Raw genomic sequence first — 115,343 nt, 5'->3', positions numbered from 1 at the left:
TCGAAACCACTTGGATTTCAATGTGCTCATTTTAATTATTATGCGTTTACTGTTTCTAAAGCTTTTGCCACTTTTTTCACAAGATCTACTACGCGTGCAGAATAACCCCACTCATTGTCGTACCAAGCAAGTACTTTTACTTTGCGGTTACCCATTACCATTGTAGAAAGTCCATCCACTGTAGAAGAGTAAGTTGTTGTATTGTAATCAGAAGATACTAGAGGCTCAACTGAGAAATTTAAGATACCTTTCATTGGACCTTCAGTAGCAGCCTTCACAAATGCAGCATTAACAGCATCTACTGTTACGTCTGTATTTAAATCAACTACAAGGTCAACTAATGATACGTTTGGTGTTGGAACACGAAGTGCCATACCGTGAATTTTGCCTTCTAATTCTGGTAACACTAATTTCAATGCTTTTGCAGCACCAGTAGATGTTGGAATGATTGATTGCGCGCATCCACGTGCACGACGTAAATCTTTATGTGGATTGTCTAGATTCTTTTGATCATTTGTATAAGCGTGAACTGTTGTCATTAATCCGTTTTCGATACCAAATGTGTCATTTAATACTTTAGCAACTGGTGCTAAGCAGTTTGTTGTACAAGAAGCATTTGAAATAACATCATGTTGTGCGATATCAAGTTTCTCGTCATTTACACCTAAAACAATTGTTACGTCCTCGTTTTTACCAGGTGCTGTTAAGATTACTTTCTTTGCGCCTGCTTCTAAGTGCATTGCTGCTTTTTCACGCTCATTAAATTTACCAGTTGCTTCAATAACGATATCCACACCCATTGTTGCCCATGGTAATTTTAATGGATCACGTTCGCTAATAATTTGAACACGTTTACCATTTACAATTAAAGCATCGCCTGCTGGTTCAACCGTACCTTCAAATGTTCCGTGATTTGTGTCATACTTAATCAAATGTGCTAACGTTTCAGCTGGATAGCTCGCGTTAATTGCAACAATATTTAAACCTTCTTGTACGATCGCTTGGCGGAAAACCATACGTCCGATACGTCCGAAACCATTAATAGCAACTGATACTGTCATTTATAAAATCCTCCTGTGAGTACAAACTCAGATTAATTATATACTTTATGCTGATTAGTATAACACAATTTCAAAAAAGATGAACATTATATATGTCATAATATTAAAGTTCTTATTTTCTGAAAAATAAAATCGTCAAATTTCAGTCTTTATTTTGGCGTAAGTCCATAAAAAAATGCGTAGCAAAATGTTCTTGCTACGCACCGAATAATTTTACAGATTCTTAATTCATTTATACTACGTCCCAATATGTCAGGATTTTTTTCAATTGGCTCTCTGTATGTTCTAAATTTTCATTATTGTAGATAACCGCATGGGCACCTTTTTCTTTGACAGACATAGGTAGCTGAGAATGCATACGTGCTAACGCATCCTCTTTCGATAAATTATTGCGCTCCATTAAGCGTCTAAGCTGTACCTCTTCACTAACCGATACAACAAGAATACGCTCAACAAAATGCTGTAATTTACTTTCAAATAATAATGGGATATCCATCACAACATGCTTTTCTCCTGCCTCTAAATAAGCATCGCGCTGGCGTAACATTTCCTGACGAATAGCCGGATGCATAATATCATTTAAAATTTTACGCTTTGCAGGTTCATGGAAAATGATATCACCAAGCTTGGCGCGATTTAAACTACCGTCTTCTAGCAATAGATCTTGCCCAAAACTTTCAGCTATTAACGTTAATGTCTCCGTTCCTGGTTCTACGACATCACGTGCTACAATATCCGCATCGACAATCGGTAAACCAAGTGCTGTCATCATTTTTGCTACTGTACTTTTTCCGCTTGCAATACTTCCCGTTAGTCCGATAATCATAGTTAAATCCCCTTTAATGTTGACAATTTGGGCAAAAGACTGATGTGCGCCCGCCTATCGTCATTTGGCTTGTTGCAGTTTCACACACTGGGCACATTTTCTTGCCATACATTTGCAGTCGATTCTGCATACTTCCAGCCTCACCATTGATATTACGGTAATCTGAAATTGTTGAACCTCCAGCCTCAATGCTTCGACGTAAAACAGCAACAATCGCCTCGAATAATGCACGCTTACGTTTATCGCTAATACGATTCATCGAGCGAGCTGGATGAATTTTCTGAGCAAATAACGCCTCCGTAGCATAAATATTGCCACAGCCAGAAATAACCTGCCCATCCATTATTACTTCTTTGACGGCTTTTTTCTCATATTTCGGCAACTTTGATTTAGCAATAAAAAAATCACAAGCTACTTCATCAAATGGTTCTGGCGCCATTTTTGTTAATGGGGCATGATCCTCAATTTTTGTTAAAAAACGCAGTTCACCGAAGCGGCGAATATCCGAATAGATTAAATAACCACCGTCTGCCATGTGAAATGTCGCATGAATATGCTTTTGAAATTTCGCCTCCTCGATTTCCTCAGGCGAATTTACCACAAACCATGCTCCTGTCATGCCTAAATGACTGACAAGTACATAAGGAACATCCTCTTTTAGCAAATGAAAAAAGATGTATTTTGCACGTCGTTCGATTTTTGTAATCGTCATTTGACACAAGGACGTTTCAAACGCATCGGGTTCGGCTTGCTTCACAATACATTGCTTTCCCTCTCCAAAGGAAAAACGAATGATTTCAGATAGTTGAACTTGCTGAATTGTACGCCCTTCAATCTTAGGTTTTAATGCCTGGACGACACCTTCAACTTCTGGTAATTCAGGCATTTTAACTCCTCCTTATTTTGCTTCGTACCAAGTCGCGCCGTAGTTGAAGTCCACTTTTAGCGGTACAGCAAGCTCGATCGCATTTTCCATAACCTCTGGTACTATTTTTTCAAGCATTGCAATCTCTTCCTTCGGTGCTTCAAAAATTAATTCATCATGCACTTGTAATAAAAGCTTTGCCTGCATATTTTCTTTTTTCAAGCGAGCGTCCATATCAATCATTGCTTTTTTAATAATATCAGCTGCACTCCCCTGAATCGGTGTATTCATCGCAGTACGCTCTGCAAAGCTTCGTAGATTGAAATTAGAGCTCGCAATATCAGGTAAATATCGGCGTCTATTTAAAATCGTTGTTACATAGCCATTGAATTTCGCATCCTGCACGATATCATCCATATATTCTTTTACACCTGGGAAGCTCGCAAAATACTTCTCGATAAATGTAGCAGCTTCCTTACGAGTAATATCTAAATTTTGTGATAAGCCGTAATCACTAATACCATAAACAATACCAAAGTTTACTGCTTTTGCAGCGCGTCGCATATTACTATCGACCTCATCTGCTGAGACATGGAATACATCCATTGCTGTTCGCGTATGAACATCCATATCTTCACGGAAAGCTTCCACTAAATTTTTATCCATTGACATATGAGCCAATACTCGCAATTCGATTTGTGAATAGTCGGCAGAAAACAATATCCAATCTTCTTTCGATGGGACAAATGCTTGTCGAATTTTTCGCCCCTCTTCTAAACGAATCGGGATGTTTTGTAAATTCGGATCCGTTGAGCTTAGACGTCCCGTAGCCGTTAATGCTTGTTGGAATCGTGTATGCACCTTTCCATCCTCTTTATGGATTTCCTTCAGCAAGCCTTCAATATAAGTTGACTGTAATTTTCCAAACTGACGATACAAAAGTATATGCTCGATAATAGCATGCTCTGGCTTTAATTTTTCCAATACATCCGCTGCAGTGGAATAGCCTGTTTTTGTCTTTTTAATAACAGGAAGACCCAGTTTATCAAAGAGGATAACGCCTAACTGTTTCGGCGAATTAATATTGAAGGCTTCTCCTGCCTCCGCATAAATCTCCTGCTCAATTACAACTAACTTGTCCTTTAGCTCCTGGCCCATCTTCTCCAAAGTAGCACGATTAACCGTAATACCCTCACTTTCCATTTCACCTAAAATAGAAGCAAGCGGAAGTTCTAAGTTTTTATAGAGTTCGAACTGTTCATTTTCCTTTAATAATGTCTCTAGCTTTGGCTGCAATGACCATACAGCAAAGGCTTTGCGACCAGCATGCTCAGCAAGTACCTCAATGGCAGGTATAGCACGTTTTGCTCCCTTCCCATAAACAACTTCATTTGCTTGCACATCACGATAACCCAGTTCCTTTGCAAGTGTTGCCACATCATCCCCACTAAGTCCAGGATTATTAATATAAGAAGCAAGTAATAGGTCAAATTCAACACCCGCTATACGAATACCTGCACGTTTTAACGCTGCTTGTGCTGCCTTTGAATCTGACATATATTTTATTTTTGTAGCATCTTCTAACCAAAGGCGAAGAGCATCTGATTTAGCCGCAATATCAAACGGCACATAAATTGTGCTCATGCCATCTGTTAAAGCAATGCCTAGTTGCTGACATGTGTGATAATGCTCATCCTCTAGCTCTAAGTGCACTGCCATGACATCCTTTAAATGCTCTGCCTTAACTTCTTGCACAATTTTATAATCAAACGGTGCTTGCTCTTCCTCTTGGACAGCAAAATCGCTTTTATCGATCAGTGATTTAAAGCCAAGCTCCCGCCACACGTTCATTAATTCTTCTTCATCTGGACCATTATAAGCAAGGTCAGAAAGCGTTATTGCAATAGGTGCCTCCGTAAAAATCGTCGCAAGCTTTTTACTCATTAGTGCCTGTTCTTCATTGGCAACTAGCTTTTCTTTCATCTTAGAAGCCTTCACCGCATCCATTGCCGCATAAAGTGCCTCCACCGAACCATGCTCTTTTAGCAATTTAACGGCAGTTTTTTCACCGACACCTGGTACACCAGGGATATTATCTGAAGCATCCCCCATTAAACCTTTCATATCAATAATTTGTTGAGGAGTTAAACCGTATTTTTCTTCAATAAAGTCTGGTGTATTTTTCTCAATTTCGGTAATGCCTTTTTTCGTAATGTATACTGTTACCTGTTCAGTTGCGAGTTGCGTTAAGTCACGATCTCCCGATACGATGATGACATCCATATCCTGCGATGAAGCTTCTTTAGCAAGTGTCCCAATAATATCGTCCGCTTCGTACAATTCAAGCTCATATCGCTTAATACCATAAGCATCAATAAGCTTACGTATATAAGGAAACTGCTCAGATAATTCTGGTGGAGTCTTTTGTCGACCACCTTTATATTCCGTAAATGTCTCATGACGGAAGGTTGTCTTACCCGCATCAAAAGCAACTAGAATTTTCGTCGGTTGCTCTTCCTCTAATATTCTTTGTAGCATTGTTGTAAAGCCGTACACTGCATTCGTATGAATTCCACTATCATTCGTTAATAGAGGTAACGCAAAAAACGCGCGATATGCTAAACTATTGCCGTCCAATAATAGCAATTTTTCCTTTGTCATGATTTTATCCTCCTGCGTTGTCGTCCTCTTAATTGTAAAACGAAAACGTATGTTTGAAAATGCCTCTTCTTTTTTACTTTATCGAGAAAACGGTAATTTTACCAATCATAACGATGATAATCACGAAAATTTCTACATCAATATATTAACTATACAAAAAAAGCCAATTGCACATCGCAATTGACTTCCTTCATGTTATTCGTTGGCCTCATTAATTTTTTCTTGTCGATAAAAAATCTCTTCATATATAACTGTCAAAATAAAGGCATTCATAAAGGCAAACACTAAAAATAATGGCATACCGCCTAGCTGCGGATGTGTAAGCTCTGAATAAAATACCATGACAGTACCAATTTGCGCTAAGAAGAAAATGAAGCCAATCCCAACTTGCCATATTGGACGCTGTACTTTACGTTTTTCGTACCAAAATAATTTCTTAAATACTTTTCGTACATCCTCTGCGATAACTAAACTTAACAAAAATAATAAGACAAAAAATACTGGTATATGATAAACACTTTTTGTGATCCATGCAAAATCTGATAGACGGAAGAAAAGTGTAAACAACGATGCAATACTACATGCTATCCCTAAATTTTGGAGCCACATGTTAATGTGCAATTTCACAGCTATTACCCCCATTTTTAATTTCCGAACATTATCATTCTATCAGAAAACAGTCATCTACGAAACACGAAATTATAAATTTCTATTATTTTTATAACACAAAAATTGATAATTGAAAGATTTTTATAAACAACGTGGTCAGAAATCCCTAAAATCAAACAATGAAAATTAAAATAAACTGCTCATCATTAAAGGTCGGGGATGACTTTGTTAAAACGCATGCCATGCATAAGTTGATTGGAGTGGAGACTGGGCGACTCCTTGGGGATTAGCGGTAGAGGAACGAAGGCTAAGAGCATCACGTCCTGTGATAACGCCTTCGTGACCAACATCCTGTTGCCCCGAGACCCTGCAGCGAAGCGAAGCGGCTCATCGGACGCCCCCAGGAAGCTTTGCTCTGTGCGAAAGCGAAGCGGCAGCAACAAAGCGCCCAGTCGGAACGGAAATCAACCCCACGCCATGGTAATAAGTCTTTATACCAGTAACTAATTTGTAGAAATATATTGCTAGTTTCATGGATTGTGTAAAAAAAAGCCGTCTCAAAAAGTTTGAGACGACTTCATATACTAATCCCTGCAAGAATAATAGTATTATTTTATATAGCCAGATAATATCTTCGCATATGGTGAAGTGGATGGCAAAATAATTACCGTATCTTCACCTATAGTTTTCTTATATGATTCTAACGTACGGTATAATGAATAGAATTCAGGGTCTTGCGAGAATGATTTATTGTAAATTTTCGCTGCTTCCGCTTCTCCTTCAGCTTGAATCAATGCTGCATCCTTTTTAGCTTTTGCCAGCAATTCTTGAACCTGCTTATCGGTTTGGGCTTCAATACTGCGTTTCTGAGCATCACCTTCAGATAGATATTTCTGTGCGATTGATTCACGATCCGAGATCATATTTGTAAACACGGACTGCTCATTCTCAGTTGGCAAGTCGATACGACGTATACGGACATCGACTACTTCTATGCCATACTTATCGTTTGAAAGTAGCTCATTGACACGTTCAGTCACTTGATCATTAATACTACCACGTGAAGAATTTTCATCATTAATAATCTGGGAATATTCTATTCGACCAAGCTCTGAACGAATAACAGAATAGATAAATTCCTCCATACGCGATTCAACTTTTTCTATAGTACCTGCATTTGAAATTAATAACTTTGGATCTGTAATTCGCCAAACTGCATAATTATCAATGATTATGCGTTTTTTATCCTTTGTATTAATTTCCTCTTCAGAAATCTCATAAGTCATTTGGTTTTTAGGTAGTTTTGTAACACTTTGAATAAACGGAACTTTTATTTTCAAGCCAGGCTCACTCTGAAATTTCACTACTTCCCCAAATTGTCGAACTACTGCGTATTCGGATTCTTTCACAATATAAACATTAGCAAATAAGATAATGGCAATAGCGAAAACGGCTGTTAATGTTACAACAAAAGAAATATATTTTTTGGGATTCATCGGACCTTTTTTCGACATTTTGATCACATTGTCCCCTGAATCTCCGTCTTTTGAAGCAGTCTTTTTGGATTTACCCGATAAAAAATTCAGGAATTTGTCAAGGTCCTTGTTTTTTTGGTCCATTAGTTACCGCTCCCTTCTTTTTTCTCTGTAGGTGTCTCCTGTGTCGTTGGTTGCAATGCTTGAATAGGTAAGTATTTCATCGTACTACCATCATCATTCATAATGTAAATTTGCGCTTTAGGTAAAACATTTTCAAGCGTTTCTAAAATTAAACGCTCACGTGTAATTTGTTGATTGCCCTTATATTGCTCATACATTTTATTAAATACCGCTACATCCCCTTGAGCCTGCTCAATACGAGCTGTTTTTTCACCTTGAGCCTTCGAGATAATGGCATCTTTTTCACCTTGAGCCTCGTTAGTACGTTGATTCTGATATTTTTTCGCTTCATTTATTTTTGTATTTTTCATTTCACGGGCATCGGTAACCGCTGTAAAGGCCGCCCGCACATCAGCATTTGGCAATTCAACATCTTGTAATTTTACACCCAGAATACTAATCCCAATATCGTATTTTTCAATAAGTGAAACCAATAAATCTCGTGTGTTTGCTTCTATATCTGCTTTTCCATCTGTTAACGCTGCATCGATGTTGGAACTTCCGACAATTGACCGAATCGCACTCGACGTAGCGCTATGTAAAATTTCTTCTGGATCTTGTGCGTTAAATAAAAACTTATTCGGGTCTGTGATCTTCCATTGAACTACAAGGTCTGTTAAAACAATATGCTCATCGCCTGTAATCATTTTCGTTTCAGCATCATAATCTTCCAATTCACCATCTTTATTTTGCTTATAGCCAAACTGCAAACTAAATGTTTCTTTCGATAAAACCTCAACCGATTGTACAGGCCAAGGTAATTTAAAATGTAAACCTGGCTCGGTTACTGTATCATCGGCACGACCGAACGTAATGACTACCGCTTGTTCCGATTCATCTACCGTGTACCACGATGTAAACACAGCAATAAGTGCAATAATACCGAAAATACCAAGTCCTACCACCATTAGTGACCTTTTCACACTCATGTCTAATCCTCCCTTAAGCTTAATACTATTGTTTACGGGATACTTTATAAAAAAGTTTCAAAATATTTTAATAAACTAATATTATATATTAGGCAGTTTGACATACGGTATTATTCAAAAAAGAGATTCTACACCAAATGTTGAGGTAAGGCTCAATGTAAAGCTCCCACAAACGTTCTGGCGACTGCCAAGCCAGTAACATTCACCTCCATATTAAATTGTATGATTACCCAACAAATATTATAGAACTGAAAAATAAAAAATCCTGTTACCATTTAAGGCAACAGGATATTGACAACTAAATGTTCAAATGCTGGGAAAAATGTTGTTGATAAAACAATACTAATTAATCCAGCTACAACCATAGCAAGACTTGCAAAAGTACCTTCAAGTTCACCAAACTCAAATGCTTTAGAGGTACCTGCACCATGTGCACCCATTCCTAACATTAGACCTCTAGAGGATGGTCTATGAAAACGACATACTTTAATTACGAACGGTGCCAGTAGACTTCCTAAAATACCAGTTATCATGACGAAAACTGCCGTCAGGGTAGGTGAGCCACCAATCATATTGGAAATATCCATTGCGATTGGTGTAGTGACTGAACGAGGTACTAAGCTATGCACAAGTTCATCATTTAATCCGACTACTACGGCGATTATATATGATGATGTAATGGCAACTGCAGATCCAACTGCAATACTTAGAAAAATTTCAAAAGCATGTTTCTTTAATAGGTTAAAATTTTTATAAATAGGTACCGCAAAGGCAACTGTTGCTGGACCTAGTAAATTTGTTAAAATATTGGCTCCTGCATTATAGGATTTATAAGATGTACCCGATAGTAACAAAACGATAATGATAACTATCGGTGTTATCAGTACGGGTGTTAGCCATTCCTTCTTATACTTTTTATAAAACATTTTACTACTATAAAAAACGGCAATAGTGCCTATTAAACTTACTACAGCTATTAAAAAGCTCATGCAGTATCACCTTTCTTTCGTAGCTCTAGCCACTGTGCTGTGAAACCTGTTGCAAACATGACAACAATAGCACTCACGACAATAACAAGCACAGCCTTCACACCCTGCACACCGAAAAGCGAATCATAATCGATCACTCCGATCGCAGATGGAATGAAAAATAGCAATAACTCACTAAGTAATAAACCTGCACCTAGCTCAATCCATTCAAGCTTAATAATATGAAACTGCAAAAGTAAAAACAATAAGACTAGTCCAATTATACTCCCTGGAATCGGCAAGTGAAGTAGACGTGCAATACTATTCCCAACAAATAAAAGTACATAAAGATAGCCGATTTGCACGATACTATTGACGATTTTCATGGTCATCCTTCTCTCAATTTTTTATCACACTTTAACGGACAGTAACAAGCAAGCGTAAACTACCCTTTAAAGCCCGATTGGTTCAACTACAATTAATGAACTGATTGTAGTTGATTATTATGCTACTATACTTTACACCTATTTACGTTTGGTGTAAAACAGAAAAAGAATCTACCACCAAAAACTTTGGCAATAGATTCTTTCTTCTGTGGCGATAACTAAGCAGCACAATCAAAAAATCTTTTATTTTTAAAAAGCAGCGATTTATCGTCTTAATAATTATAATGGGGGTTTCTATTAACAAGTATAAATCCCCATTATGAATCTAAAATTGTGCTATTGTAAAGAAATTGTTAATTTTTCGGAATCATAACAATCATTTTTGTACCTACGCCAACTTCACTTTCTACTTGAATGCGACCATGATGCGCCTCTATTAAGTGCTTCACAATCGCAAGCCCTAAGCCTGTCCCCCCAGAATTCCGACTTCGTGCACGATCCACACGATAAAATCGTTCAAAGACGCGGGCAATTTCATGCTTTTCAATCCCTATCCCTTGATCCTCTATTTCAATAATGCCATACGTTTCATTTTCCTTTAAACGAACCGTAACGGTTGTATTTTCTGGAGAATACGTAATCGCATTGGTAATTAAATTAGTGACAATTTGAATGATACGATTCGCATCACCCATAACCTGAATATCACGATCTATATCAACATGAAAGCTCATATTTTTCTCATCCAGACGTGGTCCCGTTAACTCTGCTCCACGTATAAGTACATCTTGCAAGCCCATCGGCATAATATTAACGGTAAAACCATGCTGTTCAATTTTCGATAACTCCAGTAAATCCTGAATAAGCATCTGTAGACGGTTACTTTCTTTATTAATGATCTCTAAAAAAGATAGCAGCATTTTTTCATCCTTATACGCTCCATCCAGTAAAGTTTCAGCAAAACCTTTAATGGATGTAATAGGCGTACGTAGTTCATGAGATACATTTGCTACAAAATCCTTACGAATCTGCTCTAAACGAACAAGCTCCGTAATATCGTGCATAACAATAACAACACCAAGCCAGCGACCATGATCGCCTATAACAGGTGCTCCATACACTTCCTTATTATGTAGCTCCTGTTGTACTTCCATTTTAATTTGTTGTCGATAAGGCATTTCTGTTAAAAACACATGGTCGATAAATTGCTCAAGTGATTTAGGTAAACCGATTGTACGAAAGACCTTCCCTTGAACATCGGCAATTTGCATACCAAAACGCTCTAGAAATACCCGGTTCACGATGGATATATTTCCTTCACGTCCAATCATCATGAGGGAACTTCCCATGTTTTCAATTAAAGTTTTAAGCCTCTCCTCTTCCACTTCACGAATCGTCGTAATATCCTGTAAATTACGTGCTAAAATATTGATAGAGTGACTTAACGGCATCATGCGTTCATGTTCATTTTCATGGGCTCGAGCACGATAATTTCCCTTTGCCAATTCAAGCGCTGTATCTGTCACGTTATCAATAGGCGCAATGAAATTTCGAATCATATAGCGACTTACAACAGCTATTAAAATAAGCGTTATTATGAAAAGAATCGTTAGCACTAGATAAAACCGTGCACGAATATCAGAAAATAGAGAGTCTTTCGCTTCAATGTTTTGAGCCGTATATAGTGCTTCTTTATCTTCCTTAGATAGTTCAAGCTTTCGTTCATCTAATACTTGATCGATAGATTCTTGCAGCTGCAAACTTGCCTGCTCATCGTACTGTTCTATATAAACAGGAAAAAGCTGACCTATAACAAGCATTAGGACAGCTAAAATCGTTCCAAGTAATAGCATGAATGTCAAGAATAAGCTGTTGCTCATTGATTTCATGTCGTCTTCGGCTCCTCAAATTTATAGCCAAGACCGCGAATTGTTTTGATGAACATTGGCTTACGGCTATTTTCCTCAATTTTATCGCGAAGGTGACTTATGTGTACATCCACAATTCGAGTATCGCCAGCAAAATCATACTTCCATACAGCACTTAATAGCTGATCACGCGTTAACACACGGTTTTTATTTTCAAGTAAGTAAATGAGTAGCTCAAATTCCTTCGGTGTAAATTCAAGTGCCTCATCCTGTAAAAACACTTCAAAACGCTCAGGAAATACACGCAATTGACCAAACTCATACATTTTCTCTTGTAGCCTATCCTTATCTTCTACCACAACATTTTGTGTAAAACGTCTTAATACAGCTTTTACCCGTGCTAACACTTCGCGTGGACTAAAGGGCTTCGTCATATAGTCATCTGCCCCTAGCTCTAGACCAAGTACTTTATCGAACTCGTCATCCTTTGCTGTTAACATAATAATAGGTGTATTCATACGTTGTTGACGAATTTGTTTACATACCTCCATACCATCCAGTCTCGGAAGCATCAAATCTAATAGAATTAAATCTGGCTGTAAATCAATTGCCTTATCAAGACCCTCTTGACCATCAGCAGCTGTTTCTACAACATACCCTGCTTGTTCTAAATTATATTTCAATAATGTCGCAATAGAAAATTCATCTTCTACAACTAAAATCGTTTTTGTCATGTATAATGCCTCCGATAGTGATTTGAAACCCCCATTTCAAATCTCAAGAAGTCTATAATGCGAGTGGTGGCGTCACCAGCAACGTACCTTCAATCACAAGCTGCTTTTGCTCATTATATGAGTGCACAGATACAGTAATTGTATTTTGGAATTTATTCACTTCTGTTACCTCTAAAAGCGTATCAAATAATTCATAGTGATAGAGAGGTCCTAAATATTTTAAATGTTGCTCAATAATTCGTGAACCTGGTCCAGGAATATACTTTGAAACAGCTGACGTAATAATGCCATTTAACATGATCGTTGGTACGATTGGCTTTTGAAAAGGCGTCATCGCAGCATAATCATGTTGAATATAAAGAGGATTACTATCATTTGTCAGACCTAAATAAAGTAGTAAATCCTTATCTTCAATCTTTTCGGTAATATGAATCTTCTCGCCAACTGTAATTTCATCAATAGTGAGACCAAGCTTACTGTTTTTTTGAAGCAAAGATACGCCAACCCCTTTTCTATCATACTACCTTCATAGTATCAATTTTATTCTAAAAGTACAACGAAAAGCAGAATAACCATTTTATCTTAATTCAGCATGATTTATCTGTGCGAAGCGACAGCAACATGTAACGTAGCAACAGCAAAAGTATGTTGTTCACGAAGGAGTCACCTAGTCTCGACTCCGAACAACAATCAACTTACTTTCTTAGTATACTTTTTAACAAATTGTCTCCTCAAATCTAAGTTATGGCACCACCCAAATTAAAAGAAACCACCTCATATGAGACGGCTACCTCTGGCTAGCTATTCAATTAAAGCACTCCGTTAGTGCAATAAGTATTAATTTTGGTAGCAAGTCTCATATTCGTCTTTCATTAACAAACTTTTACAAGCCAAACCATTTTCGTGATAAATCTCTTTACCTATTTCTAATTCGATACTTCTATTTGAATTTGGATAATCAGGTTCGTCATTTAGAATGTACAACGTATTTTCATCCATCCATTCCATAGAAAAATTACTTTTTGCATCACTATAATAAACAGTTTGCACTTTATTTTTCTCATTATTTTTTGTGATTTCAACCCATACGTTAACACCGCCTGCTGCACCACCATATGGTTCATAATAAGCATTAGCTGTGTATTCTTCAGTAGGTGATACTACAGGTCCAGGTCCGTTTTGGATAAATTCTCTATCAATTTCACTAAATGTAAAAAAGTACATTTCATATGTATAGATTGAAGATATCAGAACAACCCCAGACAACGATGCAATCAGTAAATTTCTGGGAAAAGGTTTCTTTTTAATAAAAGAAATTATTATCTTTGCACATAAAATAAAAAATAATATAACGGTAATGAAAGAAATCAAGAAACCAAATAAAATTAAAATCATAATCCCCCCATTCTAGAGTTCAATGGCAATTATCTCAAATACTGATAATTTTGCAATGTTCTTCTTCAAGTAAACTGCTCCGTTAGTTGAATAGCATCATACAATTCCATACAGAACGAGTTGACATTGCCTTTTCGGTTGAATCGCGAGTTATTGTATATACAGTATTTTATACATCATTGATTTAACCGTGTTTTTCGACTGGATCACCAATCGCAGTATGTATAAAATTTTGCATACTCTCTCCTTAGTGATATCTTTATTTTCTACGATAGATCGCAGCATTATCGCTATCTTATAGCTGGTTCTTTAGCTTCTATGCTCTTTAGTTGCTTATTGTCACACGGTGATAATCCTTGGTAAAAAGATAATAGAAATCCGAATTCCTTTAAGAATTCGAATTTCTATTTTTTGTTGTACTATCAAATAGCGATCTTGCAATAAAGAAAACTATTATAAAAGCCAACGATTGTATAATATTCTCCCTCCATAAGAGAGTACCTGTCCTACGATAATCCCAAAAAATGAAATTAATAAGTAAGACAATAAACATAAGAATTGAAATTAAAACTTTCCTCATTTAATGTCACCTCCCACATTTATATAATTTGATATTATAGCGTTATAAAATTTTTTCTTTATATTTCCTTTATTAAAATACAATTATAACGTATTTTACATTTATTTGATTTATTTAACAGTAATTAAGAATAAAAAATCTCCCATAATAATTGGTGTCAAAAGGGGCAAATAAGTCATTTAAACTTTGGAAACTAGAAGCCTGTGATATAAGGGGTAGCACCAGGAAAATGCGGATTTACAACGTTAAGGAATATACACGATTTTATGCACACTAAACGGTAAGCCATAAACGTGTAAATATTGATGTATTAAGTGTTTGCGCTTCCTGTATAAAAAGCTGTATAAATAATGTTCATAGGGAAAGCCACTAAACGTTGATTTAACAACATTCGTGGCTTTTTGGTGTGTGTCCAAACTTGCATTTGGGAACGTTTATTAGGTTTATTTTGTATGCTTTATAAATCCTCGTTGCACTAAAGTGCCCGTTAGCGGAACATTACCTCTGAAGAAATCTTTTCATCGTTGGTAAAGAAATCCACAATAGGGATTTGGATAGGTGTTCTATATGAACGCAAATGCACTTCTGCTGTTGATGATATTCTTGGTTTTAATGTTACAACGTCCTTTGTAACACTTATTGATGAAACCAAAAAGTAAATATCTCTATACTTTTTAAGTTTAGTAAGTACTTTCTTCATACTAACACCTGTAATTTTATCAGTATATTCAACAAATGAAATAGAAGCCTTGTTCAATGGTCTTATCTGATGGCTAATAACGACTTTATATTTTGCCGTTTCCTTTTCCTTATGAACAATTTCCAATTCGGTTTTATATTTTAGCATCATTTTCTTGACCTTTTTTACTATTTCAAAGTCAAGTCCGTCTCTTTCACAAAGGGCACGTAGGACTTCCGTAGTCAATTCAATTTTAAAAATGAATTTTTCATCTGGGTTTAACCTATTGAATTTATTAACGGAAACACCGATGTTAACGTAAATAAACCAATCTTCATTGAGATTTGGTGTAATCTCTACATGACCTTCTTGTAATGAATCAACAAAATTGATGTAAATATGGTCATAATCTCCTGTTTTAAAATCGAATTCACGCAGTTTTCTTGCATATCTGTCTCCAATGTAAGGAATATCAAAGTGATAATCTTCTACTCCATAATACCTTATATCAATTATTGTTTTGTTTTTCATAAGAACTCCTAATAAAATTTTTGCCCTGCTTCAATGCTTCCGTTTCAACTATTCTGCCAGTTAGTTCAACGAGGCACCGATCCCTATCCCTATATCGGAGCAGTATCGAGCTATCGTTCTCCGTTAGCGTAACGTGTTTTTTATCTCACTAAGTTCCTTTAACAGATAGTTGGATAATTGTTTATTTTGGGGATCGTCTCTATCCTTGAAATTAGCACCTCCAAAAAAATCATAGTGAATATTCATAATCCGCTTTTTTACTTCTTCTTCCTTTTGAGTGCATTTTATCTCATAAAAATCATTTAATCGTTGCAGCTCTGACTGAGGGAAACCAATGAACTCAATACTTACTTCAAAAAGAAAAATGATTTCTAAGGCATTTTCCTTGAACTCATCGTTGTAAGTTGACTCATCATGCGATCTCATCATACACCCCACTTCAACTATCCTGCCTCGTTCGTATTATAAGGTCAGCCAGATATTTCTGGTTGACCATTTTTTATATAGTTTTATTATAGCAGTAGCCAGGGTAGAACGTATCTGCTCGTGGGGCATGATCCCGTCAACTAAACCGTTCGCCCCCTACTTGCAGAAACATGATTGAGGCTGGTTGGGACTTAGATCTCGTATAACAAGCGAAGCTAAGACACTGCATGGAGGATTAGGGGTAACTGGCAAATATGATTCTAGGAGGAGATTAAGAATGAATCCAGTCGTTGGTCTGGATATTTCAAAAGGAGAAAGCCAGGTTCAGGCATTCTTAGATAAAGGCAAACCGTATCGTAAAAGTTTTAAGGTAACAGGTGGGGATTTCTATCACCCACGACTGGGTGGCTTCGCCACTTAGCCTTGCAGGGTTGTCTGCCTGATTCCACTTCTTCGAAATGCCTTGGGCAGACCAAGGAGCGTAGCGACGCGGTGTAGATATGATGTTAGGCGATGCTCTCGTCCGTTTCAATTACTCCTACATTGAATCTATCCACATTACAAATTCCCTTATACAGTCTTCTGGATTGATATCCTGGTTAATTTCTATAAATCTTTCATAATACTCTAGTTCATGAATAATTAATGGTAAGGCTTTATTGAATTTTCCAATAATCACACCTTCATTGTGTAATCGTTTAACAACATTTTTAATTATTTCATAGAAATCTTCTACTATTCTTTCTCCTAATTCTAAAGTTCGATCAAAATCCTCTTCCTCATCTGTATCCGTATAAAACCATTGTGATTCTCCGACCCATTGATCCCTTAATTGTAGTTCTTCTTTGTTAGTACCCTCGTTGTTCTCTCCAATCACGATTTCTTCGTTTTGTAGCCAAAAAGCATAATTCCACTTCGCTTCACATTCATCAGTGGCTTGTGAAATATTAAACGTCAAATTAGAGTTTGTATTGTACCCCAAAGTAAGCCTAGGCTTTCTCATATCGTCTAATTCACAATCAATATAAAACGACAATACATAAATATCTTTGATAATATCATCACACCAACCATCAATCCGTTTCTTAACTTTGTCATAAATTATTTGTTCTAAATTATTCATTTCTGTCCCTCCATAATATTTAAGGTTTTAGAACTTCACTTCATTTTTTATAATGTCCTTCGAGAGTTTCGCCTAACGTTAGTGTATCTACGAACCCGAAAGGCTTAAAGGAGCGTAGCGACTGGGTGGCTTCGCCACTTAGCCTTGCAGGGTTGTCTGCTGAATTTTCTTCCCCGAAAATTCTCCGGCAGACCAAGGGGGCTCCTTTATTCCAATTACTTTTCTCAAGTTTAGACATTTTTCTAAAGAATTTCATTTTTCCCCTCCACAATATACCTTGTATCCGTACAGTTCTATTAATGCACTTTAGCCATCCCACTATACTTAAATATAATACCATTATTTTACCAAAAACTATGATTCCTTATTCAACTAAACTGCACCGTTAGTTCAATAAAGAAAAAAAGAGCTGCATATGCAACTCAATTTTTTTCAAGTAAAGCACCCCGTTAGCCACCCATGAAGTGAAAAAATATCACTTCACCACAGAAAATGAAAGATGATTAAGTTCTTTCATGGGAGTTTAAGAAGAACAGCGATTTTAATCGCGCCCGTTAATGGAATAACTAAAATTATTCCATATTCAAATTCCTTATGATGGGTTTACCGGTTTCACCAAACCGCTAAATCTTTGATTGAGAATAGTTCATCTGTCATAATTTTCCTCTTATTTCGTATTTGTTTTTCTGTTAGCTGCGACGACAAATACTACACCAACTAACAAGCATAAAGCAGCCGTAAAAAAATTAGATTTAACTAAACATACGATTGCACCGATGATCCAAATCAAACCAATCAATAATCTGAATGTTGTCCTGTTCACTCTTTTCATCTCCATTATTTTTCAAAGTCAAAATGGAACAAGTCGTCAATTGAAGCGTCCAATTCTCTTGCGATTCGAACGGCTAATTCCAAAGAGGGATTATATTTTGCGTTCTCCAAACGCATAATCGTTTCTCTACGAACACCCACACGCTGCGCAAGTTCTTCTTGGGTAAAATCTTTTAAAAGACGATATTTTTTTATCTGAGTTGTAAAAGCTGTCATAATTATTCACCCGTATCATATTTGTAAGTCAAATACGCCCACAAATTCGTTCCCAAAGCAAAGGTCAGAGCTAAAATGATCAATTCAGCTCGATATAAAAACGCATAATCGTGAGAAAGAAAACTTAATACCAAGCTGCTTAGAAATCCAAAACAGAAAGCAATGCGAAAAGCCATTGTCCCCGCAATATTACGATTTTCGATTAAACGTTCATCTTCCCCTGCGCCTAATTTATGCCACCAGTAATATTGAAACCCTCCAAAAAAGGCAAAAAATAAATACATAGCAGGGGACCCGTTAGTCCCTGAAAACCCCAAAAATCCTAACAGCCCGATGAGCCAACTCTTGTTAGTCAATGTTTGTTTCATTAGTTATCCCCCTCCTAAGTGATATATTTATCTCTCTATGTGATAAATATATCACATTTACAAATAATTGTAAATGAAAAGACAGCCCCAGCGGACTGTCTTAAATAAAAAATCATTAGTGATAATCTTGTTGCAATGATTGGCCTTAATAAGCGTGCTAATTGGTGCTTTTTTCCGCACAAGTGGCTATTTTGTGTCGCAATATCCACACAAGTTAAACAGCATTCTTCAACTATCCTGCCCCGTTAGCTCAATAAGAAAAGCACCTTTGACTTATGTACTTGATCTTACACTCGTATGAGTTAGGCGATATGCGAAGCTCCCTAAAACAATCCAGATATGACCCTCTTTCTATTTTCTGGTATCCCGTAATTTGTAAGAACATCTCTTTTCAATCTCAATACTCAAAAAAATCGAGTAGGAATGAATCCCACTCGATTTCATAAGCTTTTATTAAGCTAAAATTTCCATAACATTGCGAACTGCTTCTGCCGATTTATCTAAAGCTGCTTTTTCAGTGTCAGTTAATTCAAGCTCAAAGATTTTTTCTACACCATTTGCACCAAGCAATGTTGGAACACCTAGATATAAATCATTGTAGCCATATTCACCTTCTAAGTATGCAATAGATGGAAGTATACGTTTTTGGTCTTTAATGATAGCTTCCGCCATTTCAATAAGTGCCGCTGAAGGAGCATAGTATGCAGAACCATTACCAAGGAGGTTAACGATTTCAGCACCACCGTTACGTGTACGATCAACAATCTCTGCAAGACGATCAGCTGGGATTAATGTTTCTAATGGAATACCACCAGCGAATGAGTAACGAGTAAGTGGCACCATTGTATCACCGTGACCACCTAAAACAAAACCTGTGATGTCTTTTACTGAAATATTAAGCTCTTCAGCAACAAACGCACAGAAACGAGCCGTATCAAGTACACCTGATTGACCTATTACACGATTTTTAGGGAAACCAGTCTCTTTGTATACAGTGTAAGTCATTGCATCTACTGGGTTCGTAAGTACGAGGATTGTTGCATTTGGTGAGTATTTCGCAACTTCCTTGGAAACAGTTTTCATCACATCTTGGTTAATTTGAACAAGATCATCACGGCTCATACCCGGTTTACGAGCAACGCCAGCAGTGATGATTACTACATCAGAATCAGCCGTATCCGCATAATTAGAAGTACCTTTAACATAAGAATCATAACCCTGCACCGGTGCAGCTTCCCACATATCTAAAGCTTTACCTTTTGCTGGGTTTTCAGCTTGAGGGATATCCACCAATACTACATCACCAAGTTCTTTTTGAGCTGCTAAAAATGCTGCAGTAGCGCCGGTAAAACCGCTACCAATTACTGAGATTTTTTTACGTTTCAGAGACATTCGAATACGCTCCTTTAAAATTAGGTTATTTAATCAATTATGCCTCGGCATAATTGCGTCAGGAATCGGCTTTGTGCAAGCACAAAGAACTCCTTTCCGATTCTGTGACATCCGCCGGAGGCTTCTTTCAGCGGGTGTTTAAACACCCGCTGAAAGAAATTAAAAGAGGGAGGAGAATAAATTCTCCTCCCTCGATTAAACAAGTTCATCGTAAATATATTATTAAGCTAAGGTCAATAGAAATTTACATTTCACCCTAATTATATCGGCAGAATATACTTCCGCTTTAACTATAATTTTCTATTTTAGAATAGAAAATTATAGGTTTTTGATTAATTCATTCGCGAATTCTGAACATTTTACTTCTGTAGCGCCGTCCATTAAACGAGCAAAGTCATAAGTTACAACTTTAGAAGAAATTGTTTTCTCTACAGATTTAGTAATCATGTCAGCTGCTTCTTGCCATCCTAAGTGTTCAAGCATTAATACACCTGAAAGTAATACTGAAGATGGGTTTACTTTATCTAAACCAGCATATTTTGGAGCTGTACCATGAGTAGCTTCGAAGATCGCGTGTCCAGTTACATAGTTAATGTTTGCGCCTGGAGCGATACCGATACCACCAACTTGAGCAGCTAATGCGTCAGAGATATAGTCACCGTTTAAGTTCATTGTAGCTACTACATCGAACTCAGTTGGACGAGTTAAGATTTGTTGTAAGAAGATATCAGCGATAGAATCTTTAACTAAGATTTTACCAGCTGCTAAAGCGTCAGACTGTGCTTTGTTTGCTGCTTCTTCACCTTGTTCAGCTTTAATAGCATCATATTGGTTCCAAGTGAATGTTTGATCAGCAAATTCTTTTTCAGCTAATTCATAACCCCATTTTTTGAATCCACCTTCAGTGAATTTCATGATGTTACCTTTGTGTACTAAAGTAACAGATGGGCGTTTATGTTTAATAGCGTATTCGATCGCAGAACGTACTAAACGCTCAGTACCTTCTTTAGATACAGGTTTTACACCGATACCAGAAGTTTCTGGGAAGCGGATTTGGTTAACACCAAATTCAGATTGTAGGAAGTTGATGATTTTTTGTGCTTGTTCAGAGCCAGATTCGAATTCAATACCAGCGTAGATGTCTTCTGTGTTTTCGCGGAAGATAACCATTTCAACGTCTTCTGGACGTTTAACTGGAGAAGGTACTCCATCAAAGTGACGTACTGGACGTAAGCATACATATAGGTCTAACTGTTGACGTAATGCTACGTTTAGAGAACGGATACCACCACCGATTGGAGTAGTAAGAGGACCTTTGATTGCGATTAAGTATTCGTTAATTTTGTCTAAAGTTTCTTGTGGTAACCATTCACCAGTTTGGTTGAATGCTTTTTCACCAGCTAAAACTTCTAACCATTCGATTTTCTTTTCAGCGTTGTATGCTTTTTCTACTGCTGCGTCGATAACGCGAGATGCTGCAGCCCAAATATCTGGACCAATTCCATCACCTTCGATGAAAGGAATTACTGGATTGTTTGGTACATTAAGTACGCCATTTTCAACTACAATTTTGTTTGACATTGATGTTGCCTCCTAAATTCATAATCATAGGACTGTGTTATAAGTAACACAGTCCCAAATATTCTAGCATAGTTTCCAAATTAGCGCTCGCTGATTGGAACATATTTTTGCATGCCTGGTCCAACATACTCTGCACGTGGACGGATTAGGCGGTTGTTAGCATATTGCTCTAGAATATGAGCTACCCAACCAGAAGTACGTGATACTGCGAAAATTGGTGTGAATAGGTCATGATCAATACCTAAAGAATCATACACTGACGCAGAGAAGAAGTCTACGTTTGCAGGTAATTTCTTTTGTTCTACGATCATGTCATGGATTTTAACTGACATTTCATAAAGCTCTGGTTTACCAGTAAGCTCAGTTAATTTTTGTGACATTACACGTAAGTGTGGTGCACGTGGGTCGCCTTTGCGGTATACGCGGTGACCGAAGCCCATGATTTTTTCTTTGTTATCTAATTTATTTTGAATATAAGATTCAACGTTTTCAAGTGAGCCGATTTCAGTTAACATTTTCATAACTTGCTCATTTGCACCACCATGAAGTGGTCCTTTTAATGCGCCGATAGCTGAAGTTACACCAGAATAAACATCTGATAATGTAGCTACACATACACGTGCTGTGAATGTTGATGCATTTAATTCATGGTCAGCATGTAATACTAACGCTTTGTCGAATGCTTCAACTTCAATTGCCGCTGGTTCTTCACCTTTAAGCATGTATAAGAAGTTTGCTGCATAACCTAATTCTGGTTTTGGAGCAACTGGCTCTAAACCTTTACGAACACGTGCAAATGCAGTAACTACTGTAGCAATTTTAGCTTGTAAACGGATAGCTTTACGGTAGTTAGCTTCCGTATCCATAACATCTGCCTCTTCATCGAATACACCAAGTAAAGATACTGCAGTACGTAGTGCAGCCATTGGATGTACAGTTGAAAGTGGGTAAGTTTTGAATTGGTCTACAATTGCTTGCGGAATAGTCATGTTGTCTGCTAATTGTTGTTTTAATTCAGCTAGCTCGTCCGCTTTTGGTAAACGAGTATGCCATAATAAATAAATTACCTCTTCAAATGACGCGTTCACTGCTAAATCATCAATGTTGTAACCAACATATGTAAGTGTGTCATCGATAATTGAACTGATTTTAGATTCCGCTGCTACGATACCTTCTAAACCTTTAGTTGCTGACATAAAATATCGCTCCCTCATAGTTATATTTTTGGGTGTGTAAATGCTTTTTGTAGGTCACATTTACGTTTTTTGCTCATATGAACCATTAAGTAAATCGCTTACATTGCTATTATAATCATTTTTGACATCTTTGTGAATGAAAATCCTCCGAATAAAGAAAAAGGTGTTTTATCGATTATTTAAACGTTCCAAAGAGATTATTTTGTATTTTTTAACATTAATTCATCATTTGAAACGGGGTGAAATTGTAAAAATGAGGAATATTAAATATTTTTCATACGAAAGAACTACTAGTGTGTTGTTATTTATTTTTTATTTGGTAATATTATGGTTCGTATTGCCTGTATCTCTTGCAATTTTCTTATCTTTTTCTACGTATCCTATCATAAAATTTCTTCACTCTTATTGTAGGCTTGCCTATTGGCTTGCAGCAATCATCGTAGAAGCACTCATACTAACTTGCATTTTTCTTCTCGCTATCATATCTATAAACAGCATTATTCTGATCTTCCCTGAAATCCGAGAAACACTACAAAATTTCCCACTTTTCAATGAATATGAATCAATGTTCATCCAAGTTTTAAAGGAAAAATCATTGTCTATTTTCGATTCAATCTTAGTGTATATGGCTAATATCTTTCAATTATTTATGAAGCATGTCATTGAAGTATTTATATTCCTTATCGCTTACTACTTTGCCCTATTAGAAACTCGCAAATCCCGTTATTGGTTCTTTCAATATGTGCCAAAAAAATTCCGCAATGAATGGCAGTCACATTTTTCGAAGATTATGCAACTATTTCATTATTTTTTGTTCGTGGAGTTTCAGCTATTCACAATCACACTGCTCATTCTTTGTGCGGGGTTTATGATTCTCCAATTTGAACAAGCCATTATTAAAGCTTTTATAGTAGCTTTCGCAGATATACTTCCTTTCTTCGGCATCGGAGTATTTCTAGTACCCATGAGCTTTTATTTTTACTTAAAGGGGAATACCTTTTTATGTGTGGCTATTTTAATTTTATATCTATTTGTTCAATTAACAAGGCAGCTAGCTGAATCCATGCTTTGGTCAAATACACTGCAATTGCGAACATTCCACACCTTTTTCATCAGTGCCGCCTCTATCTTATTATTTGGTTTTTACGGCATTTTACTTAGCCCTATATTTTTATTTTTGGCGGTTAAACTAAAGGAAAATGCTATTTTTGAACGATGATGAATTGACCTTTTTTCATTTTTTTACGCATCCAATAATAAAAGATTGGTTGGAACATTTTACGAGTAAAAGGCATAAGCAGCAATAAACCAATAAGATCTGTTAAAAAACCTGGTAATGCTAGAAGTACACCACCGCTAAAATTTAACACTGTGTCAATTAAAGCTGGACCCGGAGCCTCTCCACGTGCTATCGTATTTTTTACCTTTTGTACAGAATTCATACCTTTATTTTTCACTACATAAATACCTATAATACTCGTAGCAACTATAAGTAATAAAGTATTTAAAACACCAATATTTTGACCAATCACTATTAATAACGCCAATTCGGCCAATACGTAGACAATGAAACCAAGAAAAATTTTTCTCATATTTTTCTCCTTTCTATCTAAAAAAGCTATACCTTTAATACGTTATTATAGCCAATTTAGTTCCCTTAAAAAACAACGAGCCCTAATAAGAGACGTCTAGGCTATACTTTCATTATAGTAAAATCCCCATTCCATGAAGGGGAAAAAACTATTTTTCACGCAAGAAACATCTATTGGCCCAATACCTCTGGCGGATCTCACGGTTCGGAAAGGAGTTCTTTGTGTAAGCACAAAGCCGAATCCGGACACACTTACGCTGAGGCATAATTGATTCAAACGAAAATATCTTTTTTCATAAGAAAAGCTCTAGTACAATCATCCGTACTAGAGCTTTTTGTTATGGTTTAAAGAACACTTGCATGCCCTTTGTAAATAACTCCTGTTTCAGCATCCATCGTAATTTCTTGATCGTGGCGAATCAATGTAGTGGCTTCTTTTACACCGACGATAACAGGGATACCAAGGCTTAGTCCTACAACCGCTGCATGACTTGTAAGTCCACCCTCCTCTGTAATCAGACCAATACAGTTTTCAATCACTGGCATCATATCACGATCTGAACCAACCGTTACTAAAATGCATCCGTCTGTATCATATGCTAGTGCCTCAGCGGCATTTTTTGCAACAACTGTTTTACCTACAACTGAAGCTTTACCGATTCCTTGACCACGAGCTAGCAAATCTCCGATAATGTGTACCTTCATTAAGTTAGTAGTACCTGCTTCACCTACCGGTACACCTGCTGTAATGACAACTGCATCACCGTGCGTTACAAAGCCATGCTTCAAGCTTTCGTCAACAGCTAGCTCTAAAATTTCATCTGTTGTTGTAACACGTTGACAAACAACTGGGTATACACCCCAAACTAGTGTTAATGCGTTAGCTGTATTGATAGAGCCTGTTACAGCGACAATCGGTACACCTGGGCGATATTTAGCAATCATTTTAGCAGTGTTACCACTTTCTGTTGGTGCTAATACTGCTTTTACACCTAAGTTAATCGAAGTGTAAGCTACTGCCTGAGAAATTGCCTCAGTCATATTTGCCTCTTTTTCACGACTACGTGTAGAAACGATCGCCTTATAATCTAATGAATTTTCTGTGCGCTGTGCGATTTTATTCATTGTTTGTACGGACTCTACTGGATAAAGCCCCGCCGCAGTTTCACCAGACAGCATAATTGCATCTGTACCATCGATAATTGCGTTTGCTACGTCACTTGCCTCTGCTCGTGTCGGACGTGGATTACGCTGCATCGAATCTAACATTTGTGTAGCTGTAATTACTGGTTTACCTACTTGGTTACATTTTAAAATTAATTTCTTTTGTACAAGTGGTACTTCTTCTGCTGGGATTTCTACACCAAGGTCACCACGTGCCACCATTAATCCATCTGAAACTAAGATGATTTCATCGATATTATCGACACCCTCTTGGTTCTCGATTTTCGGGATGATTTGAATATGGCTACCACCATTTTGTTCAAGTAATTCTCGAATCTCTAGTACATCCTTTGCTCGACGAACAAATGAAGCTGCAATAAAATCTACACCTTGCTTAATACCGAATAGAATGTCCTGTGCATCTTTTTCTGTAATTCCCGGAAGCTGTACAGAAACGCCCGGCACGTTAACACCCTTTTTATTTTTTAAGACACCTGCATTTTCAACAATTGTATGGATAAGGCCTTTTTCCATATCTGTTGCTAATACACGTAATTGAATAAGTCCATCATCTAATAAAATAATTGAATTTTGCTCAACATCCTCGATTAAACGATCATATGTTACAGAGAAGCATTTTTCTGTTCCTTCAACTTCAGTCATTGAAATATCAATCACTTGTCCTGTAGCTAAATGTAATTCCCCGTTTTTCATATTATGCGTACGAATTTCTGGACCTTTTGTGTCGAGTAAAATACCAACTGGTTTACCTAATTTCTGTGCTACTTCGCGAATTAAACTAATACGTCCTTCATGCTCTTCATGAGAACCATGTGAAAAATTTAAGCGGGCAACATTCATACCTGCTTCAATTAGTTTCTCTAAAGTTTCTGGTGACTCACTTGCCGGACCAATTGTACATACGATTTTTGTTTTTCTCATTTTCTGCCCACTCCGTTTTATAACAAATTATATAGATAGTTCTTTCATTAAAGTATACAAGCTTACATCTGACTCATGATTTTTTTCAAAAGCTTCAGGCATATCATAGTCAATAACTTGATGGTTGCGGATACCTACCGCTCTTCCAGTTTTTCCTTCCATTAATAACTCAACTGCATGAGCACCGAACTGACTTGCCAGAACACGATCGCGTGCAGTAGGTGAACCGCCACGCTGGATATGTCCAAGAACAGAAACACGAATCTCTTTTCCTGTTTTGTCTTTTAACAGTTTTGCCAAATCACTACCTGACATAACACCTTCAGCGACAATAATAATGCTATGCTTTTTCCCACGCGCGGCACCACGATCTAAGCGTGCCACAATGTCATCCAAATTATAATCTTCTTCTGGAATTAAAACTGTTTCAGCACCAGCTGCAAGACCTGCCCATAATGCAATATCTCCTGCATCTCGCCCCATTACCTCAACTATAAAGGAATTTTCATGGGAAGTTGCTGTATCGCGAATTTTATCAATCGATTCCACAACTGTATTTAGTGCTGTATCGAATCCTATAGTATATTCGGTTCCTGGAACATCATTATCGATTGTTCCTGGAACGCCAACAGCAGGAAAACCTTTTTTCACTAAATCCATAGCACCACGGTAAGAACCATCGCCGCCAATAACAACTAGCCCTTCAATCCCAGCTTCACGCATATTGTCAATGCCTCGCTGTTGAACAGCGTCTTCTTTAAATTCAGGACATCTTGCTGAAAATAACTGTGTTCCACCACGTTGAATAATGCCACCTACTGAGCCTAAATCGAGATTTTCCATGTAACCTTTTATTAAGCCTTCATACCCATGCTTAATTCCGACAACATCAATTCCATGATAAGCTGCCTTACGAACGACTGCACGAACAGCTGCATTCATCCCTGGCGCATCTCCACCACTTGTTAATACGGCAATTTTTTTCATTGTCGACCTCCTGCAGTACTATTATTATTCACATTAACACGAAAAAACAAACTATGTAAGTGTTCTGAGGCTACAAAAACATAACTTTTACAAAAAAATAAAAAGAATGCGCTTTCACACACTCTTTTCAGCAAAAAATAGCCGAAATCTAACATATTTTCAAGAAATCTAGCATTGTTTTTGCACTGTTTTATTCTTCCATCATTAGGCTTTTTATCAATCTAAGAGACTCATCACCATAACGTGTGTTGATTTCCGTTCCGACTGGGCGCTTTCCTGGGGGCGTCCGATGAGCCGCTTCGCTTCGCTCCAGGGTCTCATCTGTGACGCTGATCCCCAAGGAGTCGCCCAGTCTTCACTCCAATCAACTATATGCATGACATAAGTTTTAATAAATGTCATCCACAACTTTTGGTGATGACCCATCTAAGACCCAAATCAGGATCAGCATGAAAACGTAGGGTTGATTTCCGTTTTTCTTGTGCTTTAGTGGTAGCAACAGGGGGGCGTCTGTGCGAAAGCGTAGTGCAAACGTAGCGACAGCAACAACATGATGTTGGTCTCGAAGGCATTATCACAAGAGGTGATATTTTTTAGCCTTCGTTCCTATACATCACATACGCCAAAGTCTCATTAGTAACCGCTGATCCTCAAGGATTCGCCCAATTTCTACTTCAATCACCTAAGCGGCAAAACCTTCTCTTTTTTGTTACCGACCACTATTGATGAAAAATCAAAAAATGTATGAATTTACGCTTCAGTATATTGTCCGATCTTTTTAAATTTCTCATAACGGTCTTCTATTAATTGTTCGCCATTTAAAGAATTTAATGCTTTTAGCGTGTCGCTTATACATTCTTTTAAATAAAGTGCTTGCTTCGCTACATTGCGATGTGCACCACCTGTAATCTCAGGGATAATTCCATCTATAACGCCAAGCTCTTTTAAGTCAGGTGCTGTTATACGCATAGCTTCTGCTGCTTGCTTCGCTAAGCTACCATCACGCCATAAAATCGACGCGGCCCCTTCTGGAGAAATAACCGAATACGTTGAGTTTTCTAACATAAAGACACGATTCGCTACACCTAATGCAAGTGCACCACCGCTTCCGCCTTCCCCAATAACTATGCTTATAACCGGTACTGTTAGACCCGCCATTTCGACTAGATTTCTGGCGATTGCTTCACTTTGACCGCGTTCCTCGGCAGCCTTACCCGGATAAGCACCTTTCGTATCAATAAAACAAATAATTGGGCGCTTAAATTTCTCAGCCTGCTTCATTAAGCGTAATGCCTTACGATATCCTTCAGGATGTGGCATACCAAAATTACGACGAATGTTTTCTTTAGTTGATTTTCCGCGTTGATGTCCAATAATTGTTACTGGCTGTCCTTCAAAGAGAGCAATTCCTCCAAGAATAGCCGCATCATCACCAAACGTACGGTCTCCATGTAACTCTATAAAGTTTTCGCACATAGCTTCTATATACTGTAATGTTGTTGGGCGTTCAGGATGTCTTGCAACCTGTACACGATCCCATGGCTTCATATTGGCATAAATAGATTCTTCTAACTGTATTAGGCGTGTTTCAAGCTTTTCGATTTCACCTGTCATATCTACTTCCGCTTCGGTAGCAATTTTTTTTAACTCATCGATCTTTTCACGTAATTGTACTACTGGTTCTTCAAAAGCTAAATTTTTAGACATGTTGCACGCCGCCTTTCGTATGCATTTTAACAAGCACTGCTACTTGGTCTCGTAAATCTTTTCGATGGAAGATTGCATCAAGTTGACCATGCTCTAGTAAAAATTCCGCCGTTTGGAAATCATTCGGTAATTTCTCTCTCACTGTTTCTTCAATTACACGACGGCCAGCAAAGCCAATCAATGCTTGTGGTTCTGCAATATTAATATCTCCAACAGAGGCGAAGCTTGCAGAAACACCACCTGTTGTAGGATGCGTTAGTATTGAAATAAACAATAGTCCTTCATTGCTATGACGTTTTAATGCCACACTCGTTTTTGCCATTTGCATTAAAGATAGTACGCCTTCTTGCATGCGCGCTCCACCACTTGCAGTAAAGATAATAAACGGAACACGTAATTCAGTAGCTTTTTCAACAGCACGCGTGATTTTTTCTCCGACAACCGAGCCCATAGAACCCATGCGGAAATGAGAATCCATAATTGCTACTACAATTTCTTCTCCATCAAGTGTACCTAATCCTGTCAGAACAGCTTCGTTTAATCCCGTTTTTTGTTGATCAGCTGAAATTTTTTCAACATAAGCAGGGAAATTAAGCGGATTACATGTTTGTAAATGGTCATCCATTGACACAAATGAACCTTCATCTAAGAAATATGTTACACGCTCCTGTGCAGTCATTTTGAAATGATGGCTGCATTTTGTACATACTTTATGATTTTTTTCTAATTCCTTCGTTAATTGAATATGACGGCATTCTGGACATTTTGTCATAAGTCCTTCAGGAAATCCCTTCTCTTGTCCGTCTTCTTTCTTTTTGCTAAATAAGCTGCGTATCGCCATGTTCGACTCCCCCTTTGTTGTCTAAATACTTTGTACATTCTTCATCCACTGCTCGTAGGCCTTTAATGCTTCTCTTTCATAGCCAAGCTGCATCGATTTCAACATTGTTTGAATTTGTAACTTTTCATCTTCAGTTGAGTTTCGATTTAAACGGTCGCCATCATAAGCTGCTAATTGAAACCAGATTTTCAATGAAAGACGATTTCCTGACGTGATTAATATTTCTCGTAAAACATCCAGACAATTAATCGTTCCTTCTATCTCTAGCTTTACAAAAAAACTGTCCCACACAGGTAGTGTTTGCAGAGTCTCTGTACAACTTATTACGCGAATTGCTTCCTTTTCATGAATTTGTCGCGTTAATTCGACATCCTTTTTCGATTTTTCATCTTCTAATATAAACATCGACAGTATTTCTACAAGCTGATGTTTATGTGTTGAAGCTAGAAAAGTACCTCCACCATGTCTCGTTTCAATAAGACCTAATAACTCTAAGCTACGCAACGCCTCTCTCACAGAGGATCGTCCGACGCCTAAACGCTCAGAAAGGACTCGTTCGGAAGGTAATTTTTCACCAGCCTGAATTTTTTCCATTTTAATAAGTTGACGTAATTGTTGGACGATTTCTAAAAACACTTTCTTTTGTTCAGTTTTTTTATCCATACGATCAACTCCTCTTATAAAAAGTGGTCAGACCACTTTTTGACGTTGATTCTAGCTTACAAAATAATTATTAAAAAGTAAAGAAAAAACTGCATAAAAAAATCTATGCAGCTTCTAAAATATTCTTTAATTCCCTAGTTTTTTCGTCGCTTGCGCATGTTTTACTTTAATCTGCGACTTACCAAAACGTCTTTCTAACGTTCCTTCCAGATAAATCAATTCATCCTCAAGCAAAAACTCTTGAACAAGCTGAAATACTTGAGGGAATAAAGTAACAGAAACCGTTCCAAATTCATCTTGAAGCTGAACAAAAGCCATTTGCTCACCTTTTTTAGTCCGAATTTTTTTCACTTCTTCTATCATGCCAATCATTTTAACATACGTTCCCTCTCGTTCACGCTTTATCTCTCGGCACGTCATATTTACTTCATTCCAAAAAGTTCTTTCCTCAGTGACTGGATGTGCTGATATATAAAAGCCAAGACTTTCCTTCTCATGCAGTAATTTTTCCTTTTGGGGCATCGCTTCCGCTTCCATATACTTTGGCTTACCAAAGCTAAAGGCAGTAGCCGATGCAATATCAATATCCTCAGTTGGTCTAAGCAACTCAGCTTGCTTCTGGGCAGCCTCCACTGTTGCTAACAATACCGCACGATCTTTCATTAAATAATCGAGAGCCCCAGCGAAAATTAAAGACTCCATGATTTTTGGTTTAAAATGCTGTGCACTTAAGGCAACTGCCAAGTCAAATAAATTATCAAATGCTTCTGCATTCGTTTGACGTAATGCATTCACTGTCTCTATAAATGTATAAGGTACACCCTTTACTCCGGAAAGGCTATAGCGAACTCCATCCTTTTCTACAGTAAAAAATTTCGTACTCCGTTTGAGCGAAGGTGGGTAAAACGGAATCCCTTTCTCTTTTGCCTCACTCACAAGCTGCTGAATTTTTTCCACATTTCCTGTTGCATTTGATAGTAGTGCCGCATAGAAACTTAGTGGGAAGTGTGCCTTTAAATATGCCATTTGATAGGAAATAACACTATATGCGACAGCATGACTTTTAGGGAAACCATAGTCTGCAAAGCGTACAATTAGTGCATACACTTCTTCAGCCACTTGAATGTCAAAGCCTTGCTTTATTGCTCCATTAACAAATGCCGCACGTTGCTCTTCTAATACTTGACGATTTTTCTTACTTACCGCTCGACGCAATAAATCCGCTTGTCCCATCGTAAAGCCCGCCATCACCGAAGCAATTTGCATGATCTGTTCTTGATAAACTATGACACCAAATGTCTCCCGTAAAATAGGCTCTAAAGCTGGATGTAGCATATTGGTAGGCTCCTTACCCGCTTTCCGTCTTGCATAGATAGGAATAAAATCCATTGGGCCAGGGCGATATAACGCATTGACTGCCACTATATCTAAAAAATGGGTTGGATGTATATCACGTAAAGCTTGCTTCATACCTTCAGATTCTAATTGAAAAATACCTAATGTATCTCCCTTTTGTAGAAGCTGAAATGTCTTTTCATCTTGCATTGGAATAAGCTCAAACTCTATCCACGGGCCACCTGCTTTATAAATTGACCAACGTACCTGCTCTAATATTGTCAGATTGCGCAAACCTAAAAAATCCATTTTAACAAGGCCACAAGCTTCCACATCTCCCATCGGCCATTGCGTACAATATATTCCGTCATGTCCCTCTTCAATCGGTATTGTATTGACTAGTGGTGATGATGCCAGCACAATCCCAGCTGCATGGGTAGAAGAATTCCTTGGCAATCCTTCTAATTTTAACGCCACCTCTAACCAGCGACGATGCTTCTCATCCTCTGCTAGCCACCCCTGCAAGCTTTGTGATTCGTCCACCGCTCTTTGCAATGTTATCCCAGGTTTATTCGGAATCATTTTTGATATTTTTTCCAATATTTCAGCGTCAAAACCAAAAACACGAGCAACATCTCTAGCAACAGCCTTCGCAGATAAAGTGCCAAACGTAATAATTTGCGCCACATTTGCCTTTCCATATTTTTGAGCAACATAGTGGATGACTTTTTGTCTTTTACTGTCGACAAAGTCAATATCTATATCTGGCAGCGTGACACGTTCAGGGTTTAAAAAGCGTTCAAATAATAAGCCGTAAACTAGTGGATCTACTTGTGTAATGGATAAACTATATGCTACAAGGGAACTTGCTGATGAACCACGACCTGGACCAGTTAAAATACGGTTTTCTTTAGCAAAATGCATAAAATCTGCAACAATTAAAAAATAATCAGCAAAGCCCATTGAACAAATAATTTCAAGCTCGTATTGAAGTCGCTCCCGATAAACATGCGGGATTTCAGTTTGTTTGAAACGCTCTGCTAATCCTGCAAATACTTCTTTGGCAAGCAAACTTTCGGCTGTTTCACCTGTTGGTACAGGGAAATTAGGCATTTGTACGTGCATTTCAGGGATTTCCGCAGTACAGCTAGCTAGCATCGTTGCACTAGCTTCAAGCCATTCTGGATGATCCGCAAACCAACTTCGCCATTCTTCCTCTGTTGGAGCGAAATAACTTTGTAAATTGACGGATAACATTGTACCTGTGAGCTTTTCACCTGTATCAATTGCTCTTGCAACCTCGAAGGCAAAATGATCTTCTGGACGTAAAAAATAACAGCTCTGTGAGGCAACTATCGCTATGTTCATCGTTTCACACAATGCTACATACGTTTCTTCTTTTTCCGCTATCACTCCTGCCGGCCTTGCTATCCCCATAAATAAATGCTTACCGAATACCCTGTTTAAAGCACTTACTACTTCAGTCCAATCCTCAACTTCCGCTAAATCATCCGAAGAAAGTAGTGCAACACAGCCTGCTGCATACCCTTCCAGCCATTTCCAAGGAAGTGCATCATCCTCCCGAATCGACACTGCACTACTAATCTTTAAAAGATGTTGATAGCCTTCTTGTGTTTGAGCATACAGCACAAGTGGAACCTTTCTTTCGTGCCACTGTACATTTATCGAAAGCCCTAATACCGCATGAATATTTGCTTGTCTCAATGCTTTACTAAAAGGCAAAAGCCCGTACAATTTTGAGTTGACGATTGCACAGGCCTGCGTATTTTGCTCTTGTAAAAAAGGGATCAATTGTTCAAGCCGAATCGTGCTTTTCAATAAATCCGCGCTCGTATGCATTTTTGTGTATACATGTGTCAAATGAATCCCTTCCTTTCTAGGTTTCAAAGAATTATTAAGTAAAAGAATCGTCTCTTTATTGATAAGCCTTACAAATTTCCTGTAATCTCGTTATAACACGGTCTGCTTCTTCCCATGAGTAAGCTGTTGCACCAGAAGCAAGCGGGTGTCCCCCACCATTAAATTCCTTCGCTAAAGTGTTAATAACAGGGCCTTTTGAGCGTAGACGTACACGAATCTGATCGGCCTCTTCAATGAGGATTACCCATGCACAAATACCTTTCACACTTCCAAGACAACCGACTAACAGTGACGCTTCTGACGGTACCGCATTGTATTCAGCTAACAATTCCTTTGTCAGCTTAATATGTGCCGCTCCATGCTCATCTATTTTGAAGTTTTGATAAATATAGCCTTGTAAATTTAAAAGCTTTCGATCCATTTCATACATTCCATCGAAAATTTGATTTCGATCAAAATCATAAGTAATAAGTTCCCCAGCAACCTTAAATGTTTTTACTGTCGTGCTAGGATATTGGAAGCGTCCTGTATCTCCTACAATACCAGCAAATAATAATCTAGCGGCTGCATCAGATAGAGTCCAGTTTGCTACTTCTTTTCCTTCCTCAAAAAGCTCATAAATCATTTCACTACAAGAGCTTGCAGTCGTATCCACCCATAGTAAATCACCATATGCATCATCATTTGGATGGTGATCTATTTTAATAACCATTTTCCCTTTTGTATAGCGTTGATCGTCTACACGTTCAGTATTTGCAGTATCTGTCACAATCACTAAGGCATTGTTGTACACATCATCCGTAATGTAATCTGGCTTTGCTAAAAATGTTAAAGATTCATCATGCTCACCCGCTGCAAAAACCTTCTTTTCAGGATAATTTGCTAAAATAAGCTCTTTTAACCCTAGCTGAGATCCATAAGCGTCAGGATCTGGACGCACATGGCGATGAATAACGATTGTCTCATATGAAGCAATTGTGTCGATGATTTGTCTTTTCATAATAATTTCCTCCAAAATGATAGTAATAACCGTTAGCATTTTTCTTCAATAATCGTTACAATATAGTCTAGTTATGCTAGGAGGTTTACTATGCTCAATTTAATTTTTGTGTTTGCAATTATCATATCATTTGCTATTTATTTTTATTTTAAAACAAAACAGTTCCGTTCTCCATTACCCATCGCTAAAAATTGGTACAAAAGTAAAGCAAACGTAAGTTTCGGCGTATTTATTCTTGTATTTGGTGTAAATCAAGCCTATTTATTCCCTGGAATATATACATTTATTATTGTAGCAATTCTTGTCGTTTTAGGCATCCTTGTTATTACCGAAAATATTAAAAAGACTCGTCACTACGGCAAATTTGTTGAAGAAGAATTCCGTATTAACCAATAAATAATCAATTATGCCTCGGCATAATTGCGTCTGGATACCCGCTGAAAAAAGCGAAAGGGATGACCTAGCATTTGTCTAGGCCATCCCTTTTTACATCTTCTTAACGTTCCAGCAGTTGGAACATCATCATTGCCTTTCCAACAAGCATTTGTTGATTAAACACTTCGAAGTCCATTTTCACAAACTTACGACTCATGTCTAATATTCGAGGCCTTACCGTAAGAGTACTTTCCATTTGCACAGGCTTGATGAAATAAATCGTCATGTTTTCAGCAACTGCATCCCCACGTTTTCGACGCTTTAACGCAAATGAGCCAACTTCTGCTAACAAAGTGGTAAATGCCCCGTAAGAAATTGCCCCATATTGGTTTGTCATTTGAGGTGTTACTTTAAACTCTACGATTAATTCTTCATCGCCAAGCACCTTCATCTCATTTTTCACTAAATCATCAATTGTTTCACCATGCTGTGGCTGTCTTTGTGCAAGCTGAAGCGCTTTTAGTACATCTTGACGACTAATGACACCTTGCAAAATATTGTCATCATCGACAATTGGGAGTAGATCAATCCCTTCCCAAATCATACGGTGTCCTGCAGAAGCAACACTCATTTTCATCGATCCGGCAATCGGATTTTTCGTCATAACCTTTTCAATAAGCTCAGTTTCTTCTCGACCAATAACGTCTTTTACTGTAATCATCCCAACAAGCTTATTGCTTGCTGTAACAACAGGAAATGCACCATGAGTCGTTCGTTCATTTAACTTTTGGAAATGATGAATAGTTTCATCATTTCGAAGAACAGCCGTATCAGTCATCGGTACATAAATATCTTCAATAAATAAAATATCTTTTTTGATTAATTGGTCATAAATTGCACGATTAATCATTGTTGCTACTGTAAAGGTGTCATAGCTAGTTGAAATGATAGGTAGGTCTAAGGAATCTGCGAGTAGCTTGTTTTCCTCAGTAGTATCAAAGCCCCCTGTAATTAAAACAGCTGCACCAGCTCGTAAGGCATTTTCATGCGCTTTAATACGATTCCCAACGATGAGCAAGCTTCCTGCATCTGTATAACGCATCATATCTTCTAATTGCATTGCACCAATAACAAATTTCGTTAACGTTTTATGTAGACCTGTTTTTCCACCTAAAACTTGGCCGTCTACAATATTAACAATTTCAGCAAAGGTTAATCGCTCGATATTCTCTTTCTTTTTCTTCTCAATTCGAATCGTTCCAACACGTTCAATGGAGCTTACTAAACGACGATTTTCCGCTTCCTTAATGGCACGATAAGCCGTTCCTTCACTGACCTGCATTTCCTTTGCAATTTGACGTACTGAAATTTTATCGCCCACGGGTAGTGATTCGATGTATTGTAAAATTTTCTCATGTTTTGTCGACAAAATATCACCTATTTCTCAAGTTCAATTCTGCTCTTAGTGTACCATATTTTTTATTAAAATGATTAATATAAAGTGATGAATTTGTTTTACTTTCCCCATCGTTTCAACTACGCACGTGGTGTCAGTTCATATAGTACAGCTGTGTTATTGATTAGGAACAGTTTACTTTTTCACCGGCTTTCAAAATTTGAACCTCTGAATTTTGCACTAAATCTGCAAAAACTTGTGGATCCTGCTCGATTGGAGGGAATGTATTATAATGGATTGGTACGACAATTTTCGGCTTCAAAAATGCAACTGCACAAGCAGCATCTTCTGGACCCATTGTGAAATTGTCTCCAATTGGTAAAAATGCAATATCAATTGGGTGGCGTTCCCCTATTAATTTCATATCGCTAAACAACGCCGTATCCCCTGCATGATAGATTGTTATTCCTTCGATAAATACTAAAATCCCAGCAGGCATTCCCATATAAATGATCTCATTATTTTCAGTTACATATGACGAACCGTGGAATGCTTGTGTAAATTTCACTTTACCAAAATCAAATTCCTTGGCCCCACCTATATGCATTGGATGTACCTTCACTCCTTGCCAAGAAATCCAATTAGCTAGCTCATTCGGTGCAATAACGAGTGCATCATTTTTCTTTGCAAGCTCGACTGTATCACCTACATGATCATTATGGCCATGTGTAAGTAAAATAATATCTGGGGCTTCATCAGCAACCTTTAAATCTGTTTGCCCATTCCCATTAATAAATGGATCAATCAATATTGTTTTCCCCTTTGATTGAATTTTGACAACAGAATGTCCATGATAACTAATTTCCATATACGTTTCCTCCTTGCAGTACATAATGTGCTTCATCATTTTTATTCGCTATCCATGCGATTTTTCCCTTTTTTTGATATGCTGTACAGAGAATAATCGCATCTTTCCAAACAAAGCCAGACCCTGTTAGGAGACAATTATTCATTCATACAAAAATGAAGCTTCGAATTCGACTTATAGTTTGCTGAAAGATCGAAGCCTCATCGTGTAGGCTATTATTTCAGCCGAGCACAATGTTTCAATACAACATGAGGAGGAAATGTTTATGTCAAAGGTTGAAGAAATTCAAAATTATTTACAACAAAATCAAATTGATGCTGCTTTCATCACAACACCAGACAACGTTTTTTACGTTTCAGGCTTTAAAAGTAACCCACATGAGAGATTACTAGGCGTAATGATTTTTAAAGAGGCAGAACCTTTTTTAATTTGCCCACAAATGGAGATCCCAGATGCAAAAGCTGCTGGTTGGTCCTATGAAGTCATTGGTCACCAAGATACTGAAAATTCAATGGAAGTTCTTGCACAAGCGATTAAAACTCGTCATGATAATCCATTAACGTTCGCCATTGAAAAAGCACAACTAAATGTAGAACGCTTTGAAGCCCTACAAATCTCGTTCCCACAAGCAAAATTTGTCCGCCTCGACGAAAAAATCAATGCTATGCGAGTGATTAAGGATGAGAATGAATTAGAAAAATTACGTAAGGCAGCTGAATTAGCTGACTACGCTATTGAAATCGGCTGTAAGGAAATCGCTGAAGGCAAAACGGAGATGGAAATCTTAACAGCCATTGAAAATGCAATTCAAGATAAGGGCTGCAAGATGTCCTTTGAGACAATGGTATTGAGTGGTCCTAAAACAGCCTCTCCTCACGGTACACCAGGTGCTCGCAAAATCGAAAAGGGTGATATGGTGTTATTCGACCTGGGCGTAATTTACGACGGTTATTGTTCTGATATTACGCGTACGGTTGCCTTTGGTGAACCTAGTGAAGGACAAAAGGAAATCTACAACGCAGTACTTTCTGCTAACACAAATGCAATTGCAGCAGTGAAACCAGGTGTTCGTGCAATGGATTTAGATAAAATTGCTCGTGATACTATTTCCGAAGCAGGCTATGGTGAGTATTTCACACATCGACTTGGTCATGGACTCGGCATTTCTGTGCATGAATTCCCATCTGTAACAGGCGCCAACGACATGGCTATGGAGGAAGGCATGGTCTTCACAATTGAGCCAGGTATCTATAAATCTGATGTGACAGGTGTCCGTATTGAAGATGATGTTGTAGTAACAAAAGACGGAGTAGAAGTACTAACAAAATTCCCGAAAGATTTAATCGTACTATAATTCAAAATGAGGAACGAAGGCTAAGAGCATCACGTCCTGTGATAACGCCTTCGTGACCTACATCGTGTAGGCCCGAGACCCTGGAGCGAGCAACGCGAGTGAAGCGGCTCATCGGACGCCCCCAGGAAGCTTTGCTCTGTGCGAAAGCGAAGCGTCAGCGGCAATGTTTTATCTGTAGCGAAAGCAAAGCGTCAGCTACAAAGCGCCCAGTCGGAACGGAAATCAACCACACGTTATGGTGATGAGTCATTAAATAAGGAAGCAACCATAATGAAATATGGTGCTTCCTTTTCTTATTTTACTTATTGAATTAACTCATCAACATTGACATATGGCAGACCTTGAGAATCTGCAACTGCCTTGTAAACGAGATGTCCATCTATAGTATTAACACCTTTTTTCAATGCAGGATTGTCAAGACATGCTTGGTTGTAACCCTTATTGGCAATTTGAAGCGCATAAGGAATGGTATTGTTTGTTAAAGCGATTGTCGAAGTACGTGGTACAGCACCAGGCATGTTCGCAACTGCATAATGCACAACGCCATGTTTTACATAGGTTGGGTCATCATGTGTCGTCACACGATCAGATGTCGCAAAAATACCACCTTGGTCAATAGCAATATCAACAACTACAGAGCCAGGTTGCATTGACTGAATCATTTCCTCAGAAACAAGCTTTGGTGCTTTGGCGCCAGGAATTAAAACAGCTCCAACTACTAAATCTGAGTTTTGCACGGATTCTGCAATATTATAAGGATTGGACATTAATGTTTGAACATCACGACCAAACAAATCCTCTAACTGACGTAAACGTTCTGGGCTTAAATCAATGACCGTTACATCTGCACCCATTCCGACAGCTATTTTCGCTGCATTTGTTCCAGCGATACCGCCACCAATAACAGTTACTTTACCGCGTGGCACACCTGATACGCCGCCCAGTAAAATACCTTTACCTTCATGATTTTTCTCTAAAAATTGTGCGCCAATCTGCGTTGCCATTTTACCTGCAACCTCACTCATTGGTGTTAAAAGTGGTAAAGAACCATTTGCTAATTGTACAGTTTCATAAGCAATACCTACAACTTTTTTATTTAAAAGTGCCTGTGTTAATTCAAGCTCTGGCGCTAAATGTAAATACGTAAATAAGATTTGACCTTCATAGAAATAATCGTATTCTGATGCTACAGGTTCCTTTACTTTCATGATCATTTCTTGAGCCCATGCTTCTTTTGCCGACTCAACGATATGAGCACCTGCTGCCAGGTAGTCTGCATCTGTAAAACTTGAGCCCAAACCTGCTCCAGTTTCAATGTACACTTCATGCCCTGCATGTGTTAATGTTACAACTCCTGCTGGTGTCATAGCTACACGATTTTCATTGTTTTTAATCTCTTTTGGAATACCAATCTTCATATTTCCTATCCCCTTCCATTACCTAAAAAATAAGCATCAGTTTGTTACATACACTTCGATGTGATTGATGCACCCCTTGCAATTCCATATTACCAAACAAATATAAAAAATGCTTTAATTAAAGTGATTATAGAAAAAATTTATATTATTCCTACAATACCAAATATTCAAATTCAGGTGGCAATCTTTGCTCGGCGATGAAAGTTAATCGTCAGGAGCACTTAAGTTGCCCTTCTCACTTGATGGCACTCCTAGAAAATATATAACGAAATCAAGTGTATTGATTAACCATTTTTATCCATCCGAATTAATACGCCTGTAACAAAATATTATTCTGCCAGTAATACTTAATTTGAATCTTTAATGAATGCGCATCGTTCAAAGGAAATTGAAATCACTGTAAATGCCTTCACTTTTTCACATTTTTTCTTCCGGAAAGTATTTCCTTTAGAAAATCATTTGGTATAATCAAAATATACAAATCAGGGAGGTAATTCAAATGGCTAATCATTATAAAAGCATTGTAGTTGCAGTAGACGGTTCTAAGGAAGCTGAATACGCATTCCGTAAATCAATCGACGTTGCAAAACGTAACGAAGGTGCTGTCTTAAACCTAGTGAATGTTATTGACACACGTTCATTCGCTGCAATCGAAGCATATGACCGTTCAATTGCTGAACGTGCTCAAGCATTCTCTGAAGAATTATTAAATGGTTACAAAAAACAAGCTGAGGATGAAGGCATTGCAAACGTTAACCTTGTAATTGAATACGGCTCACCAAAAAATATTATTACAAAAGAGCTTTCTAAAATTGTAGACGCAGACTTAATCATTTGTGGTGCAACTGGTCTAAATGCAGTAGAACGCTTCCTAATCGGTTCCGTATCTGAAGCAATTGTACGCTCAGCTAAATGTGATGTACTTGTTATCCGTACACCTGAAAATTAATATGCAGTACATAAAAAGGTATCCTATTTTGGATACCTTTTTTACTTATTTACCTTCTTGCCACATTTTCACTTTTTCAAAGAACATAGCAAGAGCTTGTTTATTTTGCATATTTGGTACTTTTGCTAACAATACCTCTTTAGGCGCTTTGAAATCCGCACCTTGTTTTTGCAAAATCACAATACTTTTTTCAAGTGCTTTATTGGCGAACATTGTATCTGGTAATTGAATAATTGCCTGAATCCAAGCATGCTTTTGAATGTATTTATGCAGTTGTTTCGACTGCTCAGACTCAAAGAGATGGGTTGGTGCAAGGAAAAATAAGTAGCCTCCATCCTTTGTATAGTTAATGGACTGCTCAATAAATAAGTGATGTGCATAACTCATTCCTTCTGAAGGGCATAATTCATAATCTATTGCGACATCTTCATTCGGATAATAGCCAACTGGTAAATCACAAACAATTGCATCGACAGGATTTACTAATAGATCTTGTAAAGCATCTTGGCGATATAATGAAACTGGTTGCTCTGTTAAATCAGCGGTAGCAGCAGCTAAACGAATAAGTAGCTCATCAACCTCTACACCCGTTGCTTCTATTTTTTCATCTAATAAATTCATAACTGTTAGTAGTAAATTTCCTGTACCTACTGCTGGATCTAAAATAGAAATTTTTTCTGTTTCTAGACGATTCGCAAATATTTGCTCAACAAAATAACCAACTAATAACCCAAGAGTATCCGGTGTCATTTGGTGATTCGGTTGAGAGCCTTTTCGCATCCCTTTTAAAACAGCAATTTGAATCGCTTTACGCACATCTTCCTTTGTTGCACCATCTTGTGAAAAATCAACTTCCCCATCTAGCCATGCCTCTAAGCCATCTAAAATACCCTCAAGTAATGTAGTATTATGTTCTTTTTCTAACTTTTCAGCATGTTCATTTAGCATACCAAATAATTTTTCGATATTTTCCATACATAACTTCCTTTCAAGCAGAAAAGAGCCGTGACAAAAACTTGTCACAGCCCCTTTGTCTAGTAATATCTTAGCCTAAAATCAATAAATTATGCTAGTGCTTTTACAGCTGCAATTGCCGCTTCATAGTTTGGATGGTTTGTTGCCTCAGAAACATATTCCACATATGCCACTTTGTCATTTGCATCCACAACAAATACTGCACGTGTTAGAAGACGTAACTCTTGGATGTAGACACCGTATGCTTCACCAAATGACAGATCGCGGTGATCTGAAACTGTTTGAACAGCGTCAATGCCAGCTGCACCACACCAACGTTTTTGAGCAAACGGAAGGTCAACAGATACTGTATAGATCGCTACATTATCACCTAAGCTTGCTGCTTCTTCATTAAAACGACGTGTTTGCGCATCACATACACCAGTATCTAATGATGGTACTACACTAATTAAACGAATTTTCCCCTCTGAATCTTTTAAAGTGACAGGTGATAGATCATTCGCTAATACAGTGAAATTTGGTGCTTGGTCTCCAACCTTTACTTCATTACCTACAAGTGTTACTGGACCATTTTTAAATGTTACTTGTGCCATATAAACGCCTCCTAATCTTCATATGTACATAATATTACTAAATGAAGGGAATTAAATGCAACTGAGACAGCTTATCAAAAAATTAATGGTTATCAATTAGACCTCCAAGGAGTCGCCCAGTCGGAACGAAGATCAACTAATATACAGGTCTTATATTTTAAAAAATGTCACTCCGCTACTTTTAGTGATGAGCCAAAAACAAAGAGCTGTCTCAAGTAATAAGACAGCTCTAGCCACTATTCTTCGTTTTTTTCCTCTAGCTTTTCAGGTTCTGGTTTTTCCTCTAGAGGTACGGATTCAGTCTTTTCCTCTTTGATTGGCAAAGATGGTTGCACAACACTTTTTTCAATATAGACTTTTTCATGAACAACTGTTGTGTCTGCAAAATAATCATGTAGACCTTGATTGTTCGGTAAAATGACTATAAGAATATATAGGGGCATAAAAATGTTGTTGATGATGCGCCCTATCCAATCACGGAATAACACATCTGACCAAGTCAGCTTCTCATGTTTTAACGAAATAACACGTAATCCAAATATCATTTTCCCTAAGGTTTGCCCAAAAAATTTCGTCATTAATACGAAATAGCTGTAATAAAAAATAGCGGATATAATCGAAATTGGTGCATACCACATTGTTTCGGATAATGACCAATCCATTATATAAAAAATCGGGTTAACAAGAATTCCGATTACCGCTGTAATAATGAATCCATCCAATAAAAATGCCCAAAAACGTATCCAAAAGCCTGCCGTTTTTAATGCATAATTTTCATTCGTAATTGGCTTATCAATTAGGAGGGCATTCTCCATAGAGGGTGAACCTTGCATAACAATTTCATGGTTTGTCATTGTACTCCCTCCTTAGTATTCGCCATATAAGTACATCATTTTTGGTGCTTTATATTCCGTCATAATTTTCATCAACATTTTTTCTTCTGCTGATGGACCAAACATTGATCCAATCTTCATACCGACATACGATTGTAAACCACCCACATCATATGAATACTCAAATAATTGTGCATCCTCTAAACCAAAGTCTTCACGTAATGCCGCAACCGTTGCTTCCTCATCACCAATGTCATCAATTAAGCCTGCTTCAAGAGCCTTCGTACCGCTAAGAATTCGACCATCGGCAACTTTTTTCACATCGGCTTCAGACATATTACGCCCTTCTTCAACAATATCAACAAATTCCTCATATGATTCATTAATCATATCTTGCATCATAGCACGTTCTTCCGGTGTCACTTCACGCATTGGACTAAGCATATCCTTATGTGCACCAGATTTAAATGTTTCATATTTAAAACCAACTTTTTCAGCTAGTTTTTGATAATTAATGGATTGCATAATGACACCAATCGAACCTGTAATTGTATCACGTTGTGCAAATATTTTATCTGCAGGTGCTGAAATGTAATAACCACCTGATGCTGCCATCGAATCCATAGAAACATATATTGGAATTTGTCGCTCCTCTTTAATTTTTAAGAGCTTTTTATAAATTTCTGCTGATTCCTTTACACCGCCACCTGGTGTATTAACACTTAAGACTATGCCTTGAACAGTATCATCATATAAAATATTATCTAATTGGTCTAAGAAAAATTGATGATCATACGCAACTGGTTGCCATAATGTACTTGAGCCAACATCTTGAATCGTACCATCAACCTTTAAGTATGCAATACGTTTATCCATATTGCCGTCTTCTTTAATCTCTTCCATTACCGCTAAATTATCCCCAGCTACCATGCTATCAAAATTACCAAAGAAATCCGATTTAAAAATTGCAAATACGGTGTTAATCCCCAATGAAAATACTAATAAGACACCTGCAATTATTAAAGCAGCCCACCTTTTAACATTCATAAATTTCCGCCTCCTCATCACGTTATACGATTGACATTCTAATTTGTTTCATTTTTCTGCAACAATAGGCGAATGTTTTAACCTATTCAACCTATATTACATTACCTAAAATCATGAAAAAAATCAAAGTTCATAAAAAAAGTACGAACTTTGATTTTCTTCAACATAATTCCCCAGGAAATTATTACTGACTAATTTATTGATTTTTTTCTTGTTCACGCAATTCGACACGACGAATTTTGCCTGATGAAGTCTTTGGTAGCTCAGTTACAAATTCTATCGCACGAGGATATTTATAAGGTGCTGTTAAAGTCTTTACATGATTTTGTAGTTTTTTAATCAGTGCTGCATTACCAATTTCTCCATCACGGAGCACTACAAATGCTTTTACAATATTTCCACGAACTTCATCTGGACTCGCAACAACAGCAGTTTCTTTAACTGCTGGATGCTTCAATAATGCATCTTCTACTTCAAATGGGCCTATCGTATAGCCAGAAGATATTATGACATCATCTCCACGTCCTTCAAACCAAAAATAACCATCTTCATCTTTATATGCACGATCTCCGGTAATATACCAATCGCCTCTAAATTGTAGATTTGTACGTTCTGGATCATGTAAATATTTTTTAAATAACGCAGGTGTTTCACGATGTACAGCAATGTCTCCAACTTCTCCAATTGCAACTGCCTTTCCGAAATCATCGATAATTTCAACAGTATTCCCCGGAGTAGGTTTACCCATCGAGCCAATTTTAGCTTTCGTCCCTACCATTGTACCAACAAGTAATGTATTTTCTGTTTGTCCATAGCCATCTCGTACTTGTAAATTCAAAACCTCCGAAAATACTTTTATCACTTCGCTATTTAATGGTTCACCCGCTGACACAGCCTGACGGACTGTACTTAAATTGAAATCTTGTAAACTTTCAAGTGCTGCCATAAATCGATATTCGGTTGGTGTACAGCACAGAATATTAATCTTGAATTTTTCAAGGAGTGTAAGGTATGTTGTCGCATCAAAGTGACCTTTGTAGACAAATGCTGTTGCACCACTTCCTAATGTAGCGAGAAACGGACTCCAAATCCATTTTTGCCAGCCTGGAGCTGCTGTAGCCCAAACAATGTCACCTTCTTGAACACCTAACCAATTCGGTGCAGTTGTTCGTAAGTGCGCATAACCCCAGCTATGTGTATGTACCGCTGCCTTTGGATTTCCTGTTGTACCACTCGTATAAGCTAAAAATGCAATGTCAGTACTTTTAGTAGGTGTGGAGCTTATGTAGGTTGTTGGTTGGCTTTGCATTTTTTCAAACAATGGCTGCCAAGATTCATGTGCATGACCAATGACAAATTGCTGTATGCCTTGCGAATTTTTAACAGCATCAAATTGCTCAATATAAGGTTCAAATACAACAACGCCTTTTGCATTTGCGTGATTGATGCGATATTCAATATCCTTAGTTCTCAACATTTCTGAACTTGGTATAATCGTTAACCCAGCCTTCAAGGCTCCAAGATAAACGATATACGCTTCAACTGATCTTGGCACCATGACTAAAATAACATCACCTTTTGTTAGACCATGTGATGTAAATACATGAGCTGCCTGATTAGCCTTTTCAAGTAAACTAGCATATGTAATGTACTGAATTTCTTCGTTTTCGTTATAAACTATTAATGCGCATTTTGTAGAATCCTGTGCATATTTTTCGATTTCCTCTGAAATGTTATACCACTCTGGTGCGATTAAATCTTGTCGTTTCATGGCAAATGCCCCCTTTTGCTATGCTCATTATAAAGCTCAAATTTCATCATTTTCAATGAAAGGCACTCTAATTTGTTAAAGTCATGACAACTATCATGCTCTGCTATATGGCATCAGTCACGTCTTCGTTCAAAAAACTCTCTATTGAATACTAAAGATAAATATGGTACATTTTGGTCAACTAAAAGCATAATTGCGGGGGGACTCATTTAGAGTTGAGAAGGTAAAACCTGACCCTTTGAACCTGTTAGTTAATACTGACGTAGGGAGCAATTCACATCTAATTACTGATGAAAGGCTCTTTTGCGTGTTTTTTCTGCACGAAAAAGAGCCTTTTTTGCACGCTTACGTCCATCCAATAAGGAGGACATAAATTGATATTTCATACGATCCGTAAACGAAATCCACTTATTCATTGCATTACTAATTATGTTGTAGCTAATTTCCAAGCAAATGGCTTATTAGCAATAGGTGCTTCTCCAGTAATGGCCGATAACAGTCATGAGGTTGAAGAAATGGTCGCTATTGCCTCAGGCTTATTGATAAATATCGGTACCCTAAATAATCAGATGAAAGAATCCATGCTACTCGCAGGAAAAAAAGCTAATGCTCTGGGCATTCCCGTTGTTTTAGATCCTGTTGCTGCAGGTGCAACAACTTACCGTAAACAGACCGTACAACAATTATTGAAGGAAATAAAATTTGCAGCGATTCGTTGTAATATTGGAGAGCTCGCGGCGATTGCCAATGTAGACTGGCAACAAAAAGGCGTAGATAGTGGTACTGGTTCAATTTCTTTAGAAGTTGAGGCAAAGCAAATAGCTCAACTCTACAATTGTATTGTTATTGTGACCGGTGAAAAGGATTTTATAACTGATGGCGAACATCAGCAATGGATTACAGGTGGAAATTCTCATATGACAGAAGTCACTGGAACAGGTTGCTTATTAAGTGCAATTTGTTGCGCTGCCTACTCCGCAGGGAATGAACCATATAACCAATTAGTCGATGCATTAGCGCTTTATAAAAAAGTGGCAGAACAAGCTTCTTCTTCCACAGATTACATTGGCGATTTTCAAATTACAGTATTGAATGAACTACATCGCCTTTCCAAGGATGGTGAAAAATAATGCATATTGTAACGACAATTGCTGGTTCAGATAGTGGTGGCGGCGCAGGCATACAGGCTGATTTAAAAACATTTCAGGAATTAAAGATCTTTGGGACATCTGTTATTACAGCTTTGACTGCCCAGAACACACTTGGTGTATCCGATGTCTTACCAATTGAAGTTAGCTTTGTTGAAAAACAACTTAAAGCACTAATCGAGGATTTTTCAATTAGTGCTGTTAAAACAGGAATGCTATTTTCCTCAGAAATCATTCAATCAATCGCACGTATTCTAGCCGAAGTAAATATTCCACTAATTGTTGATCCTGTTATGATTGCAAAAGGTGGCGAAAGCTTATTACAGCAAGAAGCAATTGTTGCATTATGTAGGTATTTACTTCCTTTAGCAACAATCGTTACACCAAACATACCTGAAGCTGAAACACTTACTGGGAGAAAAATCAAAACGTTTGCAGATATTCAAGACGTGGCACACACCCTATTACAAATGGGTGTACAATGTGTCATCATTAAAGGTGGTCATTTAACAGATAATGATTATGCAATTGATTATGTATTTTTTGAAGATGGACAATCATTTTCCATGCAGTCCTCGCGTATTGCAACAAAAAACACACATGGAACAGGCTGTACGTTCTCTGCCGCACTCACTGCTTTTATTGGACGAGGATTTTCTATAAAAGAAGCGATTGTGGAAGCCAAAAAATATATTCAATTAGCCATAACTTATGATTTATCGATTGGCAATGGTCATGGTCCAACAAATCATTTTGCTTATCAAAAATATAAGGAGTCGTGTGAGGTGATCATTCATGAAACGTGATAATTTACAGCTATATTTTATTATGGGGACAAGTAATGTTTTAATTCAAAAGCCATTAAACGTTCTAGAGAAGGCTTTACAATCGGGAATTACCATGTTTCAATTTCGTGAAAAAGGACCAAATACACTCACTGGGCAAGCCTATGAAAATTTTGCGCAAGAATGTCAAAAGCTCTGTCAACAGTATAATGTTCCGTTTATTGTTAATGATGATGTAGAGCTTGCTGTGAAACTTGGTGCAGATGGTGTTCATATTGGACAAGAAGATTTGCCTGTGTCGATGGTACGCGAAAAAATTGGCAGCATGATTTTAGGCGTTTCTGTTCATTCACAAGCTGAATTACAAACTGCTCTACAATACGGTGCGGATTATGTAGGAATTGGTCCTATTTTTGCAACCTCTTCTAAAAAGGACGCCAAGCCACCTAGTGGGACTAAATTTTTACAGCAAGTTCGCATACAATACCCCGAACTCCCCATTGTTGCAATAGGAGGACTAAATTGCTCGAACGCCCATACAGTATTTAAAGCTGGTGCAGATGGAATTGCTGTTATTTCTGCAATTTGTGAAAGTGAAGATATTTCAAATACAATCTCTACACTTAAATCATTTTCTATATTGGATAAAAAAATCAAAATCTAAACAAACTAAAACCAGTGCCTTTTACGGTCACTGGTTTTAAGTTTAATAAATGCTGTTTAAGCAATTATTGGTTGTTGTTTGGCATACCTTTTAATTGAGATTCTGCCATTTGTACAAGACGTTTAGTGATTTCACCGCCAACGGAACCGTTAGCACGAGCTGAAGCGTCAGCCCCTAATTGAACACCAAATTCTTGTGCAATTTCGTATTTCATTTGATCTAGTGCTTGTTGTACACCAGGTACTGCAAGCTTGTTTGAACTGCGGTTGTTGTTTGAAGTCATGTCTCTCACCTCCTTGTGAATATAGAATGTGCGATATTAGATTTTTAATACGAAAATTTTATAGGTAAATTGTACCTCAGAAGGAAACCAACTAAAAAAGCCGACTCAAAATGCACTTTTGAGTCGGCTCGCAAATTTCTTCTATAGAAGATCTGCAAATTTATCTGCTTCTTGCTCTTTTTTCGGGAAAATATAGACCTCACGATTTTTCACTGCTCGTTCAATTAGTTCATCAAAATCCGAGAAGCTTTCATAATGCTCAACCTTTTCAAGCTTTGGTTTTGTTTTTGGACTTGCAGGAGTAAAAATTGTACAGCAATCTTCAAATGGCTGGATAGACGTTTCGTATGTGCCAATTTTCTCTGCAATATCGATAATTTCTAATTTATCAGATGAGATTAAAGGGCGTAAAATTGGTGTGTTGGTTACGGCATTAATAGCTGTTAGGCTTTCAAGAGTTTGACTTGCTACTTGACCAAGACTTTCACCTGTAACAATTGCTAGTGCACCAATTTCTTCACGTACTTTGTCTGCAACTTTTAACATCATACGGCGAGTTGTTGTCATCGATACATTAGAAGGTACTTTTTCTTTAATAAGAACTTGAATTTCAGTGAAAGGAATGACATGTAAACGTATACTAGCTCCAAATTTCGTTAATTCATTAGCAAGCACCTTTACTTTTTCCAATGAATTTTGGCTTGTATACGGTGGGCTAAAGAAGTGAATCGCCTCTAAGCGCACTCCTCGTTTCATCATTAAATAACCAGCGACAGGACTATCTATACCACCAGAAAGCATTAATAGAGATTTTCCGTTTGAACCTACTGGCATTCCACCTGCACCCGGAATAACTTGTGCCATCATATATGTTGCATCATGGCGAACTTCTACTCGAAGCTCGATATCGGGTTGCTTCACTTTTACTGATAAATTTTTAAACTGCGGTAAAACATAACCACCAATTTCACGTTGAATGGCATGAGATTCTAAAGGAAATGTTTTATCTGTACGCTTTACTTCTACTTTAAAAGTAAGTTGTTCATTTTTAAATGTATCCATAATTGTTATCGCAAGCTTTTTCATTGCTTCAATATCTTTTTCACATGCAGCAACTGGACTAAATGATTGAATGCCAAAAATTTTGGGTAATCCTTTTACTAGAACGTCCATTTGTTCTTCATTTTGAATGGCAATAAACATACGATCACGCTCTGTACGAATGTGTAAGTGTCCTAAATCTGCAAATGCATGACGAATATTCTCACGTAAACGGCGAATAAAGTCCATTTTATTGCGTCCTTTTGTAGAAAGCTCGCCATATCGAATTAAAATTTCTTTCCAAATCATTATATTTGTTCTCCTTTAAATTCCTTCATTACTTCTTCTAAAATTTGTTTAAACTTCACTATATCTTCATCTGTTACATATGCACCAAAGCTTATACGAATGACACCCTTTTTAAAATGTTCATCAAGATTTAGCGCTTCAACAACATGACTTGTTTTTGTTTGCTTTGATGAACAAGCACTGGATGTCGATACAATAACATGTCGTTTTTGCATTGCATTAATGATGACTTCACCTTTTAAATCGCGAATACTAAAAGATAAAATATGTGGAGCTCCCTGTGGTGTCGATAAAATATGCACTGCTTCCTCATATCCATGTAATTGCGTGCAAATTTCTTCATACCATTGACGGTATTTTTTCGCTCGGTCATTCATCGTCTCTACTGCTACTCGGGCCGCTTTAGATAGTGCGACAGCCTGCGGGACAGCTACAGTTCCACTACGCAAACCAAACTCCTGCCCTCCGCCAAGTGCATAAGGTTGCCATTTCATTTTTTTGCGGAATGCTAATACGCCTGAACCTTTAAAGCCATGAATTTTGTGGCCAGAAATTGAAATACAGTCTGGTCCCTCGTCATCGTTAAATGATATCGGTAATTTTCCAAAGCTTTGTACGGCATCAACGTGAAAAGCTGCTCGACTCGACTCATGGATAATTTTTGCAGCTTCAACAATTGGTTGAATAGCCCCCATTTCATTATTTACATGCATCATACTTACTAAAACGGTATCCTTACGCACTTTTGCGCGAAGCTCCTCTAAAGAAATAACGCCATTTTCATCTACTTGCAAATAGTCTACGTCAAAGCCCTCTTGTTCAAGCTGCTTAACAGATTCTAGCACAGATGGATGTTCAATTTCAGTTGTTAAAATATGATGTCCTTTATGTGTATTGCTACGTGCTAAACCTAATATAGCTGCGTTATTGGATTCAGTTCCACCTGATGTAAATAGCACATTTTTTGCTTCTGTATGCAAAATATCTGCTACTTGCTCACGTGCACGCATTAATAATTCGTTGGATTCAACACCCATTGCATGAATGGAAGCAGGATTGGCATAATACTGCTCATTCACTACCATAAATGCTTGCATAACCTCTTTTAAAGGTTTTGTTGTTGCACTATTGTCTAAATAGATTGTATTAACTTCCATTAATATTCACACACTTTCAAAACGTTGATTTAACGGTATTTATCATAACGCAAACTTGACCGATTGACCACTAACTTTAACCATTATTCTAATTTAGTCACTCATTTGTGCGCTTTTTATTGCAAAAAAACACCCTTTATAGAGTGGGATCTAAAGACTTGCTATGAACGTTTCTAGCTAAAAATTAAGCAGCAAAAAAAATTTGATTTTTGCATTGTTAGGCTCATCATCATAACGTGTAGTTGATTTCCGTTCCGACTGGGCGCTTTGCCGCTGACGCTTCGCTTTCGCGCAGATAAAACATTTGTTGCTGCCGCTTCGCTTTCGCACAGAGCAAAGCTTCCTGGGGGCGTTCGATGAGCCGCTTCGCTTCGCTGCAGGGTCTCGGGCCAACAGATGTTTTTTGCGCGAAAGCGTAGTGCTAACGTAGCGGCAGCAGAGGGTTTTGTTTGTGCGAAAGCGCAGCGACAGCAACAGCACCGATGTTGGTCACGAAGGCGTTATCACAGGATGTGATGCTCTTAGTCTTCGTTCCTCTATCGCTAATCCCCGAGGAGTCGCCCAGTCTCCACTCCAATCAACTTATACACATAGCATACGTATTTTTAAATGTCATCCTCCGCTTTTAGTAAAAGCCAACGCTGCTATATTTAGCTATATTGAAGCTATTTCACACTAGTAGTTCAAGAAAAACAAGCGTTCCCACAAATTTTTCTTAATTGACTAGCTTCATATTTCCAATTTAAAATATTAATAGCATAAATTTCATTCATTTCCCGAATAAAAAATCGCATTTTTTAACACCTCTTTTTTAGCGTTCTACAATGTTGGGTAAAGGCACCTTGTGAATCTTTCTAAACATTCCGGTGACTGACTGCTAGCCCGTTTTTTCGCATTATAGACATTTTCATATTGAAAAAAATGCACTTCCATAACAAAACTGTCTAAAAAGCATTAACTCTACTTTTTAGACAGCCGATGGAATTTCTTTTTAGTTGCTTCTTCTTACCTATTATGACATTGATTTTTCAGATACAAGTGATTGAATTCTTTTTAAAGCGCCAGGCTCCATCTCCTCAACTGCCGTTCCAGCCTCTTCTAGTGCCTTGGAATAACGGAATTGATGGAAAGCTTTTTCGGCTTCTTTTAAACGCGCATGCAATTTTGCATTTGTAGCACGATGACGATTACCATACTGAATAATACGTTCTATCAGCATTACATTTTCTATCAATTCATGTGCTTTTGTCTTTACGTCCTCCACACAAAGTGTTGCAGCATTTAAATTATTATGAACCGTTCCCATGTTAAGAGGTACCTCTTGCAAGCTTTGCATAACTACATAAATGTGCTCTGCTGCCTCATCTAGACGTGCATCCATCTCCTCAGGGATCCCCGGAATATTAGCCTTATTCAATAACCTGTCTGTTTCTTGTAATATTTTCTTTAAACTTTCTACTTGCGCGCGAGCCTTGTTTTCATCAATTCGTAGCTTCTTCATCGTATTCGATAAATGTCCCTGCTCCTCATGAATACGTTCAAGCTCATCATTAATTTCAATCAATTCTTCCTGCAAACTTGAGGATGCAGATTTTTCTTCTTTAACACGCATCGCCAATAAATCATAGCGACGTTGTAAAGCCTCTAATTGCTTTAATGCAGCTTTTGGAATTTCTGCATCTTTTTCATTTAGATGATAGCTTTGCTGCACAAAGGTTGCTTCATCACTTACTAATCTTGTTGAGCTGATAACATTAGTAATCGAGCTTAATAAACGATCACAATTTTGGTCCACGTAATTTTTAGCAATAACCTCTTTTTCAAGCAGGTCGTAATATTGATCAATCTCTTCATTTATTTCAGCAACACGTGGCTTCACAGCTATTAAGTTAAGCTCTGCTAATTCATTTTTTAATGTTGAAAATTCCTCGTCAAATTTATCCAGCGCCTTAGTTAGTTCTAAATGCTGTAAATAATAGGATTGCTCCTCCATTTCACGCTGACCACTGCGTAATTCCTGTACAGCTCCTGGTAGCTTTACTTGCAATTCAGTCAAAATTGTTGGTACATCATTAATGTATTCAAATGTCTGTTGTGATTCTTGATTTAAGCTAATAACAATTTCTCGCGCCTGCAAATAGTTCCCTTCGCTAGTGAGCACATCAAATTCTTCAAACTTTTGAACGAACGTCTCTAACTTTTTCTCTAGCGCTGGTAATGCGATGCCGAACGAATGTTGGTGCGCTAACAATGTTTTACGTGCAGAGCGATAATATTCTTTTAATTGTTCAATTTCAATACGATTTTTTTCTTCGCTGCCAATTAATTCATTTAGTTCTTCTAAGATTTTATCTTTATCTTGTTCACATTTTTCAATGTAATCTTCTATCTCACGTTCAATTAATGTTGCTTTATTAAAACGAAGTCTATTGATTTGATCCTCTGCATCAAATAAAAGCGAATCAATTTTTGTCATATGTACATCGATGACTTCATCCCAACTATTGCGCCATCGTTCAAACATCTCTTCTGTTTCACCGTTCATGTTTAAAGATTTAACTTTCGAAATTTCTTCATTTATGGGATTGTTTTGTATTTGTGATTTTTCATTTTCAAGTTCAGCAATAATTATTGTATGTTTTCGTCGCATCATAAATCCTACTATCGCTAAAATTAATAGTAGGATAACCGGAATGATGATATACTCCATCGTAAGCCCCCTATTCTAAAATCAATATCGCCTTGGCGTAATTGCGTCCAGATTTTGAATTGTGTTTGCACAATTCATTCCTTTCAAAATCCGTGACATCCGCCGGAGGCTTTATCTTCATCCAGTAGGTGTTTGGACACCACTAAAAAGAAACCTCATTTGCATTCATCTCATCACCTTGAGAGGTGGAAGTCTTCTGCTGAATGAAGATAAACGAATTGGCTAGTTGTATTTATTATATACTATGTTTTCGCCTTTTGTACTAAAATTTGAGTGTTTTTGTGTATTTATGCCTTTTCAAAATGACAATTACTTAAATTTTGAACAACTGGCGTACTAAAAATCGTTATTATCCAAAAACTAAAGGAGTGGTAACTTTATGAAACGTGACGGCCATATTCATACCCCATATTGTCCACATGGTACTTCGGATTCGTTTAAACAATATATTGAAAAAGCAATCGCTCATAACTTTACACATATTACCTTCACAGAACATGCTCCATTACCATCGAGTTTTGTAGACCCTACACCAGAGCAAGATAGTGGTATGAACCCAGAATTTTTAATGCCTTATTTTGAAGATTTGCAGAGCCTTCAAAAGGAGTACGCACAAGACATTCGCATTGAAATTGGTTTAGAGATTGACTATATTCAAGGTTTTGAACAAGAAACTCGTCAATTTCTAGACACATTTGGACACTTTTTAGATGACTCTATTTTATCGGTCCATTTCTTACAATGGCAAAACACCTTTGAATGTATAGATTTTTCTCCAGAAAATTTTATAACTTTTTCAAAAAAAGTGGGTTCTATTAAACAGGTGTATGATTTATATTATGATACTGTCCTACAATCAATTAAAGCAGATTTAGGACAATACAAACCTAAGCGCATTGGGCATCCTTCACTTATTCACAAATTTCAATTAGCACATATGGTGAAAATTGATGACTCTACGCGGATTCGAGAAGTTTTAGATTTAATGAAGGAAGAAGGCTATGAGCTAGACTTAAATAGCGCTGGTTTAAGTAAAACATATTGTCAGGAACCTTATCCACCATTTTCCTTTATCGATTATAGTAAATCTATTGGGCTACCAATTGTTTTTGGTTCAGATGCTCATAGTGTGACTGATTTACATCAACACTATCAAGTTATATATCCAAAATAAATAACTTTCAAACGAGGTGCTTTATGTTTACACAAATTAATTATGAAGGATCAGTTGTAGAGCAATATGATACATTAGCAAAACAATTAGATGCACTACTGACAGGAGAAAGCGATCGTATTGCTAATTTCAGTAACGCTTCTGCATTACTAAATCAATTTCTAACAAACATTAACTGGGTTGGTTTTTATGTATTGCAGGGAGAAGAACTCGTATTAGGCCCATTCCAAGGCTTACCTGCCTGCGTTAGAATACCAATCGGACGCGGTGTTTGTGGCACAGCTGTAGAAAAAGAAGAAACAATGGTCGTCAAAGATGTACATGCCTTTCCAGGGCATATTGCCTGCGACGCCGCTTCCCAATCCGAAATCGTTATTCCCCTGATTAAAGAAGGCGTTGTACTTGGTGTTCTTGACATCGACAGTCCAATCATCAATCGCTTTTCTAAGGAGGATCAAGAGGGGTTAGAGCTATTCGTAAAAACCTTACTCCTGCATTTATAAAAAATGCCCTGAAATGATTTATTGTCATTTCAGGGCATTTCAGCATATAAGAATGGCTTACATTTTATTTCCAAAACATCTTTTTACTTTTTTTACATTATGAATTTGTTTGGCAGAATCGATCATGAATACAAAATCGATTTTTACCACTGTTTTTCGCTTCATATAGAGCTGTATCTGCATATGAAAAAACAGATTGAAACGCTGGACGGTACTGTTCATCCCACGTTATGAGACCAGCTGAAATTGTCACCTGAGGATCCGTTGCATTTGGAATGACTGCAACGATTGCTGTTGTCAATTCAATTGCTTCTTTCTCATCAATATTTGGGACACACACGGACATTTCTTCTCCACCCCAGCGTGCACAAATACCACGATCTCCAATCGTTTCTTTTAACTTTAACGCAATTTGCATAAGAATCTTATCACCAATTTGATGACCATACGTATCATTAATGTATTTAAAATTATCAATATCAATGAGTAGGAACATCCCTGATTGATCTTTTTCAAGCGATTTCTCTACATATTGGTCTAAATAACTTCTAGCATACAATTTTGTCAGATGATCCAAATCTACCATTTCTTGAAGTTGATTTCGTAATATGGAGTTTGCAATGGCTAAAGAAGAATGATGGATTAATGATTGCATTAATTTAAAGCTATCAAATGAAAAGAAATACGGCTCCTTGTGTAACACAATACTAAAACCATTAATTTTTTCTTCCATTAAGATTGGGATTGCCATAATTGAACGATACTCAATTTGATTAGAGGTTAATCGACTGAAGTCAGCAATAAACAGTGGATCATTGGTATGTTCAAAATGTTGTTCAACATGTTTTATATATATTTGACCCTTCTCTGAATTGAATAAAGCTGTACTAGCATCTGTCACTTCAAAGGAGTCATTATGTTTAAAAGCGAAACAAACTTCCATTGGTTGAAGGGATTTCAACTGTTTTTGTAGAAAAAGTAACATTTCATGAATGTCAATCCTCATATTTAAACGATGCGAGGTTTCATTGATGAGTTGTAAGTCACTTACGAGGCGATGCGATTGATGATATAATTTTGCATTTTCGAGTGCGTTTCCAGATGCTTGTGCTAACATACGTACAAAATCCTTTTCAGTCGTTGTAAAAAGATATGATGTAGGTGCACCTACTTGTAAAATGCCATAAATAGCTTGTCTTCCTTTTATTGGAGCGTTTAATAATCGACAATTCAAATCACTTGCAAGCTCTGTCGTCAGTTCTCCTGAGACAAAAGCCTCAATCGTTGCAGGTCTTTCAGATAAGTAATCAAAAAGCTTAATATCGATAGTCGTACGGCGGTCTTGATCATTCGATAGTATAAGCTCCACATTAAACTCTGGGAAATTATCCTTTATATTTTTCAAGACATTTTCTAAAATTAAATCAATATCCATTGTGGAATGAAATAAATCTGTCATATTATACAATTTTCTATATTGATCTTCATTCACTTTTAGTTCTAAATTTTCTCTGATCATCTGAAGAACCTTCGTAAGGGTTTCCACACACTCTTCCCCATAATCTGAAGTCATAAAATCTGTCCAAGCATCTGTCGCCTCTACAAGTAGCACACCAATTGGCGTTTTGCCCTCTGCTTGGAATAGCACCAAATCTGTCATCATCTTATAAGCTTCTTTTTCTTTTAATATATAAGGAATTTTCACCACATTTTGTTGATAAAAACTAGCTTCAATCATTTGCCATGACACAGCATTTAGTTTTGTTTCGATTGTTAAAGCAGCCATCTCTTCAACAGGTATTAAAGAATTACTGTCAAAACTGAGAAAAGCAGCATTTACAATCCCCAAGCGCTTCTTTAGACACTGTTTTAATGAATAAAAATACTCATTAAAACTGGCTTGTGCTTTAGAATTCACCCAAAAGCTCAAAACATCTGATTGTATATATTTTAGCGTTTGTAAATGGTCTGTCATGAAATCACCTTTTCTATATAACATCCAATAAATTACTATTAACTTACAGTACATTATACATAATTTGTGTCATTTTGACTATGTTATTCTATTTTACTTTTATATTTTACATTTTCACTGCATCATTGAACTATATCGGAGTTGCATGAACTGTATATAGAGGAAATTCTTACTACATATCTTTTTTGAAAATAGTTAGTGTAATAATTGACGTCTATGTAAGAAGCAGTTACAATGTAGTTTGTGTAAAATAAACGCAGCAGTGGTATAAGCTTATTACTGTATTTTATTCCTCTATTTCATTTAGTATATCTAAACAGATTAGATGGTGTATTGTGTAACCTAACGGCTGCATAGGCGAAAGTACATGAAAATAAAATACGTATAAGAATGGGTACTACTGGTTTTTGTTTTACAACAAAAAAACCAAATTTAAAGGAGGAGACAACAATATGTCTCGTTATACAGGTCCATCTTGGAAATTATCACGTCGTCTTGGTATCTCACTAAGCGGTACAGGTAAAGAAATCGAAAAACGCCCTTACGCACCAGGTCAACACGGTCCAAACCAACGTAAAAAATTATCAGAATACGGTTTACAACTTCAAGAAAAACAAAAACTTCGTCACATGTACGGCATGAACGAACGTCAATTCCGTACTCTATTCGACCGCGCTGGTAAAATGAAAGGTGTTCACGGTGAAAACTTCATGGTTCTTCTTGAAACTCGCCTTGACAACCTAGTTTACCGTTTAGGTTTAGCTCGTACTCGTCGTGGATCTCGTCAATTAGTAAACCACGGCCACATCTTAGTAGATGGCAAACGCGTTGATATTCCTTCATACAGCGTAAAACCAGGTCAAACGATTTCTCTTCGTGAAAAATCTCAAAACCTTGCTGTAGTAACAGAAGCAATCGAAGTAAACAACTTCGTACCTGACTACTTAACATTTGATGCTGACAAAAAAGAAGGTACATTCACTCGCCTTCCAGAGCGTTCTGAATTATCAGCTGAGATCAACGAAGCATTCATCGTAGAGTACTACTCTCGTTAATTTTTTAACGTTAGATTACTTACGGTTCTCAAACCTCGCAACCTTGTTTATACAAGTGTTTGTGGGGTTTTTGCATATAATCAGTCAATCGGAAATTTACGTTTTTATTCGGGGGATTTGGGGGAGCGTCTAGGGGAGCGTTTTTTTCTTTAAATTAATTTATAAAATAACATACGGACAGGTGTACACTAACTCAGATTTATTCAATTTTCTACCACACTTTCAAAAAGATATTCTTCTCTATCTCCTTCTGCCTATAAGACTGAATCCAAAAAAAAATAATATAAATCAACTTTTGTCCCCTTTTGAACATATTTTGATAAAACCTCTTTGGAGAATTAGGATACTGAGTTGATCTTATTGCGATTAATTCACAAACAGGAAAAAAAGAGTGAAAAAAAATCAAGTACAAGTTGAATATAAAACATACGAACACTATTATATCTGAATTTTATCAATTTTCGTTCAATTAATAACAAAACTTGATTTTGAACCATTTATAATTAATGATATGTTTTTAACATACCCAGGAAAAAGTAAAGAAGGATGAAATACCACGCTTAAATTTTTATTAATATTTTAAATTAGGAACTGCTTTCAAGTAGTAAATTACTGTTTCGTAGAAAAAGAGCCGAGTAGCAATTACACGGTTAGGGAGTTTCTTAAAAAAGTTTTTCATATTAGAGTAATCAGAAATCCCAATTCACCGTTATTGAATATTTGTGTATTATCGAAAATGAAAGGGGGAAGAACATGAAAAACATGACAAAAAACATTCTTATTTTTTCTCTAGGTTTTGTGACGTTCTTCATTTTCTCAATCATTTTCAGATTTTTCTTTTAAATCAAAGGGGGTAAAACATGAAAAAGTCACTAAGACTCCTAGTTATGGTCCCCTCTATTATTTTACTAGCAGGATCATCAATTTGCAGGCGGGGTTACTTCTCCAGCTTGCTAACTCATTAGCGTCTGCTATTGAGAGTAGTCCAAGCAAACTAAGAACAGCTTATGATAGAGGGCAACACTGTTACGTGGTATCTGTTTACGCGAACGTTGTTAAACCAAGTTTGTCGAAGATAGCTTATGTATATTACACAAATCAAACACTTAGGTTTGTAGAAAAGTAATTCATTCATATAGTAGTGCCCCCTAAAGTTAAAGTTTTTATTATGCAGCTAATTGGCTGGCATGAGTTCGGTATTTTAATGGACTCATGCCAGCCAGTTTCTGTCTAATATGTTCATTGTCATAGTAGTCGATATACCCCCTTTTCATTTCCAATAATACTCAAATATTCAATAATGGTGGATAGAGTTTTTTTGATTATATTTATCTAAATTACAAAATATTACGATAATACAATTTCAGGAGGGATAACATGAAAAAAATTGCTATTTTAGTACTAATTTGTTCTTTGCTAGGTATTATTATTAGAATTTATGATATCGTGAAATCGGGAAATACAATATTCTCCATTTATAATATTGATTTAATTATTCTTTGTATAATAGTAATCTTTAGTTTGGTGCTCAGTTTAAAACTTGATCCAAAGAAATGAATCCAAATATAGTTTCACAGTACAATAATAAAAAGCCCAGGCTCATAATTAATTGAGTACCTAGGCTTTGATGATCAACAGATTAGTATTTATGTTATCTGTTTTTTATTCAACTTATATGTGATTGATATTTTAAATACTAGTCAATGTCGTTAAACTCACTACGATCATGTATTAAAGATAATCCATCACCGTCCTGCTTAAATTCAAGTTTTGCAAAGGTAATAACTCTATTAAATTCTTTACCGAACCAATAATACGTTTTTGTACCCAAACTGTCGTAAGTAAGGAGACCTTCCCCATCCAAGAATTCCTTAAAAATAAAAACCCTAGAAACCTTATTAGATTAATGGCTCCTAGAATTTTTTCATCGATAATTTTTTATACGATAGCTGATGAACTCGATTTTGATACAATTCCCTCTTCAGCTTTTTTCGTTTAGTTCGCAATATAAGCCCAACTATTAGGTAAAGAATTGTAGTAATAATACCTGCCGTTGGAGAAACAATACATACTTTTCCCTCCCAGTCTCCACTCCAATCAACTTTTAGTGATGAGCCCTGAAAATGCTTAAAAAATAAAAAAGGAACCTTCTGTCTTTACGGTAGTCTAAATAGAAAATATTTCAAATTACAAGGAGGAAATTATGGGGTTTTCTGAACTTACTGTGATGGCCTTAATTTATAGTGGCATGATGATTTTTTTCTTAGTACCTTTTAAAAAGCAGCAAAGCAAGGAATTTAAGCATCCAATTACTTTTAAAGAAAGTCTACTGCATATCACTTTTCATAAAAAAGCTTTACTGACCCTCCTTTTATTAACCTTTTTGTTAATAGCTATTTGGTTCGGTTATGAGCAAGAGATCTATCATTTTAATGCTCACAGTGGTTATCCCCCTATCAATACAGATTCAGAAGCAACTTTCTATATGTGCGCATTAATTGGGTATACAGTCATTCTTTATTTACTTCTCGCATTATGGGTTTCCTTAAACATTTTAAAAAGAAAGATAAATTAATTAAATATTCTAATAATTTATGACGTTTTTTTGTACTTTACAATAGTAATCTCACAATTTATTAACAACTTAATCACTACTTTTATAATAGAAACAATATATCAGTTTTTTACTATTCAGCCCATCGTTAAAATAGAACCGACTCCCAAAAAATATATTTTACTTTTATAAGAAAACAATTTAAAAACGCTTCCATTTAAACAACCCTAGACAATTCAATCTTTCAGCAACCTGAAAAAACAGCTAACTTTTTTGTAAAATAATAACATGAATAAAATTAACAATTTTAATAAAAATACGAGTTGAACTTTTACAAGGAATAGAATAACATGAATTTCGGAAGGTGGTTCGCCATCATTCAAGCAATAACAATTTTGTTAAAGGGGTTGGAAATATGTCAGACGTTCTAAAGCAATTTGTAATGCCAAAAACAAACTTATTTGGACCTGGAGCAATTCAAGAAGTTGGTACACGCTTAAATGATTTAGAAGTGAAAAAGACATTAATCGTAACAGATGAGGGCTTACACAAATTAGGTCTCTCTGAACAAATTGCTAACATCATTACAGCTGCTGGAATTGATGTAGCGATTTTCCCGAAAGCAGAACCAAATCCAACAGATCAGAACATTGAAGATGGAGTTGCAGTATACCATGCTGAAAACTGTGATTCAATCGTATCTCTTGGAGGAGGTAGCGCACACGATGCAGCGAAAGGTATTGGACTTATTGCTTCGAATGGTGGACGCATTCATGATTACGAAGGCGTTGACAAATCTCAAAACCCATTGGTGCCATTAATCGCTATCAACACAACTGCTGGTACTGCAAGTGAAATGACTCGCTTCACAATTATCACGGATACAGCACGTAAAGTGAAGATGGCCATCGTTGACAAACACGTTACACCACTTCTGTCAATTAATGACCCAGAGTTAATGGTTGGCTTACCTCCTGCCCTAACTGCGGCAACTGGTTTAGATGCATTAACACATGCTATCGAATCGTTTGTATCGACAAACGCAACACCGATTACTGATGCATGTGCTGAAAAGGTACTTCAGCTAGTTCCTGAATATTTACCACGTGCCTATGCAAACGGTGCAGATTTAGAAGCACGTGAGCAAATGGTCTACGCACAATTTTTAGCAGGTATGGCATTTAATAATGCATCACTTGGCTATGTACATGCGATTGCTCATCAATTAGGTGGCTTCTATAACCTACCACACGGCGTATGTAATGCTATTTTATTGCCACATGTTTGCCGCTTCAACTTAACAGCACGCACAGAGCGTTTTGCAAGAATTGCTGAATTATTAGGCGAAAGCGTTGAAGGATTAAGTAAACGTGATGCTGCTGAAAAAGCAATTGCAACAATTGAAAATCTCTCTAAAGATTTAAACATTCCATGTGGCTTCCGCGAATTAGGTGCGAAGGATGAGGATATTGAAATCTTAGCGAAAAACGCAATGTTAGATGTATGTGCTGCAACAAACCCACGTAAAGCAACTTTAGAGGAAATTAAACAAATTATTACGAACGCGATGGGCCCTGTAGCGAAGAAAGAAGAGTCACTTGAAGCTGTCGCACTTTCTTAATAAACAATAAAACAAATAGAACGGCATGTCTTTTACAGGCATGCCGTTTTTGTTGAGTCGAAAATGCGTTCGCTCATTGTATGTAACGCCAACACTCGCTATACTTTTCTTAAAAAGAATTGGAGATATGAATATGCGTTTAATCTCAATTTGTCCTAGTAATACTGAGCTCGTTGCTTATCTAGGTTTGACAGATCAGCTTGTTGGTGTCGATGATTTCTCAGATTGGCCATTAGCAGTAAAAGACTTACCACAGCTAGGTCCAGACCTATCCATTAATATGGACGCATTAGAAGCATTACAGCCTGATCTTGTACTCGCATCCTTAAGTGTACCAGGTATGGAAAAAAATATCGAAGCTCTACAAGCAAGAAATATTCCTCACATTGTTTTTAATGCCAATTCATTAGAGGAAATCGCACAAGATCTCCATTCATTGGGTAAAGCCTGTAGAGTTGAAGATCGTGCTAAAATAATTTCTGAGGAATATTTACAATACATTGAACGTCTTCGCTCCGTTGCACAAACGATTCTTAAAAAACCTACGCTCTATTGGGAATGGTGGCCGAACCCTATTTTTACACCAGGTAAAATAAATTGGCTAACTGAAATTAGCGCCATTGCTGGTGGGCAAAATCTGTTTCAAGATGTAGAACTCGCAAGCGTGCAAACTGATTGGGCAGATGTAGTAAGGCGCAATCCAGACTATATTATGATGGCTTGGGTAGGAGTTGCCTTCGAGCGTATTCAACCTGCAATCTTATTAAAACGTCCAAATGCCCAGGAGTTACAGGCAGTTCAAATGAAGCAGCTTCACGTGATGGAGGAATGGCTTTATTGTCGCCCATCACCTCGCCTAATAGAGGGTGCATTGAAGCTTGCCCAAATACTTCACCCAAAAGAATATGGGCACTTAAAGCTTCCTAGTTTTTTAGATAGCTAAAAGAAATGGTCAAGGAAGCTTTTGTTAATATTGTGACACTTTAAATGAGCGTGATTTCCGTTCCAGGCTACTCGTTTTCGCACAGGAACATTGTAGCTGAAGTTTCGTTTTATCACTATAAATTAGAGTGACATGCCAGAAGGTACATGCCATGTGAAATGGTTGATTGGAGTGGAGCGCCCAGTCGGAACGGAAATCAACCCCTCGTTTTGCCAAAGAGCCATACTTTATTTAATAGAACACCCAAAACAAAACATCCCCTCAAATGATTGAAGGGATGTTTCGTTTTGTTGTATGGGTTTGAATTAAACAAACTTCACCATATGGTATTTTTTCTTACCGCGACGTACAATGCTAAACGCATCCTCTAAACGATCCTTAACGTCGATGACATATTCTAATTCAGTGACCTTTTCACCGTTTACGCTAATCGCACCATTCGTTACGTCTTCACGAGCTTGACGTTTTGAAGGTGAAATACCTGCTTCCACAAGTAAATCCACGATGTTTTTATCTTCTTTCGCCATTTCAAAAGAAGGAACATCTTTAAACGCATCCTTCATTTCATCAGCAGAAAGTGCTTTTAAATCACCAGAGAATAATGCAGCCGTAATACGAATTGCTTGATCTAATGCTTCTTGACCATGAATTAAACGAGTCATTTCTTCTGCTAGCGCTTTTTGTGCCTTACGTAAATGTGGTTCCTCTTCTACAGATACTGCTAAAGCTTCTATCTCTTCACGAGAAAGGAATGTAAAGATTTTTAAGTATTTTACAACGTCAGCATCTGCAGCATTAATCCAGAATTGGTAGAACTCGTATGGAGAAGTTTTCTTGCCATCTAACCATACAGCACCACCAGCCGTTTTACCGAATTTTGTACCATCTGCTTTCGTTACTAATGGAATCGTTATACCAAATGCTTTCGTCTCTTCCTCATGCGTTTTACGAATAACTTCTAAACCAGTTGTAATATTCCCCCACTGATCAGAACCACCTACTTGAATGCGACAGTTGTAATGGTTGTATAAATGATTGTAATCAATACCTTGAATTAAAGTGTACGCAAACTCAGTAAATGAAATCCCTGTGTCAAGACGTGATGCAATTGTATCCTTTGCTAGCATGTAGTTCACATTAATTAATTTCCCGTAATCGCGTAAAAACTCAATTGTATTGATATCGCCAATCCAGTCACGGTTGTTAACTAACTGCGCACCATTGCCATCTTCTGCAAAGTCAAAAATACGCTCTAATTGACTACGAATACCTTGAACGTTTTTATCGATTTGCTCAACTGTTTGCAATTGGCGTTCTTCTGAGCGACCAGATGGATCTCCTATCATACCAGTCGCACCTCCTACTAGCAAAATCGGACGATGACCTGCTTTTTGGAATCGACGTAGTGTTAAAAGAGGCACAATATGTCCAATATGCATAGAGTCTGCAGTTGGATCTACACCACAGTATAAAGAAACAGACTGTTCATCTAATAATTTGGTCATACCTTCAGCATCAGTTTGTTGGTATAACAATCCGCGCCATTCTAAGTCTTGTAATAATTCATTCGTCATTTCTATTCCTCCTAATGTGTTTGATGTTTCTTTACGTGTAGAGCCAATCTAAATAAAAAAGTCCCTACACGCAAAATATTGCATGCAGGGACGTTATTCACTAACGCGGTACCACCCGGCTTGAAGATGTCATCCATCTTCCTCTTCATTCAACCGCCTTTATCGCAGGCGCGCACGTCTAAGCTCCAAGCACGTAATTCGTCTCTACATTATGACCAGCTTTCACCAACCGCTGGCTCTCTAAACAGGGAATATAGACACTACTGCAAGCTCTTCATCACTAGAAAACTATAAGCATTATTCTATACGATTCTTTTTTTCATTGTCAATAACTATGTTCGAGCTAAATCAATATGTGCTATAATAAACAAGATTTTAGGAGGTCGATACATTGAAAGAATGGATTGAGAAAATCAATGCAAAGATCGAAGAATTATTAGTACGAAAATGGATGAAGAAATTACGCATTTCCGGAAGTGTTATCTGGAACTTATTTTTACTATTTTTAATCTTTGCATTGGTAGGCACTGTATTTGTCGGTTCAGTTGGTGCTGGCTATTTTGCTTCACTCGTTAAAGAAGAGCCTCTGCGCTCTAAAGAAGAATTGCGAACTCAAATTTTTAACTACGATTCAACTAGTGAGATTTATTTTGCCGACGATATTTATATTGGAAAATTACGTACCGATTTAGAACGTCGTGAAACAACATTAAATAATGTCTCTCCAGATGTAATTAATGCCGTATTAGCGACAGAGGATGAGTATTTCCGTGAACACAACGGAATAGTTCCGAAGGCCGTTATTCGTGGGCTACTTCAAGACGTAACAAACTCTTCTACTCAAACAGGGGGCTCTACGCTAACTCAGCAGCTTATTAAAAACCAAGTATTAACAAATGAAGTATCCTATGAACGGAAAGCAAAAGAACTTTTACTTGCGATGCGTTTAGAGCATTTTATGACAAAGGAAGAAATTTTAGAGGCCTATTTAAACATTATTCCTTATGGTCGTAGCTCTTCAGGTCGAAATATCGCAGGAGTAGAAACTGCTGCTGAAGGTATTTTCGGCGTAAAAGCAAAGGATTTAACGCTTCCTCAAGCGGCGTACATAGCTGGTATTCCTCAAGCACCTTTTGCTTACACACCTTTTACAAATACAGGTGATCTTAAAAGTGACGAAGCTCTTCAACCGGGCATTGATCGTATGAAAACTGTTCTTTATCGTATGAAAGACGCAGGTTATATTAACGAAGCGCAGTATAAACAAGCAATCGCTTATGATATCACTGCCGACTTCCGTTCAGCCGAGATACATGCTGAGGATAGCTACCCATGGCTAACGTATGAGCTCGAAAATCGCGCGAAAGAAATAATTGCTGAAAAACTAGCAAAAGAAGATGGTGTTGATCCAGAACGCTTAAAGAATGAACAAAAATTAAAAGATAGATATATGATCTTAGCAGACCGTGATGTCCGTTCGAAAGGCTATCGTATTTATTCGACAATCGATAAAGATATGTACGATGCGATGCAAAAAGCAGCGGAAAACTTTAAGTATTACGGTCATACGTATACAGCTAAAGAAAAGGACCCTGTAACAGGTGAAGAAGTTGAGGTTCAAATGCCTGTACAGGTTGGTAGTGTTTTAATCGAAAATACTACTGGACGTATTTTAAGCTTCGTCGGTGGTCGTGATTTTGAATTAAAAAGTTATAACTATGCAACACAGGCAAAACGCTCAAATGGCTCAACAATGAAGCCTTTACTCGTATATGCACCTGCAATAGAATACGGTGTAATCGGTGCAGGTAGCCCGTTAGTCGACGTAAAATTCTCTATACCCGGGTGGAGCCCAACAAACTATAATACTAATGATGAACGAGGACTAATCCCTGCACGTGAGGCATTAGCGAGTTCACAAAACTTATCAGCTTCACGTCTATATTATAGTATTCTTAACAGACGTCCTGCCGATTATTTAGTAAAGATGGGAATCACAACCCTAAAGCCTAATGATTTCACAAACCCTTCTGCTAGTCTTGGGGCCATAGAAGATGGTATTACGGTTGAAGAGAACACCAATGCCTACTCAACTTTTGCAAATGGTGGACAATTCATCGACGCTTATATGATTGATAGAATTGAAGACCATGATGGGAATATCATCTATAAACACGAAGTTGAACCTGTACAAGTATTCAGCCCTGAAACATCTTATATCATGACTGATATGATGCGAGATGTGTTATCACAAGGAACGGGTACAGTTGCAAAAAATACACTAAAATTCTCTTCCGACTTCGCTGCTAAAACTGGTACATCACAAAACTATAAAGATGTTTGGTTAGTCGGCTATAACCCGAATGTTTCTCTTGGAGTATGGATGGGTTATGATCAAAATCAATCACTAGATGCATTTAACAATACGTATCAGCAACCTAGTGTGCGTATTAACAAGCTATGGGGAACATTGATGAATTCTGTGTATGATGTAGATCCGCAATTAATTGACCCTAATACTAGCTTTAAGGCACCTAAAAACGTTGTGACTGCATCATTCTGTGGTATTTCTGGTTTAGCGCCTTCTGCAGCATGTGCGAATGCTGGTCTCGTGCACTCTGATTTGTTTAATGCGAAAGTATTTTTACCTTCGCAGCCAGATGATAGCTTAGCTTCTTCTAGTGTAGTTACGATTAAGGGTAACACATATAATGCACTACCTAGTACACCACGAGAATTTGTAAAAGCAGGTGGTGCAGGTATTAATCAGGCATTTATTAAACGGATGCTAGGCCCACTTGGCGGTAATCCGGCTAGCCTATTACCAAAAAATTCGTCATTATCGAATTCAGCGGTATCAGCTGTTAATTTCCCAGCTGACAGTCATGCACCTGGAGCAGTATCCGCTTCAATTAATGGCAATACGTTATCTTGGTCAGGCTCTTCAAATGATGTAGTCGGTTACCGGATCTATAACGTAACAAATGGAGGTAGGACACTTGTCGGATCAGTACTTGAATCATCACAAAGTATGACGGTAGCAAGTGGTCAAGCCTATGCTGTTGTCGCTGTAGATATTACAGGTTTAACTTCACCGCAATCCAATGTCGTTTCTACTGGTGGCAGCGGAAGTGAAAAAAAACCTGAAGAAAAAGACGAACAAGAAAAGCCACCAACAACTCCACCTACTAACGAAAATGATTCGGACATTAATGAAAACGGCTCCGAAAATGGCAATGGTTCCGGTGGTAGTAATGGGGATGGCTCCAATACCGGCAATGGTTCCGGGAATAACGGAAACAACTCGAATAATGGCAGTGGCTCCGGGAACAACGGAAACGGCTCAAACAATGGCAGTGGCTCCGGGAACAACGGAGACGGCTCGAATAGTGGCAGTGGCTCCGGGAACAACGGAGATGGCTCCAATACCGGCAGTGGCTCCGGGAATAACGGGAATGGCTCTAACGGAGGAGACAACGGAAATACAACTCCACCTCCTACCCAATAAAGATAAACAAGCTTACTACAATCAATTTTGAATTGTAGTAAGCTTGTTTTTTTGTCATTATAAAGAGGACTACTAATTTGAAGGGGTGGAAGAAATATGAACATTTTAGTTTTAGGAGGCACTCGCTTTTTTGGTAAAAGGCTTGTTGAACTTTGTATTGAAAATAGGCATAATGTAACTATTTTAACACGTGGTCAAAGTGGAAATCCTTTTGGTACAAAGGTGAAGCAACTAGTTGTTAATCGAGATGATGCTAATGCGTTGTCACAAGCACTATCAGGTACAACATGGGATATTGTCTATGATAATATTTGCTATTCTCCAAATGAGGCTCATCAACTAAGCAAAATTTTAGATGGTAAAACGAAAAAGCTTGTTTTCACCTCTACTCTCTCAACCTATGACATAAACAGCACTGTCAAAACAGAAGAAGATTTTAATCCTTACGATTATGAAATTCGAATGGGTGAGCGTGAAGATTTTTCATATGGTGAAGGTAAACGACAAGCGGAGGCAGTACTTTTCAAAGAGGCTACATTCCCCGTCGTCGCTGTACGTTTCCCAATTGTTATGGGTGAGAACGACTATACACGCCGTTTACATTTTCACGTTGAACGAATTTTACAGGATCAGCCTATTTCATTCCCAAATATTGAAGCAAAGATGAGTTTCATTACCGATGAAGAAGCCGCTGCATTTTTATATTTTGCTGGCATTACACCTATTGAAGGACCTTATAACGCTACAGCAACGGATGCAATTTCGTTACAAGATTTAATGGGGCTTATTGAAGAAGCTAGTGGGAAGCATGCAAAAATTTCACTTGTAGGTGGCGATGAACAGTCGCAATCGCCATATGGAGTTCCAGCAGATTGGTATATGTCAACTGCAAAGGCAGAAGCTGCAGGATTTACATTTAGTCACCTTCACGATTGGCTCCCTGCTCTAGTAAAAACATTAGTAAAAGAGCTGAAATAAAATTTTACTAAATTACCCAATAGTTTGCGGATGGCATTTGTTAAAACGTAAACCATGTAAGTTGATTGGAGTGGAGGCTGGGCGACTCCTTGGGGATCAGCTATAGTGGAACGAAGACTAAGAGCATCACGTCCTGTGATAACGCCTTCGTGACCTACATCGTGTAGGCCCAAGCGGCTCATCGGACGCCCCCAGGAAGCTCTGCTCTGTGCGAAAGCGAAGCGTCAGCAACAAATGTTTTATCTGCGCGAAAGCGAAGCGTCAGCGGCAATGTTTTATCTGTGCGAAAGCGAAGCGTCAGCGGCAATGTTTTATCTGTGCGAAAGCGAAGCGTCAGCTACAAATGTTTCATCTGTGCGAAAGCGAAGCGTCAGCAACAATGTTTTATCTGTAGCGAAAGCAAAGCGTCAGCTACAAATGTTTTATCTGCGCGAAAGCGAAGCGTCAGCAACAATGTTTTATCTGTAGCGAAAGCAAAGCGTCAGCTACAAATGTTTTATCTGTGCGAAAGCGAAGCGTCAGCAACAAATGTTTTATCTGTAGCGAAAGCAAAGCGTCAGCTACAAATGTTTTATCTGTGCGAAAGCGAAGCGTCAGCAACAAAGCGCCCAGCCGGAACGGAAATCAACCACACGTTATGGTGATAAGTCTTTTTTGATTAGCTATTAAAAATCTGCTAAACTTCTTGTAAAAGGAAGTCTAGCAGATTCATTTTTTATCGTATTTAATTGTCCGGACACTATAGCAATATCGTTTTTAAAATTGCTATTGCTTCATCGATTTCTTCTTTTGACACGGTTAATGGAGGTAATAGACGAATAACGTTTGGTCCTGCTCCAACTATTAATAAGCCGTTTTCCTCTGCCGCAGCTATATACGAAGCTACCTCAGTATCACCACAGCCAATGCCAAGAAGCAAGCCCTGCCCTTGAACCGTATACGTTGACGGTAAATTCGCTTTCAACTGCTTAACAAAATACGTGGAAAGCTCCTGTACATTTTGTAAAAAGGCCGGTTCAAAGATATGATCAAGCACGGTTTCTGCAACACTCATCGCTAACGGATTACCACCAAATGTTGTCCCATGTGTACCAGGACCAAATGTTTCATATAGCTCAGCTGTTCCAAGCATGCTACCTACAGGGAAACCACCACCTAGTCCCTTCGCCAATGTTACAATATTTGGTTTTAATACAGTGTGCTCATAAGCATATCTTGTTCCTGTTCGGCCAATACCTGTTTGAACCTCATCGACAATCAGTAAAATTCCTTTGTCGTCACAGGCTTTCGCTATGGCTGCTGCGAATTCTGGTGATACACCGTTAACACCGCCCTCACCTTGAATCATTTCCAACATAATGGCTGCGACAGAATCATCAATCGTTGCTTCAAGTGCTGCCACATCATTAAAAGGAAGAATCGTAAATTTTTCAACAAGTGGTCCGAAGCCATTATGTACCTTGCCCTGACCTGTTGCAGACATCGCTCCAAAAGTTCGCCCATGAAAAGATTTTTCAAATGTAATCATATGATTTTTCCCTGTATGCTTACGCGCAAGCTTGATAGCCGCTTCATTCGCTTCCGCACCACTATTACAGAAAAATGCATAAGAAAAATGTGTGTTTGCTACTAATTTTTGCGCAACTTTCTCCTGACCAGGTATATCAAATAAATTAGAAATATGCCAAAGCTTTTCACTTTGATCATGAATAGCCTTCACAATCGCAGGATGGGCATGACCAAGACTCACTACAGCGATTCCACTTGTAAAATCTAAATATTTTTTCCCAGCAGCATCTTCTACTACGGTTCCTTGCCCTTTGACAATTTTGGCACGGCGTTTTCCATAGTTTCCAAATAAAGCACTCATTTTATCATCCCCTACTATAATTTTCCACAGTTAAAACCTTCAACCATCCTCTCTAAACAACTATATTGCTACCGCAAAGCCACTAGAACGGCAACCTTATCTATAATGAGGAATGACTTTTACTGAGTGAATCTAAAATCGTCGTACCTACTAGGGAATCGCCAACAATTTGCACTGATGGAATACCTGCACTTAAGCATTCAAGAGCCCCTTGAACTTTAGGTATCATACCACCATAAATATGACCTTCCTCAATCCATTGATCGATTAAGGAAGACGTCGCTTTCGTTTGATACTCATCATTCACTCGAATGCCACTTACATCCGTAACAAGCAATAAACTATCTGCATCTATAGCTAGTGCTATTTCACTTGCTACTGTATCTCCATTAATGTTTAACGCCTGACCATGTTCATCTGCTCCAACGCAAGCAATTACTGGTACAATACCCGCACTAATTAATGCTTCTAATAAAGATGTATTAACAGCTTTTACTTCACCAACAAAACCGTATACATCTTTGTCTAAATAATCCGCTACAAGTAACTGCCGGTCAAAACCGTTTAAACCAATAGCAGCAATACCCGCCGTTGTTAATTCATGAACAAGAGCTGGATTGACCTTTCCTATTAACGTTGACTGTACAATAGTAATTGCAGCTTCGCTCGTTACACGAATACCGTTTACAGCGTGTGATTCTACCCCACGCGCCGCAAGCTCACGATTAATGGCCGGACCACCACCGTGTGTAATAATAAGCTCTACACCACTATCTTGAAGCTTTTTAAAATTCTCATAAAACGACTCGTTTAAGCCTTCTAACGTACTTCCACCAAGCTTAATGACCATTCGTTTACGAGCGGTATGATGCATTGATTTGAACATAGTCATAAGTAAGATCACATCCCCAAGCATGCCCCTTGCCCTCACCCATACCAAGTGACACATAGATTTTCACTTCATTCATTTTTAAAATTTGAATTAACTCATCTTCTGAGAATGGGATGGGCTCACCATTTTCGACCATTGTTGCGCCACCAATTTGGATTGTAATTTTATCTGGATTAACTGTTGCACCGCTGTAGCCTACAGCAGCAATAATACGTCCCCAGTTCGCATCACAGCCAAATACTGCTGTTTTCACAAGAGGTGAACCTACTACCGTTTTTGCAATTTTACGTGCCTCTTCATCCGAAATGGCCCCTTCTACTTCAACCTCAATCAGTTTCGTTGCCCCTTCACCATCTTTGGCAATCATTTTTGCTAAATCTTGTGCTACTGTTTTTAGAGTATAGTAAAAGTTTTGCCAATCTGGATGGGTAGGCGTTAAAGCTTCATTTCCTGCTAAGCCGTTTGCCATGGCAACTACTGTGTCATTTGTAGATGTATCTCCATCCACTGTGATTGCATTAAAAGTGAGATTTGTAATATCAGATAATGCATACTGTAAAATATCTGATTCGATATTTGCATCTGTCGTAATAAAGCCAAGCATCGTTGCCATATTCGGTTCAATCATACCTGAACCTTTAGCAACCCCAGCGATAATTACCTCTTTACCGTCAATTGTCGTACTATAACTTGTGTTTTTCATAACCGTATCTGTTGTCATGATTGCTTGTGCAAAATCAATAGCACTTTCTAAATTATCCATAGGCTCTAACTGAATAATCCCATTTGCCACTGGCTCCATATTCATAATTTCACCGATGACACCTGTTGAGCAAACTCCTACTAGACTCGCCTCTATGCCAAGCTTTTCTGCCATTAGGGACTGCATTGTTAGTGCATCCTTTACACCCTGCGTCCCTGTACACGCATTAGCATTTCCGGAATTAACAATCATCGCCTGCATTTTCTTCGTTGCGTACACAACCTCTTTCGTTACTTTTAATGGCGCTGCCTGAACTGCGTTCGTTGTAAATACACCTGCAACACTTGCTGGTACTTCACTGACTAACACAGCTAAATCTTTTTTCTTATGCTTTAATCCACAATGTAAACCCGCAGCTTTAAAACCCTTTGGTGAAACAATATTTTTAATTGACAATTTTTTCATAATACTCGTTGATGCTATTAATGTCATAAATAATTCCTCCTTAGTTAATCAATTTTCCTTGGCATATAATAGTAGCTGACGTTCTGCTTTCGCTACATAAAAGATTCGCTGAAAGAAGTTAAATAAAGAATGGAACGACATCTAGTCCTGTCGTTTGAGGTAAATCAAATTGAACGTTCATATTTTGAATCGCTTGCCCCGCTGCCCCTTTGACCAAATTATCGATGACTCCAACAATTGTGGCACGATTTGTACGGCTATCTACCTTCACCAAAATATCACAATAGTTCGAACCTTTAACACGGTTTGTTCCTAGACTATTTATATCTGTTACAATTCGCACAAACGGATGCTTTTCATAAGTATTCTGCAAACAAGCTACTAACTGCTTCTCTGTAACACCAGGCATAACTGGCGCATACGAGGTCGATAAAATCCCTCGTGTCATTGGCACTAAATGAGTATTAAAAGAAATGGTTGCATCGACACCGGCAAACATAGCAATGGACTGTTCAATTTCTGGTATATGCTGATGCGTATTGGTTTTATAGATGGAGAAGCTTTCATTCACCTCACTAAAATGTGTCGCTTGCGAAGGCTTATTTCCAGCCCCTGAAATCCCACTTTTCGCATCAATCACTAAAAAGCTCGGATCAATCAATCGCTCTTTTAGCAATGGCAACAACGACAGCAAAACCGCTGTTGGATAGCACCCAGGGTTTGCGATAAGAAATGCATGTTGAACCTGCTCTGCATTCCATTCAGTTAAGCCATAAACACTTTGCCTAATGATATCCAGTGGCGCCGCCTTTTTACCGTACCACTCTTCATAGCTTGCTGGATCTTTTAAACGGAAGTCCCCAGACAAGTCTATTAACTTAGGACCTTTCCCTACCAATGGAGGTAATAGCTCACTTGTCACCCCAGAAGGCGTACTTGTAAAAACAACATCAAATTTCTCCAAAGCCCCATAATCAATTTTTTGTAATGGTGTATCAGCAATATGAACGAGATGACCAAACTTAGAAGAAAAAATTACACCTTCTTCTGAAGATGTGAATAAATCGATCCGCTCCACCGCTTTATGATTATGTAAAAATCGAATAAGCTCTAATCCACCATATCCGGTTGCACCTACAATTCCTATTTTCAATACACTCACCTCTGAAATAAGTTAAAATTAGTATACGTCTGTATATTTATTAAGTCAATTGAATTTTTATTTATTCTTATAATTTTCAAATTTATTTTCTCATGTACAAATCCATCATTAATTATCACTATAAATTCAAAAAAAAGAAGGCAAGGACTCTTTCACTCATCGAATGAATCCCTGCCTTCTTTTTATACACCAGATGTATAAATATCAACATGTAGAGCGTTATTTTATATTCGCGCTACAAAAATTAGTCTTCCAACGTAGATAAATCGCCAGTTGGTAAATTTAACTCCCATGCCTTTAACACACGACGCATAATCTTTCCACTGCGTGTTTTTGGTAGCTTATCCTTAAATTCGATTTCGCGTGGCGCAGCGTGTGCAGACAAGCCCTTCTTGACAAAATTACGAATATCCTCAATTAATACATCAGAAGGTTCAATACCCTCACGTAATGATACAAAAGCTTTAATAATTTCACCTCGTACAGGATCTGGCTTCCCAATAACCCCTGCTTCGACTATATCAGGATGCTCTAGTAGTTTACTTTCCACCTCGAAAGGCCCTACCCGCTCACCAGCCGTCATAATAACATCATCTACACGTCCCTGGAACCAGAAATAGCCATCATCATCCATATAAGCTGAGTCCCCAGATACATACCATTCTCCTTTTAAGAAATAAGATTCATATCGTTCTGGATTCCCCCAAATTTGACGCATCATTGCCGGCCACCCACGTCGAACAGCAAGATTCCCCATTGTAAAAGGCGGTACTTCATTACCAGCATCATCAACAATCGTCGCATGGATACCAGGTAATGGTTTCCCCATAGATCCTGGCTTAATATCCATAGAAGGATAGTTACAAATCATATGTGCACCCGTTTCCGTCATCCACCATGTATCATGAATACGGTGACCTAGTTCATCAATCCCCCAACGAATTACTTCTGGATTTAACGGCTCACCAACAGATAAAATGTGGCGTAAAGAAGATAAATCATAATTCTCAAGCATGCCACTACCAGCGCCCATTAACATTCTGAAAGCTGTTGGTGCGCTATACCAAACTGTTACACTATAATCTTCAATTGCTTGGTACCAAGCTTGTGGTGAGAATCTTCCCCCAACAATTAGCATTGTGACACCATTTAACCACGGACCGAAAATGCCATACGCTGTGCCTGTTACCCATCCTGGATCAGCCGTACACCAGTAAATATCATCTTCACGCAAATCTAGTACCCATTGTGTGGATTGATATTGTTGAAGCATTGCGTTATGGACATGCAAAACGCCCTTTGGTGCTCCAGTTGATCCAGAAGTATAATGAAGAATCATCCCATCCTCTCGCTCCACCCATTCAATGTCAAATTGAGAAGATGCCTCTTTCAGGCGTTTATTGAAATCTAAAATTTGTGATGTTTCCTCTATATTAGATCCAACTAAAAAGACGTGCTGCAAATGCGGTAGCTTTGCTAAAGGTACTCGTTCAAGCAACTCTGGTGTCGTCACCAGTACTTTCGCTTCACTATCTACCAACCTGTCATAAACAGCACCTTCCATAAACGCCTCAAATAACGGACCCACAATAACGCCCATTTTCAATGCACCTAATAATGTAAAATAAAGCTCTGGTGACCGTGGCATAAAAATAAATAAACGATCCCCTTTTTCTAAATTTGTTGCTGTCTTAAAAACATTTGCCGCTTTATTTGTCAGCTTTTTCATTTCATTGAAAGAATAAGCCTCTTTACGCTTACCATCATTAAAATAAAGAGCAACTTTGTTTTTCCGATACGTCTCTGTATGACGATCGATTGCCTCATACGCCATATTCACAAGACCTGTTTCATACCAACTAAATCCCTTTTCTGTCTCTGTCCAATCATGTACCGCTGCTGCTTCCTCATAATCAGGCAAATTGTATTGCCCTATTAAAGCATCCAACTTCTCCATCATTTTCATCCCCATGAAACTACCCCTTTCTTTGCTATCGCTTTAGAACATTAGTAAGCAAATTTCAAATCTTAATTTCACTATTTTCCCCCTTAAAATTCGCTATCTTCTCTAAAGACAAATACGTTATGTAGCAATTGTTATATAACAGTTTATGCGGTGTGAAATTAATCAATTATTATTCACACGACATTCATCTGTTAAATAACAGATGCAATATAAATATATTTTACACGAATTTACTAATAATGTCTCAATATTTTTATTTTTCCAAAAACACAGGTGTATTTTGCAAAAATAAGCGTTTTTCCGCAAGAAATCAGCTATAATGGAATCATTAAACTCAGGTGGTGTAATTATGGAACATAAAAAAACTTTTTTTTCTGTCACCAAGGAAACAAAGCATGGTACTGTGTATGTGGAAGGACCTGTACCTCCAGAAAAATTAGCTACGTATTCATTCCACGAAGGTTTGGTTGCTTTTAGACCTCCAAAACAACAACAACAAGCCATTATAGAAATTGCAGGACTTCCTGAAGGACGAATTATTATTATCCGAAATGAAAATATCATTGTAGGCTACGTCACTTATCTATACCCTGATCCATTAGAACGATGGGCGGAAGACCGAATTGATAACATGATTGAGCTAGGTGCCATTGAAGTCATTCCAGAATATCGTGGAACAGGTGTTGGTAAAGCACTGCTAGCTGTATCTTTTACGGGAGATGAAATGGAAGACTATCTTGTTATCACCACCGAATATTATTGGCATTGGGACTTAAAAGGGACTGGTTTAAACGTTTGGGATTATCGCAAAATGATGGAGAAAATGATGAGCTCCGCTGACTTCGAATATTTTGCTACAGATGATCCTGAAATTACATCACATCCTGCTAACTGCCTGATGGCACGCGAAGGAAAACGTGTGCCTCCTGAGACAATGGAAAGATTCGATAGACTTCGTTTTAGAAATCGCTTCATGTATTAAACCAACACAAAGGGGATTGAGTATATGATCGTAGAAGAAATTATGAATGATGAGCCCTACACGCTGGCTCCGACAAATACAGTATTTGAAGCGCTTAAGTTAATGCGCGAGAAAAAAGTACGTCATGTGCCAGTTGTAGACGAGGAACATCACGTTCTTGGGGTTATTACTGAACGAGATATTAAAGAGGCTTTACCTTCCTCATTACGGGATGAGCCAAATTCTCCAGTTTTTAATGCAAAAGTGGAAGAAATTATGGTTAAAAATCCACTTGTCGGCCATCCACTTGATTTTGTAGAAGAAGTGGCTCTTACTTTTTATGAATCCAAAATAGGCTGCTTACCCATTGTCACTGGAGGGAAATTAGTTGGAATTGTGACTACCACAGATTTACTCTATACATATATAGAGTTAACTGGTGCCACTGACCCTGGCTCAAAAATTGAAATTCGCGTATCCGATACGCCAGGAATATTATTTGAGATTACAAAGATTTTTCATGAACATCATGTAAATGTCCAAAGCGTCCTAGTTTATCCTGACTCTGAAAATGCCCAAAATAAAATTCTAAGCATCCGAGTAAAAACACTGAATCCACTCGCCATGATTGAAAATCTTCGTAAAGAAGGCTTTGATGTATTATGGCCTAACTTACCAGGTGTTTCGTTACAATGAAAAAAGCAGTATTTGTATACTCGCCAGAGCAACTCGGATATAAATTTTCAGATACCCATCCTTTCAATCATAAACGCTTGACGCTTACAATGGATTTGTTAAAAAATATAGACGCTCTTCATGATTTAGATATCGTTCCAGCTCGTGTCGCTACGGAGGAAGAGCTTTTGCTAGCACATGATCCAAAATATATTGATATCGTTAAAAGAGCAGGGCACGGTGAGCTTTCAGAGGCACAATGCGAAAGCTACGGCATAGGTACCGAAGATACACCCATTTTCGAAAACATGCACGAAGCAAGCGCACAGCTTGTTGGCGGAACGCTAACAGCTGTCGATTATGTTATGCAAGGCAAAGCCGAGCACGCCCTCAATCTAGGCGGAGGGCTACATCATGGCTTCCATGGTCGTGCATCAGGTTTTTGTATTTACAACGATAGTACAGTAGCTATTCGCTATTTGCAGGAAAAATACAAAGCTCGTGTACTTTATGTGGATACGGATGCCCATCATGGAGATGGTGTACAATGGAGCTTTTATGAAGACCCAGATGTTTGTACATTGTCTATTCATGAAACGGGTCGCTATCTTTTCCCCGGAACTGGTAATATTACAGAACGTGGAAATGGGCAAGGCTATGGCACTTCTTTTAATTTTCCAATTGATGCTTTTACAGAAGATGAGAGTTTCCTAGAAATATATGAAAAGGCTATGCGAGAAGTCTTTGAATTCTTCAAGCCAGATGTTGTGCTAACACAAAACGGCGCAGATGCACATTTTTTCGATCCATTAACTCATTTATATGGAACAATGAATATTTATAGAGAAATCCCAAAGCTTGCGCATAAATTAGCACATGAATATTGCGACGGTAAATGGATTGCTGTCGGTGGTGGAGGCTACGATATTTGGCGTGTGGTGCCTCGTGCGTGGTCTATGCTATGGCTTGAAATGACCGATCAGCAATTACCGACAGGACCTCTCCCTCAAGCATGGATAGATCGTTGGCAGCCTGAAGCACCAGTGCCTTTTATTCCAACTTGGGAGGATCCAAATCCCTTGTATGAGCCAATCCCTCGAAAAGCTGAGATTGAAGAAAAAAATGCGCAAATGCTCGCCAAAGCGCTACATATTATTCGCACTGAAAAACGCGCTTAATTTTACGCCTCACGATTTTCGTGGGGCTTTTTTATTTATTTTCAATCATCTATCCGTCTACATAAAAAACACGTAAATCATCGACTGATTTACGTGTTAAGTACCATTATTTACTTTTGACAGATTGTCGATGTTCAATGCGATGAGGTAAAATTACTGCTTTGTCCTCAACAGGCTCTTTGCTCATCAATTTAGTTAGTAAGCGCATTGCAACAGCTCCGATATCGTACAACGGTAGCGCTACACTTGTAAGCTGTGGACGTACCATACGTGCTAATTTTGAATTCTCAAAGCTGATCACTTCAATATCCTCAGGTACACTTTTTCCTACATCCTGTGCACCATGAATCAGTCCGATTGCCAATTCATCACTACCTGCAAAATAAGCAGTTGGCGGATTTTCAAGTGAGGATAATGTTTCCCACGCCTCTAAGCCCATATCATAGCTCGATTCTTCTCCAGCAATTAGTGATACATCTATAGGTAAACCTGCATCTTGTAAAGCTTTTTTATAAGCTTCAAGTTTGAATTTTCCATTAATAGTATAAGTAAGCGGACCTGTTACAAAGCCGATTCTCTTATGCCCGTTCTGAATGAGTAAAGTAATCGCCTCATAAGCTGCTTGGTAATAATCAATATTCACAGTTGCGATGGTTTGTGATTCATCTACTGAACCTGCAAGCACAATCGGTACAGGTGAATGATCCATAGTTTGTTGCATTTTTTCCGTTACTTCATCACTCATCATAACAATACCGTCAACTTGTTTTCCCAGCATTGTATCCAGTAGCTGTAGCTCTTTATCTTCATGTTGATCTGAGTTGGCTAAAATAATATTGTAACGATACATTGTTGCAATATCCTCTACACCACGTGCCAGCTCCGCATAAACATTATTTGCAATATCTGGGATAATCACGCCAACTGTTGTTGTTTTCTTACTTGCTAATCCTCGCGCTACTGCGTTTGGACGATACTCTAATCGTTCAATTACTTCTAATACTTTTTTTCGTGTTGCTGGCTTTACGTTTTGATTGCCATTGACTACACGAGAGACTGTTGCCATAGAAACATTTGCTTCTCTTGCAACATCATAAATTGTAACAGTCATCGCACGTGCCTCCCTTTTCCTTTTATAGCCTTATAATACGATAATTTTTATAATCTTTTCAAGAAGAAGTAAGTATATGAAAAGAAAAACCAAGTACAAATAGTATTATTCTAGACATTATTTTGTCACGATATATAGTAAAAACCGCCTGCTACTAATTAAGCAAGCGGTTTTTATCAAAACAATTAAGCATGGATTTCATAGTTCTTCATGAAATTTTGTAATGTTTCGTAGAAAGCATCAAATGTTGGAATATCCATTTGTTGTTGTGAGTCAGATAGTGCTACAGACGGATCTGGATGCACCTCTGCCATGACGCCATCAGCTCCAATTGCGATTGCCGCCTTAGCACATGGTAATAGTAAATCACGACGACCTGTTGAATGCGTAACGTCTACAAATACTGGTAAATGCGTTTCTTGTTTTAAAATTGGTACGGCAGAAATATCTAATGTGTTACGAGTTGCTTTTTCGTAAGTACGGATACCACGTTCACAAAGAATAATGTTCTCATTCCCTTTAGACATAATGTATTCTGCTGCGTGAATAAATTCATCAATTGTCGCTGCTAAGCCTCGTTTTAAAAGTACAGGTTTGTTTGCAGCACCAGCCGCTTTTAATAATTCGAAGTTTTGCATATTACGTGCACCAATTTGGATAACATCGATATAATCCAATGCTTCCTCTAAATGACTTGGTGTAACAATTTCCGTAATAACGGCTAAACCGTATTCCTCTGACACACGTTTTAAAATTTTCAGGCCTTCTAATCCAAGACCTTGGAAGTCATATGGAGAAGTACGTGGTTTATACGCACCGCCACGTATTAATTTTTCACCTTTTGCTTTAATAGATGCTGCTACTGCTGCTACTTGCTCGTATGATTCTACAGCACAAGGTCCAAATACGAAAGATGGTTTTCCTTGGCCAATTAGCTCACCATTCACATTAATGACAGTATCTTCTGATTTCTTTTTACGAGATACAAGTAACTCTTTCTTCTTATCTGCTTCAAGTTGTTTTAAAGCTGTTTTAAAGATTTGCTTAAATATATAATCAACCGTCATTTGATTTAACGGACCTTGATTGTGTTCTTTGATGAGATCAAGCATGTGTCGTTCACGTAATGGATCATAACGATTCACACCTTGTTTTTCTTTAATCTTACCGATTTCATCAACTACAGTTGCTCGTTCGTTAATTAGACGAAGAATTTCTAAGTTTAAGTCGTCTATTTGACTACGTAAACTTTCTAAATCTTTTTGGCTCATGCTTCTTTCCCCTCTCCTCATGACAGACACTTTCAGAACTCTGAAATGTATGTTACATTTTTAGATATTAGCATCATTATAATCAATGTTGTACAGAATGTCACGCATTTTTAATTTAGCGCTTCAACTCGCTAAATTATATTAACATATTTCGAGAAAGGAAGCGAGTATTTTGAGTTCAAAATTATTTGCACTTGATATCGGTACACGTTCTGTAGTGGGCATTATTTTAGCTGAAGATAATGACCGCTTTCACGTGGAAGACATCTTAATAAAAGAACATAAAGAACGCGCCATGGTTGATGGTCAAATACATAATGTCATGTATGTGGCAGATTTAATCAATGAAATTAAACATGAACTTGAAGAGAAGCACGGTCCTTTAACAAAAGTGAGTGTCGCTGCGGCTGGTCGCTCATTAAAAACAGAACAAGCAAGCGTGACAATCAATATACGTAATCGGCCAATCTTTACAGAAGAGGATATAAGTCGTTTAGAACTACAAGCTGTTCAACAGGCACAGCAACAGCTTCTACAACATAAAGAGGATACCAAAATAAGCCACTATTATTGTGTTGGTTATTCAGTTCTATATTATCGATTAGATGGTGAAGAAATTGGTAGCCTACTCGATCAGCAAGGTGATGAGGCACAAATTGAAGTTATTGCTACGTTCCTGCCTCGAGTTGTCGTAGAATCACTAATTGCGGCTCTTAAACGCGCGGATTTAGAAATGGATGCACTAACGTTAGAACCTATTGCCGCTATCAATGTCCTGATCCCGCCTACTATGCGCCGTTTAAATGTTGCACTTGTTGATATTGGTGCTGGGACTTCCGATATTGCCATTACTGATAAAAGTACTGTTGTCGCCTATGGTATGGTGCCAACAGCTGGTGATGAAATAACAGAGGCTTTAAGTGACCACTATTTACTCGACTTCCCTGTTGCTGAAAAAGTGAAGCGTCAACTTCAAACAGAAGAAGAAATTTTAATTCAAGATATTTTAGGCTTTGATCAATATTATCCGAAAGAAGAAGTTTTGCAAGCAATTGATCTTGCTGTCAAACTACTTGCAAAAGCCATTGGGGAAGAAATTTTACGCCTTAATAATCGTACAGCTCCTAAGGCGGTCATGCTTGTTGGTGGAGGAAGCTTAACACCAAACCTTACGACTGAACTTGGACTAGTACTAGATTTACCAGCAAATCGTATTGCCGTTCGAGGGATTGATGCCATTCAAAACTTAACGAAAGAAGAACATATTAAAGCATCGCCTGAATTGGTTACACCAATCGGTATTGCCATTGCAGCAAAAAAAATGCCCATTCAATATATGAGTCTAACTGTCAATGAACAAGTAGTTCGCCTTTTTGAATTAAAGGAAATGACCGTTGCCGATGCATTTTTAGCAGCCAATATTCGAGCAAAACAATTATATGGTAAACCAGGACATGGATTATCTGTGAGTGTAAATGGACACGATATTTTCATCCCTGGTGGTCACGGTCAACCGGCGGAAATTTTAGTAAATGGGCATCAAGCATCTACTAAAACGATGATTAAAACAGGCGATGCCATCCAGTTAATTGAAGGCCAAGACGGTCAGCAAGCTACTGCTACAGTAAGAGATATTGTAGATGATGCTGCCATCAAAACAGTCACGATTCAACACACAAAATATGTAATTGAACCACAAATTACTGTTAATGGTTCCTATGCATCTCTAGATAGTACAATAAATGATCGAGATGTTGTTAAGTTTGAAATAGCTGAAACAGTAGAGGATGTATTTAAAAACACAAATAATTGGGAGTTATTAAAACAATTTGAGTCATTTTATATTCAAGTAGACGGAAAGCCACTTTATTTACCAGAGTTTTCAGCGCAATTAATGATTAATGGTAAACCTTCTAAAATGACATATGCTGTACAAGATGGTGATGTTATTACATTTCAGCAACAAACATTACCGACTGTTCAACGTATTGCTGATCAAATGAATGTTTTACTTGAGGATAACATCATCATACATTTCCAAAATGAGGTGTTGGAGCTAAAGAAGATGGCAAACGAAGTACTCGTTAATCAGGTAGTCGTATCACCACTTTCAACAACACCAAATGGAGCAACCCTTTCATTTAAAGAAAAAGACCGAAGTCGTTGGATTTACCAAGATGTATTCCGCTTCTCCAATTGGCAACTACCTACTACATTTAAAGGTAACTTTACAATTTTACGAAATGGTCAACCGGCAAGCTTTGATATGGAGATTTTCGGAGGGGATAAATTAGAAATTTTACTAGAAGAAGCGTCTATATCTCACTAAAAAAACGAAAAGGGATCCAATACGTCATTGGAAAGACGTATTGGATCCCTTCTTTATCGCTCATGCATTAAGCGCGAACTTCTTCACTTTTTTCATCAGCTTGCACTTTTTTTTCACTAGCATCTTCTGCTTTAGGCTCTTCGCTAGGAATGAAATCCCCTAGTGGCTCTTCACCCTCGAAAGAAACAGTACCATCATCAAAAACAGTTGGTGCCTTTGCTGATTTTAATGTTTTAACTTTCTCTACTAATTGTGTAGATTGCTCTTGAAGTTGTTTAGATAATTGAACCGTTTTATCTTTTGCAGTTGTCGAGAAATCTGCACTCTTATCCTTAAAGTTAACAGCTTGTACTGCTACATCGCTACGTAAATCTTTTCCTGATTTTGGAGCTAATAATAAGCCTGCAGCTGCACCTACTATACCCCCAACTAATGCGCCAATAACAAAATCTTTCATGTTCACACGCTCCTCTTCATAAATCGATTCTTGCGGATGATAAAGCTGAGGCAATGAACTTTCAAGTTGTTGTTCCTTCACTTCATTAAAATTTGGCTTTTGAGTTGTCATGCAACAATTCCTCCCCATAAAATAATCTAATTTGCCTAGACTGGTTGTCCATCTGCTTTCGCGGATGCATCTTCAACTTATGCCTAAGACTTTATTTTTATTCAATTGACATTCAATGTCTACCGAATAATAATCACTTTTTACGGCCCCATCTTCTTTTCGATTTTTCCGACTGCTCTGGTTCAAAAGAGTAAAGATCTTCTTGACCCATGTCATGTGCCTGATCGATGATTTTACGCTTCTTCCACTTATCAGCAATACCCATTGCGACATTGCTCCACTGAACAACCTGTGCAATTTTTTCTTCATTGTGTTCTACACTTTTGGAAATCGAAGAAGTGATTTGCTGTACAGACGTATTTAGACCGTTCACAGAGTCACCAATGCCCTTGACTGCATGAACAACGGAATTTAACTGTTCAGATTTTTCTTGAATATCCTCTGCTAAGCTATTTGTTTTGGATAGCAAGGAAGTCGTTTCACGTGTAATACCCTCCATTTGTCCCTCAATACCTGATAATGTCCCAGCTAAGCTGTTAAGAATTGATTTGAGCGAAAATAATGTCATGCCGACGCTCACACATAAAATTAAAAACCCGATTGCTGCAATGATTGCTGCAATATACAAAATAATTTCCATAACTAGACCTCCCGGAAGTAAAAATTCTCTTTACTATTCCTTTCCATATCTTCGACAAAAAAAACTAATTTCCTCCTCATTTTTGAGAAAAAACAGCTTATTCCTTACGGACTAAGCTGTTTCGTTGTTTTTTAGCACGTTTTCAAAAGCATCTTGGAATTTGTGAACATCTCCAGCACCCATAAATAAAAATACTGCGCGCTCATGCTTTGTAAGTACTTCAATTCCTTCAGTAGTAATCACTGCACTACCTTCAATTAAAGATGCTAAATCTTGGATTGAAAGTGCACCTTGTGTTTCCCTTGCAGAACCAAATATATCACATAAGTAGGCTGTATCTGCAAGACTTAGACTATCTGCAAAATCCTGTAAAAAAGCTTGCGTACGTGTAAATGTATGTGGTTGGAAAATAGCTACTAGCTCACGATCTGGAAATTTTTGTCGTGCCGATTGAATCGTTGCACGTATTTCAGTTGGATGATGTGCATAGTCGTCTATTAAAACATTATTTCCAATATCCGTTTCTGTAAAACGTCTTTTTACACCTTTATAAGTGATTAAACGTTCTTGGATAATGTCTGGTGATATTCCTTCGTACTCGCAAAGTGTAATAACCGCTAATGTATTTAATACCGCATGATCTCCAAACAATGGGATAAAGAATGTACTATAAAATTCATTGCGAACAAACACATCAAATTTTGTACCCTCTGTTGTTTTTTCAACATTACGAGCCTCAAAATCATTTTCAGCTCCAAAGCCATAATATACAACCGGTACCTTTGCTTGAATACGTTGTAGCTGTTCATCATCACCACAAGCAATAATTGCTTTTTTAACCTGCAATGCTAATGATTGAAAGGCTGAATAAACATCCTCTATGTTTGCAAAGTAGTCCGGATGGTCAAAATCAATATTAGTCATTACAGCGTAATCGGGATTGTAAGCTAAAAAGTGTCGACGGTATTCACATGCCTCCATTACAAAGAAGTCAGCATTTTCATGCCCAGCTCCTGTTCCATCACCGATTAAATATGATGTTGGTTTATAACCTCCTACAACATGCGACATTAAGCCTGTCGTAGATGTTTTACCATGCGCACCAGTAATAGCAATCGACGTATAATTACCGATATATTCACCTAAAAATTTATGGTAGCGAACAATTTCTACACCGATTTGACGAGCACGTTCTAATTCGGGATGGTCATCAGGAAATGCGTTCCCTGCAATAATTGTCATACCTTCTTTAATATTATCTGCATTAAATGTAAAAATTGGAATATTACGTTCACGTAACGGTTGCTCCGTGAAGAAATATTTATCAACATCTGAGCCCTGTACTTGTTCACCAGCATCAAATAAGATTTGTGCAAGTGAACTCATGCCAGAACCTTTAATGCCTGTGAAATGAAAAACTGTCATTAATTAAACCCCCCGGGAATTCAATATCCCTTCTATCATCTATTAGGTGTATCGTATCTTTTACTTATTATTAGGTATTAATACCTTTTCAAGTGTTAAAAAATACGTACTAATCAACACATCTTGTCTATTATAGCACTATTTATGCACAAGGATAAATGTGTAACTTTTCTAAAAATACGAAATTTGACGTAAAAAAGATAATCTATACGAAAACAATGCAATTATTATTCAAACATAGCAATTAAATCTTCTTCCGTAATGTAGCTTTCTCGTGGTTTACTTCCTCTTGCCTCAGACACAAAGCCATGAGACTCTAACATATCGATTAAACGAGCAGCACGATTATAGCCAATATGATATTTTCGCTGAACCAAGGAAGTCGATGCTCCTCCCTGTTCATACACAAATCGGCAGACATCCTCAAACAGATCATCTTGCTCAGCTGAAACTTCCGTTTTCTTTAAAAGTTCCTCTTGATCAAATATATAATCCGGCTCTCCTTGCTCACGAACATGATCTATAATTGCTTCAATTTCATCATCTGTCACAAATGTTCCCTGCAAACGCACAGGGGCAGACATACCATTACCTAAATATAGCATATCGCCTCGTCCAAGTAATCTTTCTGCGCCTTGCCCATCTAAAATAGTACGTGAATCTATTTGTGATGATACCGCAAAGGCAATACGTGTAGGAATATTTGATTTAATAAGCCCCGTAATAACGTCAACAGACGGTCTTTGAGTTGCAACAATTAAATGGATACCACAAGCACGCGCTTTTTGTGCAATACGACAGATCGCTTCTTCTACATCTGCAGGAGACATCATCATTAAATCTGCTAATTCATCAATGACAATTAGAATATACGGTAATTTTAAGCTATGTTCATTATTTTTATCCGCGATTGCATTATAACGCGTAATATCACGTGCACCTACATGAGCAAATAACTGATAACGACGCTCCATTTCCTCCACTGCCCATTTTAGTGCAGCAGTAGCAGCCTTAACATCTGTGATGACCGGACTAACTAAATGTGGGATATGATTAAAAGGTGCTAACTCTACCATTTTAGGATCAATAAGCATCAGCTTTAATTCATGTGGTGCAGCTTTATATAGCAAACTAACCAAAAGTGAATTGATACAAACTGATTTACCAGAACCTGTAGCTCCGGCAATTAAGCCATGTGGCATTTTTCGCAAATCAATGGTTACAGGCTTCCCTGTTAAATCCAGACCCAACGCTGCTTCTAACGGTGAATCTGACTCGAGGAAAGAAGCACTATTTGTCACTTCCGATAGTCGAACTGCGCGAGATACACGGTTCGGTATCTCAATGCCAATTGAACTCTTCCCAGGAATCGGAGCTTGGATGCGGATATCTTTCGCTGCCAACGCAAGTTTCAAATCATCTGCTAAATTACGGATTTTGCTAACCTTCGTACCATGACTCACTGTTATTTCAAATTGTGTCACGGCTGGTCCTTGCATAATAGATTCTATTTGAGCTGAGACTTGGAAGTAAGACAAAGCTTCAACCAATGTATCACCCTGTTGCTCCATCCACTCTGTATCCTGTGTTTTTTCCTCCGGTGGCTCTAAAAACTCATCATTTGGTTTTTGATACACATGAACAGGTTTTGGAGGATCCTCCATTACTTGATTCTCTACTAATGTTTCATCTGATTTGGAAGGTCGCTCTGGATATTCACCTGTGTCATTAGAATCCTTCTCAGAAATCTCTATGTTGTTTGTAGGAAGCTCCTGTTCAATAGTTGCGTCTGTTTCCATTTCGGTAGTTGCTGAAATTTCGTCAGAACTCTCAATGTCTAGTACTTTCTTTTCCAATGTCGAAACGCTAGACATTGTTGCTACTGGTGACATAGTAATAACTGATACACTCTCTGTTGCAGCATTGATTGGTGTAGTATTTTGAATAATAGCTTCGTTTTCCTTCGTCGATTGCGGTGCTGTTTCATTGTCCATCTCTAACTCACCAAACTCTGAAGATAAAGGATTTTTATTTTCTTCTTTATTGGATGCTATTAATCTCTGTTCTACATCCAAATGAATAAGTTCAGAAGAAGGCTCTTGGGCTTCTTGGGCTTTTTGCACTTCTTGGACTTCTTGGACTTCTTGGACTTCTTGGACTTCTTGGGCTTTTTGCACTTCTTGGACTTCTTGAGCTTTTTGGGCCTCTTGAGCTTTTTGGACTTCTTGGACTTCTTGAGCTTCTTGGACTTCTTGGACTTCTTGGACTTCTTGGACTTCTTGCACTTCTTGCACTTCTTGAGCTTTTTGCACTTCTTGGACTTTTTGCACTTCTTGGACTTCTTGAGCTTCTTGCACTTCTTGGACTTCTTGCACTTCTTGAGCTTTTTGCACTTCTTGGACTTCTTGGACTTCTTGAGCTTTTTGGACTTCTTGAGCTTCTTGAGCTTTTTGGGCCTCTTCAACAATTGTTGTAGTTGGCTTCGTATTTTTAAATTGCTGTTGTATTCTCCATTTCTCTTTATCTGTTTTTAGCATTAGGACATTAAAAGGAATACCGCTTTTTTCATGCTTGGCTTCTTCTACAGATTTCTCTTCTAACACCGCTTGCTCATCAGCTTCAGTTGTTGGTGGTTGGATTACTGTAACTTCTCCAATGTGGATGGTAGAATTTTCTATCTGCACTTGTTCTACAACTACTTCTTTTACATGAATTTCTGATTGATTCTCTGAAAGTTGTTCACCATTCAGCTCATGCTGAACGGCCTCTTTCACTTGATCTTCAAATTCTACGGCAAAGGAAGTTGTTTGCAGTGCAGGTAATTCCGTGTTCGTTTCATCACTAGGCTGGTTCGTTTCGTCTGTAAATTTTTCATCAAAAGTAATCGGTTGCTTTGTTGTTGCTTCAATTTTTTCATGGACTTCAAGCTGTTCAGGTTCTTCTTTCTGAACTGTGCTCATAGGTTCTTTTTCTTTTAGTATATTTTCAACACCCTCATTTGTTGTCGCTTCTTTTAAAGTCTTAGTTGCTGTAGGTATTGCAGACTCTTTCTTGTCATGCTCTTCCTTCCGCTTCTCTAATAATTGCTCAATGGGGCTCGGCTTAGAAAAACCATAAACCGGTGAAGGGACATCACTTGGTACAAAGCGCTTGTGATTAGCAGCTATTTCACGTTCAACTGTCTTTTCTGGTGAATTATTAGTTTCTTTAGGAGTAATAGGTGGTTCATTTTGTGCATCTCGAAAAACAAGACTTGCTCTTGTCCGATTCGTTTGTTCAGGCTGACTTCGTGTAACTGTCGTTCTACCCGTTCGCTTCGTACGATTTGCTAATAAATCTCGAATTCCTGAAACCTCAATATCATAAACACTCGAATCCACAATATGATTATTTAAATGCTTCGGCAGAGATAAATCTTCAATTTGTCTGTAATTAGCATCCTCCATTTGATTGAATGCTTCTTTTGATGATGTTGTTGATGGTGAAGGTGAAAACTCCTCATCCTCAATTAACGGAAAACGAAAAGTTTTTTGCTGTGATCCAGGTGCTTCTTTAAATGAATGCATCTGCTCAGATTGTTCTTCTTCATAGTCTTCATAATATTCCTCATATTCGTATTCATTGTCATCTTTATTTACAAATTTATTTATTTGTTTTTTAAACCAATTCACATTATTCACTCATTTCTATTACACTTCATTTATAGCACCGTCTATGTTATTTCAAAAACAAGTTCAATGTCTATAACAAAAAGCATACCATAAAAATGTGATAGAAACTTGCATATAGAGGCTCATTCTAGACAAAAAAATCGTTATGTTACTAGCATATTAGTAGCATAACGATTTTAATTATATTTTATCTAGTTGGCGTTTCAAACGCACTACCAATTACTTCATCTTCAGGTAATACTAAAATTCCTTTTTCAGAAGGTGCATTTGGTATTGCTAATTCGCGTGCTGAACATAACATACCGTATGAATCAACACCTCGTAAATTACCTTCTTTAATAAGCATACCCGAAGGCATCACTGCACCGATTTTTGCCACGACAACTTTTTGACCTGCTTCAACATTAGGCGCACCACATACAATTTGTAATGTCTCCTCACCAACGTTTACAGAACAAATGCTTAGTTTATCAGCATTTGGATGCTTGTCCTTAGTTTCTACATAACCCACAACAAATTTTGGAGAAAAGTCTACATCAAGACTAATTTCAGCACCATTTTTTGCAATAGCTGCCTCTAGCTGTGCAACTAATTCTGGAGTAACTTCAACTAAGCCTTTAGCATCAGATTGTATATAGCTGCTGGCATTAAATAAATTAAATGCTTTAATTTCTCCTGTCTGTGCTTCCTTTAAAATAGCGATATCGCCTGCACGTTCTACCTCTGTTTTCACGATTGATTCTGATGCTAATTGTACTAGCAATACATCTCCTACATGCTCTTTGTTGTAAAATACATTCATTGTTTCTCTTGCTCCTTTTTAACTCTGTTTTTTGCTAATATAAAGATTGGTTCTAACTCCCCATCTTCATAAATAAAAGATAATGACGTAATCGGTACGGTACCGACAGCGAAGAAATGCATCGTCATCTGTGCTAATACATCATACCCTGTTTCATTCCGAATATCACCTACTATTAATACGTCCTGATGTGGCACAGATAACGTCATATCGCCCTCAATTTTAGTCTGCATGTCTTTCAAAAAGTTTTCATTTAAAATGCGACTTGCATCGTAGCCATCATTAGCATTAACAAAATAAAAAATATTCCCTGCAACTTCATCTTTCTTATAAATTGTTGGTAGTTGCTTTACAGAAAATCGTGCCATTTCACGAATTTGCTCTACTGTTAATTGTAGTACCTCTAACATGGATTCATCAATAAAACGATAAGTTTTCCCTAAATCAAGCGCATAAAAAATACGTGTTTCAGCTGTATGTTCAGTAGTGATGAATGCATGCCCCTCCTTCGAGGCTTGAGGGTAGGATGTTGCGCGAATAACGGGATAAATTTGCGAAGTAGCTTGGAATCCTTGTTCCATCTCTTGCTCCATAGCATTAAAGGTTTGCTCGATTGTATAAACAACTTCATCGATTGCAGCCCCTTGCTTGTCATTATATTTTGCTAAAATACCTGGTAGAGATAGCTCCATCCCTTTACCAATCTTTTTATGATTTAAACGTAATTTATCGTGCTTTTTGTCAAATTCAAAATCAAACGTTTCCTCATTTAATTGTTGCTTTAATAGGGACACAAGTTGTTCTGATTTAATTTGTTTCACCTAGCTCACATCCTTTCTTTAAAATCAATATTGCTTCGGCGTAATTGAAACTGTCGCTTCGTTAGTACTACACTTTCGCGCAGATAATTTACTACAGGACGTGCGTACTTAGACTGAGTTCCTCAACTTCAGGAATCTACACCCTCATTCAACTCATCAACTATAGAAGGAGAAATCTTTCGTAGACTAATAAATGCTGAATGAGAGAAAACGGCTCACATGTTTGTGAACCGTTCTGTTCAAAACTATCCAATTACTTAATCTTAACCGAATGAACGATTTTCGTCATCTCATGTAAATTATCTTCAATATGTTTCACCGGAGAAATGGTCGTCATTTTTACGCCACCGCTACTGACAATAAGCTCATATTCGTCTTCATTGTCAGTTTTTGAAACAGCTGAAAAGCCGAAAATACCATCCTTCTCATACGTATTTTCTTCAATTATCTTTTTTGAACTATCCTCTTTTAATAAATTGTAATAGAGTTTACTATCTGCATCTTCGCGATCATTGATGAAAAGAACAAAACTCTCTTTTCCTTTAGTTATCAATATATTATATGCATCTGAATTATCTTCAACTTTAAAGTTGGAAGGTAAGTATAATTCTACATCCCCAATACTATCTGTGTGCTTCTCTGGCTCTCCTGCAAAGACAGTGTCTGTTGTTTGAAGTCCATTTTTAATTTGTTCATCAACAGATTGATTACAGCCAGTAAGTCCCAACAGTAAAAGCATTAAGCCTACCGCTCGTAGCCATGTATGAGACATTTTTCTCTTCCTTTCATTGCTAACTTTTATTTATTTTAAAAAAATTTATGTAAAGTTGCAACTTCACTGTTCCAATATCACTAATTCAAAAACATTACTCATGTGCTAATGTGAATAAATATTGACCAACAAGAAGCGAGACAATATGCTCAAACATCATCTGACGACTTACTAACCCTTGCGTAAAAATACCTACAGCTCCCGCACCTTGTCGAATATCTCGACGTTGTGTATATTGCTCCATCACTGGCCCAAGTTCCTTCCCGGCTCTTATTTCCTGGGCAATTTCTTCTGGTAATATAATTTGTGCGCCAGCAGCTGTATAAGTTGTGCCATTTGTTACTGTAAGAGCTCCCCAGTTACATACGTACATAACACCATCAATTTCCGTTACTCCACCCTCTAGTCCAAACGATAATTGAGCCCCCGTCTCATTCATTGCATTTTTTGAACGGTTTATGGCTCCCATTCGTGTTTCTTCATGAGTCATCGGTTGATCAGATACTTGTGAAGCAGCCTTAACATAAGTAAAAATCGGTTTATCAAAATATTTTCTAGCTATAACTTCAACTGCCTCTGTTTTTGCTTTGTTTGTTGTCCCAATAGCTATCTTCATTTTTCCAATCCCTCTTTCTTTTCATAGAAAAAGATGCCCCTAAAGGCACCTCCGGCGGATGTTACTTTACACATTAGCGCGAATCGTCTCTAATGTCGAACGATCTGCTTTTTTCACTAGTTCCACAATTAAAGCTTTTGCAGCTGCATAGTCATCAATATGAATAATTGATGCAGCCGTATGAATATAGCGTGAGCAAATACCGATTACTGCACTTGGGACACCATCATTTGCTGTGTGTACACGCCCTGCATCAGTTCCACCTTGTGATACAAAATATTGATAAGGTATATGATTTGTTTCAGCCGTATCTAAAATGAACTCACGCATGCCTCGATGTGTGACCATTGTACGGTCCAAAATACGCAATAAAGCACCTTTTCCAAGTTGACCAAATTGATTTTTTTCACCTGACATATCATTTGCAGGTGAAGCATCTAGAGCAAAAAATAAATCCGGTTTAATCATATTTGCGGATACTTGGGCACCACGTAGACCAACCTCTTCCATTACATTCGCGCCTGAATATAAATGCGAGGCTAGCTTTTCATCCTTTACTTCTTTCATCAATTCAATTGCCAATCCACAGCCATAGCGGTTATCCCAAGCTTTCGCCATAATTTTCTTCGGATTAGCCATTGGTGTAAATGGACAGACAGGGATAATTGATTGACCCGGACGAACGCCAAGTGCAATAGCATCCTCTTTATTGTCTGCACCAACATCTATTAGCATATTTTTAATATCCATCGGTTTAGAACGTTCAGCATCTGTTAGTAAATGTGGAGGTATTGATGAAATCACACCAGGAATCGCACCATTTTTAGTAAATACTTCAACACGTTGCGCTAGCATAACCTGATTCCACCAGCCACCTAATGTTTGAAAGCGGAGCATCCCGTTGTCGGTAATAGAAGTAACCATAAATGCCACTTCATCCATATGACCTGCAACCAATATTTTTGGTGCATCAGCAACATCACTATGCTTTACACCGAAAATTCCTCCTAAATTATCCTGAACGATTTCATCCGAGTACTTTTCTAACTCAGAACGCATGAACGCACGTACAGCATGTTCATTACCCGGAGCGCCTGGTAATTCCGTTAACGTTTTAAATAATTGTAATGTTTCCTCATTCATGATGACTCTCTCCCCACGAAGTAGAATATTCTTCCTTGCTATTGTAACACATTTATCTTCATTCAGTAGAAGACTCCTACCTCTGAATGTGGTGAGATAAATACGGATGTGGTTTCTTTTCAGTGGGTATCCAAACACTTACTGATATAAAGGAACTCAGTCTAAGAACGCCACGTCCTGTGGCGACGACTGAGTGACCAACATCACGTTGGCCTAAAGCCTCTGGCAGATGTCACGGATTTTGAAAGGAATGAATTGTGCGAGCACAATTCAAAATCCGGACGCAATTACGCCAAGGCGAAATTGATTGCTGAATTCGAAATATTGATACATTTCCTAAAAGCGCTCATGTGTGAACGTGCATTCACTCCGTATGCTATGTTAAAATGAACCTATAGAAAAAGGAGGAAAAAAGCATGAAATTACGTGATTTTTTAATTGGTGTTGCAACTGGCCTAGCTGCCGCAGTCATTGTTAAAGAAGCAAGTGAAAAGGTTTCTCCGTATGTACCTGCTGGACAAGTACTCGAAAACATAAAAAAAGAATTTAAAAAGGATTCGCCGATTGATGGTTCTTGGATTTTTATGAAAACTGACAATTTCACAAACGGCATTATGACAATTCCAGTATACCGTGGAGGTATCTCACGTATGCATGAGGGCGAAATGCAAACCTTTGAATTTGCTGCTGACGCCCGCTCAGGTGTAGTTGTCGAGCTAACAGAAGTGTAACCTTACTCTGCAATACGCGATCAAAAATTATAGAAGCCTACAAAAGAAGCCATCTCAGTTATTTGAGATGGCTTCTTTGTTTTACTCAGACAATCCTTTATTGTTGAAGTATTTTTTATATTTTCGATAATAATTTAAATTATTTAACGTTAGCTTCACCCAACGTTTTGCATTCATATCTTGATTATAGTAAAGAGAGTTTGTATATTTCCCTTCACGAATTAATTTTTTCGCTTCTAATTTAAGCTTTTCATTTGAGGCATATTTGAATAATACGCCCTTCGGAATGATCATCCATAAATGCTTATCTTGAACATACGTTACATCCTGTTCAATATTTAACATATGGTCATCAGCTACATACTTCATTAAATTATGACCACTTGCTGTTACATAATAGCTCGAGCGACCATTACGTAGGTTAATTTCAAACAACTTATACTGTTTGTCACGCATATCGTATTTCATATCAAAGTTAGCAAAACCTGTGTAACCGATATCTTCTAAAAAGGAACGTACTTGATCCAATAATTCTTTATCGTATGTTGTAACAATCGCTGCATAACTACCAATACCCTCAGGTGAATGCTCTTCTAAGATTGGGTTTCCTAGACACATAAGCTTCACTTTGCCGTCTTTCCCGACATAGGCATTTAATACACGCATATATGAATCATCACCTGGGATGAATTCTTGAATAATCATTGTATCCTGATAGGTTGAGCTATAGATTGCTTTTAAAATAGCTGTTTTTTCCGCTTCATCATGAGCAACGAATACTTTTTTCTTACCAGGGAATTTACATGCCCAGTATTCCACTGAGTTCGATGCCTTTAAAATAATTGGATAATCGAACGGTGGTGTAAAGTTTTCGTAATTATCAGCTGTCACTGTCGTCGTACCTGGATACTTAAAATTGTACTTATCACACATTTTATAGAAATTTTCTTTTAATAAAATTTCATCCATTAATGATTCATCGATATATGGTACTGTAAAATGCTCCTGCAATGCCGGTTTATTTTTGATAATAAGTTTTGCATAGTCATCACCACAAGCTAACAACAGTAGTTTTTTATTAGAATATTTTTTCGCGACTTCAGCAAGTGCAGGTGCAAACACATCCTGTTCATTTAAGCGATCAATTGCTTGGAAATTTATAATATGGCTGTCTTGCGTTGCCGTTAAATGTGAACGCCCTAATACAAGTGGTTTAATACCATATGCCTCGTAAAATGCACGTGCCATACCATATGCATTCATATCTGATCCTAGTAATACTGGTAAAAATGGTTGTTCAGTTGTCATGTAATTTCAACTCTCTTTTGTGTTTTAGTATAGCTTTTAGTGTATCATATTTTCCAAAATGTTCACGAGAAAAGTGTCAAAAAAATGGGGTATAGACAATTAAGCATATCTTCATAACGTTAAGTTGATTTCTGTTCCCACTATACAACTACAATAATTTATATCACATAGCTTACGTTTACATAAAACAATAAGTGAAGTTCCGTTTTATCACTATAAATTAGAGTGACTACCAGAGATACATACTATGTGAAGCGTTTGATTGGAGTGGAGACTGGGCGACTCCTCGGGGATTAGCGATAGAGGAACGAAGGCTAAAACCATCACGTCCTGTGATAACGCCTTCGTGACCAACATCGTGTTGGCCCAAGCGGCTCATCGGACGCCCCCAGGAAGCTTTGCTCTGTGCGAAAGCGAAGCGTCAGCGGCAAATGTTTTATCTGTGCGAAAGCGAAGCGGCAGCAACAAAGCGCCCAGTCGGAACGGAAATCAAACCCTAGTTTTGCCAAAGAGCGATACTTTTTTTAATTACCTTCATTTTATTGACACAATAGTTTTCAACACTATGAAAAAAACGTGCGAACACAAAGGTTCACACGTTCTATTAATTAGAATGTAATAACAGCTTGTCTGCTACGTTCTAGTTTAGCTACAATTTCTTTACCTGTTTCATCCCATTTAATCATGCGATAATAGGCATCATGATAAAAGATAAAGCCATAACCATTCGCAAGCGCTTCCTTCATAATACGCTCTTTTGCAAAGACACTGGCCATTGGATAATCATCATACGCTAATACCCATAATGGATTTTGATGCGCATGTGTCGGCATAATATCCGCCATATGCAATAATACTTCGCCGTTTTGTGTTAATTTTATTACAGCATGTCCATCACTATGACCACCAGTATGAATCATTTCAATACCAGGCACTATCTCTAACGTACCTTCATACGTTTCAACTAAATGCTGAACTGGCTCCCAGTTTTCTTTCCAATACGTATTTTTTGAGCGAATATTTGGCTCACGCATCTCGTCCCACTCAATTTTCGTCACATAGATTTTTGCATTCGGGAATGTTGGTACAAGAACTTCGCCTTCCCATTGCGTTAAACCACCAGCGTGATCGAAATGTAAATGCGTCATTAACACGACATCAATATCAGCTGTAGTTAATCCTAACTCCTGTAAGCTAGCCGCTAATGTTGATTCTTCAGTAACACCAAAGTTACGTAGCTGTTTTTCATTTAATTTGTTAAAGCCAACACCCGTATCAATAATATAGTTTTTACCTTCATATTGAACTAAAATTGGCTCAGTCGGTAACTCGATTTGATTTTTTTCGTTTACCGGATACTTGCGTGACCAAAGTGGTTTGGGCACAACTCCAAACATAGCACCGCCATCAAGGCAAGTGACACCCCCGTTTAGCCATGATAATGACATGTTGTGAAACTGTAACTGATCCATCCATACTCCCCCTATTTAGTAATGAATTGTGATTCTAGACGATAAATTGGCTGTCCTTTCGCAGAAAATTTCTGCTCATACTCAGTCATCACATTATCCTCAGGCATATTTGCATGTAAGTCGAGTGATACATACTTTAGTAACATACCGTATTCAGACACACTAATTAACGAATACTCAAACAAACCACGGTTGTCCGTTTTAAAATGGATTTCCCCATTATCCACTAAAATCGACTCATATAATTTCAAAAAATCCCCGTGCGTTAAACGTCGCTTAGCATGGCGCGTTTTCGGCCAAGGATCTGAGAAATTCAGATACACACGGTCTACATCATTTTTACCAAAATATTTATATAAATCTGCGCCATTTACTTTTAATAATCGTAAATTCGCTGGAGATTTAGCCTCTAAAATTTTTTCTAATGCACAAACGATTACACTGTCATAAAGTTCAATGCCAATATAATTTATATCTGGATTTTGTAAGGCCATACCCGTGACAAATTGCCCTTTCCCAGTACCTACTTCAATATGTAGTGGGTTGTCATTTCCAAAAACAGCCTGCCAATTCCCTTTAAAGTCTTCAGGATTCGGAATGATCACCTCTGAATGATTCGTAATCATTTCCTCCGCCCAAGGCTTATTTCTTAATCTCAATTTTTTTCCTCATTTCTTTCTCGTGAAATTATTGATTTGTTATAGTATAACTTATAACTATCAAATTCGCATGATATTATTGCGAAATGATATTTTTTAATAGTTCTTTGATATAAGCTGCCACGCATCACGTTGGACTGTACAGTGAATTCTCGTACCTTTTCTAATTTCCCCAATATAGTTACCATCTGTATGACAATCTACGTCATTTGCATGCACAAAAATATCAAATTGATTGCCTTGCAAAAAAGAAATCTCTTTAAATTTTGTATGTTTCCCAAAAAACACAGTGACAAATACCAGTAGTAATTTGAGACGTGAAATACTGTGAACGATTATTATTTCGATTTGTCCATCATTAGGTTTAGAGGAAGGCGAAATTTTCATACCTCCTCCGAAATAAGGATGATTGCTCATCGCAACAAACCATGCCTGCTGAAATTGCCACTCTTGCTCGTTTGCTTGAATGATTACATCAAAACGTTCAAAGCTAAATAGTCCTCTTACAACAGCCACAGCATAGGATAACTTGCCGAGCCCAATTTTATTGAGGTAAAACTTTAAACGAGATTTATTAATGTGCTTTGTAACAAATGCATCAAAGCCCACACCTGCATTATTAACAAATATCTCGTGTTGGAGTGCTCCAAGGTGAATAGTTCCGACATCCATCGTTTTATTGGCAATCTCCGTCTGCAAATAGGTTTCGATTTGTTTTACATTTTTAAAAGTAGTAAAGTATCGTGCAAAATCATTCCCAGAGCCAGCACGTACTACACCAATAATTATAAATTCATTATGTAAAACACCACTCACTACCTCATGTATTGTGCCGTCACCGCCAACTACAACAATTAGTTTTTTTGTACGTGTATCTTCCGCACATTTTTTCGCAAGTTCCTGTCCATGTCCTTCATATTCTGTAAAAGCAACTTGATAATCAATTGTTAAATAGCGTTGAAGATGGTACCAAACTCTCTTACCTTTTCCATTCCCAGCTGCTTCATTTACAATAAATAATACTTGCATTCATTAATCCTCAGCTGGTTGAGAAGATTTCTTCCAAATATCCCGGTTAAAGGATGTTGTTTGTACATTGTTTAAAATCGTTTGGGCAGCTCGAATTTGCATATGCTTCATCGGGGAGGACACTTTCTTTAAATGTTCCATCCATTCTCCGTAATTTCGACGATCAATAAACTGAATGCCAAAGGATGAACCTGGATAATCGAAGTAGCCATTACGTGTTAAAACAACTTTACGAATTGGCATATCTATATTGTCCTGCTTAAATAATTGCGTTAATACAGATTCCATACGATTTAAATTTATCAATGGATTAAGTACTTTTGAATCTTTCGTTCCTACTTTTTTTATCCAGAATCGTTCACTGCCACCCACATAAACTGCTTGGTTTTCCGTATCTAGCACTGTAATGCAAATACATTCTGTTGGTGACATTAGTACGACATCAAGCTCTATGGGTGCTTTTCTGATTTGTAAAATAGGGTAATAAAAAAGTAAATAATTATCCGGTAATTTTTGTAACAAATTTCGCAGCAAGGAATCCCGCATAAAACGAGGATCTACATACGACTTTTCACGTAGCGTTGAACTTGCCCATTTCATCTGAAACTGGAAAAATTGATCGATAAACATTCGCTTTAATTCATGGATAGATTGCGGCGCATAGACAATTTTCGGTTCAAATGTTAAAGTCGTTTCTTCTTCTGGTATGCTATCTTCATCACTCATCAGTTCATTCGTTATTTCTACCTGTTCAACGTCCCCACTGTCTGCCTTCTGGCGACCCGCAAACCATTTTTTCAATAAAGAAAATCGCTCTTTCTCTTCAAAAGAATCATTTTCAGAATCGTTGTCATGTTGCCACTCACTAATTTCTTCTCCTAACTCCCACTGTCGCTTAACACGTTCCCATTGACTTTTCTTTAAGCGTACAAATTGTGTTGGATATCTCGCTAAATCAATTTGATAGCGTGAGATATAATCTTGTAATTTCACTAATTGTGCCATTTTAAGGTCACTCCAATCTTACTCGCCCTAATATCTAAACTCCCTGACTATGTTTTTGAGGGTACTCAAAACATGATCAATAGCTATTTGCATTCATTACATCGTCATTTGTTCTTTGATTTTAAATATGTAAACTTCAGGCTATGTATATAAATCATCATCTTATTTATTTTACATGACGTTCCAAAAGAAAACATCCATAATTTGTTCTATAGAAAAAGAGAACTACCCTAGTAGCTTGGGATAAAACCAAGTTAGGGTAGCTCTCTTGAAAGCGTAACTTATTTAGCATTAATGGAAAGCGGTAATTTCGCCTCAAATGCTTGCTGTAATTTTCGAGTCCATTCACCTGGAACTCCAGCACCAATTTTGTTACCATCAACATCGATCACCGGTGTTACTTCAGAAGATACTGATGATACAATTATCTCATCCATCGTTAATAAATCAGCCTTTGTCATCGGTTCTTCAATAACAGTTAGGTTAATCTCCGCAGCACATTTTAAAATAACTTGGCGTGTAATACCGTTTAAAATGAAGTTATTTGCAGGGTGTGTATAAAGCTGACCATCTTTAATGCCATAAACATTCGCCGATGAACATTCTGTTACGATGTCTCCACGATGTAAAATAGCCTCATAGCAACCTTTTTCAGAAGCTTCTTGCTTTGCCAGTACAGCACCTAGTAAATTTAAGGATTTAATATCACAACGTAACCAACGGATATCCTCTACAAAAGTAGCCTTAACACCTTTTTCAAAGTTTTCATATGAACGCTCGCCAGTTTTAACATTCCCTGTTAATACAGCAGGAACACTTGCATCTGGGAAAATATGATTACGAGAAGTTGTACCACGTGTAATTTGGAAGTAAACATGACCCGTTTCCAAATTATTTTTTTCGACAAGTTCATGTAATAATTTGTGTAAAACGTCTTTAGTATAAGGAATGACAAGACGAATTTTTTCGGCACTCGCATAGAAACGATCAATGTGTTCTTGTGCTGTGAACATGTTTCCGTTATAAACTTTAATTACTTCATAAATGCCGTCACCAAATTGGTAACCTCTGTCTTCTGGGGATACTGCAATAGATCCTTCTTCAACGATTTGATCATTCCATAATGAATATGCCATGTTTCGTTCATCCTTTTCATATCTAAATTATTTGTTTCCTGCAAGTTCAACAATTGCTTCAGCGTAAATAGCTGTTGCTTTTATAAGATTTTCAATGACAACAAACTCATCTGCACGATGCGCTACGTCAGGTTCGCCTGGGAACAGCATACCGAATGCCACACCTTTTTTCATGACACGCGCATACGTACCACCACCTGTAGAAAGTAAAGGCGTCTCATAATCTCCAGTTTGACGTCTATAGATATCAGCTAAAGTCTGAATCAATGCATCATCCTCACTTACATAATGCGGCTTTGAGTCATCTTGAATATCCAATGAAAATCCTTTAGCCACTGCTATACGTTGTGCTTCGGTAATTTTTTCATCAAACGGATAAGTGACTGAATAACGCATACTAATCACCATACTGCCACCTTTAGCTACATCAAAGCTCACAATCCCTGGATTTAATGTAGTTTTACCAGACATTTCGTCCTCAAATTGCAGTTCAAGCTTGTTGCCATAATGATCTTGATAAAAAACATCTGCGGTAAAGTCGACAAATTGCTTACTTGCCTCTGTCGTCAACTCATGCTGTAAAAATGCTGCAAGATAAACAGCTGCATTGATCCCTTTTTCTGGCTCCATAGCATGTGCTGCTTTACCTTTGATAGATATTATATAGTGAGAACCCTCGATTAATAAAGAGCCTTCTAGCTGATTTTTGCTTAAAAATGTGTGAAAATTCTGTTCGAATTGCGGAGAAACAAATTGCACTGTCGCTTCTGCAAAATCAGGTACCATATTTGGTCGCTTTCCAGCATTAAATAGTAATAGCTGTTCTTTCGTTGCATCACCAGTTTTATTTTGAGAGAACACTAGCTCTGCAATGCCTTTTTCTGCATTGATGAGCGGGAAATCCGCATCTGGCGCAAATCCAATAGTCGGCATTTCCTCGTGTTTAAAATAGTGGTCGACACAGCGGAAGCCTATTTCTTCATCTGTACCAATAATCATTCGTACTCTTTTATCAAGCTGAATGCCTGCATCTTTAACAAGTTTCATGGCCATCCATGCTGCAATAGTTGGTCCCTTATCATCTATTGCACCACGGGCGAATAGCTTACCATCTGCAACAGTGCCACTAAATGGTGGGTATGTCCAATTTCCTTCATCACCAACAGGTACTACATCAACATGACATAAAATACCTAATAAATCTTCACCTTCACCCATCTGTATGTGCCCTGCATAATTATCAATATTTTTCGTTTGCAGTCCTTCAGCTAGGCCCTTTGCTAATAACCATTCAAGAGCCTTTAAGGGACCATCACCGAAAGGTACTTCAGTAGTGATAGTATTCTCATCGAGTACACTATTAATTTGCACAAGCTCCTGTAAATCTTGTATTAATTCATCTTGCCTTTCTTTTGCAGCTTGTAACCAATCCATACGATGTACCTCCTCCAATGTAATAACATTATTCTACTCTTTACACCATAAATTACAATCATCATTCTGACAACTTTTTTTACAATTCACCTCCAACACTACCATATATAGCATGTTCTTCACTTTTTCCCACAAAATACAGTATAAATTTTTTATTTAAATTGTAAATTTCCCTTGCATTCACTAGAAAATCAACTAGTTTTTCTATATAATAAAGTTATCAGAAAAATTGTTCTGAATATAAAATTAGAAAAGGGGATGTCTAAGGCAGCTACTTATTAGCCTAAGTGCACTCCGCACATATTGTCGTCCGCTAGTCTTTGCCAAGAGAAAAAAGATGAAGGAGTGGTTCATTTATGAAACCAACTACTGATCGAATGCTTAATCGTATTAAAGACGTGTACATGTTTATTTTAGACAAAGGAACCGTGTCTACACAGGATTTAGTCGAAGAGTTTAGTATCACTCCTCGCACCGTTCAAAGAGATTTGAACGTGTTAGCCTTTAACGATTTGGTGATGAGTCCAAGTCGAGGCAAATGGACAACGACGAAGAAAAAAGTAAAATTGACGTCTTAGTTTTTACGTTTAACACGTAAAGCATTTTGTATTGGAAAAGAATGACCTTTCGTCGTGGTCATTCTTTTTTTGTTGTCTTGTAATTGTTGATGCCCTCATCTATTCATCAATTATGCCTAATTGCGTCCGGAATCAGCTTTGTGCTTTCATAAAGAACTCTTCAGAATAGAAATCCCCCCGCGTTTTAATCCGTTTCACTTATATGGGATTCCTGTTTATTTCCCCCCTCAATTTGCTAAGAATTACATGCATTTTTATAAACATTTTGTTCTTCAGCGTTACCCCTAAAAAATTTTTCGACTATTTACAATTGCTCAACAATCCGTTAAAATCGAAACATTCTATATTTTGGAAGGAGGATTTTCTATGAAACTTCCTAAACTGTTCCATCCACTCGTTTGGATTATTTTAGGCGGAACTATTTTCACACGCATTGCAAGTTTTATGGCGATGCCCTTTCTAGCAATTTACCTACATAATGAAATTGAAGCCTCCCCTTTACAAATAGGTTTGACGATTGGTATTGCACCATTAATCTCCACTGTAGGAGGTTTCATAGGTGGTTATTTAACAGACCGATTTGGTAGGAAAAGGATCATTTTGCTTACTATTATTGTTTGGAGTATCGTGTTCTTCGGCTTTGCAATCGCACAGACTGTTTGGGTCTTCGTAGCATTAAACGCTTTGAATGGCTTATGCCGTTCCTTCTTCGAACCTTCAACCCAAGCATTAATGATTGATTTTACTCCAGCTGACAAACGAAAAAGATTGTTTTCATTACGCTATACAGCGATTAACATAGCTACGGTGATCGGCCCCGTTATCGGTGTTTATATTTCTCAATTATCTAGCCCAAGTATCCCTTTTATGCTGACAGGAACTATGTATATTATTTATGCAGTATTTTTATTTTTCATTTTGAATCGCTATGAAATGCAACAACAAAAAGCTTCAACACAAACAAAAATAATGCAAACCTTTACAATACTATTAACAAATCGTGTACTACTAAGTTTTATTTTTGGTGCAATTTTAATAAATATTGGCTACTCTCAATTTGATTCAACACTGCCACAAATCATTGAGCTTAAAATTGAAGAAGGTGCTGAGCTTTATTCTCTCCTAATCTCATTAAATGCAGCAGTTGTATTATTACTACAATTACCGATTAGTATTCTTTCTGAACGCTTTTCATCGTCAGTTACTCTATTAGTAGGAATCTTGTTCTTGGCGTTTGGCCTTTTATTATTCGGCTTCTCAAATAATTATCCGCTGTATATTATCGCTATGATTTTCTTTACGATTGGTGAAATCTTCGCCTTTCCAACTATGAGTATCATGATTGATGAAATTGCACCTGATACACAAAAGGCAACTTATTTAGGTGCAGCCCAATTTAAAAATTTCGGAGGCTTTATTGGACCAATTATCGGTGGGTGGCTATTATCACATTATATGAATGCATTGTTTGCAGTCATCGCTGTTATAGTTTTATGCAGCTGTGTATTTTATAGATCAAAACTTAAGCCGCAACAGTAATAAAATGTAAGTAATAGGACTTTTAAAGGCGTTAATTTCAGATAAAAAATCACTCCATTTCTATAAGCGAATCTCAAGCATTTGAAAAACTTACTTGGACTCACTATTAGGAATGGAGTGAGCAATATTACAATTTATCCTTAAAAATTTTAAGTGGTTTTAGCTTTCTTCATCAGCAGCAACCTCTTCATAACTGGAGTATTGGTCTTTACCAGCATTTTTCGATTGATATAATGCCTTGTCTGCACGCTCAAATAAACTTCTTTCTGACTCATCCGGATGAATGCAAATGGCACCGCCCATACTGACTGAAAGTACAGACCATCTATCAATAGTGACTTTATCTACATACTTCAAGTGGCGAATTTTCTCCAAAATAGAATTCGCTATTTGCTGTATAGCTTCTTCCTTCGCGTCATACAAAACAACTGCAAATTCATCCCCACCAAACCTTACAACAAAGCCATTACTTTCCACTTCTTGTTTTAAAATCCTTGCTGTTTCAATCAGGATTTTATCGCCTTCACCATGTCCAAACCGATCATTGACTTGTTTAAAATTATCTAAATCTAGCAACAATAAACCAGGTTGATTCATCTTCCTTTTCTTTAATAACTTGTCCATTTTTCTAATATAGGTAGCACGATTATAGACATTTGTTAACGCATCGTATGTTGCAAGATGTATCGTTTTGGAAAGGAGTTTATTGATGACTAATAGCATTATGAAAGAAGTTACTAAGGCAATACAAAGCAATATCTGAAACTGCTTTGTATTTTTAGCTAGCGCCTTTCTTTCTGTGAAATTACCATATTTCACAAACACAACCCTTTTAGAAGATTCCCCTCGAACCGTTTCTGCTTCATATGGTAAAAAACGATACTTTTCAATATAGCCATTTTGAAACTCCTCTTGATATTCCGTTGGCTGCATCGTTTCTCTTGCTAGCTCAAAATGCTCTTGAAATTTTTTCGATTGATCCTTTACAGTTGTTTTACTGGCTTTAGAATAATCAAAGAAAACTCCCCCTGCATTTATCGTTTGTACCTCTAACAAATCAGCATATTTATCAATTAAATATTCAGAAGTCTTTTCAAAGTTAAAAGTTTGGAACACAGGATTATCAAGTAAGTCTATACCTAACTCAAATAAATATTTGTTATCAGGTGTCGCTAAATAGCTAAATTTTCGATAGCCCCCAGTAGTTGTCGAAATATCTATGCCATCACTGTAGAATTCCCCGCTTGCTCGACGTTCATCTAGTAAAGCAGAAAAACGTATGCAGCATTTTGAAAAATTTAATCCTTTATCTTTTTCAAAAGTTGTATAAATTACAGTATTTGATTGATCGAGTATGTACACATCCATGCCATGTTCGTTTTTAATCTTCTGCAAATCCCACGTCGCTATATCTGGATTTTCTCCATAATATGTAATTAGTTCCCGGAGCTCTTCTTCCATTTCGTCAGAGATATTCTTATCAAAATAATAATGGGCGTTATCTACAGTTTGCATATCTGTCAGAATATGATTTTCAATTAACTCTCTATTCAAGGCTTCTTGTTCTTCTATACCTGCCATTAGTATTTGCCTGTTGACATAAGAAATGACAGCAACCAGTACTAATGCAAAGACAATTAAAGATATTAATAATTTAATTCTCAGGTTTTTCATTAATTTGTCCTCTACTTAATTTCACCATCTTTTTTTCTGAAAGATTTAGAGATTTTTTAGTACCATAGACTAAATAGCTATTCATTAAAAGTTATATCATATTATACAGTCACTGGTATAAGTATGTATATAAAAAATACCTCGATACTAATTGTCCTTAGCATCGAGGTATTCTTTAATCCCTATTCTGTAATCCGGCTAGCTCTTCAGCAGTTAACTCTCGATATTCACCTAATTCTAGATTGTCATCTAGTTTTAGGTTACCCATCGACAGCCGCTTTAAATATGTTACACGTTTACCTACTGCCTCAAACATACGCTTCACCTGATGAAACTTACCCTCTTGAATCATTAACTCAATTTCTGATTGCTGAGCAGATTTTAATATGATGAGCTCTCCCGGTTTTGTTACATAACCATCGTCTAGCTCAACACCTTGAGCAAATTTCTCACAATCTTCATCCGTGACAATACCTTCTATTTGTGCATAATAGACCTTTGGCACATGCTTTTTTGGGGACAATAAATTGTGTGCTAATATGCCATCATTTGTTAACAGCAATAACCCCTCTGTATCTTTATCTAAGCGACCTACCGGGAACGGCTCGAAATGTTGAAGTAAAGGATCTAACAAATCAATGACGGTTTCATCCCGTAAATCTTCTGTTGCAGAAATAACTCCTGGAGGCTTATTCATCATAATGTATACAAATTCTGTATAAATAACACGTTCTCCAAAAACGGAGACATCTTGCTTTTCAGGGTCAACGTGCAATGCTGCATCCTTCACATATGCACCATCCACTGTCACTGCTTTTTGCTTTAGAAGTTGCTTAACTTCCTTGCGTGACCCATAGCCCATATTCGCCAGTAATTTATCTAATCGCATAATACCTCCTATTTCAACCCCAGTTTGTTCGTAATTCTAGTCAATCGTTCACCGAGTAGTTTTTGTGCTAAACCTAAACGTAAAGACAAATAGCCATATACGGCAACACCTACTCCAGCACAAATAACAGAATACACTAATGCGGAGAATTTACCATCTACTGGCCCCATCAATAACTCTAAAAGTTTATGAACAATTAGTACACTTACCGCCATGGCCATAGTCAAACAAGAAATAAGCATCACACGACGTATAACCATTTCCGATCTGTAGTTTAGTGTTTGTCGTAGCACAAGTATATTAATGATAATTGATACACTATAGCCAATAGCTGTAGCAAGAAGCGCACCATCCGCCTCCATCCAACGGATAAAAGGAATGTTAATGGCTAGCTTTACTAAAATCCCAGATAATAAGCTTAAGACAATCCATTTTTGGAAATCAATACCCTGTAAAAGAGCCGCTGTTACTTGGAACAATGCAAATAAAATTGCTACAGGTGCGTAATGGGCTAAAATCGTAGCCCCCATCTCACTCTCAGAATAGAGCATAAAGTATATTTCATTTGATAACAACGAGATTCCGACTACCGCTGGCAATGTAATAAAAATTAATATTTGATATGTCTTATCCATTGCATTTCGTAGTGATAAATATTCACCTTGCGTATAATATTTTGTAATCGTCGGTACAAGAGCCATCGAAAAACCTGTAGCTAGCATTACCGGAATAATGACAACCTTATGTGTTGTAAAGTTAATCATTGATAAATAACTATCTGTTACTCCCGCTAATCCAATTGATGTCATAGCTCCGTTAAATGTTAGCATATCTACTAATTGGAATAACGGATTAGCAACGCCTACAAACACCATTGGAATCGAATACGTAATAACTTCTTTATATATGTCGGACATTGGTAGCTGCTTAGACGTAACGCTTTGGCTGCGTAGTAAATCAAATTCAGGTTGGTATTTTTTCCAATAATAATAGAGTGTCAATAACCCACCAATTGCCCCGATAAATGCAGCAAATACTGCGAAGGAAATCGCCGTTTCTGGTTGCCCATTGAAAACTACTACAACTAAGAATGAACCACCTAACAACACAACAATACGAACAATTTGCTCCACTAACTGCGAAACTGCTGTAGGCTCCATTTTGTCATAACCTTGGAAAAACCCACGCCAAAGACTCATAAATGGCACGACAATTAATGCAAAGCTAACCCAGCGCATTACTGAGGCAATTTGATCAATCGTAAATGCCTGCTCATCACTTTTAATAACAAGACCCGCTATTGGCTTAGCTAGTATAAAGAGAGCAATAAACGCAGCAACACCAGTAATCAGCATAATAATTATGCCTGATTTCATCAGCTTACGACCTGACTGGTAATCACCCGCTGCATTGTATTTAGAAACAAACTTGGAAACAGCAATTGGCGCACCTGAGATGGCTATAGCCAGCATAATCGAATAGGGAATGTATGCATATTGATAGAGCGCAATATTCTCCTCACCCACAATTGCATAAAACGGAAAAATATAAATTAATCCGAGCACCTTCGATAAAAACATCCCCATTGTTAATATCGCAGTACCTTTCATTAAATTGGACATCATACCCATCCATTCATCGTAAAATCAAGATTTTCATTATCATAACACTTAGAAAAACACTTATTAAATACTTGCTGTAAAGACGCTTGCTTCGGTAGCATCCTATCTTTTTACAGGTATCTGAGTGGGTTCCCTTGCTACCCGAGTACTTTTGAGCAATTCAGGGAAACTGTTTGATTTGCAAACGCTGTCACACACAATAGCCGTCTCCTGATAGCTTAATTTCACTGATCAACAATATTCAGCAAAACTACATGAAAAGACAACATACACAAATATTAAATAAGTAAACCAACTGTAATCTTAACATATTTATAGAATACCGACGCATAAATACATTAAAAAGTTCTAGAAAAACACAGCTCAATCAAAAAAATATCGGTTGTGTCCTCCTTGTGGAAAGTAGCAGGCTCAAAATAATCGGTGGAGATTTAGAAAACCTCCACCGATTAAAGTTACTTCTCTATTACATGTCTACGAAAAATTGTTTATACCATACTAAGAATACATAAGCTGTCCAAATATAACGTCCACGATTCGCTTGTCCTTCATAGTGCTCATCTAGATAGCCTACTAATTGTTTAGTATCAAAGAATTCATTGGCAAAGTCAGTTGTAAACATTTCTTTTACCATCTTGTAATACTTTTCTTCACGTAGCCAGTGACGAATTGGCACTGGGAAGCCAAGTTTTGGACGCTTTGCCCATTCTTCAGGTAGTTCCTGATGTGCGGCTTGACGAAGAACATATTTCGTATCAATGTCATTTACGCGGTATCTCGATGGAATGTTTTTCGCTAATTCCATCACTTCTTTATCTAAAAATGGTACACGTAATTCGATAGAATGAGCCATACTCATTTTATCTGCTTTTAATAAAATATCACCTGGCATCCAAAGATTTAGATCAAGATACTGCATTTTAGTAACATCATCATCACCTGGTACTTCATCGTAAATACGTTTTGTAATCGATTTTACAGATGGACCATTTTTATAGTCTGGTTTTAAGACATTTAATGCATCTTCTTCATCCCACACAACCGCTTCTCCGATAAAGCGCTCTTCTACTGTTTGACCACCTTTAACAAGGAAGTGCGTGTATTGATTTTTAGGTAACGCCTCTGCAATACCACGTAATGCTTTACGGATACCAAATGGAACTTTCTCATATTTTTGCATTTTGCCTGAGTTTTGATACCATGAGTAGCCACCAAAGATTTCATCCGCACCTTCACCTGAAAGTACAACTGTTACATCCTTCGATGCTAACTCAGAAAGGAAGTAAAGCGGTACTGAAGATGGATTCGATTGAGGCTCGTCCATATGCCACTGAATTTTTGGTAATGCTTCAAAACACTCATCAGCTGAAATATATTTACGCTCATTTTGAATATCTAATGTATCAGATAAATCTTTTGCTAAATTTGTTTCATTAAACATATCCTCGTAGTCAGAGAAACCAACAGAGAAGGATTTATCAGGGCGTAATAATGAAGTAATATAACTTGAATCAATACCACCTGATAAGAAAGAACCAACCTTTACATCACTTATTTGATGCGCATCTACTGATTCTCTTACTGTCGTACGAATTTCTTCTACATATTTTTCAATTGGAGCTTCTTTTGCATGGAATTTTTTATCCCAATACTGCACAATTTTCTTTTGCCCATTTTGAATAAGCATATAGTGTGCGGGTTGTAATTTGTACACACCTTTAAAGAACGTTTCGTCCATTGAAGAATATTGGAACGTTAAATAAGGACGTAGCGCATTTTTATTTAATTCTTTAATAAATGCTGGGTGTGGTAAAAATGATTTAATTTCTGAACCGAAAATAAAAGTACCATCTGTTGTATTTTCTGTATAATACAGTGGCTTAATACCAAAACCATCACGAGCGATGAATTGTAAATCATTCTTTTTATCCCAAATACAGAATGCGAACATTCCGCGAAGTTTTTTGACAAAATCTACTCCGTATTCAACATAACCATAAATAATAACTTCACTATCAGAGTGTGTTTTAAAATTGTGTCCTTTTGCAATCAAATCAGCACGTAACTCTTGGAAATTAAAAATTTCTCCATTAAATACGAGAACGATATTACCATCCGCACTGTATAACGGTTGATTTGCCACGTCTGATAAGTCGATAATACTTAATCGACGGAATCCTAAAGTTACTTTATCGTCACTGTGAATCCCGCCACTGTCTGGTCCACGGTGAATAATTGTATTCATCATATTTTCGATCGTTTGATGATGATCGATCACATTTGTTCCATTAATATAGCCTATAAATCCGCACATTCTATTTTTCACCTCATAATTTAGTGCATAACCTTTACCATAATAGCATGAAAAGACATTCATTTCATGCAGACAATACAGATAAAGCAAAACTTTCATCAGTGAGGTTATTCTACACCGATTATTCGTTCAACCAACTAGACTTTATCTCTCTTAAAAACACTTCAATTTTCTAATTTCCATCTAAAATTTACACATGCAAGCTTATCACCATAACGTGGGGTTGATTTCCGTTCCGACTCGGCGCTTTGATGCTGACGCTTCGCTTTCGCACAGATAAAACATTTGCCGCTGTCGCTTCGCTTTCGCGCAGATATAACATTTGCCGCTGTCGCTTCGCTTTCGCGCAGATATAACATTTGCCGCTGTCGCTTCGCTTTCGCGCAGATAAAACATTTGTTGCTGTCGCTACGTTAGCACTACGCTTTCGCACAGAGCAAAGCTTCCTGGGGGAGTCCGATGAGCCGCGTTGCTCGCTCCAGGGTCTCGGGCCTACACAATGTAGGTCACGAAGGCGTTATCACAGGACGTGATGCTCTTAGGCTTTGTTCCTCTATCGCTGATCCCCAAGGAGTCGCCCAGTCTCCACTCCAATCAACTTATATACATAGCATATGTTTAAACAAATGTTATTTCCACCTTTTGATGACAAGCCACTGCATTAAAGTAGAAGATAGAAAATTATAAAACACTTTTGTGTTATTTTCAATGTGAAAGAAGCCCCTCTATATAGACTTCATGTATAATAGGAAAGATTCCTAATTTGAAGAGAAAGTGAGTTTTAATATATGTACGATGTTATCGTTATCGGTGGTGGCCCATCAGGTTTAATGGCCGCTATCGCTGCTGGTGAGCGTAAAAAGAAAGTACTATTGCTAGAAAAAGGGACAAAGCTCGGTAAAAAATTGGCCATTTCTGGCGGTGGTCGTTGTAATGTTACCAATCGTTTACCTATAGAAGAAATAGTCAAACACATCCCTGGAAATGGTCGTTTTCTTTACAGTCCTTTTACGGTTTACAACAACGAAGATATTATTGCATTTTTCGAAGGACTTGGCGTTGCATTAAAGGAGGAAGATCATGGGCGTATGTTCCCCGTGTCTAATCGCGCTCAAGATGTGGTCGATACTCTTATTCGTCAACTTCAGCGGCTACATGTTGAAGTACGCTTAAACACACCAGTTAATAAGCTTCTTATGGATGAGGACAAAATTCTCGGTGTACGCCTTACAGATGGTACTGAAATTCGCAGTGAGGCCGTAATCATTGCAGTTGGTGGAAAAGCTGTTCCACAAACAGGTTCGACAGGAGATGGTTATCCATGGGCAGAACGTGCTGGTCATACAATCACAACACTTTTCCCTACTGAGGTCCCTGTTATATCAAAAGAGGATTTTATACAGGCTCGTGAACTACAAGGGCTAGCGTTACGAGATGTCGCTGTTTCCGTTTTAAACAAAAAGGGCAAGGTACTTATAACCCATCACATGGATATGCTATTTACGCATTTCGGAATAAGTGGCCCTGCTGTGTTACGCTGTAGTCAATTTGTCGTTAAAGAATTAATGAAAACAGGTTACGAGCCTGTGACAATGCGTATTCAAACACTTGTTGATTATAATGAAGAAACGTGCCTGCAATATTTAAACAGACTTATTAAAGAAGACCCGAAAAAAGCGGTGAAAAATGTGTGGAAAGGAATTGCGCCTGAACGCTGGTTGTTATTTTTATGTGAACGTGCGGATATCGATGTACAAATGACAGGCATTGAATTATCACAGGAAAAAATTCGCAACTTAGCTAGACTACTCGTCAACTTCACAATGTCGGTTAGTAGTACGCAATCTCTTGAAAAAGCATTTGTCACTGGGGGTGGAGTTTCTGTTAAAGAGATTGAACCAAAGACAATGGCCTCGAAGAAAAAGGATGGGTTATTTTTCTGCGGAGAAATCCTTGATATTCACGGCTACACAGGTGGCTATAATATAACGTCTGCACTCGTTACAGGACGTATCGCAGGGATGAACGCAGCACTGTAATATTACTGTATCGCGGACTTCTATCAGCGAACTTTCGGGAGTTATCGGCGATTTCCTGCAAGTTATCAGCGATTCTGGACTTTTATCAGCGATTTCCTGTAAGTTATCAGCGATTCTGGACTTTTATCAGCGATTTCCTGTAAGTTATCAGCGATTCTGGGCTTTTATCAGCGATTTCCTGTAAGTTATCAGCGATTCTGGGCTTTTATCAGCGATTTCCTGTAAGTTATCAGCGATTCTGGACTTTTATCAGCGATTTCCTGTAAGTTATCAGCGATTCTGGACTTTTATCAGCGATTTCCTGTAAGTTATCAGCGA

The 115,343-nt window shown here is 37.6% G+C and carries 108 protein-coding genes, 1 riboswitch and 1 other annotated feature; of the genes, 29 read left to right on the top strand and 79 right to left on the bottom strand.

Going from position 1 to position 115,343, the window contains the following annotated elements:
- Window positions 1-38 precede the first annotated feature (38 nt).
- From ACVWXS_RS06795 to ACVWXS_RS06775, 5 genes are all read right to left on the bottom strand, one after another.
- The gene (locus tag ACVWXS_RS06795) at window positions 39-1,061 is read right to left on the bottom strand and encodes a glyceraldehyde-3-phosphate dehydrogenase (RefSeq protein ID WP_456957110.1); all 1,023 of its coding nucleotides are present in this window, start codon (window positions 1,059-1,061) and stop codon (window positions 39-41) included.
- A 232-nt stretch (window positions 1,062-1,293) separates the two neighbouring features.
- Window positions 1,294-1,887: a dephospho-CoA kinase gene (gene coaE / locus ACVWXS_RS06790; protein WP_402984257.1), complete on the bottom strand. Its 594-nt coding sequence runs from the start codon at window positions 1,885-1,887 to the stop codon at window positions 1,294-1,296.
- Between the two features lie 13 nt (window positions 1,888-1,900).
- Window positions 1,901-2,773: a bifunctional DNA-formamidopyrimidine glycosylase/DNA-(apurinic or apyrimidinic site) lyase gene (mutM, locus tag ACVWXS_RS06785; RefSeq protein WP_368635638.1), complete on the bottom strand. Its 873-nt coding sequence runs from the start codon at window positions 2,771-2,773 to the stop codon at window positions 1,901-1,903.
- A gap of 12 nt (window positions 2,774-2,785) precedes the next feature.
- Window positions 2,786-5,413 (bottom strand): DNA polymerase I, encoded by a 2,628-nt coding sequence (gene polA / locus ACVWXS_RS06780; RefSeq protein ID WP_456957107.1) that lies wholly within the window; start codon window positions 5,411-5,413, stop codon window positions 2,786-2,788.
- A gap of 195 nt (window positions 5,414-5,608) precedes the next feature.
- The gene (locus ACVWXS_RS06775) at window positions 5,609-6,040 is read right to left on the bottom strand and encodes a DNA polymerase I (RefSeq protein ID WP_068983956.1); all 432 of its coding nucleotides are present in this window, start codon (window positions 6,038-6,040) and stop codon (window positions 5,609-5,611) included.
- A gap of 237 nt (window positions 6,041-6,277) precedes the next feature.
- On the opposite strand from ACVWXS_RS06775, the gene ACVWXS_RS06770 reads away from it, so the two are divergent.
- A complete protein-coding gene (locus ACVWXS_RS06770; protein ID WP_456957105.1) occupies window positions 6,278-6,529 on the top strand; it encodes a hypothetical protein in 252 nt (83 codons plus the stop codon).
- A gap of 101 nt (window positions 6,530-6,630) precedes the next feature.
- Here the strand turns inward: ACVWXS_RS06770 and hflC are convergent, their stop codons facing one another.
- The 10 genes from hflC to ACVWXS_RS06720 all read right to left on the bottom strand — a co-directional run bounded on the left by hflC (window position 6,631) and on the right by ACVWXS_RS06720 (window position 16,176).
- Window positions 6,631-7,641: a protease modulator HflC gene (gene hflC, locus ACVWXS_RS06765; protein WP_456957103.1), complete on the bottom strand. Its 1,011-nt coding sequence runs from the start codon at window positions 7,639-7,641 to the stop codon at window positions 6,631-6,633.
- A complete protein-coding gene (gene hflK, locus ACVWXS_RS06760; protein ID WP_374965655.1) occupies window positions 7,641-8,609 on the bottom strand; it encodes an FtsH protease activity modulator HflK in 969 nt (322 codons plus the stop codon). Before hflK ends, hflC begins: the two co-directional genes overlap by 1 nt.
- A 275-nt stretch (window positions 8,610-8,884) precedes the next feature.
- The gene (locus ACVWXS_RS06755; RefSeq protein WP_402984245.1) at window positions 8,885-9,598 is read right to left on the bottom strand and encodes an LrgB family protein; all 714 of its coding nucleotides are present in this window, start codon (window positions 9,596-9,598) and stop codon (window positions 8,885-8,887) included.
- Entirely contained in the window at window positions 9,595-9,963 is a 369-nt protein-coding gene (locus tag ACVWXS_RS06750) for a CidA/LrgA family holin-like protein (RefSeq protein WP_456957100.1), read from the bottom strand. The genes ACVWXS_RS06755 and ACVWXS_RS06750 overlap by 4 nt, the downstream gene beginning before the upstream one ends.
- A gap of 353 nt (window positions 9,964-10,316) precedes the next feature.
- Window positions 10,317-11,852, bottom strand: coding sequence for a two-component system histidine kinase PnpS (gene pnpS, locus ACVWXS_RS06745; protein WP_456957098.1), 1,536 nt, complete (start codon window positions 11,850-11,852; stop codon window positions 10,317-10,319).
- The gene (locus ACVWXS_RS06740; protein ID WP_068983962.1) at window positions 11,849-12,565 is read right to left on the bottom strand and encodes a response regulator transcription factor; all 717 of its coding nucleotides are present in this window, start codon (window positions 12,563-12,565) and stop codon (window positions 11,849-11,851) included. Before ACVWXS_RS06740 ends, pnpS begins: the two co-directional genes overlap by 4 nt.
- Window positions 12,566-12,617: 52 nt before the next feature.
- On the bottom strand, window positions 12,618-13,058 hold the full coding sequence (locus tag ACVWXS_RS06735) for a MaoC/PaaZ C-terminal domain-containing protein (RefSeq protein WP_068983963.1): 441 nt from the start codon (window positions 13,056-13,058) through the stop codon (window positions 12,618-12,620).
- 344 nt (window positions 13,059-13,402) lie between these two features.
- Window positions 13,403-13,960, bottom strand: a complete 558-nt coding sequence (locus ACVWXS_RS06730) for a DUF5412 family protein (RefSeq protein ID WP_456957096.1) — start codon at window positions 13,958-13,960, stop codon at window positions 13,403-13,405.
- A gap of 1,067 nt (window positions 13,961-15,027) precedes the next feature.
- Complete coding sequence (locus ACVWXS_RS06725; RefSeq protein ID WP_374963713.1) at window positions 15,028-15,750, bottom strand: hypothetical protein; 723 nt, start codon at window positions 15,748-15,750, stop codon at window positions 15,028-15,030.
- Between the two features lie 123 nt (window positions 15,751-15,873).
- Complete coding sequence (locus ACVWXS_RS06720; RefSeq protein ID WP_456957094.1) at window positions 15,874-16,176, bottom strand: hypothetical protein; 303 nt, start codon at window positions 16,174-16,176, stop codon at window positions 15,874-15,876.
- 277 nt (window positions 16,177-16,453) lie between these two features.
- On the opposite strand from ACVWXS_RS06720, the gene ACVWXS_RS06715 reads away from it, so the two are divergent.
- On the top strand, window positions 16,454-16,597 hold the full coding sequence (locus tag ACVWXS_RS06715) for a hypothetical protein (protein ID WP_374967662.1): 144 nt from the start codon (window positions 16,454-16,456) through the stop codon (window positions 16,595-16,597).
- Between the two features lie 117 nt (window positions 16,598-16,714).
- On the opposite strand, the gene ACVWXS_RS06710 is transcribed toward ACVWXS_RS06715, so the two are convergent.
- The 8 genes from ACVWXS_RS06710 to citZ form a co-directional block, all read right to left on the bottom strand.
- Window positions 16,715-17,299: a hypothetical protein gene (locus ACVWXS_RS06710; protein ID WP_036125929.1), complete on the bottom strand. Its 585-nt coding sequence runs from the start codon at window positions 17,297-17,299 to the stop codon at window positions 16,715-16,717.
- Window positions 17,300-17,339: 40 nt separating this feature from the next.
- Window positions 17,340-17,555 (bottom strand): hypothetical protein, encoded by a 216-nt coding sequence (locus ACVWXS_RS06705; RefSeq protein ID WP_374963715.1) that lies wholly within the window; start codon window positions 17,553-17,555, stop codon window positions 17,340-17,342.
- 411 nt (window positions 17,556-17,966) lie between these two features.
- Window positions 17,967-18,122, bottom strand: a complete 156-nt coding sequence (locus tag ACVWXS_RS06700) for a hypothetical protein (RefSeq protein ID WP_456957091.1) — start codon at window positions 18,120-18,122, stop codon at window positions 17,967-17,969.
- Between the two features lie 14 nt (window positions 18,123-18,136).
- Window positions 18,137-18,346 (bottom strand): helix-turn-helix transcriptional regulator, encoded by a 210-nt coding sequence (locus ACVWXS_RS06695; protein WP_223555763.1) that lies wholly within the window; start codon window positions 18,344-18,346, stop codon window positions 18,137-18,139.
- A gap of 2 nt (window positions 18,347-18,348) precedes the next feature.
- Window positions 18,349-18,714 carry a DUF3796 domain-containing protein gene (locus ACVWXS_RS06690; protein ID WP_402984225.1) on the bottom strand — a complete coding sequence of 122 codons (366 nt, stop codon included), beginning with the start codon at window positions 18,712-18,714 and terminating at the stop codon, window positions 18,349-18,351.
- Between the two features lie 453 nt (window positions 18,715-19,167).
- A complete protein-coding gene (gene mdh, locus ACVWXS_RS06685) occupies window positions 19,168-20,106 on the bottom strand; it encodes a malate dehydrogenase (protein ID WP_374965642.1) in 939 nt (312 codons plus the stop codon).
- Between the two features lie 318 nt (window positions 20,107-20,424).
- The gene (gene icd / locus ACVWXS_RS06680; RefSeq protein ID WP_374965641.1) at window positions 20,425-21,687 is read right to left on the bottom strand and encodes an NADP-dependent isocitrate dehydrogenase; all 1,263 of its coding nucleotides are present in this window, start codon (window positions 21,685-21,687) and stop codon (window positions 20,425-20,427) included.
- Window positions 21,688-21,767: 80 nt separating this feature from the next.
- Entirely contained in the window at window positions 21,768-22,883 is a 1,116-nt protein-coding gene (gene citZ, locus ACVWXS_RS06675; RefSeq protein WP_374965640.1) for a citrate synthase, read from the bottom strand.
- A gap of 253 nt (window positions 22,884-23,136) precedes the next feature.
- Between citZ and ACVWXS_RS06670 the strand changes: the two genes are divergently transcribed.
- The gene (locus ACVWXS_RS06670) at window positions 23,137-24,102 is read left to right on the top strand and encodes an AI-2E family transporter (protein ID WP_456957088.1); all 966 of its coding nucleotides are present in this window, start codon (window positions 23,137-23,139) and stop codon (window positions 24,100-24,102) included.
- Here the strand turns inward: ACVWXS_RS06670 and ACVWXS_RS06665 are convergent.
- From ACVWXS_RS06665 to ACVWXS_RS06625, 9 genes are all read right to left on the bottom strand, one after another.
- Window positions 24,086-24,475 carry an FxsA family protein gene (locus ACVWXS_RS06665; RefSeq protein WP_374965638.1) on the bottom strand — a complete coding sequence of 130 codons (390 nt, stop codon included), beginning with the start codon at window positions 24,473-24,475 and terminating at the stop codon, window positions 24,086-24,088. The two genes, ACVWXS_RS06670 and ACVWXS_RS06665, sit on opposite strands and share 17 nt — an antisense overlap.
- Window positions 24,476-24,819: 344 nt before the next feature.
- Window positions 24,820-26,580: a pyruvate kinase gene (gene pyk, locus ACVWXS_RS06660; protein ID WP_368635627.1), complete on the bottom strand. Its 1,761-nt coding sequence runs from the start codon at window positions 26,578-26,580 to the stop codon at window positions 24,820-24,822.
- A 27-nt stretch (window positions 26,581-26,607) separates the two neighbouring features.
- On the bottom strand, window positions 26,608-27,567 hold the full coding sequence (gene pfkA / locus ACVWXS_RS06655; RefSeq protein ID WP_368635626.1) for a 6-phosphofructokinase: 960 nt from the start codon (window positions 27,565-27,567) through the stop codon (window positions 26,608-26,610).
- Window positions 27,568-27,783: 216 nt separating this feature from the next.
- On the bottom strand, window positions 27,784-27,969 hold the full coding sequence (locus ACVWXS_RS06650) for a hypothetical protein (protein ID WP_456957085.1): 186 nt from the start codon (window positions 27,967-27,969) through the stop codon (window positions 27,784-27,786).
- A gap of 348 nt (window positions 27,970-28,317) precedes the next feature.
- Entirely contained in the window at window positions 28,318-29,274 is a 957-nt protein-coding gene (locus ACVWXS_RS06645; protein ID WP_068983973.1) for an acetyl-CoA carboxylase carboxyltransferase subunit alpha, read from the bottom strand.
- The gene (accD, locus tag ACVWXS_RS06640; protein WP_068983974.1) at window positions 29,267-30,115 is read right to left on the bottom strand and encodes an acetyl-CoA carboxylase, carboxyltransferase subunit beta; all 849 of its coding nucleotides are present in this window, start codon (window positions 30,113-30,115) and stop codon (window positions 29,267-29,269) included. The genes ACVWXS_RS06645 and accD overlap by 8 nt, the downstream gene beginning before the upstream one ends.
- Window positions 30,116-30,136: 21 nt before the next feature.
- Window positions 30,137-30,778 carry a FadR/GntR family transcriptional regulator gene (locus ACVWXS_RS06635; RefSeq protein ID WP_068983975.1) on the bottom strand — a complete coding sequence of 214 codons (642 nt, stop codon included), beginning with the start codon at window positions 30,776-30,778 and terminating at the stop codon, window positions 30,137-30,139.
- 126 nt (window positions 30,779-30,904) lie between these two features.
- Entirely contained in the window at window positions 30,905-33,994 is a 3,090-nt protein-coding gene (gene dnaE, locus ACVWXS_RS06630; protein ID WP_456957082.1) for a DNA polymerase III subunit alpha, read from the bottom strand.
- A 55-nt stretch (window positions 33,995-34,049) separates the two neighbouring features.
- Window positions 34,050-34,994 carry a DHH family phosphoesterase gene (locus tag ACVWXS_RS06625; RefSeq protein ID WP_402984202.1) on the bottom strand — a complete coding sequence of 315 codons (945 nt, stop codon included), beginning with the start codon at window positions 34,992-34,994 and terminating at the stop codon, window positions 34,050-34,052.
- Between the two features lie 90 nt (window positions 34,995-35,084).
- Here ACVWXS_RS06625 and ACVWXS_RS06620 point away from each other — a divergent pair, with 90 nt between their 5' ends.
- Window positions 35,085-35,390, top strand: coding sequence for a YtpI family protein (locus ACVWXS_RS06620; protein WP_068983978.1), 306 nt, complete (start codon window positions 35,085-35,087; stop codon window positions 35,388-35,390).
- A 100-nt stretch (window positions 35,391-35,490) separates the two neighbouring features.
- Here the strand turns inward: ACVWXS_RS06620 and ACVWXS_RS06615 are convergent, their stop codons facing one another.
- From ACVWXS_RS06615 to ACVWXS_RS06605, 3 genes are all read right to left on the bottom strand, one after another.
- Window positions 35,491-36,798, bottom strand: a complete 1,308-nt coding sequence (locus ACVWXS_RS06615; protein ID WP_068983979.1) for a DRTGG domain-containing protein — start codon at window positions 36,796-36,798, stop codon at window positions 35,491-35,493.
- Window positions 36,799-36,949: 151 nt separating this feature from the next.
- Window positions 36,950-37,633, bottom strand: coding sequence for a metal-dependent hydrolase (locus tag ACVWXS_RS06610; protein WP_368635621.1), 684 nt, complete (start codon window positions 37,631-37,633; stop codon window positions 36,950-36,952).
- Window positions 37,623-37,778 carry a hypothetical protein gene (locus ACVWXS_RS06605; RefSeq protein WP_456957079.1) on the bottom strand — a complete coding sequence of 52 codons (156 nt, stop codon included), beginning with the start codon at window positions 37,776-37,778 and terminating at the stop codon, window positions 37,623-37,625. The genes ACVWXS_RS06610 and ACVWXS_RS06605 overlap by 11 nt, the downstream gene beginning before the upstream one ends.
- Before the next feature lie 120 nt (window positions 37,779-37,898).
- Here ACVWXS_RS06605 and ACVWXS_RS06600 point away from each other — a divergent pair, with 120 nt between their 5' ends.
- Window positions 37,899-38,987, top strand: a complete 1,089-nt coding sequence (locus tag ACVWXS_RS06600; RefSeq protein ID WP_402984193.1) for a M24 family metallopeptidase — start codon at window positions 37,899-37,901, stop codon at window positions 38,985-38,987.
- A 98-nt stretch (window positions 38,988-39,085) separates the two neighbouring features.
- On the top strand, window positions 39,086-39,229 hold the full coding sequence (locus tag ACVWXS_RS06595) for a hypothetical protein (RefSeq protein ID WP_456957076.1): 144 nt from the start codon (window positions 39,086-39,088) through the stop codon (window positions 39,227-39,229).
- Window positions 39,230-39,289: 60 nt separating this feature from the next.
- Here the strand turns inward: ACVWXS_RS06595 and ald are convergent, their stop codons facing one another.
- Window positions 39,290-40,405 (bottom strand): alanine dehydrogenase, encoded by a 1,116-nt coding sequence (ald, locus tag ACVWXS_RS06590; RefSeq protein ID WP_456957074.1) that lies wholly within the window; start codon window positions 40,403-40,405, stop codon window positions 39,290-39,292.
- A gap of 499 nt (window positions 40,406-40,904) precedes the next feature.
- On the opposite strand from ald, the gene ACVWXS_RS06585 reads away from it, so the two are divergent.
- Entirely contained in the window at window positions 40,905-41,354 is a 450-nt protein-coding gene (locus tag ACVWXS_RS06585) for a universal stress protein (protein ID WP_068983983.1), read from the top strand.
- A gap of 45 nt (window positions 41,355-41,399) precedes the next feature.
- Here ACVWXS_RS06585 and ACVWXS_RS06580 read toward each other — a convergent pair whose 3' ends face one another.
- The 5 genes from ACVWXS_RS06580 to mbcS form a co-directional block, all read right to left on the bottom strand.
- Entirely contained in the window at window positions 41,400-42,329 is a 930-nt protein-coding gene (locus ACVWXS_RS06580) for a class I SAM-dependent methyltransferase (RefSeq protein ID WP_402991952.1), read from the bottom strand.
- A gap of 89 nt (window positions 42,330-42,418) precedes the next feature.
- Window positions 42,419-42,922 carry a thiol peroxidase gene (tpx, locus tag ACVWXS_RS06575; protein ID WP_368635617.1) on the bottom strand — a complete coding sequence of 168 codons (504 nt, stop codon included), beginning with the start codon at window positions 42,920-42,922 and terminating at the stop codon, window positions 42,419-42,421.
- 236 nt (window positions 42,923-43,158) lie between these two features.
- Window positions 43,159-43,776, bottom strand: a complete 618-nt coding sequence (locus tag ACVWXS_RS06570; protein WP_456957071.1) for an RDD family protein — start codon at window positions 43,774-43,776, stop codon at window positions 43,159-43,161.
- Between the two features lie 12 nt (window positions 43,777-43,788).
- A complete protein-coding gene (sppA, locus tag ACVWXS_RS06565; RefSeq protein WP_456957069.1) occupies window positions 43,789-44,802 on the bottom strand; it encodes a S49 family peptidase in 1,014 nt (337 codons plus the stop codon).
- A 196-nt stretch (window positions 44,803-44,998) separates the two neighbouring features.
- On the bottom strand, window positions 44,999-46,573 hold the full coding sequence (mbcS, locus tag ACVWXS_RS06560; protein WP_456957067.1) for an acyl-CoA synthetase MbcS: 1,575 nt from the start codon (window positions 46,571-46,573) through the stop codon (window positions 44,999-45,001).
- Between the two features lie 187 nt (window positions 46,574-46,760).
- Window positions 46,761-46,859: riboswitch (TPP riboswitch) on the top strand.
- 88 nt (window positions 46,860-46,947) lie between these two features.
- On the opposite strand from mbcS, the gene thiM reads away from it, so the two are divergent.
- The 3 genes from thiM to thiE are packed head-to-tail and all read left to right on the top strand — an operon-like array spanning window position 46,948 to window position 49,170.
- Window positions 46,948-47,703, top strand: coding sequence for a hydroxyethylthiazole kinase (gene thiM, locus ACVWXS_RS06555; protein ID WP_456957065.1), 756 nt, complete (start codon window positions 46,948-46,950; stop codon window positions 47,701-47,703).
- On the top strand, window positions 47,703-48,527 hold the full coding sequence (gene thiD / locus ACVWXS_RS06550; protein WP_456957063.1) for a bifunctional hydroxymethylpyrimidine kinase/phosphomethylpyrimidine kinase: 825 nt from the start codon (window positions 47,703-47,705) through the stop codon (window positions 48,525-48,527). Before thiM ends, thiD begins: the two co-directional genes overlap by 1 nt.
- A complete protein-coding gene (gene thiE / locus ACVWXS_RS06545; RefSeq protein WP_368635611.1) occupies window positions 48,517-49,170 on the top strand; it encodes a thiamine phosphate synthase in 654 nt (217 codons plus the stop codon). Before thiD ends, thiE begins: the two co-directional genes overlap by 11 nt.
- Before the next feature lie 64 nt (window positions 49,171-49,234).
- Here the strand turns inward: thiE and ACVWXS_RS06540 are convergent, their stop codons facing one another.
- From ACVWXS_RS06540 to ezrA, 6 genes are all read right to left on the bottom strand, one after another.
- A complete protein-coding gene (locus tag ACVWXS_RS06540) occupies window positions 49,235-49,453 on the bottom strand; it encodes an alpha/beta-type small acid-soluble spore protein (RefSeq protein WP_068983992.1) in 219 nt (72 codons plus the stop codon).
- A gap of 141 nt (window positions 49,454-49,594) precedes the next feature.
- Entirely contained in the window at window positions 49,595-50,803 is a 1,209-nt protein-coding gene (gene thiI / locus ACVWXS_RS06535) for a tRNA uracil 4-sulfurtransferase ThiI (protein ID WP_456957060.1), read from the bottom strand.
- Window positions 50,803-51,960: a cysteine desulfurase family protein gene (locus ACVWXS_RS06530; protein ID WP_456957058.1), complete on the bottom strand. Its 1,158-nt coding sequence runs from the start codon at window positions 51,958-51,960 to the stop codon at window positions 50,803-50,805. Before ACVWXS_RS06530 ends, thiI begins: the two co-directional genes overlap by 1 nt.
- Window positions 51,961-52,137: 177 nt before the next feature.
- Window positions 52,138-52,353, bottom strand: coding sequence for a hypothetical protein (locus tag ACVWXS_RS06525; RefSeq protein ID WP_456957056.1), 216 nt, complete (start codon window positions 52,351-52,353; stop codon window positions 52,138-52,140).
- 28 nt (window positions 52,354-52,381) lie between these two features.
- On the bottom strand, window positions 52,382-52,537 hold the full coding sequence (locus tag ACVWXS_RS06520) for a hypothetical protein (RefSeq protein ID WP_456957054.1): 156 nt from the start codon (window positions 52,535-52,537) through the stop codon (window positions 52,382-52,384).
- A 435-nt stretch (window positions 52,538-52,972) separates the two neighbouring features.
- Window positions 52,973-54,670 (bottom strand): septation ring formation regulator EzrA, encoded by a 1,698-nt coding sequence (gene ezrA / locus ACVWXS_RS06515; protein WP_456957052.1) that lies wholly within the window; start codon window positions 54,668-54,670, stop codon window positions 52,973-52,975.
- Between the two features lie 379 nt (window positions 54,671-55,049).
- Between ezrA and hisJ the strand changes: the two genes are divergently transcribed.
- Both hisJ and ACVWXS_RS06505 read left to right on the top strand, forming a co-directional pair.
- Window positions 55,050-55,844 (top strand): histidinol-phosphatase HisJ, encoded by a 795-nt coding sequence (gene hisJ, locus ACVWXS_RS06510; protein ID WP_456957050.1) that lies wholly within the window; start codon window positions 55,050-55,052, stop codon window positions 55,842-55,844.
- Window positions 55,845-55,867: 23 nt separating this feature from the next.
- Window positions 55,868-56,347, top strand: a complete 480-nt coding sequence (locus tag ACVWXS_RS06505) for a GAF domain-containing protein (protein ID WP_456957048.1) — start codon at window positions 55,868-55,870, stop codon at window positions 56,345-56,347.
- A gap of 97 nt (window positions 56,348-56,444) precedes the next feature.
- Here the strand turns inward: ACVWXS_RS06505 and ACVWXS_RS06500 are convergent, their stop codons facing one another.
- Window positions 56,445-58,322 (bottom strand): sensor domain-containing diguanylate cyclase, encoded by a 1,878-nt coding sequence (locus tag ACVWXS_RS06500; protein WP_456957046.1) that lies wholly within the window; start codon window positions 58,320-58,322, stop codon window positions 56,445-56,447.
- Between the two features lie 452 nt (window positions 58,323-58,774).
- Between ACVWXS_RS06500 and rpsD the strand changes: the two genes are divergently transcribed.
- The gene (gene rpsD / locus ACVWXS_RS06495) at window positions 58,775-59,377 is read left to right on the top strand and encodes a 30S ribosomal protein S4 (RefSeq protein ID WP_053592359.1); all 603 of its coding nucleotides are present in this window, start codon (window positions 58,775-58,777) and stop codon (window positions 59,375-59,377) included.
- Between the two features lie 1,166 nt (window positions 59,378-60,543).
- On the opposite strand, the gene ACVWXS_RS06490 is transcribed toward rpsD, so the two are convergent.
- Complete coding sequence (locus tag ACVWXS_RS06490) at window positions 60,544-60,651, bottom strand: IS3 family transposase (RefSeq protein WP_456957043.1); 108 nt, start codon at window positions 60,649-60,651, stop codon at window positions 60,544-60,546.
- 422 nt (window positions 60,652-61,073) lie between these two features.
- Complete coding sequence (locus ACVWXS_RS06485; protein ID WP_456957042.1) at window positions 61,074-61,208, bottom strand: hypothetical protein; 135 nt, start codon at window positions 61,206-61,208, stop codon at window positions 61,074-61,076.
- A 372-nt stretch (window positions 61,209-61,580) separates the two neighbouring features.
- Here ACVWXS_RS06485 and ACVWXS_RS06480 point away from each other — a divergent pair, with 372 nt between their 5' ends.
- The 3 genes from ACVWXS_RS06480 to ACVWXS_RS06470 all read left to right on the top strand — a co-directional run bounded on the left by ACVWXS_RS06480 (window position 61,581) and on the right by ACVWXS_RS06470 (window position 64,495).
- Complete coding sequence (locus ACVWXS_RS06480; protein WP_456957040.1) at window positions 61,581-61,952, top strand: hypothetical protein; 372 nt, start codon at window positions 61,581-61,583, stop codon at window positions 61,950-61,952.
- Between the two features lie 394 nt (window positions 61,953-62,346).
- Window positions 62,347-63,552, top strand: coding sequence for an iron-containing alcohol dehydrogenase (locus tag ACVWXS_RS06475; protein ID WP_456957038.1), 1,206 nt, complete (start codon window positions 62,347-62,349; stop codon window positions 63,550-63,552).
- Between the two features lie 133 nt (window positions 63,553-63,685).
- A complete protein-coding gene (locus ACVWXS_RS06470) occupies window positions 63,686-64,495 on the top strand; it encodes a cobalamin-binding protein (RefSeq protein ID WP_456957036.1) in 810 nt (269 codons plus the stop codon).
- A gap of 305 nt (window positions 64,496-64,800) precedes the next feature.
- On the opposite strand, the gene tyrS is transcribed toward ACVWXS_RS06470, so the two are convergent.
- The gene (tyrS, locus tag ACVWXS_RS06465) at window positions 64,801-66,069 is read right to left on the bottom strand and encodes a tyrosine--tRNA ligase (protein ID WP_427496690.1); all 1,269 of its coding nucleotides are present in this window, start codon (window positions 66,067-66,069) and stop codon (window positions 64,801-64,803) included.
- 83 nt (window positions 66,070-66,152) lie between these two features.
- Window positions 66,153-66,356 (bottom strand) — a binding site (T-box leader).
- 104 nt (window positions 66,357-66,460) lie between these two features.
- Between tyrS and ACVWXS_RS06460 the strand changes: the two genes are divergently transcribed.
- The 4 genes from ACVWXS_RS06460 (at window position 66,461) to ACVWXS_RS06445 (ending at window position 71,199) form a co-directional block, all read left to right on the top strand.
- Window positions 66,461-69,577, top strand: a complete 3,117-nt coding sequence (locus ACVWXS_RS06460) for a transglycosylase domain-containing protein (protein WP_456957034.1) — start codon at window positions 66,461-66,463, stop codon at window positions 69,575-69,577.
- A gap of 96 nt (window positions 69,578-69,673) precedes the next feature.
- Window positions 69,674-70,555: an NAD-dependent epimerase/dehydratase family protein gene (locus ACVWXS_RS06455; RefSeq protein ID WP_456957032.1), complete on the top strand. Its 882-nt coding sequence runs from the start codon at window positions 69,674-69,676 to the stop codon at window positions 70,553-70,555.
- Between the two features lie 234 nt (window positions 70,556-70,789).
- On the top strand, window positions 70,790-71,023 hold the full coding sequence (locus tag ACVWXS_RS06450; protein WP_456957030.1) for a hypothetical protein: 234 nt from the start codon (window positions 70,790-70,792) through the stop codon (window positions 71,021-71,023).
- 23 nt (window positions 71,024-71,046) lie between these two features.
- Window positions 71,047-71,199 carry a hypothetical protein gene (locus ACVWXS_RS06445; protein ID WP_456957028.1) on the top strand — a complete coding sequence of 51 codons (153 nt, stop codon included), beginning with the start codon at window positions 71,047-71,049 and terminating at the stop codon, window positions 71,197-71,199.
- A 95-nt stretch (window positions 71,200-71,294) separates the two neighbouring features.
- Here the strand turns inward: ACVWXS_RS06445 and ACVWXS_RS06440 are convergent, their stop codons facing one another.
- From ACVWXS_RS06440 to acsA, 5 genes are all read right to left on the bottom strand, one after another.
- Window positions 71,295-72,425 carry an acetylornithine transaminase gene (locus ACVWXS_RS06440; protein WP_456957026.1) on the bottom strand — a complete coding sequence of 377 codons (1,131 nt, stop codon included), beginning with the start codon at window positions 72,423-72,425 and terminating at the stop codon, window positions 71,295-71,297.
- Window positions 72,426-72,525: 100 nt separating this feature from the next.
- Window positions 72,526-73,317 (bottom strand): acetylglutamate kinase, encoded by a 792-nt coding sequence (gene argB, locus ACVWXS_RS06435; RefSeq protein WP_456957024.1) that lies wholly within the window; start codon window positions 73,315-73,317, stop codon window positions 72,526-72,528.
- Window positions 73,280-74,512, bottom strand: coding sequence for a bifunctional glutamate N-acetyltransferase/amino-acid acetyltransferase ArgJ (gene argJ / locus ACVWXS_RS06430; protein ID WP_456957022.1), 1,233 nt, complete (start codon window positions 74,510-74,512; stop codon window positions 73,280-73,282). The genes argB and argJ overlap by 38 nt, the downstream gene beginning before the upstream one ends.
- 91 nt (window positions 74,513-74,603) lie before the next feature.
- Window positions 74,604-75,638, bottom strand: coding sequence for an N-acetyl-gamma-glutamyl-phosphate reductase (argC, locus tag ACVWXS_RS06425; RefSeq protein WP_456957020.1), 1,035 nt, complete (start codon window positions 75,636-75,638; stop codon window positions 74,604-74,606).
- Window positions 75,639-75,891: 253 nt separating this feature from the next.
- Window positions 75,892-77,619 (bottom strand): acetate--CoA ligase, encoded by a 1,728-nt coding sequence (acsA, locus tag ACVWXS_RS06420; protein WP_374965606.1) that lies wholly within the window; start codon window positions 77,617-77,619, stop codon window positions 75,892-75,894.
- Between the two features lie 343 nt (window positions 77,620-77,962).
- Between acsA and ACVWXS_RS06415 the strand changes: the two genes are divergently transcribed.
- From ACVWXS_RS06415 to ACVWXS_RS06405, 3 genes are read left to right on the top strand one after another with little or no spacing between them, the layout of a single operon-like run.
- Window positions 77,963-78,595 (top strand): GNAT family N-acetyltransferase, encoded by a 633-nt coding sequence (locus ACVWXS_RS06415; protein WP_374965605.1) that lies wholly within the window; start codon window positions 77,963-77,965, stop codon window positions 78,593-78,595.
- Between the two features lie 24 nt (window positions 78,596-78,619).
- The gene (locus tag ACVWXS_RS06410; RefSeq protein WP_374965604.1) at window positions 78,620-79,270 is read left to right on the top strand and encodes an acetoin utilization AcuB family protein; all 651 of its coding nucleotides are present in this window, start codon (window positions 78,620-78,622) and stop codon (window positions 79,268-79,270) included.
- A complete protein-coding gene (locus ACVWXS_RS06405) occupies window positions 79,267-80,427 on the top strand; it encodes an acetoin utilization protein AcuC (protein WP_456957016.1) in 1,161 nt (386 codons plus the stop codon). Before ACVWXS_RS06410 ends, ACVWXS_RS06405 begins: the two co-directional genes overlap by 4 nt.
- Window positions 80,428-80,533: 106 nt before the next feature.
- On the opposite strand, the gene ccpA is transcribed toward ACVWXS_RS06405, so the two are convergent.
- Together ccpA and ACVWXS_RS06395 are read right to left on the bottom strand one after the other, a co-directional pair.
- Window positions 80,534-81,538, bottom strand: a complete 1,005-nt coding sequence (gene ccpA, locus ACVWXS_RS06400; protein ID WP_456957014.1) for a catabolite control protein A — start codon at window positions 81,536-81,538, stop codon at window positions 80,534-80,536.
- 185 nt (window positions 81,539-81,723) lie between these two features.
- The gene (locus ACVWXS_RS06395) at window positions 81,724-82,809 is read right to left on the bottom strand and encodes a bifunctional 3-deoxy-7-phosphoheptulonate synthase/chorismate mutase (protein WP_068984016.1); all 1,086 of its coding nucleotides are present in this window, start codon (window positions 82,807-82,809) and stop codon (window positions 81,724-81,726) included.
- Between the two features lie 172 nt (window positions 82,810-82,981).
- Between ACVWXS_RS06395 and ACVWXS_RS06390 the strand changes: the two genes are divergently transcribed.
- Window positions 82,982-85,138, top strand: a complete 2,157-nt coding sequence (locus ACVWXS_RS06390) for a cell division FtsA domain-containing protein (RefSeq protein ID WP_456957012.1) — start codon at window positions 82,982-82,984, stop codon at window positions 85,136-85,138.
- A gap of 67 nt (window positions 85,139-85,205) precedes the next feature.
- Here ACVWXS_RS06390 and ACVWXS_RS06385 read toward each other — a convergent pair whose 3' ends face one another.
- The 9 genes from ACVWXS_RS06385 to ACVWXS_RS06345 all read right to left on the bottom strand — a co-directional run bounded on the left by ACVWXS_RS06385 (window position 85,206) and on the right by ACVWXS_RS06345 (window position 95,596).
- Window positions 85,206-85,706, bottom strand: a complete 501-nt coding sequence (locus ACVWXS_RS06385; protein ID WP_368638219.1) for a YtxH domain-containing protein — start codon at window positions 85,704-85,706, stop codon at window positions 85,206-85,208.
- 133 nt (window positions 85,707-85,839) lie between these two features.
- Window positions 85,840-86,346, bottom strand: a complete 507-nt coding sequence (locus tag ACVWXS_RS06380) for a DUF948 domain-containing protein (RefSeq protein WP_368638218.1) — start codon at window positions 86,344-86,346, stop codon at window positions 85,840-85,842.
- Window positions 86,347-86,457: 111 nt separating this feature from the next.
- Complete coding sequence (gene murC / locus ACVWXS_RS06375) at window positions 86,458-87,771, bottom strand: UDP-N-acetylmuramate--L-alanine ligase (RefSeq protein ID WP_368638217.1); 1,314 nt, start codon at window positions 87,769-87,771, stop codon at window positions 86,458-86,460.
- 227 nt (window positions 87,772-87,998) lie between these two features.
- Window positions 87,999-91,442: a DNA translocase FtsK gene (locus ACVWXS_RS06370; RefSeq protein WP_456957009.1), complete on the bottom strand. Its 3,444-nt coding sequence runs from the start codon at window positions 91,440-91,442 to the stop codon at window positions 87,999-88,001.
- Between the two features lie 187 nt (window positions 91,443-91,629).
- Window positions 91,630-92,244 carry a YtpR family tRNA-binding protein gene (ytpR, locus tag ACVWXS_RS06365; protein ID WP_456957007.1) on the bottom strand — a complete coding sequence of 205 codons (615 nt, stop codon included), beginning with the start codon at window positions 92,242-92,244 and terminating at the stop codon, window positions 91,630-91,632.
- The gene (locus ACVWXS_RS06360) at window positions 92,241-93,065 is read right to left on the bottom strand and encodes a DUF1444 domain-containing protein (RefSeq protein WP_423491555.1); all 825 of its coding nucleotides are present in this window, start codon (window positions 93,063-93,065) and stop codon (window positions 92,241-92,243) included. Before ACVWXS_RS06360 ends, ytpR begins: the two co-directional genes overlap by 4 nt.
- A gap of 253 nt (window positions 93,066-93,318) precedes the next feature.
- Window positions 93,319-93,837 (bottom strand): hypothetical protein, encoded by a 519-nt coding sequence (locus ACVWXS_RS06355; RefSeq protein WP_402989243.1) that lies wholly within the window; start codon window positions 93,835-93,837, stop codon window positions 93,319-93,321.
- Window positions 93,838-93,931: 94 nt separating this feature from the next.
- The gene (locus tag ACVWXS_RS06350) at window positions 93,932-94,453 is read right to left on the bottom strand and encodes a DUF84 family protein (RefSeq protein WP_368638212.1); all 522 of its coding nucleotides are present in this window, start codon (window positions 94,451-94,453) and stop codon (window positions 93,932-93,934) included.
- Between the two features lie 66 nt (window positions 94,454-94,519).
- Window positions 94,520-95,596 (bottom strand): M42 family metallopeptidase, encoded by a 1,077-nt coding sequence (locus ACVWXS_RS06345; protein ID WP_068984025.1) that lies wholly within the window; start codon window positions 95,594-95,596, stop codon window positions 94,520-94,522.
- 416 nt (window positions 95,597-96,012) lie between these two features.
- On the opposite strand from ACVWXS_RS06345, the gene ACVWXS_RS06340 reads away from it, so the two are divergent.
- A complete protein-coding gene (locus tag ACVWXS_RS06340) occupies window positions 96,013-96,327 on the top strand; it encodes a peptidase M4 (protein ID WP_053592328.1) in 315 nt (104 codons plus the stop codon).
- An 81-nt stretch (window positions 96,328-96,408) separates the two neighbouring features.
- On the opposite strand, the gene ACVWXS_RS06335 is transcribed toward ACVWXS_RS06340, so the two are convergent.
- A complete protein-coding gene (locus ACVWXS_RS06335; protein ID WP_068984026.1) occupies window positions 96,409-97,635 on the bottom strand; it encodes a carboxylate--amine ligase in 1,227 nt (408 codons plus the stop codon).
- A 262-nt stretch (window positions 97,636-97,897) separates the two neighbouring features.
- On the opposite strand from ACVWXS_RS06335, the gene ACVWXS_RS06330 reads away from it, so the two are divergent.
- Complete coding sequence (locus ACVWXS_RS06330) at window positions 97,898-98,254, top strand: hypothetical protein (protein ID WP_456957002.1); 357 nt, start codon at window positions 97,898-97,900, stop codon at window positions 98,252-98,254.
- On the opposite strand, the gene ACVWXS_RS06325 is transcribed toward ACVWXS_RS06330, so the two are convergent.
- The 6 genes from ACVWXS_RS06325 to pepV all read right to left on the bottom strand — a co-directional run bounded on the left by ACVWXS_RS06325 (window position 98,244) and on the right by pepV (window position 104,370).
- Window positions 98,244-99,107, bottom strand: a complete 864-nt coding sequence (locus ACVWXS_RS06325; RefSeq protein ID WP_374965593.1) for a YtnP family quorum-quenching lactonase — start codon at window positions 99,105-99,107, stop codon at window positions 98,244-98,246. The genes ACVWXS_RS06330 and ACVWXS_RS06325 overlap by 11 nt on opposite strands.
- An 11-nt stretch (window positions 99,108-99,118) precedes the next feature.
- Window positions 99,119-99,766 carry a tRNA (guanosine(46)-N7)-methyltransferase TrmB gene (gene trmB, locus ACVWXS_RS06320; protein WP_368638209.1) on the bottom strand — a complete coding sequence of 216 codons (648 nt, stop codon included), beginning with the start codon at window positions 99,764-99,766 and terminating at the stop codon, window positions 99,119-99,121.
- 96 nt (window positions 99,767-99,862) lie between these two features.
- Entirely contained in the window at window positions 99,863-100,795 is a 933-nt protein-coding gene (locus ACVWXS_RS06315; protein WP_456956999.1) for a diacylglycerol/lipid kinase family protein, read from the bottom strand.
- 3 nt (window positions 100,796-100,798) lie between these two features.
- The gene (locus ACVWXS_RS06310) at window positions 100,799-101,800 is read right to left on the bottom strand and encodes a nuclease-related domain-containing protein (RefSeq protein ID WP_368638207.1); all 1,002 of its coding nucleotides are present in this window, start codon (window positions 101,798-101,800) and stop codon (window positions 100,799-100,801) included.
- Between the two features lie 281 nt (window positions 101,801-102,081).
- The gene (gene dat / locus ACVWXS_RS06305) at window positions 102,082-102,936 is read right to left on the bottom strand and encodes a D-amino-acid transaminase (protein ID WP_456956997.1); all 855 of its coding nucleotides are present in this window, start codon (window positions 102,934-102,936) and stop codon (window positions 102,082-102,084) included.
- 27 nt (window positions 102,937-102,963) lie between these two features.
- Window positions 102,964-104,370 carry a dipeptidase PepV gene (gene pepV, locus ACVWXS_RS06300; protein ID WP_456956995.1) on the bottom strand — a complete coding sequence of 469 codons (1,407 nt, stop codon included), beginning with the start codon at window positions 104,368-104,370 and terminating at the stop codon, window positions 102,964-102,966.
- A gap of 356 nt (window positions 104,371-104,726) precedes the next feature.
- On the opposite strand from pepV, the gene ACVWXS_RS06295 reads away from it, so the two are divergent.
- Window positions 104,727-104,948: a DeoR family transcriptional regulator gene (locus ACVWXS_RS06295; protein ID WP_049667439.1), complete on the top strand. Its 222-nt coding sequence runs from the start codon at window positions 104,727-104,729 to the stop codon at window positions 104,946-104,948.
- A gap of 366 nt (window positions 104,949-105,314) precedes the next feature.
- Window positions 105,315-106,487 (top strand): MDR family MFS transporter, encoded by a 1,173-nt coding sequence (locus ACVWXS_RS06290; protein ID WP_456956992.1) that lies wholly within the window; start codon window positions 105,315-105,317, stop codon window positions 106,485-106,487.
- 159 nt (window positions 106,488-106,646) lie between these two features.
- On the opposite strand, the gene ACVWXS_RS06285 is transcribed toward ACVWXS_RS06290, so the two are convergent.
- The 5 genes from ACVWXS_RS06285 to ACVWXS_RS06265 all read right to left on the bottom strand — a co-directional run bounded on the left by ACVWXS_RS06285 (window position 106,647) and on the right by ACVWXS_RS06265 (window position 113,419).
- Entirely contained in the window at window positions 106,647-108,161 is a 1,515-nt protein-coding gene (locus ACVWXS_RS06285) for a GGDEF domain-containing protein (RefSeq protein WP_368638204.1), read from the bottom strand.
- 175 nt (window positions 108,162-108,336) lie between these two features.
- Complete coding sequence (locus tag ACVWXS_RS06280; protein WP_375199655.1) at window positions 108,337-109,050, bottom strand: pseudouridine synthase; 714 nt, start codon at window positions 109,048-109,050, stop codon at window positions 108,337-108,339.
- A gap of 8 nt (window positions 109,051-109,058) precedes the next feature.
- The gene (locus ACVWXS_RS06275) at window positions 109,059-110,672 is read right to left on the bottom strand and encodes a putative polysaccharide biosynthesis protein (RefSeq protein WP_456956989.1); all 1,614 of its coding nucleotides are present in this window, start codon (window positions 110,670-110,672) and stop codon (window positions 109,059-109,061) included.
- Window positions 110,673-111,138: 466 nt separating this feature from the next.
- Complete coding sequence (gene asnB, locus ACVWXS_RS06270) at window positions 111,139-112,986, bottom strand: asparagine synthase (glutamine-hydrolyzing) (protein WP_456956987.1); 1,848 nt, start codon at window positions 112,984-112,986, stop codon at window positions 111,139-111,141.
- 190 nt (window positions 112,987-113,176) lie between these two features.
- Complete coding sequence (locus ACVWXS_RS06265) at window positions 113,177-113,419, bottom strand: hypothetical protein (protein WP_456956985.1); 243 nt, start codon at window positions 113,417-113,419, stop codon at window positions 113,177-113,179.
- 355 nt (window positions 113,420-113,774) lie between these two features.
- On the opposite strand from ACVWXS_RS06265, the gene ACVWXS_RS06260 reads away from it, so the two are divergent.
- Entirely contained in the window at window positions 113,775-115,025 is a 1,251-nt protein-coding gene (locus ACVWXS_RS06260) for an NAD(P)/FAD-dependent oxidoreductase (protein WP_456956983.1), read from the top strand.
- Window positions 115,026-115,343 lie beyond the last annotated feature (318 nt).

This window comes from Lysinibacillus sp. TE18511 (assembly GCF_054062295.1).
The sequence above is the reverse complement of the archived record's forward strand: the minus strand, read 5'-3'. Positions and strand labels throughout refer to the sequence as shown.

Excerpts from the sequence above, each read along its gene's own strand:
- ACVWXS_RS06650 (WP_456957085.1), bottom strand. The coding sequence starts at position 27,969 with ATGACATTTATTAAAACTTATGTCATGCATATAGTTGATTGGAGTGAA.
- ACVWXS_RS06285 (WP_368638204.1), bottom strand. The coding sequence starts at position 108,161 with ATGAAAAACCTGAGAATTAAATTATTAATATCTTTAATTGTCTTTGCA.
- thiD (WP_456957063.1), top strand. The coding sequence starts at position 47,703 with ATGCATATTGTAACGACAATTGCTGGTTCAGATAGTGGTGGCGGCGCA.
- thiI (WP_456957060.1), bottom strand. The coding sequence starts at position 50,803 with ATGATTTGGAAAGAAATTTTAATTCGATATGGCGAGCTTTCTACAAAA.
- pfkA (WP_368635626.1), bottom strand. The coding sequence starts at position 27,567 with ATGAAAAAAATTGCCGTATTAACAAGTGGTGGAGATGCGCCAGGGATG.
- ACVWXS_RS06750 (WP_456957100.1), bottom strand. The coding sequence starts at position 9,963 with ATGAAAATCGTCAATAGTATCGTGCAAATCGGCTATCTTTATGTACTT.
- ACVWXS_RS06380 (WP_368638218.1), bottom strand. The coding sequence starts at position 86,346 with ATGGAAATTATTTTGTATATTGCAGCAATCATTGCAGCAATCGGGTTT.
- hflC (WP_456957103.1), bottom strand. The coding sequence starts at position 7,641 with ATGGACCAAAAAAACAAGGACCTTGACAAATTCCTGAATTTTTTATCG.
- ACVWXS_RS06530 (WP_456957058.1), bottom strand. The coding sequence starts at position 51,960 with ATGGAAGTTAATACAATCTATTTAGACAATAGTGCAACAACAAAACCT.
- ACVWXS_RS06580 (WP_402991952.1), bottom strand. The coding sequence starts at position 42,329 with ATGGAAAATATCGAAAAATTATTTGGTATGCTAAATGAACATGCTGAA.
- mbcS (WP_456957067.1), bottom strand. The coding sequence starts at position 46,573 with ATGAAACGACAAGATTTAATCGCACCAGAGTGGTATAACATTTCAGAG.
- ACVWXS_RS06345 (WP_068984025.1), bottom strand. The coding sequence starts at position 95,596 with ATGAATGAGGAAACATTACAATTATTTAAAACGTTAACGGAATTACCA.
- ACVWXS_RS06690 (WP_402984225.1), bottom strand. The coding sequence starts at position 18,714 with ATGAAACAAACATTGACTAACAAGAGTTGGCTCATCGGGCTGTTAGGA.
- murC (WP_368638217.1), bottom strand. The coding sequence starts at position 87,771 with ATGACAGTTTTTCATTTCACAGGCATTAAAGGTTCTGGCATGAGTTCA.
- pepV (WP_456956995.1), bottom strand. The coding sequence starts at position 104,370 with ATGGATTGGTTACAAGCTGCAAAAGAAAGGCAAGATGAATTAATACAA.
- ACVWXS_RS06290 (WP_456956992.1), top strand. The coding sequence starts at position 105,315 with ATGAAACTTCCTAAACTGTTCCATCCACTCGTTTGGATTATTTTAGGC.
- pnpS (WP_456957098.1), bottom strand. The coding sequence starts at position 11,852 with ATGAAATCAATGAGCAACAGCTTATTCTTGACATTCATGCTATTACTT.
- ACVWXS_RS06600 (WP_402984193.1), top strand. The coding sequence starts at position 37,899 with ATGTCAAAGGTTGAAGAAATTCAAAATTATTTACAACAAAATCAAATT.
- ACVWXS_RS06720 (WP_456957094.1), bottom strand. The coding sequence starts at position 16,176 with ATGAGATCGCATGATGAGTCAACTTACAACGATGAGTTCAAGGAAAAT.
- hflK (WP_374965655.1), bottom strand. The coding sequence starts at position 8,609 with ATGAGTGTGAAAAGGTCACTAATGGTGGTAGGACTTGGTATTTTCGGT.
- acsA (WP_374965606.1), bottom strand. The coding sequence starts at position 77,619 with ATGGGGATGAAAATGATGGAGAAGTTGGATGCTTTAATAGGGCAATAC.
- ACVWXS_RS06730 (WP_456957096.1), bottom strand. The coding sequence starts at position 13,960 with ATGATTTTAATTTTATTTGGTTTCTTGATTTCTTTCATTACCGTTATA.
- pyk (WP_368635627.1), bottom strand. The coding sequence starts at position 26,580 with ATGAGAAAAACAAAAATCGTATGTACAATTGGTCCGGCAAGTGAGTCA.
- ACVWXS_RS06635 (WP_068983975.1), bottom strand. The coding sequence starts at position 30,778 with ATGGATAAAAAAACTGAACAAAAGAAAGTGTTTTTAGAAATCGTCCAA.
- ACVWXS_RS06695 (WP_223555763.1), bottom strand. The coding sequence starts at position 18,346 with ATGACAGCTTTTACAACTCAGATAAAAAAATATCGTCTTTTAAAAGAT.
- ytpR (WP_456957007.1), bottom strand. The coding sequence starts at position 92,244 with ATGAATGTATTTTACAACAAAGAGCATGTAGGAGATGTATTGCTAGTA.
- ACVWXS_RS06620 (WP_068983978.1), top strand. The coding sequence starts at position 35,085 with ATGCTCAATTTAATTTTTGTGTTTGCAATTATCATATCATTTGCTATT.
- thiE (WP_368635611.1), top strand. The coding sequence starts at position 48,517 with ATGAAACGTGATAATTTACAGCTATATTTTATTATGGGGACAAGTAAT.
- ACVWXS_RS06705 (WP_374963715.1), bottom strand. The coding sequence starts at position 17,555 with ATGAAATTCTTTAGAAAAATGTCTAAACTTGAGAAAAGTAATTGGAAT.
- ACVWXS_RS06325 (WP_374965593.1), bottom strand. The coding sequence starts at position 99,107 with ATGGATCAGTTACAGTTTCACAACATGTCATTATCATGGCTAAACGGG.
- ACVWXS_RS06670 (WP_456957088.1), top strand. The coding sequence starts at position 23,137 with ATGAGGAATATTAAATATTTTTCATACGAAAGAACTACTAGTGTGTTG.
- ACVWXS_RS06470 (WP_456957036.1), top strand. The coding sequence starts at position 63,686 with ATGCGTTTAATCTCAATTTGTCCTAGTAATACTGAGCTCGTTGCTTAT.
- ACVWXS_RS06585 (WP_068983983.1), top strand. The coding sequence starts at position 40,905 with ATGGCTAATCATTATAAAAGCATTGTAGTTGCAGTAGACGGTTCTAAG.
- icd (WP_374965641.1), bottom strand. The coding sequence starts at position 21,687 with ATGTCAAACAAAATTGTAGTTGAAAATGGCGTACTTAATGTACCAAAC.
- ACVWXS_RS06310 (WP_368638207.1), bottom strand. The coding sequence starts at position 101,800 with ATGGCACAATTAGTGAAATTACAAGATTATATCTCACGCTATCAAATT.
- ACVWXS_RS06315 (WP_456956999.1), bottom strand. The coding sequence starts at position 100,795 with ATGCAAGTATTATTTATTGTAAATGAAGCAGCTGGGAATGGAAAAGGT.
- ACVWXS_RS06500 (WP_456957046.1), bottom strand. The coding sequence starts at position 58,322 with ATGACAGACCATTTACAAACGCTAAAATATATACAATCAGATGTTTTG.
- polA (WP_456957107.1), bottom strand. The coding sequence starts at position 5,413 with ATGACAAAGGAAAAATTGCTATTATTGGACGGCAATAGTTTAGCATAT.
- ACVWXS_RS06605 (WP_456957079.1), bottom strand. The coding sequence starts at position 37,778 with ATGAATAATTGTCTCCTAACAGGGTCTGGCTTTGTTTGGAAAGATGCG.
- ACVWXS_RS06490 (WP_456957043.1), bottom strand. The coding sequence starts at position 60,651 with ATGAAAAGGGGGTATATCGACTACTATGACAATGAACATATTAGACAG.
- tyrS (WP_427496690.1), bottom strand. The coding sequence starts at position 66,069 with ATGACGAATGAATTATTACAAGACTTAGAATGGCGCGGATTGTTATAC.
- mdh (WP_374965642.1), bottom strand. The coding sequence starts at position 20,106 with ATGTCTCTGAAACGTAAAAAAATCTCAGTAATTGGTAGCGGTTTTACC.
- dat (WP_456956997.1), bottom strand. The coding sequence starts at position 102,936 with ATGGCATATTCATTATGGAATGATCAAATCGTTGAAGAAGGATCTATT.
- ACVWXS_RS06505 (WP_456957048.1), top strand. The coding sequence starts at position 55,868 with ATGTTTACACAAATTAATTATGAAGGATCAGTTGTAGAGCAATATGAT.
- ccpA (WP_456957014.1), bottom strand. The coding sequence starts at position 81,538 with ATGACTGTTACAATTTATGATGTTGCAAGAGAAGCAAATGTTTCTATG.
- ACVWXS_RS06410 (WP_374965604.1), top strand. The coding sequence starts at position 78,620 with ATGATCGTAGAAGAAATTATGAATGATGAGCCCTACACGCTGGCTCCG.
- ACVWXS_RS06740 (WP_068983962.1), bottom strand. The coding sequence starts at position 12,565 with ATGACAAAAACGATTTTAGTTGTAGAAGATGAATTTTCTATTGCGACA.
- mutM (WP_368635638.1), bottom strand. The coding sequence starts at position 2,773 with ATGCCTGAATTACCAGAAGTTGAAGGTGTCGTCCAGGCATTAAAACCT.
- ACVWXS_RS06625 (WP_402984202.1), bottom strand. The coding sequence starts at position 34,994 with ATGAAAAGACAAATCATCGACACAATTGCTTCATATGAGACAATCGTT.
- ACVWXS_RS06405 (WP_456957016.1), top strand. The coding sequence starts at position 79,267 with ATGAAAAAAGCAGTATTTGTATACTCGCCAGAGCAACTCGGATATAAA.
- ACVWXS_RS06295 (WP_049667439.1), top strand. The coding sequence starts at position 104,727 with ATGAAACCAACTACTGATCGAATGCTTAATCGTATTAAAGACGTGTAC.
- ACVWXS_RS06455 (WP_456957032.1), top strand. The coding sequence starts at position 69,674 with ATGAACATTTTAGTTTTAGGAGGCACTCGCTTTTTTGGTAAAAGGCTT.
- sppA (WP_456957069.1), bottom strand. The coding sequence starts at position 44,802 with ATGAATGTTAAAAGGTGGGCTGCTTTAATAATTGCAGGTGTCTTATTA.
- citZ (WP_374965640.1), bottom strand. The coding sequence starts at position 22,883 with ATGTCAGCAACTAAAGGTTTAGAAGGTATCGTAGCAGCGGAATCTAAA.
- ACVWXS_RS06280 (WP_375199655.1), bottom strand. The coding sequence starts at position 109,050 with ATGCGATTAGATAAATTACTGGCGAATATGGGCTATGGGTCACGCAAG.
- ACVWXS_RS06395 (WP_068984016.1), bottom strand. The coding sequence starts at position 82,809 with ATGAGCCAAAAAGATTTAGAAAGTTTACGTAGTCAAATAGACGACTTA.
- ACVWXS_RS06335 (WP_068984026.1), bottom strand. The coding sequence starts at position 97,635 with ATGACAACTGAACAACCATTTTTACCAGTATTACTAGGATCAGATATG.
- ACVWXS_RS06725 (WP_374963713.1), bottom strand. The coding sequence starts at position 15,750 with ATGAAAAACAAAACAATAATTGATATAAGGTATTATGGAGTAGAAGAT.
- ACVWXS_RS06355 (WP_402989243.1), bottom strand. The coding sequence starts at position 93,837 with ATGTCTCATACATGGCTACGAGCGGTAGGCTTAATGCTTTTACTGTTG.
- ACVWXS_RS06610 (WP_368635621.1), bottom strand. The coding sequence starts at position 37,633 with ATGGAAATTAGTTATCATGGACATTCTGTTGTCAAAATTCAATCAAAG.
- tpx (WP_368635617.1), bottom strand. The coding sequence starts at position 42,922 with ATGGCACAAGTAACATTTAAAAATGGTCCAGTAACACTTGTAGGTAAT.
- ACVWXS_RS06540 (WP_068983992.1), bottom strand. The coding sequence starts at position 49,453 with ATGACTTCAAACAACAACCGCAGTTCAAACAAGCTTGCAGTACCTGGT.
- asnB (WP_456956987.1), bottom strand. The coding sequence starts at position 112,986 with ATGTGCGGATTTATAGGCTATATTAATGGAACAAATGTGATCGATCAT.
- ACVWXS_RS06755 (WP_402984245.1), bottom strand. The coding sequence starts at position 9,598 with ATGAGCTTTTTAATAGCTGTAGTAAGTTTAATAGGCACTATTGCCGTT.
- coaE (WP_402984257.1), bottom strand. The coding sequence starts at position 1,887 with ATGATTATCGGACTAACGGGAAGTATTGCAAGCGGAAAAAGTACAGTA.
- ACVWXS_RS06340 (WP_053592328.1), top strand. The coding sequence starts at position 96,013 with ATGAAATTACGTGATTTTTTAATTGGTGTTGCAACTGGCCTAGCTGCC.
- ACVWXS_RS06440 (WP_456957026.1), bottom strand. The coding sequence starts at position 72,425 with ATGAGTGCTTTATTTGGAAACTATGGAAAACGCCGTGCCAAAATTGTC.
- hisJ (WP_456957050.1), top strand. The coding sequence starts at position 55,050 with ATGAAACGTGACGGCCATATTCATACCCCATATTGTCCACATGGTACT.
- argB (WP_456957024.1), bottom strand. The coding sequence starts at position 73,317 with ATGACTATGTTCAAATCAATGCATCATACCGCTCGTAAACGAATGGTC.
- ald (WP_456957074.1), bottom strand. The coding sequence starts at position 40,405 with ATGAAGATTGGTATTCCAAAAGAGATTAAAAACAATGAAAATCGTGTA.
- ACVWXS_RS06475 (WP_456957038.1), top strand. The coding sequence starts at position 62,347 with ATGTCAGACGTTCTAAAGCAATTTGTAATGCCAAAAACAAACTTATTT.
- ACVWXS_RS06445 (WP_456957028.1), top strand. The coding sequence starts at position 71,047 with ATGTTTTATCTGTGCGAAAGCGAAGCGTCAGCAACAAATGTTTTATCT.
- ACVWXS_RS06260 (WP_456956983.1), top strand. The coding sequence starts at position 113,775 with ATGTACGATGTTATCGTTATCGGTGGTGGCCCATCAGGTTTAATGGCC.
- ACVWXS_RS06715 (WP_374967662.1), top strand. The coding sequence starts at position 16,454 with ATGAATCCAGTCGTTGGTCTGGATATTTCAAAAGGAGAAAGCCAGGTT.
- ACVWXS_RS06350 (WP_368638212.1), bottom strand. The coding sequence starts at position 94,453 with ATGAAGATAGCTATTGGGACAACAAACAAAGCAAAAACAGAGGCAGTT.
- ACVWXS_RS06645 (WP_068983973.1), bottom strand. The coding sequence starts at position 29,274 with ATGTCTAAAAATTTAGCTTTTGAAGAACCAGTAGTACAATTACGTGAA.
- ACVWXS_RS06385 (WP_368638219.1), bottom strand. The coding sequence starts at position 85,706 with ATGACAACTCAAAAGCCAAATTTTAATGAAGTGAAGGAACAACAACTT.
- ezrA (WP_456957052.1), bottom strand. The coding sequence starts at position 54,670 with ATGGAGTATATCATCATTCCGGTTATCCTACTATTAATTTTAGCGATA.
- ACVWXS_RS06665 (WP_374965638.1), bottom strand. The coding sequence starts at position 24,475 with ATGAGAAAAATTTTTCTTGGTTTCATTGTCTACGTATTGGCCGAATTG.
- ACVWXS_RS06275 (WP_456956989.1), bottom strand. The coding sequence starts at position 110,672 with ATGTCCAATTTAATGAAAGGTACTGCGATATTAACAATGGGGATGTTT.
- accD (WP_068983974.1), bottom strand. The coding sequence starts at position 30,115 with ATGGCGATACGCAGCTTATTTAGCAAAAAGAAAGAAGACGGACAAGAG.
- ACVWXS_RS06570 (WP_456957071.1), bottom strand. The coding sequence starts at position 43,776 with ATGACAAACCATGAAATTGTTATGCAAGGTTCACCCTCTATGGAGAAT.
- ACVWXS_RS06710 (WP_036125929.1), bottom strand. The coding sequence starts at position 17,299 with ATGAATAATTTAGAACAAATAATTTATGACAAAGTTAAGAAACGGATT.
- ACVWXS_RS06480 (WP_456957040.1), top strand. The coding sequence starts at position 61,581 with ATGGGGTTTTCTGAACTTACTGTGATGGCCTTAATTTATAGTGGCATG.
- ACVWXS_RS06795 (WP_456957110.1), bottom strand. The coding sequence starts at position 1,061 with ATGACAGTATCAGTTGCTATTAATGGTTTCGGACGTATCGGACGTATG.
- rpsD (WP_053592359.1), top strand. The coding sequence starts at position 58,775 with ATGTCTCGTTATACAGGTCCATCTTGGAAATTATCACGTCGTCTTGGT.
- ACVWXS_RS06415 (WP_374965605.1), top strand. The coding sequence starts at position 77,963 with ATGGAACATAAAAAAACTTTTTTTTCTGTCACCAAGGAAACAAAGCAT.
- ACVWXS_RS06450 (WP_456957030.1), top strand. The coding sequence starts at position 70,790 with ATGTTTTATCTGCGCGAAAGCGAAGCGTCAGCGGCAATGTTTTATCTG.
- argJ (WP_456957022.1), bottom strand. The coding sequence starts at position 74,512 with ATGACATTAATAGCATCAACGAGTATTATGAAAAAATTGTCAATTAAA.